This window comes from Nocardia sp. CDC519, assembly GCF_059509835.1.
In genome coordinates, this window is sequence record NZ_CM183377.1 from 6016131 (window position 1) to 6128068 (window position 111938).

General features: G+C 66.6%; 118 protein-coding genes, 1 tRNA gene and 3 pseudogenes (2 of these 122 cut by a window edge). 49 read left to right on the forward strand and 73 right to left on the reverse strand.

Going from position 1 to position 111938, the window contains the following annotated elements; genetic code table 11:
• Positions 1 to 117: the final stretch of a GNAT family N-acetyltransferase gene (locus AC5W7N_RS27275; RefSeq protein WP_495922562.1), read on the forward strand. 414 nt of this gene lie to the left of the window's left edge; only the last 117 of its 531 coding nucleotides appear in the window; the start codon falls outside the window, past its left edge; the stop codon is at positions 115 to 117.
• 3 nt (positions 118 to 120) lie between these two features.
• Here AC5W7N_RS27275 and AC5W7N_RS27280 read toward each other — a convergent pair whose 3' ends face one another.
• Entirely contained in the window at positions 121 to 591 is a 471-nt protein-coding gene (locus AC5W7N_RS27280; protein WP_495922564.1) for a DUF6194 family protein, read from the reverse strand.
• A 73-nt stretch (positions 592 to 664) separates the two neighbouring features.
• Here AC5W7N_RS27280 and AC5W7N_RS27285 point away from each other — a divergent pair, with 73 nt between their 5' ends.
• The 5 genes from AC5W7N_RS27285 to AC5W7N_RS27305 all read left to right on the forward strand — a co-directional run bounded on the left by AC5W7N_RS27285 (position 665) and on the right by AC5W7N_RS27305 (position 7333).
• Entirely contained in the window at positions 665 to 1375 is a 711-nt protein-coding gene (locus AC5W7N_RS27285) for a MerR family transcriptional regulator (RefSeq protein WP_280498718.1), read from the forward strand.
• 190 nt (positions 1376 to 1565) lie between these two features.
• Positions 1566 to 3197, forward strand: coding sequence for an ABC-F family ATP-binding cassette domain-containing protein (locus AC5W7N_RS27290; RefSeq protein ID WP_495922566.1), 1632 nt, complete (start codon positions 1566 to 1568; stop codon positions 3195 to 3197).
• A 386-nt stretch (positions 3198 to 3583) separates the two neighbouring features.
• A complete protein-coding gene (locus tag AC5W7N_RS27295) occupies positions 3584 to 4831 on the forward strand; it encodes an ATP-grasp domain-containing protein (protein WP_495922568.1) in 1248 nt (415 codons plus the stop codon).
• Between the two features lie 35 nt (positions 4832 to 4866).
• Complete coding sequence (locus AC5W7N_RS27300) at positions 4867 to 6843, forward strand: hypothetical protein (RefSeq protein WP_194990550.1); 1977 nt, start codon at positions 4867 to 4869, stop codon at positions 6841 to 6843.
• A 283-nt stretch (positions 6844 to 7126) separates the two neighbouring features.
• Positions 7127 to 7333 (forward strand): hypothetical protein, encoded by a 207-nt coding sequence (locus AC5W7N_RS27305; RefSeq protein ID WP_163812760.1) that lies wholly within the window; start codon positions 7127 to 7129, stop codon positions 7331 to 7333.
• 35 nt (positions 7334 to 7368) lie between these two features.
• On the opposite strand, the gene AC5W7N_RS27310 is transcribed toward AC5W7N_RS27305, so the two are convergent.
• Complete coding sequence (locus AC5W7N_RS27310; RefSeq protein ID WP_195007386.1) at positions 7369 to 8235, reverse strand: alpha/beta fold hydrolase; 867 nt, start codon at positions 8233 to 8235, stop codon at positions 7369 to 7371.
• 68 nt (positions 8236 to 8303) lie between these two features.
• A complete protein-coding gene (locus AC5W7N_RS27315; protein ID WP_495922570.1) occupies positions 8304 to 9323 on the reverse strand; it encodes a crotonase/enoyl-CoA hydratase family protein in 1020 nt (339 codons plus the stop codon).
• Positions 9324 to 9485: 162 nt separating this feature from the next.
• Here AC5W7N_RS27315 and AC5W7N_RS27320 point away from each other — a divergent pair, with 162 nt between their 5' ends.
• On the forward strand, positions 9486 to 10091 hold the full coding sequence (locus tag AC5W7N_RS27320; RefSeq protein WP_495922572.1) for a TetR/AcrR family transcriptional regulator: 606 nt from the start codon (positions 9486 to 9488) through the stop codon (positions 10089 to 10091).
• A 6-nt stretch (positions 10092 to 10097) separates the two neighbouring features.
• Here AC5W7N_RS27320 and AC5W7N_RS27325 read toward each other — a convergent pair whose 3' ends face one another.
• From AC5W7N_RS27325 to yczE, 3 genes are all read right to left on the reverse strand, one after another.
• Positions 10098 to 10604: a GNAT family N-acetyltransferase gene (locus AC5W7N_RS27325; RefSeq protein WP_495922573.1), complete on the reverse strand. Its 507-nt coding sequence runs from the start codon at positions 10602 to 10604 to the stop codon at positions 10098 to 10100.
• A gap of 78 nt (positions 10605 to 10682) precedes the next feature.
• Complete coding sequence (locus tag AC5W7N_RS27330; RefSeq protein WP_495922574.1) at positions 10683 to 11513, reverse strand: SAM-dependent methyltransferase; 831 nt, start codon at positions 11511 to 11513, stop codon at positions 10683 to 10685.
• 77 nt (positions 11514 to 11590) lie between these two features.
• Positions 11591 to 12220, reverse strand: coding sequence for a membrane protein YczE (gene yczE / locus AC5W7N_RS27335; protein ID WP_194992052.1), 630 nt, complete (start codon positions 12218 to 12220; stop codon positions 11591 to 11593).
• Positions 12221 to 12401: 181 nt separating this feature from the next.
• Here yczE and AC5W7N_RS27340 point away from each other — a divergent pair, with 181 nt between their 5' ends.
• Positions 12402 to 13070: a CatB-related O-acetyltransferase gene (locus tag AC5W7N_RS27340; RefSeq protein ID WP_163812749.1), complete on the forward strand. Its 669-nt coding sequence runs from the start codon at positions 12402 to 12404 to the stop codon at positions 13068 to 13070.
• 27 nt (positions 13071 to 13097) lie between these two features.
• Here AC5W7N_RS27340 and AC5W7N_RS27345 read toward each other — a convergent pair whose 3' ends face one another.
• The 4 genes from AC5W7N_RS27345 to AC5W7N_RS27360 all read right to left on the reverse strand — a co-directional run bounded on the left by AC5W7N_RS27345 (position 13098) and on the right by AC5W7N_RS27360 (position 16003).
• Positions 13098 to 13433, reverse strand: a complete 336-nt coding sequence (locus tag AC5W7N_RS27345) for a DUF3140 domain-containing protein (RefSeq protein ID WP_163812747.1) — start codon at positions 13431 to 13433, stop codon at positions 13098 to 13100.
• A 5-nt stretch (positions 13434 to 13438) separates the two neighbouring features.
• Positions 13439 to 14221 (reverse strand): dienelactone hydrolase family protein, encoded by a 783-nt coding sequence (locus AC5W7N_RS27350; protein WP_495922575.1) that lies wholly within the window; start codon positions 14219 to 14221, stop codon positions 13439 to 13441.
• 110 nt (positions 14222 to 14331) lie between these two features.
• Entirely contained in the window at positions 14332 to 15054 is a 723-nt protein-coding gene (locus AC5W7N_RS27355) for an HAD-IA family hydrolase (RefSeq protein ID WP_495922577.1), read from the reverse strand.
• 133 nt (positions 15055 to 15187) lie between these two features.
• Positions 15188 to 16003: an SDR family oxidoreductase gene (locus AC5W7N_RS27360; RefSeq protein ID WP_194992489.1), complete on the reverse strand. Its 816-nt coding sequence runs from the start codon at positions 16001 to 16003 to the stop codon at positions 15188 to 15190.
• Between the two features lie 342 nt (positions 16004 to 16345).
• On the opposite strand from AC5W7N_RS27360, the gene AC5W7N_RS27365 reads away from it, so the two are divergent.
• Complete coding sequence (locus tag AC5W7N_RS27365; protein WP_495922579.1) at positions 16346 to 17584, forward strand: lipase family protein; 1239 nt, start codon at positions 16346 to 16348, stop codon at positions 17582 to 17584.
• 83 nt (positions 17585 to 17667) lie between these two features.
• Here the strand turns inward: AC5W7N_RS27365 and AC5W7N_RS27370 are convergent, their stop codons facing one another.
• The 5 genes from AC5W7N_RS27370 to AC5W7N_RS27390 all read right to left on the reverse strand — a co-directional run bounded on the left by AC5W7N_RS27370 (position 17668) and on the right by AC5W7N_RS27390 (position 22335).
• Positions 17668 to 18258, reverse strand: coding sequence for a QsdR family transcriptional regulator (locus tag AC5W7N_RS27370; RefSeq protein WP_495922580.1), 591 nt, complete (start codon positions 18256 to 18258; stop codon positions 17668 to 17670).
• Positions 18259 to 18391: 133 nt separating this feature from the next.
• Complete coding sequence (locus AC5W7N_RS27375; RefSeq protein WP_194992486.1) at positions 18392 to 19093, reverse strand: DUF8020 domain-containing protein; 702 nt, start codon at positions 19091 to 19093, stop codon at positions 18392 to 18394.
• A gap of 40 nt (positions 19094 to 19133) precedes the next feature.
• Positions 19134 to 19607 carry a MaoC family dehydratase gene (locus tag AC5W7N_RS27380; RefSeq protein WP_495922582.1) on the reverse strand — a complete coding sequence of 158 codons (474 nt, stop codon included), beginning with the start codon at positions 19605 to 19607 and terminating at the stop codon, positions 19134 to 19136.
• Positions 19608 to 19690: 83 nt separating this feature from the next.
• Entirely contained in the window at positions 19691 to 20890 is a 1200-nt protein-coding gene (locus AC5W7N_RS27385) for an acetyl-CoA C-acyltransferase (RefSeq protein WP_195007387.1), read from the reverse strand.
• 56 nt (positions 20891 to 20946) lie between these two features.
• Entirely contained in the window at positions 20947 to 22335 is a 1389-nt protein-coding gene (locus tag AC5W7N_RS27390; RefSeq protein ID WP_495922584.1) for an MFS transporter, read from the reverse strand.
• A gap of 316 nt (positions 22336 to 22651) precedes the next feature.
• Here AC5W7N_RS27390 and AC5W7N_RS27395 point away from each other — a divergent pair, with 316 nt between their 5' ends.
• Positions 22652 to 24139 (forward strand): class I adenylate-forming enzyme family protein, encoded by a 1488-nt coding sequence (locus tag AC5W7N_RS27395; RefSeq protein ID WP_495924214.1) that lies wholly within the window; start codon positions 22652 to 22654, stop codon positions 24137 to 24139.
• Positions 24140 to 24148: 9 nt separating this feature from the next.
• Here AC5W7N_RS27395 and AC5W7N_RS27400 read toward each other — a convergent pair whose 3' ends face one another.
• The 9 genes from AC5W7N_RS27400 to AC5W7N_RS27440 form a co-directional block, all read right to left on the reverse strand.
• A complete protein-coding gene (locus tag AC5W7N_RS27400) occupies positions 24149 to 24799 on the reverse strand; it encodes a TetR/AcrR family transcriptional regulator (RefSeq protein WP_195021651.1) in 651 nt (216 codons plus the stop codon).
• A gap of 91 nt (positions 24800 to 24890) precedes the next feature.
• Entirely contained in the window at positions 24891 to 25469 is a 579-nt protein-coding gene (locus AC5W7N_RS27405) for an HAD family hydrolase (protein WP_495922585.1), read from the reverse strand.
• A gap of 52 nt (positions 25470 to 25521) precedes the next feature.
• Positions 25522 to 26505 (reverse strand): NADPH:quinone oxidoreductase family protein, encoded by a 984-nt coding sequence (locus tag AC5W7N_RS27410; RefSeq protein WP_495922586.1) that lies wholly within the window; start codon positions 26503 to 26505, stop codon positions 25522 to 25524.
• A gap of 2 nt (positions 26506 to 26507) precedes the next feature.
• Entirely contained in the window at positions 26508 to 27635 is a 1128-nt protein-coding gene (locus tag AC5W7N_RS27415; protein ID WP_495922587.1) for an acyl-CoA dehydrogenase family protein, read from the reverse strand.
• A complete protein-coding gene (locus AC5W7N_RS27420; RefSeq protein WP_495922588.1) occupies positions 27632 to 28822 on the reverse strand; it encodes an acyl-CoA dehydrogenase family protein in 1191 nt (396 codons plus the stop codon). The genes AC5W7N_RS27415 and AC5W7N_RS27420 overlap by 4 nt, the downstream gene beginning before the upstream one ends.
• Before the next feature lie 27 nt (positions 28823 to 28849).
• Entirely contained in the window at positions 28850 to 29608 is a 759-nt protein-coding gene (gene fabG / locus AC5W7N_RS27425; protein WP_495922589.1) for a 3-oxoacyl-ACP reductase FabG, read from the reverse strand.
• A 21-nt stretch (positions 29609 to 29629) separates the two neighbouring features.
• Positions 29630 to 30661, reverse strand: coding sequence for a phosphotransferase family protein (locus tag AC5W7N_RS27430; RefSeq protein ID WP_163812741.1), 1032 nt, complete (start codon positions 30659 to 30661; stop codon positions 29630 to 29632).
• Positions 30654 to 31436: an SDR family oxidoreductase gene (locus AC5W7N_RS27435; protein WP_495922591.1), complete on the reverse strand. Its 783-nt coding sequence runs from the start codon at positions 31434 to 31436 to the stop codon at positions 30654 to 30656. Before AC5W7N_RS27435 ends, AC5W7N_RS27430 begins: the two co-directional genes overlap by 8 nt.
• Positions 31433 to 32680 carry an acyl-CoA dehydrogenase family protein gene (locus AC5W7N_RS27440; RefSeq protein ID WP_495922592.1) on the reverse strand — a complete coding sequence of 416 codons (1248 nt, stop codon included), beginning with the start codon at positions 32678 to 32680 and terminating at the stop codon, positions 31433 to 31435. The genes AC5W7N_RS27435 and AC5W7N_RS27440 overlap by 4 nt, the downstream gene beginning before the upstream one ends.
• Before the next feature lie 317 nt (positions 32681 to 32997).
• On the opposite strand from AC5W7N_RS27440, the gene AC5W7N_RS27445 reads away from it, so the two are divergent.
• Entirely contained in the window at positions 32998 to 33144 is a 147-nt protein-coding gene (locus AC5W7N_RS27445) for a hypothetical protein (protein WP_495922593.1), read from the forward strand.
• Positions 33145 to 33183: 39 nt separating this feature from the next.
• Entirely contained in the window at positions 33184 to 33474 is a 291-nt protein-coding gene (locus tag AC5W7N_RS27450) for an acyl-CoA-like ligand-binding transcription factor (protein ID WP_495922594.1), read from the forward strand.
• Positions 33475 to 33736: 262 nt separating this feature from the next.
• Here AC5W7N_RS27450 and AC5W7N_RS27455 read toward each other — a convergent pair whose 3' ends face one another.
• From AC5W7N_RS27455 to AC5W7N_RS27465, 3 genes are read right to left on the reverse strand one after another with little or no spacing between them, the layout of a single operon-like run.
• On the reverse strand, positions 33737 to 33937 hold the full coding sequence (locus AC5W7N_RS27455; protein WP_495922595.1) for a DUF6875 domain-containing protein: 201 nt from the start codon (positions 33935 to 33937) through the stop codon (positions 33737 to 33739).
• Between the two features lie 15 nt (positions 33938 to 33952).
• On the reverse strand, positions 33953 to 34309 hold the full coding sequence (locus AC5W7N_RS27460; protein ID WP_495922596.1) for a DUF6875 domain-containing protein: 357 nt from the start codon (positions 34307 to 34309) through the stop codon (positions 33953 to 33955).
• Positions 34251 to 35420, reverse strand: coding sequence for an aminotransferase class I/II-fold pyridoxal phosphate-dependent enzyme (locus AC5W7N_RS27465; protein ID WP_495922597.1), 1170 nt, complete (start codon positions 35418 to 35420; stop codon positions 34251 to 34253). The genes AC5W7N_RS27460 and AC5W7N_RS27465 overlap by 59 nt, the downstream gene beginning before the upstream one ends.
• A gap of 251 nt (positions 35421 to 35671) precedes the next feature.
• Here AC5W7N_RS27465 and AC5W7N_RS27470 point away from each other — a divergent pair, with 251 nt between their 5' ends.
• On the forward strand, positions 35672 to 36076 hold the full coding sequence (locus AC5W7N_RS27470; protein ID WP_495922598.1) for a helix-turn-helix domain-containing protein: 405 nt from the start codon (positions 35672 to 35674) through the stop codon (positions 36074 to 36076).
• Between the two features lie 22 nt (positions 36077 to 36098).
• Here the strand turns inward: AC5W7N_RS27470 and AC5W7N_RS27475 are convergent, their stop codons facing one another.
• The 4 genes from AC5W7N_RS27475 to AC5W7N_RS27490 form a co-directional block, all read right to left on the reverse strand.
• Entirely contained in the window at positions 36099 to 37049 is a 951-nt protein-coding gene (locus AC5W7N_RS27475) for a hypothetical protein (RefSeq protein ID WP_495922599.1), read from the reverse strand.
• Between the two features lie 228 nt (positions 37050 to 37277).
• Positions 37278 to 37877, reverse strand: coding sequence for a hypothetical protein (locus AC5W7N_RS27480; protein ID WP_495922601.1), 600 nt, complete (start codon positions 37875 to 37877; stop codon positions 37278 to 37280).
• A 100-nt stretch (positions 37878 to 37977) separates the two neighbouring features.
• Positions 37978 to 38112: a hypothetical protein gene (locus AC5W7N_RS27485; RefSeq protein ID WP_278265264.1), complete on the reverse strand. Its 135-nt coding sequence runs from the start codon at positions 38110 to 38112 to the stop codon at positions 37978 to 37980.
• Positions 38113 to 38492: 380 nt separating this feature from the next.
• The gene (locus AC5W7N_RS27490) at positions 38493 to 38771 is read right to left on the reverse strand and encodes a hypothetical protein (protein ID WP_495922602.1); all 279 of its coding nucleotides are present in this window, start codon (positions 38769 to 38771) and stop codon (positions 38493 to 38495) included.
• 116 nt (positions 38772 to 38887) lie between these two features.
• On the opposite strand from AC5W7N_RS27490, the gene AC5W7N_RS27495 reads away from it, so the two are divergent.
• Both AC5W7N_RS27495 and AC5W7N_RS27500 read left to right on the forward strand, forming a co-directional pair.
• A complete protein-coding gene (locus tag AC5W7N_RS27495; protein ID WP_495922604.1) occupies positions 38888 to 39241 on the forward strand; it encodes a helix-turn-helix domain-containing protein in 354 nt (117 codons plus the stop codon).
• 5 nt (positions 39242 to 39246) lie between these two features.
• Positions 39247 to 39804: an ImmA/IrrE family metallo-endopeptidase gene (locus AC5W7N_RS27500; RefSeq protein WP_495922606.1), complete on the forward strand. Its 558-nt coding sequence runs from the start codon at positions 39247 to 39249 to the stop codon at positions 39802 to 39804.
• Between the two features lie 39 nt (positions 39805 to 39843).
• Here AC5W7N_RS27500 and AC5W7N_RS27505 read toward each other — a convergent pair whose 3' ends face one another.
• Positions 39844 to 40872 (reverse strand): hypothetical protein, encoded by a 1029-nt coding sequence (locus tag AC5W7N_RS27505; RefSeq protein WP_495922608.1) that lies wholly within the window; start codon positions 40870 to 40872, stop codon positions 39844 to 39846.
• A gap of 445 nt (positions 40873 to 41317) precedes the next feature.
• Here AC5W7N_RS27505 and AC5W7N_RS27510 point away from each other — a divergent pair, with 445 nt between their 5' ends.
• On the forward strand, positions 41318 to 41701 hold the full coding sequence (locus tag AC5W7N_RS27510) for a hypothetical protein (protein WP_495922610.1): 384 nt from the start codon (positions 41318 to 41320) through the stop codon (positions 41699 to 41701).
• A gap of 183 nt (positions 41702 to 41884) precedes the next feature.
• Here the strand turns inward: AC5W7N_RS27510 and AC5W7N_RS27515 are convergent.
• The 3 genes from AC5W7N_RS27515 to AC5W7N_RS27525 form a co-directional block, all read right to left on the reverse strand.
• A tRNA-Pro gene (locus AC5W7N_RS27515) sits at positions 41885 to 41961 on the reverse strand.
• A 128-nt stretch (positions 41962 to 42089) separates the two neighbouring features.
• Entirely contained in the window at positions 42090 to 42251 is a 162-nt protein-coding gene (locus tag AC5W7N_RS27520) for a hypothetical protein (protein WP_495922612.1), read from the reverse strand.
• On the reverse strand, positions 42248 to 42520 hold the full coding sequence (locus tag AC5W7N_RS27525) for a hypothetical protein (protein ID WP_495922613.1): 273 nt from the start codon (positions 42518 to 42520) through the stop codon (positions 42248 to 42250). Before AC5W7N_RS27525 ends, AC5W7N_RS27520 begins: the two co-directional genes overlap by 4 nt.
• A gap of 239 nt (positions 42521 to 42759) precedes the next feature.
• Between AC5W7N_RS27525 and AC5W7N_RS27530 the strand changes: the two genes are divergently transcribed.
• The 3 genes from AC5W7N_RS27530 to AC5W7N_RS27540 are packed head-to-tail and all read left to right on the forward strand — an operon-like array spanning position 42760 to position 44418.
• Positions 42760 to 43089 carry a hypothetical protein gene (locus tag AC5W7N_RS27530; protein ID WP_495922615.1) on the forward strand — a complete coding sequence of 110 codons (330 nt, stop codon included), beginning with the start codon at positions 42760 to 42762 and terminating at the stop codon, positions 43087 to 43089.
• The gene (locus AC5W7N_RS27535; RefSeq protein ID WP_495922616.1) at positions 43067 to 43582 is read left to right on the forward strand and encodes a DUF6879 family protein; all 516 of its coding nucleotides are present in this window, start codon (positions 43067 to 43069) and stop codon (positions 43580 to 43582) included. Before AC5W7N_RS27530 ends, AC5W7N_RS27535 begins: the two co-directional genes overlap by 23 nt.
• Positions 43579 to 44418, forward strand: coding sequence for a helix-turn-helix domain-containing protein (locus AC5W7N_RS27540; RefSeq protein ID WP_495922618.1), 840 nt, complete (start codon positions 43579 to 43581; stop codon positions 44416 to 44418). Before AC5W7N_RS27535 ends, AC5W7N_RS27540 begins: the two co-directional genes overlap by 4 nt.
• A gap of 130 nt (positions 44419 to 44548) precedes the next feature.
• Here AC5W7N_RS27540 and AC5W7N_RS27545 read toward each other — a convergent pair whose 3' ends face one another.
• Entirely contained in the window at positions 44549 to 44920 is a 372-nt protein-coding gene (locus AC5W7N_RS27545; protein ID WP_194989354.1) for a VOC family protein, read from the reverse strand.
• Positions 44921 to 44996: 76 nt separating this feature from the next.
• On the opposite strand from AC5W7N_RS27545, the gene AC5W7N_RS27550 reads away from it, so the two are divergent.
• Together AC5W7N_RS27550 and AC5W7N_RS27555 are read left to right on the forward strand one after the other, a co-directional pair.
• Positions 44997 to 45497, forward strand: a complete 501-nt coding sequence (locus AC5W7N_RS27550) for a MarR family winged helix-turn-helix transcriptional regulator (RefSeq protein ID WP_280498636.1) — start codon at positions 44997 to 44999, stop codon at positions 45495 to 45497.
• Positions 45498 to 45713: 216 nt separating this feature from the next.
• Positions 45714 to 46121 carry a transcriptional regulator gene (locus tag AC5W7N_RS27555; RefSeq protein ID WP_194989356.1) on the forward strand — a complete coding sequence of 136 codons (408 nt, stop codon included), beginning with the start codon at positions 45714 to 45716 and terminating at the stop codon, positions 46119 to 46121.
• 297 nt (positions 46122 to 46418) lie between these two features.
• On the opposite strand, the gene AC5W7N_RS27560 is transcribed toward AC5W7N_RS27555, so the two are convergent.
• The 5 genes from AC5W7N_RS27560 to AC5W7N_RS27580 form a co-directional block, all read right to left on the reverse strand.
• Positions 46419 to 47315 carry an LLM class flavin-dependent oxidoreductase gene (locus AC5W7N_RS27560; protein WP_194989357.1) on the reverse strand — a complete coding sequence of 299 codons (897 nt, stop codon included), beginning with the start codon at positions 47313 to 47315 and terminating at the stop codon, positions 46419 to 46421.
• A 128-nt stretch (positions 47316 to 47443) separates the two neighbouring features.
• Complete coding sequence (locus AC5W7N_RS27565; protein WP_194989358.1) at positions 47444 to 48034, reverse strand: TetR/AcrR family transcriptional regulator; 591 nt, start codon at positions 48032 to 48034, stop codon at positions 47444 to 47446.
• Positions 48035 to 48079: 45 nt separating this feature from the next.
• Entirely contained in the window at positions 48080 to 48472 is a 393-nt protein-coding gene (locus tag AC5W7N_RS27570; RefSeq protein WP_194989359.1) for a PPOX class F420-dependent oxidoreductase, read from the reverse strand.
• 510 nt (positions 48473 to 48982) lie between these two features.
• Positions 48983 to 49645: a cupin domain-containing protein gene (locus AC5W7N_RS27575; protein WP_194989360.1), complete on the reverse strand. Its 663-nt coding sequence runs from the start codon at positions 49643 to 49645 to the stop codon at positions 48983 to 48985.
• A 122-nt stretch (positions 49646 to 49767) separates the two neighbouring features.
• Positions 49768 to 51342 carry an MFS transporter gene (locus AC5W7N_RS27580; protein WP_194989361.1) on the reverse strand — a complete coding sequence of 525 codons (1575 nt, stop codon included), beginning with the start codon at positions 51340 to 51342 and terminating at the stop codon, positions 49768 to 49770.
• A gap of 101 nt (positions 51343 to 51443) precedes the next feature.
• Between AC5W7N_RS27580 and AC5W7N_RS27585 the strand changes: the two genes are divergently transcribed.
• Both AC5W7N_RS27585 and AC5W7N_RS27590 read left to right on the forward strand, forming a co-directional pair.
• Positions 51444 to 52154 (forward strand): TetR/AcrR family transcriptional regulator, encoded by a 711-nt coding sequence (locus AC5W7N_RS27585; RefSeq protein WP_194989362.1) that lies wholly within the window; start codon positions 51444 to 51446, stop codon positions 52152 to 52154.
• Between the two features lie 122 nt (positions 52155 to 52276).
• Complete coding sequence (locus AC5W7N_RS27590; RefSeq protein ID WP_195021650.1) at positions 52277 to 53632, forward strand: phosphatase PAP2 family protein; 1356 nt, start codon at positions 52277 to 52279, stop codon at positions 53630 to 53632.
• Positions 53633 to 53771: 139 nt separating this feature from the next.
• Here AC5W7N_RS27590 and AC5W7N_RS27595 read toward each other — a convergent pair whose 3' ends face one another.
• Positions 53772 to 54254 carry an aromatic-ring-hydroxylating dioxygenase subunit beta gene (locus tag AC5W7N_RS27595; protein ID WP_195021649.1) on the reverse strand — a complete coding sequence of 161 codons (483 nt, stop codon included), beginning with the start codon at positions 54252 to 54254 and terminating at the stop codon, positions 53772 to 53774.
• On the reverse strand, positions 54244 to 55440 hold the full coding sequence (locus tag AC5W7N_RS27600) for an aromatic ring-hydroxylating oxygenase subunit alpha (RefSeq protein WP_195021648.1): 1197 nt from the start codon (positions 55438 to 55440) through the stop codon (positions 54244 to 54246). Before AC5W7N_RS27600 ends, AC5W7N_RS27595 begins: the two co-directional genes overlap by 11 nt.
• Positions 55441 to 55647: 207 nt before the next feature.
• Between AC5W7N_RS27600 and AC5W7N_RS27605 the strand changes: the two genes are divergently transcribed.
• Positions 55648 to 56439, forward strand: coding sequence for an SDR family NAD(P)-dependent oxidoreductase (locus tag AC5W7N_RS27605; RefSeq protein ID WP_195021647.1), 792 nt, complete (start codon positions 55648 to 55650; stop codon positions 56437 to 56439).
• Between the two features lie 63 nt (positions 56440 to 56502).
• Here the strand turns inward: AC5W7N_RS27605 and AC5W7N_RS27610 are convergent, their stop codons facing one another.
• From AC5W7N_RS27610 to AC5W7N_RS27665, 12 genes and pseudogenes are all read right to left on the reverse strand, one after another.
• The gene (locus tag AC5W7N_RS27610) at positions 56503 to 57108 is read right to left on the reverse strand and encodes an NADPH-dependent FMN reductase (RefSeq protein WP_195021646.1); all 606 of its coding nucleotides are present in this window, start codon (positions 57106 to 57108) and stop codon (positions 56503 to 56505) included.
• A gap of 4 nt (positions 57109 to 57112) precedes the next feature.
• On the reverse strand, positions 57113 to 58003 hold the full coding sequence (locus tag AC5W7N_RS27615) for a VOC family protein (RefSeq protein WP_195021645.1): 891 nt from the start codon (positions 58001 to 58003) through the stop codon (positions 57113 to 57115).
• A 58-nt stretch (positions 58004 to 58061) separates the two neighbouring features.
• Positions 58062 to 58931 carry an acyl-CoA dehydrogenase family protein gene (locus AC5W7N_RS27620; RefSeq protein ID WP_228816238.1) on the reverse strand — a complete coding sequence of 290 codons (870 nt, stop codon included), beginning with the start codon at positions 58929 to 58931 and terminating at the stop codon, positions 58062 to 58064.
• Positions 58932 to 59018: 87 nt separating this feature from the next.
• Positions 59019 to 59234, reverse strand: a pseudogene (locus tag AC5W7N_RS27625) (acyl-CoA dehydrogenase family protein); the annotation flags it as partial.
• A 26-nt stretch (positions 59235 to 59260) separates the two neighbouring features.
• On the reverse strand, positions 59261 to 59833 hold the full coding sequence (locus tag AC5W7N_RS27630) for an aromatic-ring-hydroxylating dioxygenase subunit beta (protein ID WP_195021643.1): 573 nt from the start codon (positions 59831 to 59833) through the stop codon (positions 59261 to 59263).
• On the reverse strand, positions 59830 to 61155 hold the full coding sequence (locus AC5W7N_RS27635) for an aromatic ring-hydroxylating oxygenase subunit alpha (RefSeq protein WP_195021642.1): 1326 nt from the start codon (positions 61153 to 61155) through the stop codon (positions 59830 to 59832). The genes AC5W7N_RS27630 and AC5W7N_RS27635 overlap by 4 nt, the downstream gene beginning before the upstream one ends.
• A 94-nt stretch (positions 61156 to 61249) precedes the next feature.
• Positions 61250 to 61582, reverse strand: coding sequence for a non-heme iron oxygenase ferredoxin subunit (locus AC5W7N_RS27640; protein WP_195021641.1), 333 nt, complete (start codon positions 61580 to 61582; stop codon positions 61250 to 61252).
• Between the two features lie 19 nt (positions 61583 to 61601).
• The gene (locus tag AC5W7N_RS27645; RefSeq protein WP_490725441.1) at positions 61602 to 62843 is read right to left on the reverse strand and encodes an NAD(P)/FAD-dependent oxidoreductase; all 1242 of its coding nucleotides are present in this window, start codon (positions 62841 to 62843) and stop codon (positions 61602 to 61604) included.
• A gap of 51 nt (positions 62844 to 62894) precedes the next feature.
• A complete protein-coding gene (locus tag AC5W7N_RS27650; protein ID WP_195021639.1) occupies positions 62895 to 63761 on the reverse strand; it encodes a VOC family protein in 867 nt (288 codons plus the stop codon).
• A 123-nt stretch (positions 63762 to 63884) separates the two neighbouring features.
• The gene (locus tag AC5W7N_RS27655) at positions 63885 to 64730 is read right to left on the reverse strand and encodes an alpha/beta fold hydrolase (protein ID WP_195021638.1); all 846 of its coding nucleotides are present in this window, start codon (positions 64728 to 64730) and stop codon (positions 63885 to 63887) included.
• A gap of 16 nt (positions 64731 to 64746) precedes the next feature.
• The gene (locus AC5W7N_RS27660; protein WP_195021637.1) at positions 64747 to 65385 is read right to left on the reverse strand and encodes a pyroglutamyl-peptidase I; all 639 of its coding nucleotides are present in this window, start codon (positions 65383 to 65385) and stop codon (positions 64747 to 64749) included.
• Positions 65382 to 66395 (reverse strand): alpha/beta fold hydrolase, encoded by a 1014-nt coding sequence (locus AC5W7N_RS27665; protein ID WP_228816215.1) that lies wholly within the window; start codon positions 66393 to 66395, stop codon positions 65382 to 65384. The genes AC5W7N_RS27660 and AC5W7N_RS27665 overlap by 4 nt, the downstream gene beginning before the upstream one ends.
• On the opposite strand from AC5W7N_RS27665, the gene AC5W7N_RS27670 reads away from it, so the two are divergent.
• The 5 genes from AC5W7N_RS27670 to AC5W7N_RS27690 all read left to right on the forward strand — a co-directional run bounded on the left by AC5W7N_RS27670 (position 66364) and on the right by AC5W7N_RS27690 (position 71087).
• Entirely contained in the window at positions 66364 to 67179 is an 816-nt protein-coding gene (locus tag AC5W7N_RS27670; protein ID WP_416383107.1) for a 2-keto-4-pentenoate hydratase, read from the forward strand. The genes AC5W7N_RS27665 and AC5W7N_RS27670 overlap by 32 nt on opposite strands.
• Before the next feature lie 299 nt (positions 67180 to 67478).
• Positions 67479 to 68330, forward strand: a complete 852-nt coding sequence (locus AC5W7N_RS27675; protein WP_195021636.1) for an IclR family transcriptional regulator — start codon at positions 67479 to 67481, stop codon at positions 68328 to 68330.
• A gap of 44 nt (positions 68331 to 68374) precedes the next feature.
• On the forward strand, positions 68375 to 69067 hold the full coding sequence (locus AC5W7N_RS27680) for a DUF2848 domain-containing protein (protein ID WP_195021635.1): 693 nt from the start codon (positions 68375 to 68377) through the stop codon (positions 69065 to 69067).
• Positions 69068 to 69183: 116 nt separating this feature from the next.
• Positions 69184 to 70263 (forward strand): oxidoreductase, encoded by a 1080-nt coding sequence (locus AC5W7N_RS27685; RefSeq protein WP_228816214.1) that lies wholly within the window; start codon positions 69184 to 69186, stop codon positions 70261 to 70263.
• Positions 70260 to 71087, forward strand: a complete 828-nt coding sequence (locus AC5W7N_RS27690) for a carbon-nitrogen hydrolase family protein (protein ID WP_195021633.1) — start codon at positions 70260 to 70262, stop codon at positions 71085 to 71087. Before AC5W7N_RS27685 ends, AC5W7N_RS27690 begins: the two co-directional genes overlap by 4 nt.
• 60 nt (positions 71088 to 71147) lie before the next feature.
• Here the strand turns inward: AC5W7N_RS27690 and AC5W7N_RS27695 are convergent, their stop codons facing one another.
• On the reverse strand, positions 71148 to 73448 hold the full coding sequence (locus AC5W7N_RS27695) for an ATP-binding protein (RefSeq protein ID WP_195021632.1): 2301 nt from the start codon (positions 73446 to 73448) through the stop codon (positions 71148 to 71150).
• 244 nt (positions 73449 to 73692) lie between these two features.
• On the opposite strand from AC5W7N_RS27695, the gene AC5W7N_RS27700 reads away from it, so the two are divergent.
• From AC5W7N_RS27700 to AC5W7N_RS27725, 6 genes are read left to right on the forward strand one after another with little or no spacing between them, the layout of a single operon-like run.
• Positions 73693 to 75033 (forward strand): aromatic ring-hydroxylating oxygenase subunit alpha, encoded by a 1341-nt coding sequence (locus AC5W7N_RS27700; RefSeq protein WP_228816213.1) that lies wholly within the window; start codon positions 73693 to 73695, stop codon positions 75031 to 75033.
• Positions 75030 to 75578: an aromatic-ring-hydroxylating dioxygenase subunit beta gene (locus tag AC5W7N_RS27705; protein ID WP_324197465.1), complete on the forward strand. Its 549-nt coding sequence runs from the start codon at positions 75030 to 75032 to the stop codon at positions 75576 to 75578. The genes AC5W7N_RS27700 and AC5W7N_RS27705 overlap by 4 nt, the downstream gene beginning before the upstream one ends.
• On the forward strand, positions 75575 to 75778 hold the full coding sequence (locus tag AC5W7N_RS27710) for a dihydrodiol dehydrogenase (RefSeq protein ID WP_195021630.1): 204 nt from the start codon (positions 75575 to 75577) through the stop codon (positions 75776 to 75778). Before AC5W7N_RS27705 ends, AC5W7N_RS27710 begins: the two co-directional genes overlap by 4 nt.
• Before the next feature lie 23 nt (positions 75779 to 75801).
• Entirely contained in the window at positions 75802 to 76623 is an 822-nt protein-coding gene (hcaB, locus tag AC5W7N_RS27715) for a 3-(cis-5,6-dihydroxycyclohexa-1,3-dien-1-yl)propanoate dehydrogenase (protein ID WP_195021702.1), read from the forward strand.
• Entirely contained in the window at positions 76620 to 78311 is a 1692-nt protein-coding gene (locus AC5W7N_RS27720; protein ID WP_324197464.1) for an asparaginase domain-containing protein, read from the forward strand. The genes hcaB and AC5W7N_RS27720 overlap by 4 nt, the downstream gene beginning before the upstream one ends.
• Positions 78312 to 78313: 2 nt before the next feature.
• The gene (locus AC5W7N_RS27725) at positions 78314 to 79210 is read left to right on the forward strand and encodes a LysR family transcriptional regulator (protein ID WP_195021629.1); all 897 of its coding nucleotides are present in this window, start codon (positions 78314 to 78316) and stop codon (positions 79208 to 79210) included.
• Between the two features lie 3 nt (positions 79211 to 79213).
• On the opposite strand, the gene AC5W7N_RS27730 is transcribed toward AC5W7N_RS27725, so the two are convergent.
• The 4 genes from AC5W7N_RS27730 to AC5W7N_RS27745 all read right to left on the reverse strand — a co-directional run bounded on the left by AC5W7N_RS27730 (position 79214) and on the right by AC5W7N_RS27745 (position 83781).
• Entirely contained in the window at positions 79214 to 79834 is a 621-nt protein-coding gene (locus tag AC5W7N_RS27730; protein ID WP_195021628.1) for a non-oxidative hydroxyarylic acid decarboxylases subunit B, read from the reverse strand.
• On the reverse strand, positions 79831 to 80283 hold the full coding sequence (locus tag AC5W7N_RS27735; protein WP_324197470.1) for a hypothetical protein: 453 nt from the start codon (positions 80281 to 80283) through the stop codon (positions 79831 to 79833). Before AC5W7N_RS27735 ends, AC5W7N_RS27730 begins: the two co-directional genes overlap by 4 nt.
• Positions 80284 to 80332: 49 nt before the next feature.
• Entirely contained in the window at positions 80333 to 81754 is a 1422-nt protein-coding gene (locus AC5W7N_RS27740; protein ID WP_195021699.1) for a UbiD family decarboxylase, read from the reverse strand.
• Positions 81755 to 82233: 479 nt separating this feature from the next.
• On the reverse strand, positions 82234 to 83781 hold the full coding sequence (locus AC5W7N_RS27745; protein ID WP_490725442.1) for a hypothetical protein: 1548 nt from the start codon (positions 83779 to 83781) through the stop codon (positions 82234 to 82236).
• Positions 83782 to 84177: 396 nt separating this feature from the next.
• Here AC5W7N_RS27745 and rhaI point away from each other — a divergent pair, with 396 nt between their 5' ends.
• Genes rhaI through AC5W7N_RS27770 form a run of 5 tightly spaced genes read left to right on the forward strand, consistent with a single transcriptional unit; the run spans position 84178 to position 90871 of the window.
• Positions 84178 to 85347 (forward strand): L-rhamnose isomerase, encoded by a 1170-nt coding sequence (rhaI, locus tag AC5W7N_RS27750; RefSeq protein ID WP_195021626.1) that lies wholly within the window; start codon positions 84178 to 84180, stop codon positions 85345 to 85347.
• 43 nt (positions 85348 to 85390) lie between these two features.
• Entirely contained in the window at positions 85391 to 87427 is a 2037-nt protein-coding gene (locus AC5W7N_RS27755; protein WP_495922624.1) for a bifunctional aldolase/short-chain dehydrogenase, read from the forward strand.
• Positions 87424 to 88881 carry a rhamnulokinase gene (locus AC5W7N_RS27760; protein WP_195021624.1) on the forward strand — a complete coding sequence of 486 codons (1458 nt, stop codon included), beginning with the start codon at positions 87424 to 87426 and terminating at the stop codon, positions 88879 to 88881. Before AC5W7N_RS27755 ends, AC5W7N_RS27760 begins: the two co-directional genes overlap by 4 nt.
• Entirely contained in the window at positions 88878 to 90125 is a 1248-nt protein-coding gene (locus AC5W7N_RS27765; RefSeq protein WP_495922625.1) for an alpha-hydroxy acid oxidase, read from the forward strand. Before AC5W7N_RS27760 ends, AC5W7N_RS27765 begins: the two co-directional genes overlap by 4 nt.
• 32 nt (positions 90126 to 90157) lie before the next feature.
• On the forward strand, positions 90158 to 90871 hold the full coding sequence (locus tag AC5W7N_RS27770) for a DUF8020 domain-containing protein (protein ID WP_195021622.1): 714 nt from the start codon (positions 90158 to 90160) through the stop codon (positions 90869 to 90871).
• Between the two features lie 13 nt (positions 90872 to 90884).
• On the opposite strand, the gene AC5W7N_RS27775 is transcribed toward AC5W7N_RS27770, so the two are convergent.
• Positions 90885 to 91925 (reverse strand): LacI family DNA-binding transcriptional regulator, encoded by a 1041-nt coding sequence (locus AC5W7N_RS27775; RefSeq protein WP_495922627.1) that lies wholly within the window; start codon positions 91923 to 91925, stop codon positions 90885 to 90887.
• Positions 91926 to 92324: 399 nt separating this feature from the next.
• Here AC5W7N_RS27775 and AC5W7N_RS27780 point away from each other — a divergent pair, with 399 nt between their 5' ends.
• The 3 genes from AC5W7N_RS27780 to AC5W7N_RS27790 all read left to right on the forward strand — a co-directional run bounded on the left by AC5W7N_RS27780 (position 92325) and on the right by AC5W7N_RS27790 (position 97768).
• On the forward strand, positions 92325 to 93530 hold the full coding sequence (locus AC5W7N_RS27780) for an MFS transporter (protein ID WP_495922629.1): 1206 nt from the start codon (positions 92325 to 92327) through the stop codon (positions 93528 to 93530).
• A gap of 21 nt (positions 93531 to 93551) precedes the next feature.
• A complete protein-coding gene (locus AC5W7N_RS27785) occupies positions 93552 to 96071 on the forward strand; it encodes an alpha-L-rhamnosidase-related protein (RefSeq protein ID WP_495922631.1) in 2520 nt (839 codons plus the stop codon).
• A gap of 74 nt (positions 96072 to 96145) precedes the next feature.
• Positions 96146 to 97768 (forward strand): long-chain fatty acid--CoA ligase, encoded by a 1623-nt coding sequence (locus AC5W7N_RS27790; RefSeq protein ID WP_495922633.1) that lies wholly within the window; start codon positions 96146 to 96148, stop codon positions 97766 to 97768.
• A gap of 10 nt (positions 97769 to 97778) precedes the next feature.
• Here the strand turns inward: AC5W7N_RS27790 and AC5W7N_RS27795 are convergent, their stop codons facing one another.
• Positions 97779 to 98732, reverse strand: coding sequence for a DNA polymerase domain-containing protein (locus AC5W7N_RS27795; RefSeq protein ID WP_495922634.1), 954 nt, complete (start codon positions 98730 to 98732; stop codon positions 97779 to 97781).
• 389 nt (positions 98733 to 99121) lie between these two features.
• Between AC5W7N_RS27795 and AC5W7N_RS27800 the strand changes: the two genes are divergently transcribed.
• The gene (locus AC5W7N_RS27800) at positions 99122 to 99481 is read left to right on the forward strand and encodes an MmcQ/YjbR family DNA-binding protein (RefSeq protein ID WP_163812700.1); all 360 of its coding nucleotides are present in this window, start codon (positions 99122 to 99124) and stop codon (positions 99479 to 99481) included.
• 137 nt (positions 99482 to 99618) lie between these two features.
• Positions 99619 to 100536 (forward strand): alpha/beta hydrolase, encoded by a 918-nt coding sequence (locus AC5W7N_RS27805; RefSeq protein ID WP_163812698.1) that lies wholly within the window; start codon positions 99619 to 99621, stop codon positions 100534 to 100536.
• 110 nt (positions 100537 to 100646) lie between these two features.
• Here AC5W7N_RS27805 and AC5W7N_RS27810 read toward each other — a convergent pair whose 3' ends face one another.
• Both AC5W7N_RS27810 and AC5W7N_RS27815 read right to left on the reverse strand, forming a co-directional pair.
• Complete coding sequence (locus AC5W7N_RS27810; RefSeq protein ID WP_194989366.1) at positions 100647 to 101645, reverse strand: HEAT repeat domain-containing protein; 999 nt, start codon at positions 101643 to 101645, stop codon at positions 100647 to 100649.
• Between the two features lie 14 nt (positions 101646 to 101659).
• A complete protein-coding gene (locus AC5W7N_RS27815; protein WP_495924217.1) occupies positions 101660 to 102322 on the reverse strand; it encodes a HEAT repeat domain-containing protein in 663 nt (220 codons plus the stop codon).
• A gap of 149 nt (positions 102323 to 102471) precedes the next feature.
• Here AC5W7N_RS27815 and AC5W7N_RS27820 point away from each other — a divergent pair, with 149 nt between their 5' ends.
• Both AC5W7N_RS27820 and AC5W7N_RS27825 read left to right on the forward strand, forming a co-directional pair.
• Positions 102472 to 102882 (forward strand): hypothetical protein, encoded by a 411-nt coding sequence (locus AC5W7N_RS27820; protein ID WP_495922635.1) that lies wholly within the window; start codon positions 102472 to 102474, stop codon positions 102880 to 102882.
• A gap of 499 nt (positions 102883 to 103381) precedes the next feature.
• Positions 103382 to 104473 (forward strand): annotated as a pseudogene (locus tag AC5W7N_RS27825) (transcription termination factor Rho, short form); the annotation flags it as partial.
• Between the two features lie 211 nt (positions 104474 to 104684).
• On the opposite strand, the gene AC5W7N_RS27830 reads toward AC5W7N_RS27825, so the two are convergent.
• From AC5W7N_RS27830 to AC5W7N_RS27850, 5 genes are all read right to left on the reverse strand, one after another.
• Complete coding sequence (locus AC5W7N_RS27830; RefSeq protein ID WP_495922637.1) at positions 104685 to 105086, reverse strand: alpha/beta hydrolase family protein; 402 nt, start codon at positions 105084 to 105086, stop codon at positions 104685 to 104687.
• 758 nt (positions 105087 to 105844) lie between these two features.
• On the reverse strand, positions 105845 to 106696 hold the full coding sequence (locus AC5W7N_RS27835; RefSeq protein WP_163812685.1) for an LLM class F420-dependent oxidoreductase: 852 nt from the start codon (positions 106694 to 106696) through the stop codon (positions 105845 to 105847).
• A gap of 30 nt (positions 106697 to 106726) precedes the next feature.
• On the reverse strand, positions 106727 to 107602 hold the full coding sequence (locus AC5W7N_RS27840; RefSeq protein WP_228805911.1) for an SDR family NAD(P)-dependent oxidoreductase: 876 nt from the start codon (positions 107600 to 107602) through the stop codon (positions 106727 to 106729).
• A gap of 195 nt (positions 107603 to 107797) precedes the next feature.
• Positions 107798 to 108022, reverse strand: coding sequence for a hypothetical protein (locus AC5W7N_RS27845; protein WP_163812683.1), 225 nt, complete (start codon positions 108020 to 108022; stop codon positions 107798 to 107800).
• Complete coding sequence (locus AC5W7N_RS27850; RefSeq protein ID WP_280213399.1) at positions 108019 to 108234, reverse strand: hypothetical protein; 216 nt, start codon at positions 108232 to 108234, stop codon at positions 108019 to 108021. Before AC5W7N_RS27850 ends, AC5W7N_RS27845 begins: the two co-directional genes overlap by 4 nt.
• A 371-nt stretch (positions 108235 to 108605) precedes the next feature.
• Here AC5W7N_RS27850 and AC5W7N_RS27855 point away from each other — a divergent pair.
• Positions 108606 to 108869, forward strand: a pseudogene (locus AC5W7N_RS27855) (LysR substrate-binding domain-containing protein); the annotation flags it as partial.
• A gap of 187 nt (positions 108870 to 109056) precedes the next feature.
• Positions 109057 to 109692 carry a DUF1345 domain-containing protein gene (locus AC5W7N_RS27860; protein WP_495922639.1) on the forward strand — a complete coding sequence of 212 codons (636 nt, stop codon included), beginning with the start codon at positions 109057 to 109059 and terminating at the stop codon, positions 109690 to 109692.
• A 15-nt stretch (positions 109693 to 109707) separates the two neighbouring features.
• Here AC5W7N_RS27860 and AC5W7N_RS27865 read toward each other — a convergent pair whose 3' ends face one another.
• From AC5W7N_RS27865 to AC5W7N_RS27880, 4 genes are all read right to left on the reverse strand, one after another.
• Positions 109708 to 110205: a hypothetical protein gene (locus AC5W7N_RS27865; protein ID WP_194989371.1), complete on the reverse strand. Its 498-nt coding sequence runs from the start codon at positions 110203 to 110205 to the stop codon at positions 109708 to 109710.
• Positions 110206 to 110389: 184 nt separating this feature from the next.
• Positions 110390 to 111202 carry a MerR family transcriptional regulator gene (locus tag AC5W7N_RS27870; protein ID WP_495922641.1) on the reverse strand — a complete coding sequence of 271 codons (813 nt, stop codon included), beginning with the start codon at positions 111200 to 111202 and terminating at the stop codon, positions 110390 to 110392.
• A 29-nt stretch (positions 111203 to 111231) separates the two neighbouring features.
• Positions 111232 to 111732, reverse strand: a complete 501-nt coding sequence (locus tag AC5W7N_RS27875) for a VOC family protein (RefSeq protein ID WP_163812675.1) — start codon at positions 111730 to 111732, stop codon at positions 111232 to 111234.
• A gap of 45 nt (positions 111733 to 111777) precedes the next feature.
• Positions 111778 to 111938 carry the end of an acetyl-CoA carboxylase family protein gene (locus AC5W7N_RS27880; RefSeq protein ID WP_495922642.1) on the reverse strand. 2992 nt of this gene lie beyond the right edge of the window, so the window shows 161 of its 3153 coding nt (coding positions 2993–3153); its start codon lies beyond the right edge, outside the window — the gene reads right to left on this strand; its stop codon occupies positions 111778 to 111780.

Sequence of the window (111938 nt, forward strand, 5' to 3'; positions counted from 1 at the left end):
ACCATCACCCTGTTCGTCCGCGCCGATCCCGCCGCACCCGAGGTGGACGCCGACTCCCCCGGCCTGTCGCCGTCGACCAAACGCACCCTGGCCCGCACCGGCCGCCTGCGCCGCTGACACTCAGCCCGGCGCCGCCGCGCGGCGCTCATATCGCGCCCGCGCCCGCTCGTAGGCGTCGCGAAGCAGCTCGCGTACGGTCTCGCCGGTGCGCGGCCCCGGATTCACCACCGCCACCCAACCGGCGCCGGCGTAGACGGGGTGCGCGAGCACGGTATCGCCGGCGGCGAAGTCGGTATCGGGGTCGATCTCACGCGGCGAACCGCCGGTCCAGGCGGTGAAGGCCTCGCGGCTCACCGCGATATTGACCCGGAACGCCCCCGGCCGGTCCAGGTCCGATTTCTCGTCGCCCGGATAGTTCTTGGTGACGATCGTGGCGAACGGCTGGGTCGTGGCCGGGACTTCACCGCTGGGTGAGTAGTAGAAGAACAGGTCACCCCAGGCGATCTCGGGCGAGCCGTCGCCGGGCCCTGGCCGCAACGTCAGGACACCGTCCAGGCCCGCCACATAGTCGATGATCTCGTCGATGCTCATGCATTCCAGCGTTTCATTAAAGTGCTTGTGGAGACCTGGCCGAGCATCTGCGCTGTTGGACAAGGAACGCATCGTGGAAACCCTGCACTCGCCCTTGCGAACAGTCGACGTCGCGCGCCGCGCGGGCTACTCCGTTCAGCAGGTGCGCAAGCTCGAGCACCACGGCGTGCTGCCGCCGGCGGCTCGCACGGAATCGGGGTATCGCACCTACGACGAGATACACCTCCGCTCGGCGCTCGCGTATCGGGCACTGGCCGCAGGTGTCGGCCCGGTGGAGGCCAAACGGATCATGCGTGCGGTGCACCGCGCACCACTGCCGGAAGCCCTCGCCCTGCTCGACGACGCGCACGCCCGGCTCGCCCGCGAACGCACCGAGCTCCGGTTGGCCCGCGCCGCCGCCGAGGCGATCTCGGCCGAACCGATCGCCGAGGTCACGGAGTCGGATGCGATGTCGGTCGCGGAACTGGCCGATGCGCTCGGCGTCCGCAAGTCCGCCCTGCGCCACTGGGAGGCGGAAGGACTCATCAGTGCGGACCGGAGCACCGCTCGGGGCGCCCGCCGCTACTCGCCCGCTCAGGTCCGCGACGCGCGGATCATCCACCAGCTCCGCAACGCCGGATACCGCATCGACACCCTGCGAACGCTGGTGCCGAATCTGCCACGCGCCCATCACAACGACGCCATCGCCGCCGCGCTCGACGCCCGCGAGGCGAGCATCACAGCACGTTCTCGCGCCCTGCTCGACGCCGCCGCGGCCCTCGCCGACGTCATCGCCCTGGCATAATCCGGTTGACGCGGCAGCTTCGGTTGCTATCGTCGAGCGGAAGTCATCGCATTCAGGGAGTACCGGCATGGTAGGTGAACTCGACATCTCCGGGGTTACCCGGCTCTGACGGCCACCAGCAGGCGCGCGGCGCCGCTGACGTGGCCATGTCGCCGTTCGTCTACCCATCCCTTCACCCGAGGACTCGTACATGTCCGATGCGTTCATCGTCTGCTCCGGCCTGAGCTTCACCTGGCCCGACGACACCCCCGTCTTCACCGACCTGTCGTTCAGCATCCCCCGCGGCCGCACCGGCCTGGTCGCGCCCAATGGCTCGGGCAAGAGCACGCTGCTGCGCCTCATCGCCGGTGACCTGCGCCCGAGCAGCGGCACCATCGCCGTCGACGGCGTGCTCGGCTACCTGCCGCAGACCCTGCCACTGACCGGCGATCTCACCGTCGCCGAAATCCTCGGTATCGCACCGGTATTGGCGGCCCTGGAAGCCGTCGAATCCGGCGACGCCAGCGAGGAACACTTCACCACCATCGGCACCGACTGGGATATCGAGGAACGCACTCGCGCCCAGCTCGACCGCCTCGACCTCGGCGACGTCGCGTTCACCCGCCGCTCCGGCACGCTCAGCGGCGGCCAGATCGTCTCGCTCGGCCTCGCGGCCCAACTGCTGCGCAGACCCGACGTGCTGCTGCTGGACGAGCCGACCAACAACCTCGATCTCGCCGCGCGCCACAAGCTCTACGACGTGCTCGGCGACTGGGGCGGAACCCTGCTGCTGGTCAGCCATGACCGCGCCCTGCTCGACCGGATGGACCGCATCGCCGAACTCCATCGTGGCGACATCCATTTCTACGGCGGCACTTTCAGCGACTACGAGGCCGCCGTCCGCGCCGAGCGCGAGATCGCCGAGAAGAACATCCGCTCCGCCGAACAGGAGGTCAAACGGGAGAAGCGGGAATTTCAGCAGGCCAGGGAACGCGCCGCCCGCCGGGCGAGCACGGCCGCCAGGAATCTGGGTAACGCCGGGCTGCCCAAGATCTTCGCGGGCACCATGAAGCGCAATGCGCAGGAGTCGGCGGGCAAGGCCGACGGCACGCACAGCGCGCGCGTGGCGGCGGCCGAGAGCAGACTCGACGAAGCCGGCCGCGCCCTGCGCACCGAACAGAAGATCAGCCTCGAGCTGCCCGATACCGATGTTCCTGCCGGGCGCACCGTATTCAGCGGGCAAGGGCTGCGGCTGCGGTTGGGCGAGCGGGAGATCTTCGCCGGCGGCGGCATCGACCTGCTCATCCGCGGGCCGGAGCGGATCGCCTTGACCGGCCCCAATGGAGCGGGCAAATCCACTGTGCTGCGGATGATCCGCGGTGACGTGGATCCCGATGCCGGGTCGATCACCCGCGCCGATGGCCGCATCGCGTACCTGTCGCAACGGTTGGACCTGCTGGATCCGCACCGAAGCGTCGCCGAGAACCTGTCCGCGTTCGCCCCGGACCTACCCGACGCGCGGCGCATGAATCTGCTGGCCCGCTTCCTGTTCCGCGGCTCGCGCGTGCACCTGCCGGTCGGTGCGCTCTCCGGCGGTGAACGGCTACGCGCCACCCTCGCGTGCGTGCTGTTCGCCGAGCCGGCGCCGCAATTGCTGCTGCTGGACGAGCCGACCAACAACCTCGATCTGGTGAGCGTCGGCCAACTGGTCAGCGCGCTGGACGCCTATCGCGGCGCGTTCGTCGTGGTCAGTCACGACGAACGCTTCCTCACCGATATCCGGGCCCAGCGCAGGCTGCACCTGTCCGACGGCCTGCTGCGCGAAGTCGCCGTCTCCGATTGATCGGTGCCGGGGGCGCGAGGCCGCCGCGCCCCCGGCCACCGGCAGGCGGTCGGAGGTCTGCGACATCCCGCACCACCGGATATCGAGACGTTCGCAAGAGCGCCCATAGGACGGCGACAGTTTGGGAACGCAACGATCCGGGTACTCGTGTGAATGGCGACAATACGGAGGGTAGGTCCATGAATCCCAGCCCCCAGAACGGGTTTCGATCACGCACGCGGCCTTCCCCTCACCAGTGCAGATGAGGATGCCGGCCGACGAGAGAACCAGGCGAACAGGGCGCGCACACTTCTGAACAGGCAGAACACGTCTGCCGGAGGTCGCTGCCGGAGCCGAGAAACGGCCGAGAGATCAACCGATCTCGCACGGCCAAGAGGGGACGAGATTTGTCGATTGCAGCACAGGAACCGAAAGGCCGAAATACCGACAAGGGATACGTTGCCCTGCTGGGCTGGAGTTTGAACGCCGTCGAGGCGGTCGACCGCTTCGACCGGCGATACGTGGTAGTCGCTCCGGAATGGATCGAAGACTACTGCGCAGAAAACGGAATACCGTACATTCCGTGGAACTTCGAACGTCTCAACGACCGTTCGATGGAGATCGCCGATACGCTGCGCGATATGGGTGTGGACGTGGCGATCCCGATCTTCGAGGAAACCGTCGAATGGGCGGGCGCGATCAACGCGGTGCTGATGGACAATCCGCGGCTGTTCGGCCAGGCCATGCTGCTGCGCGACAAGGCGCTGATGAAGCGTCGCGCCCAGCTCGGCGGCATCCGGGTCGGCATCTTCGAGGAGGCCCATGAGCGCGACGACGTCGTCCGCTTCCTCAAGCGCGTCAACCAGACCCTACTCAAGCTCGACGGCGATCCGAACGACCCGATCCACATCAAGGCCTTCGACAAGGCAGGCTGCCTCGGCCATCGGGTGATCAGGACACCCGACGAGATCGACACGATTCCCGACGAGGATTTCCCGCTACTGATGGAGTCGCACCTGGACGGGTGGGAGTTCGCGGTGGAGGCATGGATCCACAACGGCAAGATCCGCTTCCTCAATATCTCCGAGTACGTCACGCTCGGCTATTCGGTGTTCGTGCCCGCGACGCCGGAGCTCGAGCGATACCGGCCGGAGATCACCCGGCAGGTCGAAAAACTGATCAAGACCTTCGATATCGAATTCGGCTTCGTGCACCCCGAATACTTCGTCACCAGCGACGGCGAAATGTACTTCGGTGAGGTCGCCTACCGTCCGCCCGGATTCAAGGTCTTCGAACTTCTCGAACGCACCTACGGCTTCAACGCCTACCATGCCCTGGTCCTCGCCTTCGACCCCAAGACCACCGAGGAAGAGATCGAGGCCTTCTTCCCCCGCGAAGTGGTTGATGCCAAAGGGCATGCCGGATGCTTCGGCGTGTATCCGCGACGGCGCGTGGTGAGCCATCTGTCCATGCCCGAGGAAACCGAGGATCATGATTACTTCGAATCACACGAGCTCACCTCCCCGCTGTCGGAGAAGGTCACCAAGCGCACGGCGTTCGGGAACCATTGGGGCCTGTTGTATTTCTTCGGCGACGACCCGTACACCCTGCGGGACCTGCTGAAGCGACAGGAAGAGCTCGACTTCTATATCTGATCCCGGCCTCGGCCCGGATCACGGGAGGATCCTGATTGAATCAGCTCAGCAGCGACGGGGCATCCTTGGAACGGCGTCTGGCCACCTTGGACCATGCCATCCGATCGCTCACCGACGCAGGCGATTTCGGCAAGCAGGTCAAGTTGCCGCGGACCTTCGACGCGCTGCGGCGAGTGCTCGCACTGCCGGGCGGCTGCGCCGCGGTGCGCGCGCGGGCAGCCGAGTTGGAGAACGCGGGCCTGTTCCTCGGCACCGACTGGGCCTCGCCGCAGATCTTGATCCCCTCACTGAGCACCGGCTCGCTGCGCAGCCCGAACGCCGACACCGCGGTGCTGGAGACGGTGAGCAACCTGCGCCTGCTCGCCGTGGCCAAGGGTGACTACTCACACCCGCTGATCACCGCCGAACAGGCCGACAGCCACCTCTCGCAGGTACTGGCGATCAACCTGTCGCTGCTGTTCACCCCGCCCACCGAAGCCGAACGGACCCAACAGGGCCGGATGGCACAGGTGACGCGAGAACTGCTGCACCATCTCGTGGCCGAGGTCGGCTACGAGAAGGTGCTCGAGCATCTGGTCGACGAGATCTGGCGGATCCTGCGCCAACGGCCCATTCAGGTCGACGCGGTCAAACGCATGATCACCCAGATCGCGGTCGCGCGCGCCAACCCCGATATCGACCTCGGCGCCGGCGCGCTCGGCGCGGACCGGCTGATCAGCAGCCTCTACGGAACCACCGACGCGTGCCGGGAAGATCCTGGCGTCGACATCTATCGCGAACGCCTGGAAACGATGGATGACAGCGCTCTGCAGTACGAAGCCTCGGGGTTCGCGCGCTCGATGCACGACACCGGACTCGTCTCGCCCTATCACGCCGTGCTACTGCGTCATCTGCTGGAGAAGGGCGACTATCTCCTCGCCGAGGCGATGGGATTGTCCAGCACCGGCCGCGACTGCCTGCTCTGCTATCACGAACTCGTGCACAGCCTGATCGACGAAGCGGTGCAGGTCGAGACCGCGCAGTGCATCTACGGGCTGGCACTGCTGCTCGAGCGCGGCATCCTCTATCAGCCGCCGGTCGCCCCCGCGCTGTGGCGCCAGATCGGCCTACAGCTCTCACCGACGTCCCGGCAACGGTTGAGCCGGGTGTTCGGGCCCACCCCCGACGCGCGGGTGTGGCTGTTGGCGGGAGTGCTGTCGATGCTCGGCCTGCCGCTGGGCATCGGGCAGGGCGACAACCCCACCTGCCAGTCGGCGCGCGCACTGTCCATGTGGGCCTACAACGATCCCGACTATCTGCTGCACGCGGTGACGTGGGCGGCCCGCGACGACGAGATCGTCATGCACTTCGAGGGCACCCCGATCTCCTCCCGCGACGACAGTGCCGGTGCCGCCGCGGGGCCGCCGATCGACCTCGATCCGGTCTCGGTGCTGGTGGTCCCGCATCTGGACCGCATCTACGCCGAGATGGGCAGGCACTGCCTTGGCCGTGACGGCGATCCGCACCGGTGGATCAATCCCGAGTTCCACGGCTGGTGGTCCGGACGCGGTTTCCGCATCAATGTCGACGTCGCCACCGGCAATCTGACCGACCTCGATGATTTCCTGCGCCACTTCTATGCCAGCTACCACCCCTTCTACAACGGCAACCAGCCCTTGATCCACCCGCAACCGGCCGGCATCGCGGTGACCGACAGCGCGGCCCGGTTCGTCGGCTGGCATGCCATCACGGTGCTACGGGTGAATCTGGATCCGCAGGAACAAATGCGGGTCTATTTCTTCAACCCCAACAATGACAGCGGCCAGGACTGGGGCGACGGCGTCATCGTCGGCACCGCTGGCCACGGTGAGCGTTTCGGGGAAGCATCGCTGCCGTTCGAACAATTCGCCTCGCGGCTCTACATCTTCCACTTCGACCCGCTGGAACCGGGCGAATCCGCCTCCGTCGATCGCGACGAACTGGACCGGGTGATCGGCTATGTCCATCGCAGTTGGGGCGCGGACCGGATCTAGGGCCATAGACAACGCGGGCGAGCCCGTCGACTCACCGCGATTGCCGATCGTGTGCTGATCACCCGGCGCACCCCCGAGACCGGCCCGGGCGGAGAACTCGTGCTCACAGTGCCCCTCGCGGCCTCGGGAGGGTCACCACCGATGGGGAGACCACGCGCCCGAAACCGTGCTATGCGCAAGGCTTCTCGCCCAACACACCGATACGGCTAATCGCCGATCTCCGTCGTTATGCCGGATTTGCCGGTATGTTACTTACAGCAACTAGACGGTCGGGAGCGTTGACGTGGGTGCTGTGTCGGATTCCTATTTCAATGGTCCGTGCCCAGGGGCGGCACAGGCGCAACTCGTCGGCGAATTCTCCGACCCGCATTTCCGGCGGCTGATGCGGCTGACCGTCGACCTGTCCCCGGAATCGCAGGAACTGCTCGCGGGTTTCGCCCGTCGCTTTCGCGCCTCCGAGGGCCTGCTACCCGACCCGCTGGGGGAATAGGCGCGCTCACCCCGCGATCGAGCGCGCCACGTGCTTCATCGTTCGTCGAGTACCTCGCGCAGCTTCTTCGCGAACGCCTCCGGCTGCCCGGCGTAGCCGTACTGACCGCCCATGAAGCCACCGTGATGGCTCGGGAACACCGTCGCCTGCTGGCCGAGCAGTTCGGCCGTCGCCACCGCGGTGCGGCCGGTCATGACTCCGAGCGACTCCTCGCCGACGGCTATCACGATGCGGGTCGGCGCGGCGGCGAGGGCCTCGACGTCGGGACGGTAGCTCGACACCGCCCAGGACCGGTCCGACAGCAGCGGATCCTCGCGCGCACCGTCGTCGTCGGTGGGCAGCCCGAACTGCGCGGGATCGGCAGCGGGTTGCGCGAAATAGTCCTCGGTGAATTCACCCCGCCACGACGTCATCGCGAGGAAATCGGCCATCCCCGCGCCGAAACCCCGCGCCCGGTACGCCTCGAACGTCCGGGCTCGCGCCCGTTCGGCGGCAGCGGCATCGGGCAGCACCGCCAGCAGCGGCGGCTCGTGCGCGACCAGCGTCGACACATCGCCGGGATGGGCGGTCACCAGCGCGAGCGCGGTGATCGCCCCGCCGCTGCTGGCGAAGAGCTCGACCGGGCCGGCGCCGAGGCTCTCGATCAGCGCGTGCACGTCCTCGGCTTGCACCGTCGGCGAATGGTCGATCCGGCCATCCCTGCGGGTACTGCGGCCGAGACCGCGCGGGTCGTAGGTGATCACGGTGCGATCGGGAAACTGTTCGACCAAGGCTGCGAAGCCGGTGGCATCCATCGGCTGAGCGATCAAGACCAGTGGCGCGCGGCCGTCGGCCGTGGGCAGCGGGCCGTGCACTTCATAGGCGATGTCGGCGTCACCGGTGTCGAGAAAACGTGTCGTCATACCGATAGTGACGGCCTGGACCGGGCGAATTCATCGCGGGCCGGCAGCCGAAATCGCGCGTGCACGCCTCAGCGTTCGAACTGCGCTCGCTTGTGGTCGCCGAACGGCTCGTCGCGCTCGCGCACCGCCTCCCGGAACCCGACGGTGGCGGCACGCAACTGAAAGGCGTAGCCCTCACGGGTGTGCCGGGAGATACCGTCGAACACCGTGCTGATCATGCCGGAGTTGGCCACACCCTGCGCGTACAGCGCCGAGTTCAACGCCAGCTTCGCCATCATCAGCTGGTTGACCGGCATCCGGGCGATCCGCTCCACCAGCGCCTCGGTGCGTTCGTCGAGCTCGTCGGCCGGGCAGGATTCCACCGCGAGACCCCATTCCTCGGCCTGCTTGCCGCTGAGGGAATCGCCGGTGAACAGCAACCGCTTGGCCCGCTGGTCACCGAGCCGATGCGCCCACATGCCGCCGGCCGGAATGCCCCAGGTGCGGGTGGGCGGATAACCGATCTTGGTGTCGTCGGCGCAGATGATCTGATCGGCGTACAGCGCGATATCGGTGCCGCCGGCGATGGCGAAACCGTGCAGCTTCGCCACCGTCGGCTTGTTCGCCTGCATGAGGCTGGCGAAGCCCCGGTTGAACCGGCTCATCATCGCGTAGTCGATCATCGGATCCCAGGTGCCCCACGGGTTGTGGTTGACTCCGTTGACCACCGGATCCACCACCGTGCCCGCCACCTCATCGCGCCCGCCGGCCGGTGAGAAGCCCTGTTCGGCGAACATATCGAGGTCATAGCCGCCGCAAAAGCCCTTTCCGCGCCCCGACAGCAGGATGACGTGCACGCGGGGATCCAGATCCGCGCGTTCCACCGCGTCCGCGAGATCACGTGGGGTATCGGGGGTGACGGTGTTGCCCTTCTCGGGCCGGTTGAAGGTGAGCCGGGCGATGCGGCCGTCGCGCTGGTAGGTCAGCGTCGGATACTCGTGCTCATCGGCGGGTTCGGGCCTATCCCGCCAGGGTGAGTCCGGCCCTTCGGTCCAGTTCTCATACCATGCCGCCGGCCGGGTGCCGGAATGTGATTGCTTGTCGGACAAGGCTTTTCCTTTCACAGGTGCGAACGCTGGCGCCGAGGACGGAGCGTCGAGCATCGGTGTGGGCGATTCGCCGTCACCGAGCAGCCTGACGCACGACCGGGTTGACAGTCAATAGTGACCGTGAAATTCTTGCGTCGACCACCGCACCGAGGGGATACCGCGATGCCCACCCGCGAGCAGCAGCGCAGCGCCACCCGCGCACGCATTTTGGAGGCCGCGACCCGGCTGCTGGTCGAGCGCGGTTACGCGGGTTGGTCCACGCTGGCGGTGCAGCACGCGGCCGGGTTGAGCCGCGGCGCCCTGCTGCACCACTTCCCCACCCTCGACACCCTCACCGCCGCGCTGGTGGAGCATCTGGTCGAGCTCAATGAACACGCCGCGCAACAGGCCGCCGCAGCACCCGGCGCGAGCGCCGACCCCATCGAACGCACGCTGACCGCGCTGCTCGAGACGATGACTCGACCGGCGGCTCGAGCCGAACAAGAACTCTGGGCGGCTGCGCGTACCGACCCCACCCTCGCAGCCGTCCTGCGTGAATCCGAACGGCGCGCCGGGCGCGATCTGCACCGCGTCATCGACACTCTGTTCGGTCCCGAGCTCACCGCGCACCCCCGCTACCCCGCCATCCGCGACCTCACCATCACCCTGCTGCGCGGCGTGACTGCCGCGCGTCCGCTACGGACCGGCGCCCATGGCGAGACCCGCACGCTCGGGTATTGGGCGGACACGATTCGCACCCTGATCGCGGCCGACGCCGGCCCCGGCTGACCAGCCCTACACCGCCTGCAAGAACCAGTCCAGCGTGCCCTCATCCGGATCGTCGGTGGTGTGGTGGTAGGCGAAACCGACCCGGTGCGCGACCGCCACCGATGCCTTGTTGGCCGGGTCGATCCGCAGCACGGCCTCATCGGCCAGATCGCGCGCGGCGATATAGCGGCAGGCCAATACCACCGCGCGGGCGGCAATGCCGCGGCGGCGGAACTGCGGATAGATGCCGTAGGACACGTTCGCCTGTCGGTCTGCCAGGAAATCCTGATCGACCTGGATGTCGAGCGTCCCCACCAGCACACCGTCGTCCAGTGCCGCGATCGCGAAGGTCTTGTTCGGGCCGTCGGCCTCCCATTCGGCCGCACGACGCCGGAAGTGTTCGGTCACGGTGGCGAGTGTGCCCTGACCACCGTCACGCCATCGGGCCGACTCCGCGTCCTCCCCCGCCAGATGCGCCTGCGCATCGGCCACCGTGATCGGCCGGAGCCCGATCACCCCATCAGATATCAACACGTGATCATGATCAGCGCAGACACGCCGCTCGGACAAGTGCCGAGACGGCGCGCCGCCTCGAGAAGTGCCGAAAGTCCCTTACGGTTTGCGCGCCAGACCGGCGACGATCAACTGATCCCATACCGTCAGTTCTCTTTCCGGCGTACCGATGGTGGAGACCGAGGTGTCGGATTCGCCCGGCGCATCGGGCCGCCACAGCACCGCGGGCACGATGCCCGGCTCCAGGATCTCGAGATCGCCGAACAGGGCACCGATCTCGTCGTCGGTGCGCCAGCGGCCGCGGCCGAACGTCGATTGCAGCTTCTGCTCAGCGGCTTCGGTCTCGGCATTGCCGCCGGACCGGAAGTGCGAGATGAAAATCTGGCTACCGGAGGGGATCTGGTCGCGCCAGTACGACACCACCCCGCTGGGATCCTCATCGTCGTTGAGGTGGTGCAGGATCGCGCTGAACACGACCGCGACCGGTTCGTCGAAATCGATCAGCCGCGCCACCTCGTCGCTGTCGCGGATCCGCTCCGGCTCACGCACATCCGCTTGCACCACGGTCGTGTTGTCATCGGTGGCAAGCAGGGCGCGCCCGTGGGCGAGCACGATGGGATCGTTGTCGACGTAGACCACCTTGGCGCCGTCGGTGTAGCGGGCCGCGATCTGATGCACATTGTCGGCGGTCGGGAGCCCGCTGCCCAGATCGATGAATTGCCGCACACCGCTGCGCGCGATATCGCGCACCGCGCGCACCAGGGCCTGCCGGTTACCGAAGGCGATGGACACCGAGCCGGGCAGATTGATCTTGAAATGGTCGCCGATCTCCTGATCGACGGGGTAATTGTCCTTCCCGCCCAGCAGGTAGTCGTACACCCGCGCGATGCTGGGCGTGTTCGGATCCACCACGCTCGCACTGTCGTTCATCACGCTCTCCCATCAACGGAGATCTCTCCCGTGCGCACATCGTAGGCGCTCGGGAAATCTCGTGCAGCCACAACCCTTTACGCGGTTGCGGGCACCGGATCCGATTGCGGGGCGGGCTCGTCCCGAAACCCGGGCAGCCACCGATCGGCCACCGGAATCAGCACCTGGATCAACGGCCCGATGCCGAAGGCGTAGACCAGGGTGCCGAGACCGACCGAGCCGCCGAGCAGCCATCCGGTGACCAGCACCGTGACCTCGATCGTGGTGCGCACCGCCCGGACCGACAGCCCGGTGCGCCGGACCAGGCCCGTCATCAGGCCGTCACGCGGGCCCGGCCCCATACCCGCTCCGATGTAGAGCACCGTGGCGACGGCGTTGAGCACGACCGCCGCGACCATGGCACCCGCCTGCACGGGCAGTGATTCCCATTCCGGCAGCATCCACAACCCGGCGTCGACCGACACCGCGAGCACCACGACATTGCTCACCGTGCCCAGCCCGGGCCGCTGCCGCAACGGAATCCATGCCAGCAGGACCGCGATCCCCGTCAGCGCGGTGACCATCCCGAAGCTCAGCGGCACGTGCTCGGCCACGCCCTGATGAAACACATCCCAGGGATCCAAGCCGAGCCCTGCCCGCACCATCACGGCCATGGAGAACCCGTACAACCACAAACCCGCGTACAACGCGATCAGCCGACGCACCATCGGTCCAGCTTGACCCACAACTGGACCTATGCCCAATAGCCAGATCTCGGCCACTGGCCCGCCAACTGGATACTTACGAAAGGGCCAGTCCGCCGGCCCCGAGTTGCTACGACGCTACCGGGAATCGACCGACCGCATCGGCACAGGCCGCGGCGCACGCACGCAAACTAGGCTCGCTGCGGTGTCGACTATTCCTGATCCCACGACCCGCTTCCCGCTGCCGCACACCGACCGCACGGTCTTCCTCGCACCGCACATCACCTCCGACAGCATCGAAGTCGGCGACTACACCTATTTCGACGATCCGCACGCGGCCACCGAGTTCGAAACGAACAACGTGCTCTATCCGTTCGGCCCGGAGAAACTGATCATCGGCCGCTACTGCGCCATCGCCACCGGCACCCGCTTCATCATGGCCGGCGCCAACCATCCGACCCATGGGGTGTCCACCTTCCCGTTCACCATCTTCGGCGGCACCTGGGCCGAGCAGACCATGGACATCATCACCTCGATCCCCAGCCGCGGCGACACCGTGGTCGGCAACGACGTCTGGTTCGGCTACAACAGCCTGGTGATGCCCGGCGTGCGGATCGGTGACGGCGCCATCATCGCCACGGGTGCCGTCGTCACCGGCGACGTCGCCCCGTACACCATCGTCGGCGGCAACCCGGCACGCACCGTCAAGCAGCGCTTCCCCGACGACGACATCGACCGATTGCTGCGTGCGGCCTGGTGGAACTGGCCGGTCGAGCTGGTCACCGAGCACGTGCGCACGATCATGGCGGGCACACCCGAGCAGATCGAGAAGATCGCCCGCGAGAACGGGCTCCTGGCCGCAACGGCGAGCTGAACATCCGGATCCGGCGTCCGCCGCTGATCAGGGAGCCTGCAACGGGTCGTGGCCCAGGGACATCAGCCGGTGCCGGAACTGGGCGTCACCCGCGACCGGTTCCAGATCGGCGCGGCGCGCAGCGGTGACTTCATCCACCACGTATCGCATGGTCGCGACGTCGTCGGCGGTGAGGTCGGTCCGGCGTTTACCGAGGATGGCGAGTACCTGCCTGCCGATCTCGGGGCCGGACCGGTCCGGTTCCCGTTCGGCATGCGCACCCGACGCCTCGGTGCGTAGCCAGTCGCGCAGGGCGTGCGACGACATGTTGACCACGCGGTGGAATTCGTTCCAGAGTTCGTCGTCGACCTGAGTCTCGGCCATCGGTCTCACCTCGCTGCTCGGCCTGGCTGAACTTCCGCGGTTGATGCTGCGGCGGTACCCGGTGGAGCGCGCGTGAAACCGCCGGTCCGCATCGAGGCAGCGGTGTCCGGGCGATCACAGCGGCGGCGGCGCGGCCGGTGCGGTGCCCAGATGGCGGAGGAACCAGGCAGCGGCGAGTTCGGCCGCCTGGTCGAGCGTTCCTGGTTCTTCGAACAGATGGTGGCGCCCGCCACGATCTCCAGTCGCGGTGTGATCGTCATGTGACGCATCGCTTGCCGGTTGAGGTCGAGGACCTGATCGTCGGCGCCGCCGACGATCAGCAGCGTCGGTGCCCGCACTCGGGTGAGCGTATCGCCGGCCAGATCCGGTCGCCCACCCCTGGAGACGACGGCATGGATGATGGCGGGCCGATCGGCGGCGGTGAGCAGCGCGGCCGCCGCGCCGGTACTCGCACCGAACAGCCCGATCCGGTGCCGGCAGGTGGCCGGCTGCCCCGTCAGCCAGTCGACGGCTCCGGCCAGGCGCCCGGCGAGCAGCGGCATATCGAACCGCAGCGCACGGGTGCGCCGATCGAGGTCGTCCTCCGCCGCGGTCAGCAGATCGAGCAACACCGTGCCGAGGCCTGCCCGCCGCAGTACCGCGGCGACCTGCCGGTTGCGCGGGCTGTGCCGCCCGCTGCCGCTGCCGTGCGCGAAAACCACCACGCCGCCATCGCGTCTCGGCAGCCAGACATGTCCGTCCAGCCCGACCTCGTCGATCGGAATCCGCACCTCTTCGTCGACGAACACGTTTCCTCCTGCGCTGGCGGCCACCATGCGACGCCGGCACGGCCGCATCCGGGCGCAAAGACCTCCTACCCGCAGCACTACCCGCGATCGTCGGGTCCATGCCGCGGCGGTCATCGCATCCATGGTCTCGTCCGCGGGCGCCGCCAGCCCCGGTTCGCCGCGGGCGGAGAAGGCGGTAGCAGCGGGAACACGCCGTAGCGGGTCGCGAGTTCCTCGGCGGTACGGCCGGCGTTGCCGTGCAGGATCCCGTCGATGCCTGCCCGCCCGGCGCCGTCGATATTGTGCGGCAGGTCATCGATCAGCAGGGCGTCGGCCGGTTCGACACCGAGTTCGCGACAGGCCAGTCGAAAGATCTCGCGACTGGGTTTGCGCAGTCCGACTTCGGTGGACACGACTACCACATCGACGAGGTCGTCCAAGTCGTAGCCGTCGAAACAACCGCGGCCGAGGGAATTCGACACCAGCGCGACCGGATGCCCTGCGGCTCGCAGGCCCGCGACGAGCTCGAACATCTCATGTTCGGGGGCGAGTTCGGCCCGGATCCTCCGCAGCAGCCCATGGGGTTCGACTCGGCCCCCGTGCCGGATCAGCGCACCGGCCAGTACCAGTTCGAACTGTTGATCGCTGCACGCGCCCGCCTCGAATGCCGCACAGCTCGAGCGAACCACCGGATCGCCGACGATCAGCCGGATCGGTAGGTCCGGATCGACGCCGATGCGTGCCCCGAAGGCCCGGAAGGCGGCCGCTACACTGGTGGTGAGGACGCCGCCGAAGTCGACGAGAATCGCCTTGCGCCGCTGCGGTTTCGGCATGTGCTGATGAGCTGTCGACAAATCGGTGTTCCTTCCTCGGCGCCCGGCGGGCTCGCCACACACCATCTCCGCGGCTCGGCCGCGCCGAACTGCTCGACGGATTCCGGCGTGCGCGCACGGGGGTTCCTGCCTGCGCGCAGGCGCAGGCGCCGTATCAGCCGACCGCGAGTAGTGATGCCTGGTAGCGGCGCATACCCCCGAGCCAGCGATCGTAGTCGGAGGCCTTCTGCCGATGCATCTCGCCGACCTCGGGGTGCGGCAGGATCAGGAAACGTTCGTCGCCGATGGCGTCGAGCACCTGAGCGGCGACGTCTTCGGGCCGCAGCACCGCGCCGGCCTCGGTGACCGCGCGCGCGGCCGCCGCTCCCCAGCGGTCCCCGGATTCCACTCCGGCCTGCAACATCGCGGTGTCGACACCCATCGGGCACAGACAGCTCACCCGGATTCCCTTGTCGCCGTAGGTCACACTGAGCCATTCGGCGAAGGCGACCGCGGCATGTTTGGTCACCGAGTAGTCGGCGGCCCCGATCTGGGTCAGCAGGCCTGCGGCGGATGCGGTCGAGACGAAGTACCCCTCGCCACGTGCGACCCATCCCTCGACCAGCAACCGCGCGGCCCGGACATGAGCCTGGACGTGGACGTCGAAGGCCAGCCGCCAGCCCTCGTCATCACCGAGGCCGGCACGGCCGGGGATGCCCGCATTGGCGAAATACAACTGGACCGGGCCGAAGCGGTGCTCGGCGGCGGCGATGAGTTCGCGCAGGTAGTTCTCGTCGGCGACGTCGCCCGCCACCGCTACCGCGGCGTCCGGCCGGATCGCGCACAGCTCGTCCGCCACCTGTCCTGCGGCGTCGCCGTCGAGATCCGCGGCGACGACGTGTGCGCCGGCATCCACCAGGCGCGCGCAGATCGCGGCGCCGATGCCACGGCCGGCGCCGGTCACGATGGCGGTCTTTCCGTTGACCTTCACTTGGGTTCCTTTGTGAGAAGACGAATGCCGGCAGACCGGCGGGGATCGTGGGCGCATCGCAACGAGGTGCCGACGACAGCGAGTCGCGATCACCTGGCGCCAGCGGTGTGAACATGACGTCAGCTTCAAAGAAAGTAGCCGCTCACCCCCTCACGGTCAAGACTTCACCACGCAATGCGGTCCATTACAGCTCAATCAACTCAAAGTCAAGTATTGTGAATCATCTGTGAGCGATGTTTCATGACTGTGGCGCCACCATAGCCCAGTCGTCTGGGTCCATCGTTCGGGTTCGCCCGTGTCGCGTCGAACCCGTTCTCAGCCAGAAACATTCGAGGAGAATCCATGACACGCACCCGCCGCCGAGCGCGGTCCGCACTTGCCGGGCGGCTGGCGAAGCTCACCGCCGCTATCGCGCTCGCCGCGAGCACGCTCGCGGGGATCGGCGCGGCGAGCGCCGAGGAGCAGCCTGCCGACAGCACTCCCCCCGGGGGCGCCACATCCGGCGGCGCCCCCGGTGACGTAGTCAGCGCGGAACCCTATTCCTTCAAGGTGGTGCCCGGCCTGCCGACGCCGACCAAGGCGTGGAAGATCTTCTACCACTCGACCGACGCCCTCGGGCGGCCCAACGTGGTGTCCGGCACCGTCATCGTGCCCGAGGACGGCAAGACCGGAACCCGGCCGCTGGTGACCTACGCGGTCGGGACCGTCGGCATGGGCGATCAGTGCGCGCCGTCCGCCACGTTCATCCAGGGCAAGAACCTGGAAGGAATGTCGGTCGGCGAGCTGCTGACGCGCGGCTGGGCGGTGGCCGTCACCGACTACCCAGGCCTCGGCACGCCCGGCGATCACCCCTATCTCGTCGGCCGTTCCGAAGGCACCGCCGTCCTCGACGCCGCGCGCGCCGCCCAGCGCCTGCCGGAAGTGCAGCAGGCGGGTGTGAGCTCGGCCTCGCCGGTCGGCATCCTCGGCTATTCACAAGGTGGTCAGGCCAGCGCGTGGGCCGCCGAACTTGCCGGCGAATACGCCCCTGAGCTTCAGGTGAAAGCCGCGGCGAGCGGCGGCGTTCCCGCCGATGTGCTCAAAGACGCCCTCGACAAGGACGGCAGCGGCGGTAATCCGGCGGCCTCGCTCATGGTCGCGATCGGCCACGACACTGCCTACCCCGAGCTCGACCTCGACTCGTACCTGACGCCGCAGGGCCGCGATCTCGTGCAGCAGCTGCGTGGCGGCTGCGTGCTCGACAATATCCGGGCCGGCGAAGGACATTCCATGGACGAGGTACTGGCACGTAATCCGCTCGACAATCCCCAGTGGCGGCAACGGCTCGGTGAGAACCGTCTGGGTGGCCGCACTACCGGCTTCCCACTCTACCTGTTCCACGGAACCACCGACCAGGTCGTTTCCTACGGTCTCGGCGAACAACTGCGCAGCGATTGGTGCGCCAGCGGAAATACCGTCGAATGGCATTCCTACCCGTTGGCCGATCACGCGGGCGCGGTCCTGATCGGCGGCGACGACGCCGTGAACTGGCTCGGCGACCGCTTGGACGGTAGAGCCGCCCACGGCAATTGCGGTTCCTGATCAGCTGAGCAGACCATCCGGCCCGGGGGCAAGGGGCTGTCACGACATCGTGGCAGCCCCTTCGGCATGCCCGCCGCGCGGCCTCAGCGCGCGGGCAGAACGCCGGTGATCAGCGCACCGACCAGGGTGTTGGCATTCTCGACATGCGGACGGCGCCCGGCCAGGATATCGGCGTACAGCATCGACTCCCCCAGGCGCACAACGGCATACGACAGATCGTCGAGCTCGACCAGCGGCCGCAGCGTGGCGTCGCGCACATCGTCGGCGATGAGCTGCTGGACCCGTGCGATGGTCCGCGGCTGGACCGCACCGAACGGGTCGGTCAAGACCCGCATCGCTATCTTCGGCTCCTCGTCGAGCAGCCGGCGCACACCGCGGTCGGCCGCGATCGCGGCGCCGTGATCGGTGATGATGCGTACGCAGCGCAATGTCCCCGCCCCATCGCGGACCGCACCGCCGTAGGCGCGGCGCCACCGGGCGCTCGCGGCGCCGAAGCTGTGGTCGGCCATCATCCAGATCGCCTCGCCGAGGATCTGTTCGCGGTTGCCTGCCTTACGGAACAGCGTGGCCCGCGAGACATGCAATTGGTCGATCAGCGCATTCACTTCGAGCCGCTGCCCGTGCGCGATCGCCCGCGCGGCCCGACGATAGACGTCCTCGGGAGTAATGGACATACGTGTCACCGTATGCGGTCGTCGCGGCAGGCCGGCAGCATGCCCCGTGCCTGCATCGGCGCTCCCCGTTCCGGACATATGCGAGCGCCCTGCGGTCATCGACCGTAGGGCGCTCGAACAGCGTGCCGGGGCGCTATTTCACCGGCGCCGGAAACGGCTCGTTGATGGTGGTGAAGTACTGGATCACCGCGGCCGTCATCACCGGCGCGCCGACGACCAGCGCGCCGGCGATGGCGCCGACCGGGGCGAGGGCGCCCGCGCCGATGAGGCATCCGGCGACCGGTCCGGCGCCGAACATCATCGCCACCGGACTGGTCGCCGCGGCCAGCGTGACACCACCGACGAGGCAGCCGATGACGCCGGCACCGATCGCTCCGACGACACCGCCTGCCACACCGGCCATCGTGATGGTGCCCGCCATCCGGGAGAAGGCGGCGACCTCACGGTCGTACGGGGTCTTCCACGGCGCATGCTCCTGGAACGGCAGAGCTACCGGCTTCTCCACGGCGCGAGCCGGATCCAGCGAGGGGGTGAGACGGGCGGTGTGGCCGTCGATCTCGGCGTCGATCGGGAAGGCCACGTTATTGACGTTGAATTCGAGCGGTACCCCGGCGAGCACCGTGCCGTCATCGGCGCGGATCTGGAACTTGCCGTCGTGGATGATCAATTGTCCGGCGTCGACGGTGATCACCGCGGCGTTGCCGTCCTGATAAGCGGTGTAGTTGACGTTCGGCGCGATGTCCACGCTCAATGGCTCGGCCGTGGCGGTGGCGCAGCACATCGTCAACGCGGCCAGGCCTGCCGCCGTCGACACCGCGAGTTCACGTACCTTCATGGAGATCTTCTTTCGGTTCGAATTCTGCTCGGATGGATTGCTACTCGACGACCCGGGCCACGGATTCCGCGACGACCACCGGCTTGTCACTGCCCTCGCGTTCCACCACCTGGCGCATGACGATCTGGATCCCGCCCGCCACCTCTTCTGCGGAAACGATGGTGGCGCGCATACGAATTCGCGATCCCACCGGTACCGGGGCGGGGAAGCGCACCTTGTTGTAGCCGTAGTTCAGGCTGTGGGTGAACCCATCGAAGGCGAGCAGCGTGTAGGACAGCGCGGGTCCAAGCGACAGGCTGTAGAGCCCGTGCGCGATGGTGCCGCCGAGCGGGCTCGCCGCGGCGCGCTCGGGATCGACGTGGATCCATTGGTGATCGCCGGTGACGTCGGCGAAGGCATCGACCCGGCCCTGGGTCACCTCATGCCATTCGGTCGGGCCGAGTTCGTGGCCGATGAGTTCGGTGAGTTCGGCATAACTCCGGGGACGGACCGGAAGGGTGTTCGTGTCGACCATTGTCTCTCCTGGTATTTCAATATTGACATCAGTTCTAATTTCAGGGATATGCGCGTTCGGTGGATTTCCGGCGCACGTCGGGGTCAGGCCAGGTCGAAAAGCCCCGCCGCACCCATCCCACCGCCGACGCACATGGTGATCACGACATATCGCACCCCACGCCGGCGACCTTCGATCAGGGCATGCCCGACCAGCCGCGCACCGGTCATTCCATACGGATGTCCGATGGAGATGCCGCCACCGTTGACGTTGAACACCTCCGGATCGATTCCGAGCTTGTCGCGGCAGTAGACGGCTTGCGAGGCGAACGCCTCGTTGAGCTCCCATAATCCGATGTCGTCAACGCTCAGGCCGTGCGCGTCGAGCAGTTTCGGGATCGCGAAGACCGGGCCGATGCCCATCTCGTCGGGCGCGCAGCCCGCCACCGCCATGCCGCGATAGATCCCGAGCGGGGTCAGGCCGCGCCGTTCGGCTTCCCTCGCCTCCATCAGTACCGATGCCGACGCCCCGTCGGAGAGCTGGGATGCGTTGCCCGCGGTGACGGTCGAGACCCGGGTGATCCGCCCGTCCGGCAGCACCGGGGCGAGACCGGCCAGCTTGTCGAGGGTCGTACCGGGACGGTTGCCCTCGTCGTGGGTGAGCGTGAGGTGCTGTTCGACGACCTCGCCGGTCGACGGATCGACGGCGCGCAGCACCGAGGGCAGCGCGACGATCTCGGCGTCGAAACGACCCGCCTGCTGGGCCGCGGCGGTGCGCTGCTGAGACAGCAGGGCGAACTCGTCCTGCCGCTCGCGGCTCACACCGTAGCGTTCGGCGACGATCTCCGCGGTATGCAGCATCGGCATATAGATCGATGGCACCTGCTCTTGCAGCCACGGATCAGTGGTGCGATAGGTGTTGGCGTGATCGTTCTGCACCAGCGAGATCGATTCCACGCCGCCACCGACGGTGATCCGCATGCCGTCGGCGATGATCTGCTTGGCCGCGGTGGCAATCGCCATCAGGCCCGAGGAGCACTGCCGGTCGATGGTCATGCCGGAGACGCTGTCGGGCAGCCCCGCCCGCAGTGCCGCCTGACGGGCGACGTTGTTACCGGTCGAGCCCTGCTGCAGGGCGCAACCCAATACCACGTCGTCGATCTCCGCGCCCTCGATCCCGGCGCGGTGCACCGCGTGTTCGATGGCGTGGGCGGCCAGTTCCTGCCCCTGGGTGTCGCTGAACGCGCCCCGATAGGCCTTGCCGATCGGCGTTCTCGCCGTCGACACGATCACTGCTTGTCTCATTACCGGTGGGGGTCCTCTCTTTTTCTCATCCGATCGAATGCGCCGGGGCGGGCCGGTCAGCGGTAGAGCTGTTCGCCGGGCACGGCTTGCGGGTCGGCACGGACGGCGGCGCTATTGGTCTCCTGCAAGACCCATGCGCTGAAGACGGTCACCAGTCCCATCGCCGCCAGATACACCGAAACCAGCACAGTGCTACCGGTATTCGCGATCAGTGCCGTCATGATGAACGGGGTACCGCCGCTGACGGTGATCGCGGCCAGCTGGTAGGCAAGCGAGGCGCCCGAGTACCGCAGTCGCGGCTCGAACAGCTCGCCCATGAACGCCGCCAGCGGACCGTAGGTCATGGATTGGAAGACGGTGCCGACGGCGAGGGCGATGAAGAACATCGGCAGCTTCGCGGTGTCGACCAGCCAGAAGTAGGGGAACGCCCAGACCGCCAGCCCGATACCGCCGATCAGGATCAGCGGCCTGCGCCCGACCCGGTCCGAGGCCGCACCCGACCACAGGATGACGCCGCCGCCGAGCAGCGAGACCACCAGCGAGATGGCCAGGATGTCGTTGTGCTTCATGCCGAGTTCTTGGGTCCCGTAGCTGAGCACACCCGCGATGCTAATATAGAAGGCGGTGTTGGTGGCGGCAAGTAGTCCGCAGCCGAGCAGGATCTTGCGCCAGTGCAGCCGGATCGCCTCCGCCAGCGGCGCCTGAGCGACCGCGGCGCTGCGCTTGTCGGCGACTTCCTTGTGCAGGTCACGGAATTCGGGGGTGTCCTCGACCTTGGTCTGGATATACAGCACGACCGGAAACAGCAGCGCGCTACAGAAGAACGGCACCCGCCAACCCCAGCTCAGGAAGGCATCCTCGGAGATGGTCTTCGCGGCGATGAGGAACACCAGGTTGCCGAGGATCACTCCGAGCGGCACACCCATTTGACCGAAGGTGCCGGCGAACCCGCGCCGCTTCGGGCTCGCGGATTCGGTCAGTAGCAGCACGATTCCGCCCCACTGACCGCCGCAGGCCATGCCCTGCAGGAACCGCAGCGTGACCAGCAGGATCGGCGCGGCGACACCGATCGCGTGCGCTCCGGGCAGGCAGCCGATGAGGAAGGTGGCCAGGCCCATGCCCAGCAGACAGGTCACCACCGCCGGCTTGCGGCCGTATTTGTCACCGAAATGCCCGGCGAGCACACCACCGAGCGGGCGGGCCACGAAGCCCGCCCAGAACGTGCTGAACGAGAGCAGGGTGCCCATCAGCGCGGAACTGTCGGGGAAGAACACCGCCGGAAAGACCAGCGCGGCAGCGGTTCCGTAGAGGAAGAAGTCGTACCACTCGATGGAGCTGCCGATGAGACCGGCGGCGAGGAGTTTGCGGTGGGCGCGCCTGCGTTGCCCATCGTCGTGGGCCGCATCCGCGGCCGGGCCTGCTGGTTCCACTGGGGGTGCGGTCATGCGTGTACTCCTCGGGCCGGATCGCCCGGTCATCGACCTGACGGGAATAGAAGTTGACACCAAGTTCAAATTGGTGGCACCAGTGTGGGGTAGGCCCGGAGTAATGTCAATCACACTTCGCGAGGCGAACGAACCCAGAACTCCCCTGTGGCGCGACACCGCTCCGCCATCGGCTTCGACATCCATCGAGCTCAGAGCCTATTTTCCGATCCGACAGAGGTGAGACGGACGGATTCTCGCCAATCGAATAAACATGACGTCATCTTCAGTTACGCTCGGCGTGCTCTCGCTCACCGTTGCCGTCGAAGGACCCTCCATGGCCAACGTCTTCGATCCCGTCCGCACCCATGCCGAGACCGCGCCCGACAGCGTCGCGCTGCGATCCGAACGCGGCGAATGGACCTATCGCCAGCTGCACCGGCTCGCCTCTCGCTATGCCGGAGCGCTCGCCGCCGCAGGTCTGTCTCCTGGCGACCGGGTCTTGCTGGCCGCGCCGTCGGTCCCCGAGTTCGTGGTGGCCTACTTGGGAATTCAGGCCGCGGGCTGCGTGGCCGTACCGGTGAACACCATGTCGACGCGCGCCGAGGTCGAGTACTTCCTCACCGACGCCGGCTGCGCGCTCGCCATCGCCTGGCACGAGCTCGGGCCCGGCGTCGCCGACGCCGCGCAGCACACCCGCACACCGTTCTGGTCGCTCCCGCCGGGCGCGCAAACCGCCGCCGAACCCGCGGCCTGCGTCGACCGCGACCGCACCGACACCGCCGCCATCCTCTACACCTCTGGCACCACCGGCCGCCCGAAGGGCGCTCAGCTGACGGTCGGCAACCTGCTCGCAGGCGGTGAGATCGGCGCGGCGTGCAGCCGCGGCACCGCCGCCGACCGCACCGGGACCGGCCTGCCGCTGTTCCACGTCTTCGGCCAGGCCGCGGTCATGATGTCGTGTTTCACCAGCGGCGGATCACTGTCACTGCTGGCCCGCTTCGACCCCGTCGCCATGCTCGAACTGCTGCGCCGCGACCGGCTGACCATCATGGCGGGCGTACCCACCATGTGGAATGCCATGCTGCGGGCGGCCGATGCCGCCGATCCGGCCGATTTCGAGCAACTGCGGGTGGCCATCTCCGGCGGTGCGTCGCTGCCCGGTGACATCGCCCGCGAGTTCCAGAAGACGTTCGGCTGCACCATCCTCGAAGGCTACGGGCTCACCGAGACCACCGGATTCGGCACCTTCAACGATCTCGATCGCGGCGCCAAGATCGGCTACACCGGACGCGCGGTCCCCCGCACCCGGGTCGACGTCCGCGACCACGATTCGAGGCCGTGCCCGCCCGGTCAGGTGGGTGAGGTGTTCGTGCAGGGCGAGACGGTCATGAAGGGCTACTGGCGCAGGCCGGAGGCCACGGCCGAGGTGCTGTCCCCCGACGGCTGGTTCCGCACCGGCGACCTGGGTGAATTCGACGCCGATGGCGATCTGCGCATCGTCGACCGGGTCAAGGATCTGATCATCCGGGGCGGCTACAACGTCTATCCGGGCGAGGTCGAGGAGGTGCTCTACGAGCATCCCGAGATCGTCGAGGCGGCTGTGGTCGGTGTGCCCGACGACCATTACGGCGAGGAGGTCGCTGCGGTCATCGTCACCGCGCCGGATTCATCATTGGATGCCGAGGCGGTATCGCGGTGGAGCCGAGAACGACTGTCGGCCTACAAGATTCCGCGCATCATCGATTTCACCGACGCGCTGCCCAAAGGGGCCACCGGCAAGATTCTCAAGCGCGCCATCGACCGCGACGCGCTGCGGCGGTAAATCCTCGGCTCAGACCGGCGGAGCGCCGTGGACCACCCCGATGCCACGCACCCACAGGGTCGACAGGGTGTCCGCGGCCGCGTCGGCGTCGATATCGGTGCCGGCTTTCGCCTGCTGGATGCAGAATTCGCGCACCATCCCGCACAGGGCCGTCGCGGCATAGCGGGCGTCGATATCGCGGGCGGCGAGGCGATCGGCTTGCAGCCGGGTGATCATGGATTCCGCGCGATCGATGAACAGCTCGATCTCGGTCTGTGCCAGCTCGCCGATGTCAGGGTTCATGCCGGCGACCTCACCCCACATCAGCATCAGGCGCTGATGCTCCCGAAAGGCCAGAACGTAAGCGCGCACCGCCGATTCGATGGCTTCGACCGCGGTCGCGGGCTGGGTGCCCATCCGTGCGCGCACCTTGTCGCGCATATCGGTGATCAGGTTCAGCACGACTGCGTGGAAGATCGCTTCTTTGGAGTCGAAATACACATAGAACGTGCCGTGCGCTACTCCGGCTTCGGCGACGATGTCGGCCACCCTGGTCTCGAGGAATCCGAGGCGTGCGAAAACGAGCTCGGCGGCATCGATCAGTTTCGTGCGGGTCCGCTCTCCCCGTGGGGTCAATGCCGGTGCTTGTTTACCGGCTCGCGTATTCACAGAGTGCGACACCACACCATCGTCGCAAATCGCTGAGTACGACAGCGGCGACGGGCCCGCCGAACGGCTCGACGGCCGCTCGGAGGGCCCGCGCCGCACGATGTCAGATGCCGATGCCGTGCCGTTCGGCCAATAGCCGGCGGGTATCGGCAGCGGCGGTATGCAGTACTCCGGCAATGCCGAGCCTGGCAGCACCGTCGAGGTTGTGCCGCAGATCGTCGACCATCACCGCCTGCGGCGGCTGAATACCCAGCCGATCACAGGCGATCTGATAGATCCGACGTGACGGCTTCCGTATCCCGACCTCCGAGGAGATCACAACGACGTCGGCGAGTTCGGCCAGATCGAATCCCGCGTAACAGTCCCGGCCGAACGCATTCGATACCAGCGCGACGGGAATACCCGCACCGCGAAGTTCGCGGATCAGTTCGATACTGTCCTCGTCACGGCGCAGACCGCTCTGCATGCGGGCGCTCAACCCGTCCGCCTCCACCTCGGCGCCGTGCGCGCGCAGCCGTTCGGCGAATCCGGCGTCGAAGGCATCGGCGTCGATGCGACCGGATTCGTGGTCGGCCAGCAGCGTACGCGCGATGTCATCCGTGCTGAGCAGGGTGATCGGCAGATCCGGGTGCCCGAGCGAGGCGCCGAATTCGCGGAACCCGTCGAGCACGCTTGTGGTCATGACGCCGCCGAAATCGACCAGGATCGCCTCGCGGGGTCGGGCGCGGTGCCGGTCATGGCTGGAACACGATTCGCCCGGCGGTGCTGCCCTCCCCGAGGCGGCCGAGCCCGTCGGCGACGTCGGTGAGTGCCAGCCGCTCACTGACCAGCGGCTTGATCGCGCCGGCGGCGGCGAGCCGGGTGAGCTCGTCGTGGCAGTCCTGGATGGCCTGGTTGTTGTACTGCTTGTACAGGCCCCAGTGCAATCCGATGATCGAATAGTTCTTGATCAGCGCGTGGTTGAGTGCCGGCTGCGGGATAGTGCCGCCGGCGAACCCGATGACCAGGATGCGGCCTTCGAAGGCGATGCATTTGGTGGATTTGGCGTAGGCGTCGCCGCCCACCGGGTCGTAGACGACGTCGACGCCACGTCCGCCGGTGAACTCCTTGACGATCGGCAAGAAGTCCTCGCGCTGCCGGTCGATCACCAGGTCGGCGCCCAGCGCCCGGCAGTATTCGGTCTTGTCCGCACCGCCGACGACGCCGATCACGGTGGCGCCAGCGGCTTTGCCGAGTTGCACCGCCGCGCTGCCGACACCGCCCGCGGCGGCGTGCACCAGCAGCGTCTCCCCTGGTCGAAGAGTGGTGCGCCGGTGCAGGGCGAACCAGCTGGTCTGATAGCCGATACTCAGAGCGGAGGCCTCCGCGTCATCGAGCGCGGCGGGCGCGGCGAAGGCGTTGGCTTCATCGACAACAGTCATGTCGGCGAACGCGCCGCCGGGCAGGTTCGGATTGCCGATCACGCGATCGCCGACCGCGAACCGGGTGACACCGTCACCGACTGCCATGATCTCGCCGCACAGCTCGACCCCCGGGGTGAATGGAAGCGGTGGGGTGATCTGGTATTTGCCGCGGCACAGCAGCACATCCGGAAAATTGGCCGGCGCGGCCAGCACGCGCACCAACAGCTGTCCCGGTCCGGGTTCGGGGTCGGCGATCTCCTCGAGCCGCAGCACCTCGCGCGGTTCGCCGAGTTCGTTCACTCGCCATGCTTTCACCGTCAGCTCCTCGTGGTCGTAGCCGGATCCGCCGCCACCGGCAGATCGATGAGTTCGGCGAGCCGGGCCCGATGCCGGCAGCCGGTGCCGAACGCCAATTGCGAACTCTTGGCGCGCTTCAGATACAGATGCGCGGGATATTCCCAGGTCATGCCGATGCCGCCGTGTAGTTGCAGGCATTCCTCTGCGGCCTGCACGGCCACGTCGCCGCAGTAGGACTGGGCGAGCGCGGCGGCGATCTCGGCGTCGTCGTCACCGCGGGCGTAGGTGTCGGCGGCATAGCGGGCCGCCGACGCCGCCGACCCCAGTGCCAGCCACAATTCGGCGAGGCGATGCTTGATCGCCTGGTACGAGCCGATGGTGCGGCCGAATTGCTTGCGGTCCTTGACGTAGGCGAGCGTGGTGTCGAAGCACCAGCTCGCCACACCGTACTGCTCGGAGGCCAGCAGCGCGGTACCACAGCGCAGGGCTTCGGCGACCGCGCCCGCGGCGTCGCTGCTCACCCGGGTCGACGGTGTGGCGCCGAACGAGACGTCGGCCAGCGGCCGGGTCATATCGAGGGCGAGCACCGGCGTCACCGTGAGACCGCGGGCCTGCCGGTCGACCACATGCAGTTCCAGACCGTGCGGCCCACTCGCGGCGACGACGAGCAGATCGGCCTCCAGCGCACCCGCGACGCTGGTGACGGTGCCCGTCAACGCACCGTCGGCGGCCAGTACCCCGGTGGCCGGGTCGCCCGGAGCGATCGACAGCGGAACGACAAGGGCGGCTGTGCGATTGCCCGCAGCCAGCTCGCGCACCACCTCGGTGTCACCGGCCCGCAGCAGTGCGATCGTCGCCACCACCGCGCTGGTGAGGAACGGGACCGGAGCGACAGCGCGACCGATCTCTTCGAGCACCACCGCTGCCTCGCGGGTGGTCGCGCCCGCACCGCCGAGCTCCTCGGGCACCAGCAGGCCCGCGACGCCGAGATCGACGGCGAGCGTCTTCCACACCTGGGGGAAATCCTGGGCGTCGCCGTCGTAGACGCCCAGCACGGCCTCGGGTGGGCAGCGATCGGCGAGGAGCCGTCGCACACTGTCGCGCAACGCTTCCTCGGTATCGGAATACAGCAGGTCCGCGGTGCTCAACGGGCCAGGTCCTTCCAGGCGGCGGTCTTGTCGACGCGATGTTCCGGTGGCAGGCCGAGCACCCGCTCGGCGATGACGTTGCGCAGGATCTCCGAGGTGCCGCCCTCGATCGAATTGCCCTTCGCGCGCAGGTAGCGGTAACCCGGTCCGCGGCCGGTGAATTCGACCCGATCGGGCCTGCGCAGCGTCCAATCGTCATAGCGCAGACCCGCTTCGCCGTGTAGTTCGATCCCGAACCCGGAGACGCGCTGGGCGAGCCGGGCGAAGGCCAGCTTCATCGCCGAACCCTCAGGCCCCGGCTGCCCGCCGGCCAGCTGCTGGCGCAACCGTTCCCCGGTCAGGCGGGTCACTTCGGCCTCCACCCATAGCCGCAGCAGCTCATCGTGCATGGCCGGATCTCGCAGCTGCGGCTGCGCACGCCAGGCCTCGGCGACCTTGCCGATCTGGCCGCCTTCCCGCGGCGCCCCCGAGCCGATGGCAACCCGCTCATTGTTGAGCGTGGTGGTGGCGACCCGCCAGCCCTGCCCCACCCCGCCCAGCCGGTTCTCGTCCGGGATGCGCACGCCGGACAGGAAGACCTCGTTGAACTCGGCCTCGCCGGTGATCTGGCGCAACGGCCGGATATCGATGCCGGGATCGCTCATATCGCACAGGAAATAGGTGAGCCCGGCATGTTTGGGCACCGACGGGTCGGTGCGCGCGACGAGAATCGCCATCTGGGCGTTCTGCGCACCGGAGGTCCACACCTTTTGCCCGTCCACCACCCAGTCCGCGCCGTCATGCACCGCGCGGGTGGCCACCGCCGCCAGATCCGAACCCGCACCGGGTTCGCTGAACAGCTGGCAGTAAATGTGTTCGCCGGTGAACAATGGCCGCAAGAACTTTCGCCGCTGCTCCGGTGTGCCGAAGGCAGCGATCGTCGGCGCGGCCATGCCGAGCCCGATTCCGTTGTGTTCGACCGCCGGGCCGGGTGCGCCCGCGGCGGCGAGCGCGGCATCGACCCTGGCCTGATAGATCTGCGGCAGGTCGAGGCCACCGTCGCCGACGGGGAAATGCACCCATGCCAGGCCGTCATCGAAACGGGCGCCGAGGAATTCGCGGGTATCGGTTGTCGCCGGATCGTGGGCGGCGAGCAGCTCGGCGATGCGCGCGTCGAGATCGGCGGCGATCGCGCTATCGATCGTCATAACGTTGTCCTGATTTCTGCCCGCGGATCAGTCCGTCGGTCCGCCCGCGACATAGATGACCTGCCCGGAAACGAACCCTGCACCGGCACTGACCAGGAACGACGCGGTGTGCGCAATGTCGTCGGGCTTGCCGGTGCGCTGCACCGGGATCTGCGCGGCCATGGCCTTGGTGAACTCGTCGAAGGGCACGCCGACACGTTCGGCGGTCGCGGCGGTCATCTCGGTTTCGATGAAACCGGGCGCGATGGCGTTGGCGGTCACCCCGAACTTGCCGAGTTCGATGGCGAGGGTTTTGGTCAGGCCCTGCATGCCCGCCTTGGCCGCCGAATAGTTGGCCTGGCCGCGGTTGCCGAGTGCGGAGGTGCTCGACAGGTTGACGATGCGACCGAACCGGGCCTCGACCATGTGCTGCTGCACCGCACGCGTCATCAGGAACGCACCACGCAAATGCACGTTCATGACCGCGTCCCAGTCGTCGACGGTCATCTTGAACAGCAGGTTGTCGCGGATGATCCCGGCATTGTTGACCAGCACTGTCGGTGCGCCGAGCGTTTCGGTGATCTGCTCGATGGCCGCGGCGACCGCCGCTTCGTCGGCGACATCCGCGCCGACCGCGAGCGCGCGACCACCGGCCGCGGTGATCGCGTCGACGGTGCCGGCGCACGCGGCGGCATCGAGATCGAGCACCGCCACCGCCATGCCATCGGCGGCGAGGCGCTCGGCCACCGCTGCCCCGATGCCGCGCGCGGCGCCGGTGACGATGGCGGTCCTGGTTTCCTGAGTCATATCGTTCTCCTGAAGATGTGGTCAGAGTCCGGCGGCGTCGGCGACTTCGGTGGCCTTGCGCACCACAGCGTCGATCCGCTCGACGGTCGGGGTGCCCGCCGCGGCCCGGTTCTGGGGTTCGTCCATCGCTCGACGCATCACGCCCTCGGCGATCACCGCCAGCTTCCACAGGCCGAGCACGTGCCAGTACTGCAGAGCGGCCGGGTCGCGCCCGGTTTCGGACAGGTACATCCGTGCCAGTTCGGCGCGGGTCGGGAAGCCCGGCAGGGTCGAGGCCGGGAAATCGCCGCCGAGTTCCTCTTCGCCGGGTTCGGGCCAGTAGGCCAGCAGGCTGCCCATATCGGCCAGTGGTTCGCCGAGCGTGGAAAGCTCCCAGTCCAGCGCCGCTTTCAGCGCGCCGGTTCCGGGGTCGGCGATGACGTTGCGCAGGTGGAAATCGCCGTGCACCAGGGTGATCTCGTGCTGTTCCGGCACGGCGGCGACGAGTCTGCGGGTGAGGTCGTCGAGTTCGGGAAGCTCCCGGGTCTTCGAGTGTTCCCACTGCCCGGCCCAGCGCTTGAGCTGACGCTGCGCGTACGGCTTGTGCGAGGCCAGATCGGCGAGCCCGACGGCCTCGATATCGACGGCGTGGATCTTCGCGAGGGTGCGCGGCAATGCCGAGGCGATCTCGCCGCGCCGCTGCGGCGTGAGCGAGCGCGCGACGTCCATGGTGTCGATCACCAGCCCGTCGACGAACTCCATCAGCACCAGCGGCACCTCCGACACCGACTCATCGGTGCAGACCCCGAGGATGCGCGGTGCGGGCACCGCGGTGTCTTCCAGGGCCGCGATGATGCGGGCTTCGCGAACCACATCATGCGCGGACGCCAGCAGATGGCCCAGCGGCGGACGGCGCAGCACCCACCGTCGCCCGGCGGCGTCGGTGAGCAGATAGGTCAGGTTCGATTGGCCGAGCCCGATGCGGGTGAAACGTAGCGGGGCATCGGATTCGATGCCGAGTGCGTCGAGCCAGCCGGCGATCGCGTCCGGGTCCACCGCGAGGTGCTCACCCATCCGCGACCGGGCCCTGACGGAACTGGGTCGCGTCACCGAGCCGCTGTCCACCGTCGATCACCATGGTTTCGCCGGTCACCCAGCTCGCGGCGTCGGAGGCCAGGAAGGCGATGGCCGAGCCGATGTCGGCGGGTTCGCCGATCCGGTTCAGCGCCGTCGCGTCGTTGAGCAGCTGCTCGTGTTCCTGCCACAGCGCGGCGGCCAGCTTGGTGCGCACCACGCCGGGCGCGACCGCGTTGACCCGGATCCGCGGCGACAGTTCCAGCGCCATCTGTTTGGTGAGATGGATCAGCGCTGCCTTGCTCGCGTTGTAGAGACCGAGGTTGGCCTCGAAACCCATGCCGCCGATGGAGGCGGTGTTGACGACCGCGCCGCCGTGCTCGCCCATCCAGGCGCGGGTGGTCAGCGACGTCCACAGGATCGGCGCCCACAGGTTCACGTCGAAGGTCTTCTGGAACCGGCCGTGGTCCTGACCGATCACCGGGCCGTAGGCCGGGTTGGTGCCCGCGTTGTTGACGAGAATGTCGAGGCTGCCGAACTTTTCGAGCGTCAGGTCGATGCACCGGCGCGCGGCATCCTCGTCGACGGCGTGCGCGGCGACACCGAGGGCGTTGCCGCCGACCTCGGCCGCCGCCGCGTCCGCCGATTCCTGCGACCGCGAGGTGAGCACGACATTGCCGCCGGCGGCCGCGATGGCCTGTGCCGCGGCGAGCCCGATGCCGCGCGAGGCGCCGGTGATGACGGCGGTGCGCCCGCTCAGATCGATGCCCGTCATGCCTTGACCTGCTGTCCGTTGTTCGCGGCGAGATCGGCGGTGCGGTACTTGCCGAGTTCCTGGCGGGCGATGGCACGCTTGTGCACCTCGTCCGGACCGTCGGCAAGGCGCAGGGTGCGCAGATGCGCCCATGCCATGGCCAGCGGGAAATCGTCGGTGACGCCGCCGCCGCCGTGCACCTGAATCGCCCGGTCCACCACCTTCAACGCGATATTCGGTGCTGCGACCTTGATCGCCGCGATCTCGGTGCGCGCCTCCTTGTTGCCAACGGTGTCCATCAGGTAGGCGGCCTTGAGGGTGAGCAGCCGGATCATCTCGATGTCGATCCGCGATTCGGCGATCCAGTCCTGGATGTTGGCGTTGTCGCTGATCGGTTTGCCGAACGTGCTGCGCGAACGTGCCCGGGTGCACATCAATTCCAGTGCGCGTTCGGCCATCCCGATCGACCGCATGCAGTGGTGGATGCGGCCGGGGCCGAGCCGGGCCTGGCTGATCGCGAAGCCCTCGCCCTCCCCCTTCAGCACATCCTTGGCCGGCACCCGGACATTGTCGAAATCGATTTCGGCATGGCCTTCGCGGTCCTGGTAGCCGAAGACGGGAAGGTTGCGCATCACCGTGATGCCGGGTGCGTCGATCGGCACCACCATCATCGACTGCTGGCGATGCGGGGCCGCGTTCGGATCGGTCTTGCCCATCACGATCAGCACCTTGCAGTTCTTGTGCATCGCGTTGGAGGCGAACCACTTCCGCCCGTTGAGCAGATAGTCCTCGCCGTCGCGGACCATCGACAACTCGACATTGGTCGCGTCCGAGCTGGCCACCCGCGGCTCGGTCATCGCGAACGCTGACCTGATCGTGCCCTCCAACAGCGGCTTCAGGTACTTCTCCTTGTGCTCGTCGGTGCCGAAGAGCGTCAAGACCTCCATATTGCCGGTGTCGGGAGCGTTGCAGTTGCAGGCTTCCGGAGCGATGAAGCTGCGGCCCATGATCTCGGCCAGCGGCGCGTACTCCAGGTTGGTCAGTCCCGGGCCCCACTCCGGATGCGGATGGAAGAGGTTCCACAGCCCACGCCGCCGAGCCTCGGCCTTGAGTTCCTCCATGATCGGCGGATGGAAGTGCGGATCACCGGACTCACGCATCTGCTGGTCGTACACGGCCTCGGCCGGGTAGACGTGCGCATCCATGAAGTCGAGCAGTTCCGCCCGGTACTTCTCGGCACGTTCGGAGGTGTCGAACAGGGACATCCTGGCTCCTGACAGAAAAAGACGGGGTCGGCGGCGGTCGAACGACTGCCGGTCACGACCTGTGAACCACCGCACCCACTATATTGAACCCGGCGTCAATTTCAAGTCATGGGGCAGGAGTGGCCGCTCACCCGCTCGCCTATCGAGCAGTGCGCCGACCGCCGATCGAGGTATCTGTTCGGCAGATTCGGGCACGATCGCGCACCTGCCGGATCGGCCGTGCAGCGGCATGGGGACCCGCGCCGTCGATGGCTCGGCGGCCCTGTTCGGTGTCGAGCAGGGGCTGGATCATCGGCGTCACGATGGTGCCGGGAGCGATGGCATTGAGCGCGATCGAGGCGGCCGTCGGTCATCTCGCGTGCGCGGGCGACGAAATCGGTGCGACCCGCGTCGGTGGTGAGGTCGACGGTGATGTCGGCCTCGCGCAGATCCGCGCCGATCACGCAGATCCCGCGGGCACGTAGGTAGTCGCTGGTCGTGGTGGCGTTCGCTACGCCCACATCGTGCCCACCCGTGACCTTTTCGTCCTGCTCACCTCGGTGCCGGGCATCCGCGCACGGTGGATGGTCGCGGCCAACGATCTCGCCGAAGAACTGCGTCCCGTCATCGGTGAGCGTGCCGGGTTGGCTCCGCGGAGCCTGGAAGCCCGGTTGCTGTCACACACCTTGATCGGCGCTCTGACCGTGGCGTTGGAGCACTGGATCACCTGCGACCCGGACGACCCGTCCGGCCCGGTGGACGCTCCGAGCGTGGCGGCCGCGGCGTTGTCGGTGATCCGCTTCGAGCGCCCGTGACCGCATCGGCGAATCTGCTCGCCGTCGAACACCAGGAGCATTACCAGCCAACTCACCGTCGACCACCTGGGCGCGCCGCCCGCTGGACGACCCCGAGAATGCTCAGCGTGTGCTGCTACTCGCCGATATCTTCTGGGGATGGTCCCGTGCAGATCGCTGTGCGCGGCGTCGCGCCGGTGACGTACTCAGACGCGGCGGCGTAAGCCGCGAGAAGATTCGGGTCGCGAACGCGGCCCATGCGGTAGCGGTGACCTTATCGCTGCTAGTACGCCCGCACCCAGCCGCGTTCATCCTGCAGAAAGAGGATGTCGTGCAGGGCCATGGCGCGCACCGCGAACAAAGGCACCGGAGCCCGATTCACCGGAAATCGGGTGTTGTGCACCGCAGGAGCAAGACAGTCCGAGTGAAACTGGCCAACCATCAGGCCCGCGGCGACCGCACGGTTCTTGATCCGGCGGTGCACGAGATCGATCAGATGCTAGTCGGCCGGTGGCAGACCGGGAATCGCGAGGACGAGTGCCCGCAGAGCCGGATTCGATTCCGTGGCAGCGAGTTCGGAGAAGGTGGTCAGAGCGTCGTCGAGCAGACACTCGAGTGCGGTAGCGTCGGCACCGGCCGGCCAGTCGGCGACGCGCCAGACGATACCACCACGTTTCAGCGATGGTTCGACGAATGGGCATATCGCCCCTGGCCGGCCGAGTTCGGGATGAGGGCGGCGATGTATTCGGTCAACCACTCGCGCAGAACGGTGACCGTGTCGGCGTCGCTCGTGGTGCTCATCGTGCGGTCCTGATGATATCGCCGCACATCTCGTCGATGATCTCGCGGGTGACATGCGGCACGGTGACAATATGAGCGCGATCGCCTTTGGTCGCGAGATGGTACTTGCGGCACACCCATTCGGCGGGGCGATCGAACACGACGATGATCGAATCGGGGTGCAGCTGCGGCCGCAGTCCTGCGGCGGCGAGCTTGCCCGCGGCATACTCGGCGTTCCGGAGTGACCGCCAGGCCGCTTCGGCGAGGCCGTTTCGGCCCTTCGCCGCCAAGGCGTACCAGGTGAGTACCGCAGCCAGACCACTCCGAGAACACGCGAGAGTGGAATCAGGAGCACCGATGTACTCGCCGTGGACCCGCGAATCCACGAGTTCGGATCGACACAGTGCGGCAGCACACGCCGCCGGCATACCCAGCGCCTTGTGCATACTGATCGCGACGTTTCCCACCTCGCGTCGCGCGAATCCCCAGCCGGGCCCCCGTTCGGTGAATGGAACGATCAGCCCGCTGAGAGCGGCATCGGCGTGGAGGTAGACCGTGCCCGCAGCCGAGGCGGCGGTGGCGAGCGCGTCGACGTCGTCGATGGCGCCGGTCATGGTCGTTCCGATGGTGGCGACAACCACCGCGCCGGCGCCACGTAGACGCCGACAGGCACGCTCCAAGGCGACTGGGTCCATCCGCCCCTGGCTTTCGCTGTCGACGACCACCAGCTGTTTGCGCATCAGCCGGGCGTTCTTGCGGATCGAATAGTGCGCGGAGCGCCCGCAATAGATGGCCGCGTCGGGCAGTAGCGTGGCTCCGCGATCGAGCCCGAAAAGATTGGCCTCGCTGCTGCCCGCGGCGATATACCCGTAAGTCTGGGCCCGATCGCCGTTGGCGAGCTCGGCAAGGAATTCGCCAGCCGCCCGCTCCATGGCCTTCGCGCCGACGGCGGACTTGTCGCGTCCGGTGGGGTCGCCGACGTTGTCGATGAAGATGTCGAGGAGCCCCGCGAGCTGGGAGAACTCGAAATCCAGATTGCCTGGAAACCCGAGAACGTCCGGTTCCTCGAGCCGCATATCGGCGATGAACGCGTCGACCTGCGCCAGCAGCCTGTGGGGCGGGGGTGGAGACGATCCGATCCGGAACAGATCGAGTTCGGTCGGTGCCGGTTGCTGTACCCGAGTCATACGCTTCCTTCCTTCCGGCGGTGCGAACCGAGGACGCGATACGTGCACAGCCTGGGCGAATAGGTGGCGCGCGTACATCGGTAGCCGCGCAGGCTCCTACCGATGCGGCCGACACCCGGCATCGGTAGACGCCCCGTCGAAAGCACGCGTGGTCCCCATCTGGTCCCCAACTCCGGGTGGTCGGAAAACGAGAAAACGCCTTCCCGCGCAGGTGGGAAGGGGTTTTGATTGTCGGGGTTAGCGGACGGTACTTGGAACAGTGGGAACCGGACTGGTTGAAGACGATCATCGCCAAGATCGACGCCCGGCCGCGCCGCCGGTCTTCGTCGGCAGACAGCAGCGCGGTGCAACCGCGGCGCTTGGATCGGCGGCTGTCGCCCAACACTATCGCCGAGGTGGTCGAGGGGTACAGAAGCGGAGCATCAACCAACGCGCTGTGCGAGCAATACAAACTTTCGAAAGGCGGGCTGCTGTCGATTCTGCGGGAACATGGGGTCAAGATGCGGTACCAGCCGATAACCGAGGAGGAGATCGACTGGGCAGTACGGCTTTACAGCGAGGGCCGGTCGTTGAATGCTGTGGCGCGACAGCTCGGCAAGGCGAAGGGCAGTGTGTGGAAGGCACTACATGCCCGGAACGTGTCGATGCGGCGATAGCTACCGTGCGGCCGATCCACACTCAGCGTGGCTGAGGTCTCCTGGCGTAAGTCCCATAGAACCCGCCGCCGACTTCCGGCGGTGGGCCAATAAAGTTGAAGGAGATTCCATCGCTTCCCTGCCAGCCACCGACGCTTGCAACAGATGGGCTGTAGATCGCATGCGGCAATAGAGCATATGGCGTGTAGAGCTCAAGCTTGTGCTTCACATATGCCTCGAAGGGACTTCCGGTTCCCGTAGTGATTATTTGAGACGGATCGGCTAGATCGAAGTGGACATCAATCTTCCTTGCTTTAGGGTTCAAGACAACTGAAATCACGTCTTCACCAACATATTCGGATTGCGCGGCCGTTTCTCGTACGCCATCAACAAGAATCCTCCGGAAAGATTCAGGCGAATCGAGCGTTTCATCGCTCCGTAACCGCGCCCGCATACGCTCATGGATCCTGTCGTTCACATCTCCTGCGGGAATGCAACTGTATCTCCATATCGACGGGTATCGAACGGTCTCCGCCGCGCCACCATCATAACCTGCCTCGGAAAACCCAAGCCGAAATGTAAGCTCCCGAAATCTTGGCCGAGTGAGCTGCATTCCTGTTCCGGCAACAACCAACGAATACTTTCTAACAGATGGAGTGAGGCGTTCGTATGCCGCAGATACCGACTCGACAACCCTACGGATGATTTCGGCATAGTGAAGACCAGGAGGGCGGTTGCTAAGGCACATTCCTCCGCCAGAGAGGTTTGGCACTCCAGATATGGCCTCGGCTAAGAACTGATCCGTTGGCCTGCCATCGAGATAAGCAAGTCCGGTGTAAGCCAAGACTAGCCAGCAATCATCTCCAACTACGACCAATGTCTTGTTAGCTCTAGAATCCCAAGGTTCAGTGACCCCACGCCGCTTGATCGTGAATAAACGATCACTCGCATGGAACACGAACCCGCGAGTCACAGCGCTCAGGATCAAGGTCACCGTTTTATTGTCCAATCAACTATTCGTGGCGCAGACCGGGGAGGCCGATGATAAGCCATTGTCTGGCCGACAGTTCCCGAAACCAATATCTCTGCCAGTGGCTCGTGTGCAGAGTCGCGTACAGCGAGTACGTTGAGTGGTTTGCCAGGCACCTGTCGTACCACGTAGGCTGCCTCTACCTCTGTGGGGCACTTGAGATCACCGCCGAAGGATGAATGGCTACGCGGTCTACCGATATATCTTCTTGAGATCATCCCAGTCCCTCGGATGGTCGCTCAGTGCAGCCAAATACGACGCAACGAAATCGAATGGGTACCCTGCGCCGGTCAGCATCTTGATCGGCGGGGTATAGAGAGTCTTGAAGTACAGTTCCTTGCTCCGGGCGTAGCCGTTGTAGCCCGCAGCATGCAAGTCTTCAAGGGCCGCACGAATCTGCGGCGGCACGTCGGGCGTTGGTTCGCCGGTGGCGAGGTTCAGAGCACCCGTCGCTGCCGCCCATCCGGCAACTTCCCCTGGAGCGTGCTCGACAACGCCAAGCGCCTGGCCGTCAGCCAGATGAACAGCTACAGAAAGCAGCCTGTGGGTAGGAATCAGCGCGAGCACTGGCCCGCCTGGCGTGGCTGATGTTCCCTTTAGACTACCTACGTTGCCGTTTGAAATGTACTGAGCCAGAATCGGATCGGGGTGTGCTACGTCTGCCTTCTGCGGCGCGAGAAGCGCGCGTCGCTGATAGTTATCACTGTTGCGCCGGAACCACTCGGCCACCTTACCAACGGCGCGATCGAGACCCTGACCACGGGATATCCACACGTTCGCTGTTGGTGCCATTCCATCTCTCCGATCATTCGATTCATCAGACAGAGCAATCATTCTCGGCAAAGTCTGCCGCGCGCAGAACGGGCCGGGCTTAATGCCCGGCCCGGCGGTCCTACTTCTTTTTACTCGGCGTCTGCGCCAACGCTGAAGCAGCGGCCGTCTTCGACGCCTTGCCTGTACGGCCATCCTTGAGTACCTTCGACGCCGCTTTTGCAGCCTTCGGACTCGTAACCTTGCCCTTTGCCATTTCCACCTCCTTCTCGTATCCGACGCACCATGAGGTCTTCGTGCTACTCAGTCAGGAAATGCCGGTTCGTCGCCCCACAGCCCGGAGCCACCGATATTGGGTGCACCGCAGCCCGCAGCCCGCACGCGAAGCGGAAACCGAAGGGCTGCCGATGACAGCGCTGTCGCTACCGCGAAAGACAACGCTGTCACCAACAATCGTTCCGGCGTAACGTCCGCGCGGATCGAAGACCTTGCCGCGGTCAATCCGGCCGACGTACTTGCCCGACCGCGAGTAGATCTTGATGCCGTCGACCTGGAGTGGACGGCCATTTCGAGTGTGGAGCCTGTTAGTGCTGATGATTCGCCCTTTCGTTCGGAAGAGTCGCTTGACCGGCGCTGTCAGCCGTCCATGTGCTCCCGTAGCCAACTGGTGCCCTTGTCGGGAATCCCGAATGTTGCCCACAAGTCGCCGGTCACGTTAACGACCAGCACCTCGTCGTTCGCATCGACGTGCCGCTTCACCGCGTCGCGCATCTGCACCGCCGTTAAGGATGTCTTCACTAGCCAGGTCGAGTCCAGATGGTGCCACCAGGTGCCATGGGACTTCAGGTACTCGATTAGCTCGTCGTACTTCTGGCCTGGCCGGTTCAAGTCGTAGCCGATCATCAAGACGTTCACAACGCTCCTCGATGCCAGTTCGATTGCACCTCTGCAACCGAACGTCTACAGTCAAACTGGACGATAGCAGGCCGGTTGCAGAAGTGCAACCAGACGTCACATGTCGAAAGGAAATCATGTCTGATCGCGGATCATTCGACGCAGGGGCGTTCTATGCAGCACTCAATGCCGAGCGGGATGCCCGAAATCTCATGTGGAAGGACGTCGCCCAGCGAGCGAAGGTCAGCCAGTCCACCCTGACCCGCCTCGCTCAAGGCAAACGACCGGATGTTGACAGCCTCGCGGCGCTGGTCGATTGGGCTGGCCTGAGTGCCGATGACTTCGTCGTACGAGTCCACAGCAAGCCGGATCACGCTGAGCCGCTAGCCATGTTCTCAACGTATTTACGTGCCGACAGGAGTCTCAGGCCGGAGGTCGCCGATGCCCTGGAGCAAGTGGTGCGGGCAACATACAAGGTTCTGGAGGGATAAGCGCGATGGGGTACTACAGGGGCTTCAAGGCCGAGGCGGAGCGGCTCGCGGTCGAAACCCGCAAAGAACTCGGACTTACCGAGTACCAGCGGCTCGACCCCCGTCGGCTCGCCGATCATCTGGATATCCCGATTTTCACACTCTCCGACCTTGAAGCACGCGATCCAAGCGTCGGAGAGGCCATCCGCGTGCTGCACGGTGAAGACGCGTCAAGCTTCTCCGGGCTGACGCTCTTCAGCGGAACTCGGCGGGTGATCGTCCACAACGAGGCGCACACACCAGGGCGACAGTCGAGCGATATTGCCCACGAACTCAGCCACGGACTTCGCATGCACCCCCCTGCGCCGATTCACGACGGCCGTGGATGCCGGACATGGAACGCCGATCACGAGGATGAAGCCAACTTCTTAGCTGGCGCCCTGCTTGTGCCGGCCAGAGCTGCGTGGGCGCTGGCGAAGCGGCGCAAAAGCCTGGACGAGGCGGCGTGGGAGTTCGGGTGCAGTGTCGAGATGGTGCGGTGGCGAATCAACATCACCGGTGCAGGCCGGCAGATGGCAGGCTGATGTATCACAACAATCGTCGGCACGCAGCGTGCCGACGATCTAATCCGCATCACCTGTAGCCGATTTCACGAATCTTGGCGGCGCGCTCATGGTCTCGACCAGATCCTGCATCATCCGGACACCTTCCCGCGCGTGCGCGTACTCCCATCTGCCGGACTGTAGCCTTTCCCGACTAGATAGACCCGTGTCACCGAGATCGATATGCGGTGGAAGCGATTTCGTCAACACGATGCCTTTGACGAGCATCGGAATGACGACGTCGTTCACATGTCGCAGCAGGTGGTTCAACTCAGCACCAGGCGAAACAAAGGCAGCTCCACTCGGTCGCTCAACGACAACACTCGCGGTAAATGAAGCAATAACCGGCGTGCCAACCGGAATCTGCATAACAAGATCTCCGGCGGTTATCGGTCGCATAGAGTGATCTTGGCCGGCGAACGGCTGATCTTCGCGATCGACCAGCAGTCCTGTTGCGCACAGCCGAATATTTCGGTGTTTGTCCGTATTCGAGTACTCCTGCAGCAGTTTGAGCGGATGCTCGAAGTCTGGCGTCACTCTCATCAGCGCAGCAAGGGTTTCCCCGATCGATGGAATTCGAGCTTGATCGCTGAACGGTTGCAGGCGGGCGATTCGGTCGCCAATAACTGTTCCGACTGCGAACTCGGCAACAGCCTTGCCTTCTTCTCGATGCCACTTATCCATTCCCGTTTGATCATCTTTGATCGGCATGAGCACGCGCTTGGCCTGCTTCTCCGTCAGCGGCGTATCGCGAGCGCTTTCAACCACATAGAACAGCGTGTTCTCGATCGCGGATCGCATGTGATTAATCGCCTCGCTGAATAGCATGGCGATCAGTGGTGGAATTGGCCGAATCGATTCAATCTCGACATCGAAGACGCCCTGATTCCGTTCAACCTGAGTGGGAGTCACGCCGTGTTGTGACCAGGCGGCGCAAAGCGCCGCGATCTGCTCGATGGCTTGGTCAGCTCGGGCTAGCCTGAACGCCACAGGCTCAAGTTCCGTTGGTAGCCAGTCGGTATCGCGGCTCGCGTCTGATTGATCACTCATGTAGGTAGCCTAACGCAGAGGCATCAAAACTACGATTGACGATCGGCTACACTTGCCAGGATTCCGTCCGCCGCATGCGGAGATAGTCGTCCACTCTTTGCCTCGCGGTGGATCGCTGCGGTTGCGTTTTTCGCCGCGTCGCTATTATCCGTCATGAGCTTGCTGACTAAGTTTAGACCTGCATCCCAGTCGTAGGCCATTATCCCCGGCACCATTTCGGATACTAGCGTGTCACCTGCACGTCCATGTTCGGTCTGTGCTTCGGCGGCTACCTGCAATGCGTAAGCGGGGTCGTTCCACGCAAGCTCACCGAATTCCCGCTGTAGTTTGAGAGCGTTAACCCAAATCGGACTGTCAGGTTCGGCGGTACTTATGTCAAAATATATCAATACCGCAGAAAGGTATTCACTCTTTGGTGGCGCGCCGTTTAATATCTTCAACAGGCGTGTTCGAGTGGTCGTCTATAGCTTCTCGCTCGAAGCTGTTCGACTGCATCGCTGATCCTGAAGCCGATCGCGCAAAATTTGACATATTCAACGTCTCTTTATTTAGTTGTGCGTCCATACATAACATATCCTGCAACACAGCGGCGGAAATGAGCCTCGGTGTCGAGATGCTGCGGGACGCGCTCCCTTTGGTCGCCAACCCCAGCCAGCTCTACCTGGACGGCACCGACTCGATCCGCCGCCTGCTCAACGAAACGTTCTTCGAGCGGTTCTACCTGGACGACCTCGATGTAGCCACCGACGACAAGACCCGCTGTTCAGCGAACTGCACGACGCTCACCGGGCCTACCGGCACCGTGAAACCACTGGGGCTGACGGTATGAGGCTGGCATCCGACCGGGCTGGCCACCACCTCGGAAGCAGAGCGAAGAGTTCAGGGCAGCGTAAGCATTCATCCAGCTCAGACGGCGGAAACAGCACCTTGGATGATCCGGCAGTGCCGGGAAATGACAACGGCCTTACCCTTGCCAGTGTCTTTTCAGTCACTGGCTCAGGTAAGGCCGCGCTGGTCGGGCTGACAGGATTTGAACCTGCGACCACTTGACCCCCAGTCAAGTGCGCTACCAAACTGCGCCACAGCCCGTTGCGCCGCGATTCCGGGCGCTCGAAGAGATTACCTCAGGGGGTGTCTAGAGAGCTAATCCGCTGGTCAGGGGCGTCGCGGGGGCGGGTGGCCGGCCTTGCGCACTGCCGACGGCTTGGTCAAGGGACCTAGGGGCGCTCGTCTTCTTCGGCTGCCAACCGGGCCTCGATATCGGCAACCGACAGCCGGTCGCGGTCGTCTCGCTCCGGCCCTTCGTCGCGTTCCGGCCAATAGAGCCAGACGGTGAGCACGAGTAAAGCCACCACCAGCATGAGCAGCGCGGCGCTCACAGCCACACCCCATCGTCGATCGGCCACCTGTGCCCGCGCGGATAGACCTGCATCGGGGTGATCAGAGCGGCGAGATCGGTCACCACGTGTCGCACAGCGTCGGCGTGTTCGAATCCTGGAACCACCACGGCGGCAGCGTCGTGCTCGCAAATGTGCTGCGTGATCACCAGTGCGGCCACCAACGGACCGACATCCAGCACCACAGTGAACGCCAACCGGTAGCCGTGCCTGTGGGCCAGCCCGGCGAGGTCGGCCCCTCCGCTCGGCATCCGTCGCCGGACCAACCCGATCGCCGCAGTTCGCCCGACCGCCATGCGCACCGCCCCTTTGCCTGTTGTTGGTAGGCGCCCACCGCCGAGGCTCAACCACCCGGCGGCGGGGCTGAAATGCACGCTATGAGTATGGAGTTCACGCCGAACAGGAAATTGCGCGATATTGCGCCGGATTCCGACGCGTCGCTGCGCTCGAGAGCCGATGATGGATGTTCACGCACATCACGGGAGGAACCATGAAGGTCGAAAGATTGGGCGGCGACAGCACCGACGGCCAGAGCCCGACTCTGTTCCGCAGCGACCGGAACACTTACGTCGTCCAGGGGTGGAGTACCGACGATGTCGACACCATCGAGATACCGCACCGCCTTATCCGGCACCTACAGCCCGGCACATGCCTGGGCTCGATGCTGCGGGACACCGGGCACGGCACGTTTATGCTTACCGGCGATCCGGTTACCGATGCCGAAGCGCTGGACCAGATTCGACTGCCCGGCCATGAATCAGCGGTGGAAGTCGGAATCGGGAAGGAGAGGCGGCGCGATGCGGCACCTGACATTCGATGACCTGGCGCGCGCCTTCCGCACCCACAGACGCGCCTTCCACCTAGAGGTCCGCGACGACTACAGCGGCGTCGCCGGTGAAGCGGACCGGGTGCGTCGATTCCTGAAAGGGGAACGGCAGGACCCGTCGGCGAGTGCGAAATGGCACGCCTTGATGAGGGAGGTGACCGGAGCCGGCCGGATGGTACAGCGGGTTCGGGTGATCACCGAGCCGCACGGAGACTACACCCGGTTCTCAGTGGGAACCACGGCGGCGAATATCGAGGTCGGCGAAGACATCCGATGGCTGCCGCGCCAGGAGGCACCGCCGGATCTGCCCGATGACGATTGGTGGTTGTTCGATGACGACATCGCCGCCTACACCGTGTTCACCGATGACGGAGCGGCGCTGCCAGGCTGGATGGCAACCACCGATCCGGTGATCGTCGGCCACCACGCCCGGCGGCGTGACGCATTGTGGGCGAAGGCCATCCCGCATTCCGACTACGCCAAGTGACCAACGTCGAGGAAGCGCGCCGCGACCTGGGAGCCCGATTGCGTGCTCTCCGGGTGGCGGCGCGCCTTCGGGGGTATCAGCTGGCCGACCAGGCCGGATGGCACCCGGCGAAAGTCTCCCGCATCGAGCACGGCGCACAGGCGATGTCGGAGGATGACCTTGCCGCGTGGTGCCGGATCACGGGAGCCGACCACGAATACCCGGACCTGCTGGCAACCGTCCGCAATATCTCCGCCGCCTGGGTGGAATGGCGGCGGATCGTCGGCCTCGGCTACGCCAACCATCAGCGTCAGATCGGGGGCGTGGAGGAACGCACCGAACTCCTGCGCGGCTACGACCCGCAGGTATTCCACGGTCTGCTCCAGACCGCCGACTACGCCCGAGCACTCATGGCGGCGGGCATGGAATTCCTTGGCACCAGCCGAGACCTGGACGCTGCCGTCGCCGCGCGGATGGAACGCCAGCGCGTTCTACACCACGGTCGCCACCGGTTCTATCTGCTGGTCGGAGAGCAGGCCCTGCGGACCACCGTGGGCACTGATGAGGTGATGGGCGCGCAACTACGTCATGTCCTGACGTTGATGGATCTACCCCGCCTGGTCTTCGGCATCGTCCCAGCCGATAGCCCGTTCTTCCGCCGAACCACCGACTTCGTGCTCTACGACCGGCGCAAGGCCCTGGTGGAGACCATCACCGCCGAGTCCACCATCACTCAGCCGCGCGAGGTAGCCCTCTACGAAAAGGTGTTCACTGCCTTGGCCGAGCAGGCCGTACACGGTGATACGGCCCGCGAGCTGATCATCACTGCGTTGGAACTACGCGGAGACGGTGCGTAGGAGCTGGCTTCCGCGGTGGCTTCTCGTTGCCGTATACGGCCTGGGGTTTGCCCCCGAGTGTGGCCGCCACACTCCCGACAAGGTGGCAGACAATCAGCCGCAGTGCGCGCGTGGTCTGGCGAGCGCCGACTCACGGAACTGCGGTGAACAGCTCGTAGCTGTGACCGTCGGGGTCTCGGACGTAGACGCCGCGGCCGCCGGACAGGTGGTTGATCTGGCGGTCCCAGCCGTGTTCCGGGCCGGAGCCGTAATCGACTGCGGGCCATGTTGCCAGCTTCGTGAGCACTGCGTCGAAGGTTTCGTCGTCGACGAGGAAGGCGTAGTGGCCGGGGGCGAATCGGGCGCGATCGTCGAAGTCGAAGGTCAGATCGTCGTTGATGTGGACGGGGATGAACGGGCCGGTCGGAGCGGATACCGCCAGTCCCAGCAGGTCGGCGAAAAACGTTGCCGCGATCCGCTTATCGGTCGCCGGGACGATTGTGTGGTTGAGAACGATGGGCATCGTTTCCTCCTGAGTCATGAGCATTTGCATGCGATACGCATACAAATATAGGTGCGGAACGCATACAATGTCGAGGGTGAGTACACGTGATCCTCGGAACGTTCCGCCCAAGACAGGCAGCGGCGACGCGGTCGACGGCGGTCCGGCGCTGTTTCGGCTGGTCCGTTTCTGGTCGCGCCGCTGGAGCAACCAGGCTCTCGCGCAGGTCGCCCAGGAACCGGACGGAGAGCTGCGGCGGGTGCAGCACATCCAGGTCGTAGAAGCCGTCGCCGCGGTTCTTCAGAGCGGTACGGAGGCGGCCGTCACCGACGTCGCCGAGCAGCTCGGCCTCGATCACTCCGGCGCCAGCCGGATGGTGCGCGACGCCGTGGTGGCCGGATATCTCGCGCGCCGAGAATCCGCACGCGACCGTCGCCGAGCCGTCGTTCAACTCACCGACAGCGGACTCGACCTGCTGGCCGCGTCCCGCGATTGGCAGCGCCGCTCCTTCGAACAACTCACCGCAACGTGGAGCGAAGAGGACCGCCGCCGATTCGCCGGCTACCTGCAACGCCTGGCCGACGAGACGACTCGGTGAGTCGTCATGCCGCGAGCCGTTTCGAGCTCGCGGCGTGACGGAATCCCCTTGCCACGAGAGGATTTGCGCGCGACCAATATGCGCTCGCAGGCGGCGGCCCGGCCTCGATGGCCAGAACACCCCGTACTCTCGACCCGACCGAATCCAGCCTCACGGCACGAGGTCGCCCGACAACCATCCAGGCGGTTGTGCGACGCGCTGTAGTACACATGAGGTGTGGCAAGTCCTCCTTCTACGCGACCGCTGCTGACCCCGGTGTTACTGACCGTGGCGGCGGTCGGATGCACGGCGGTAGGCGCGTGGCAGTGGTTCCGGCTCGAGGGCGCGATCGCTCTCGACCACAACGTCGGCTATGCGCTGCTGTGGCCGCTGTTCGGTCTGTTCCTGATCGTCGCAGCCTGGGCCCACCGACGACCGCAACGCGCCTTCGCCACCGCCGTATCGACGTCGGCACGCCTGAAAGCCACTGCAGCTCGGGAACTGCCGCCGGGCCTGCTGCCCGACCGCGCCGGAATCCCCATCGAGAACGATCCCGCGACCACCGCCTACAACACCTATCTCGCCAGATTGAACGACAGCGAACTGCACCACCGGCTACGCGAGGCCGGCCTCGACAGAACCTGACCGCGACCGCCGCACGCCCACTTTTGTGAAACTCACACATTTCGCAACCTGGCTGGCTATATTCCAGCTACGCCGGACAATCGGCGATGAGAAGCGGAGGAAGACCGTGGAATATGTCGGCTCTGTCGCCGGAATCTTGCAGATGATCATCGGCACCATCCTCGCCAACACCGGATCGGGCGGTTCGGGCTCCGGCTGGTGAACCGGCGGATTCGGCTCGTCAACGGCGAGCCGAATCCACTCCCCTGCCCCCGGCCGGATCGAAGTGGCGGCGCTCCAGGTGAGGCCGACGGCGGATCAGCCGGCAGCTCGACGAGCGGCGACCGCTGATCGGACCGCGGGGGCGACCTTCTCGGCGAACGTCCGGATCTGGGTCACGTCGTCGGCGGGGTGGCCGAACAAGAATGTGTCCATCCCGAATTCGGTGGCAAGGCTCGTGAGTTCCCGAACCCACTGATCGACCGGACCGCTGAATTGCGCCGATTCCGCGCTGCCGATCTCTCCGAAGACGTTGTAACCACGCAGAATCGACCCGGGGTCCCGGCCGGCCTCCCGTGCGGCCTGATCGATGACGGCATTGCGCTCCGGAAGCGCGCTCGGCGGAATGTAGGTGCTCGAGGGTATCCAGCCATCGGCTCGCCGGCCGACCAGCCGCAGCAAACGCGGCCCGGAGACCCCGAGCCAGATCGATATCGGATGCGCGGGCCGCGGACCCGGATGGGCGCCGGACAGTCGGTAGAAGTGGCCATCGAAACGCACCGCCCGCTGGTCCGACCACATCAGCCGAATGACCTCGACCGCCTCCTCGAGCGCGGTCGCGGCCTCCGCCTTCGATCTGGCCGCACCGCCCATCGCCGCGATCGCCTCCCAGAACGCGCCCGCCCCGAGCGCGAGCTCGAAACGTCCACCGGACAACACATCCAGTGAAGCCGCCGACTTGGCCAGCACAGCGGGCGGACGCAACGGGAGATTCACCACGTCCGGAACGACCCGCACCCGCTGCGTACGAGCCAGCAGCGTCGACATCAGGGCCCACGCGTCCAGGAACCGGGCCTGATACGGATGGTCCTGCACCGCGATGAAATCCAAGCCGGATTCGTCGGCGAGCTCGGCCACCTCGAGCGTGTTGCCGAGATTCGCGACGGCGGGATTGACGAATACCCCGAATTGGAGATCACGCCCGTAGTCCGTCACTGTGCGCTCCTCTCACGGAACTTTCGACAGCTGGCAGGTCGCTTCCCGAGAATAGGCGCGAACAGCCGGCGAACGTGGGTGAACGCGCTGCTCGGACGCCATCGCATTCTCGCATCGAATCGCGCCGACTAGGAAGTGACGCCCAACGGGGGCGCCGCGAGGGCAGGCAGCACGAGACCGTCGATGACGCGTTCGATGAACGCGCTGTCGACCGGTTCGGCCTGCACGGTGATGCGATGAAAGGTGAGTGCCGGAAACAGCGAACCGATCAATCCCAGATCGTGGCCGGTGGCGATCTCCCCGCGATCGGCCGCGCGAGCAACAATGGCGGCGAATGCGTCGAGGTGCGGCGTGGTGATCGCGGCGCGGACGGCTTCCCGAAGAGCCGGCTCGCGGTTCATCGCGGTGAGCAATCCGCCGACGACGGCGTCGCGGCGGCTGTCCGGATCATGCCAGGCCGCGGCCAGGGCGACCAGGTCGGCGCGCAGGTCCCCGGTATCCGGGACGGGATCGATGCTGTGCAGCAGTGCGATCGCATCGGCGACGAGTTCGGGTTTTCCCGGCCAGCGCCGGTAGACCGTGGTTTTCGCGGTACCGCAGTGGCCCGCCACGGCATCGATGGTCAGCCGGTCGTAACCCACCTCCGCCAGCAGGGACTGGGTCGCCAAGAGCAGATCGCGATCGAGGTCCGCGTTGCGCGGGCGTCCCGGTTTCGACATGGCGGTGATCCTTTTCGCTCGAAGGTGCGACGCGCGCACCGGGCCTCAGACGTTACGGGCGTGCGTGCCGGGCCCGTCGATCCCCCAGGAAAGGATTCGGCGCGGGGCGATCCGGAGGACGTCGCCACTGAGCCCGCCCTCGGTCGATCCGGCACCGGGATGCGCGCTCGCGACACCGCGGACCTCGATTCCATAGGCCACCGGCGGAGTGACCGACTCGACGACGTCGACGATGAACGCCACCCGCGGGTTGTGCAGTACATTGCGCCACTTCTGGGTGCTCGCCAGCGCATGACCGACGATCTCGATGCCGGTGCCGTCGGCGGTGAGATGCACGCCGACCGGCCGGATCTGCGGCACTCCCGCGGCGCTGATCGTGCACAACCTGCCGATCGGCTGGGTGCGAAGAAACCCGAGCTCGCCTGCTGTGAACGACACGGTGCCACCTTCCGTAATTCAGATACGCAACTGTAGCGTATCGGATCGGTCGGGCGGTTGGCTCCATGAGGGATTCCCGAGGCCGCTCATCACACAGCGAACAGTGAGTATGGCGTCCGAGCCACCTCCACGGCGTTGCCGAGCCGACCGGCGGCCCGGCAACGCCGTCGTAGGCGTGATCGACGTGGAAACGTCGACGGACCGCGCGCCTCCGGGAAATCCTCGCCGGCGGCATAGCCGCTGGCAGCTTCCGCAGCGACCAAGACCCGACGCCGCCGCGCTGATGATCCTGGCCTGCCTGGACACCCAGCGGATCCCACTCAACCGCGGCGGCGAACTGTCCGCCGCCGTACGACAGATCCTGCCGTTCATCACCTTCGGCGTCGCGGCCGACGAATGCCGCGGGAAAATGTCCGCGGAATCCCGCTGCCCTGACGCCGGACGACGCGGACGCTGTGGCGGGCACGATGTCGATCTGCCACCTGGCGCCAGTGCCGTGATCCGGTGCGGTCACGCCGGTGGTTCGGCGGTGCTGTGGCGCAGGTGCGCCCACGCGATCGCCGAGCCGGGGTCGGTCACCAGGGTGCCGCCGGTCCCCGCCGGCAAGTAAACGAATTGTCCTCGGCGCACGGCGAGGTAGGATCCGCCGTCTGCGGCGGCACGGTGCTCGGAGGCTCTGTGATCGACGTGGATCGTGAACTGCCCTTCGACAGCCACGATTACCGAATCACGCGGGACACGGAACTCGATGGAGGCTGCCGCGGGCGTCCGCCTGAAGCCGATGCCTAACCGAGGCTCCGCCGACCTGCCCGCAACCGCGGGCACGAGCGACGCCTGCCCCACCCGGTGGTGCCGCCCGGCGGCAGCGTGTTCGCCTGAGAACACCGTCGCCGCAGGACCTTCGGTCGATCGCGCGACGGCCGATTCCCATGCGCCGCGGTCGATATCCCAGGCGGGCGGGTAGGCCAATGCGACCATTTCCAGATCGTCGTCGATCCGGAATTCGCCGCGAGTGGCCGGATTCAGATGAATGAGATCTCCCGGGCGGGCGGCGACAACATCGTCCGCGCCGTCGATGGTCATCGTCCCCGCCATGATGATCCAGACCTCCTCGTAAGGCGCGGCAAGCGGGGCACGCGCACCGACGGCCATCCGGGCGAAACCGGCGCTCAATCGGCCATAGTCGGCATCCACCGCCGCACCGAGCTGGATGCCGCCGTCGATCCGTTCCCAGGCGCGCACATCGTCGGAAGTAAACCTCCGCATCTGCCGTACCGGGCCCATCTCGGTTCCTCTCATCCGACGCAGACGGGGCGTGCCCGCCGCTGTTCGTTTCGGTGGGCGTACAGGATCAGCCCCGCCGTCAGTGCCAGCACGACCGCGCCGATCCCGGCGAACACCTGGATCCCGAAGCCGACCGCCGCATCGACGACCGCGGGCAGCACGGGGTCGCCGACCGAAAGCCGGCCCACCACAGTGACGCCTTCGTGCATGCCAGAACTCAGGGCTCGACCGACCGACCCGGACACGGTGCCGGGAAGATGGCCCGTCAGATAATGCCGGTACGCGGCGATTCCGATCACACCGGCCGCGGCGATACCGAGGGCCGTGCCAAGCTCCCCGCCGACCTCCTGCGCCGAGGCCGCCGAGCCGGTCTTCTCTTCGGGCGCGCCGGCGATGATCAGGTCGCTGACCAACGCGCCCGCCGCGCCCTGACCCCACCCGACCACGGAGATCGCCGCCACGATCGGCGCCGCCGACGCGGCCGGGCCCGCGAGCGCCGCCAATCCGACCGCACCGCCCGCGGCGACGAGTAGCGCGGCGGCCACGACCATCGCCGGCGGCCACCGGCGCGCGAGGCCCGGCGCCAGCATCGCGCCGGCGATATTCGCCACGATGTACGGCAACGTCCACAGGCCGGCTCGCAGCGGCGTCAGCCCGGCGACCAGCATCAGGTACTGCGTGAAGAGATAGAACATGCCCGTCACGCCGATGCCCATCAGCAGCAGCGTCACAAGCGCTACCCGCACTTGCCGGCTGCCGAGGATCGCGAGGTCGAACAACGGCTCGCGTATCCGGCCCTGGCGTCGCAGGAACAACACCAGGATTCCGGATCCCGCCAGGACACACAGTAATTGGAGCCACACAGGCCCACCTTCCGCGGATCGCCCTGCGGCCAGCTCCTGGAGGCCGTAGACGATCACCAGCATTCCCGTGACAGACAGGGCGACACTGATCGGATCGATGCGGGTGCGATTGCGTTCCGCCCGTTCGGGAAGCAGCCGCGGGCCGGCCAGCAGCAGCGCAACGAGGGGCGGGATGTTCACGAGGAAGACCGCGCCCCACCAGAAATACTCCAGGAGCAGCCCGCCCAGCACCGGACCGATCGCCCCACCGACGGTGAACGCGCTGAAGGCGATGGCGATCGCCAGGCGGCGTTGCGTATCGTCACCGAACATCGCGCGCAGCAAGGAGAACAGGGCGGGCATCAGGGTGGCACCGGCGATTCCGAGGGCCGCGCGGGCGATGATCAGCCCCTCCGCGGTCTGTGCGTAGGCGGCGGCCAGGGAGAGTACGGCGAAGAACGCCGATCCGATCAACAGCAGCAGGCGGGGGCCGATGCGATCACTGAGGCGACCGGCCGTGACCAGGAACCCGGCGATCAGGAATCCGTATACGTGGGTGATCCACAGCAGCTGCGAAGAGCTGGGTTCCAGGTCGGCGCTGATCGCGGGCAGGGCGAAGAACAGCACGGTCAGATCGGTCGCCAGCGCGAGCATCGGCAGTAGCAGCAGCGCCAGACCCAGCCACTCACGGAGGGTCGCTCGGGCCGGGCGGCTCGACGGGAGGGTCTGTTCGCGTGCGCTCATCGCGCCTCCTCGGTTTCGTTACAAGCTGTGTTGTTACGCAACTCGAAGCATAGCAGTATCCGTTACGATTCTGTCTGTAACGAATCCGTAGACTGGCCGTTATGACGAATGCGCAGCACACGAGTGGCGGACGGCCGGGCGGTCGCCCCCGCGACGCGGGCATCGCGACCGCCGTCACCGCGGCCACCCTCGAACTCCTGGAGAACAGCGCCTATTTCGCCGTGAGTGTCGGGGAGATCGCGCGCCGTGCCGGCACCACCCGGTCCGCGATCTACCGACGCTGGTCCGGGCGGCCCGAACTCGTCCTCGCCGCCATCGAGAGCCGGCTCGACACCCCGCTGCCACCCGACACCGGATGCACGCTCTGCGATATCGCCGACGGCCTCACCCTGTTCCTCGCCGCCTACCGCACCATCGCCCCCGAGGTGTACAGCGCCCTGTATTCCGAATGCGCAGCCGATCCCGAACTGCGCCGACGATACCTCGACACCGTGATCGAGCCATCACGTAAGGCGGTGCGGGAGATGCTGCTTCGCGCCGTCGACCGCGGCGACCTGCGCGACGATGTGGACATCGAACGAATGCTCGACCTCATCGCCGCCTTCGTGCACTACCGCGCCCTGTTCGGCAACCATCTCGACGACGAGGACGCCGAACGAGCCATCGAAACGATCATGCGCGGCGCCGCCGTGGACTACGACGCCCTACTGGCACACAGCCAGTCCATCCAGGGCGACCATCTCGACGCCGCGGGAGCGCACCACGTACACATCGACGACGTACCGAGCTCGTCCGCGATACCGGAGCCTTGACCAGCGGTGACGCCACCAGCTCGCGGCGACGTCCCCTCCTGCCGCCCAGGCGTTTTCACCCACCGACGGTCTCCGTCAAGCGTCCCGTCAAGCCGTGTTCACCGAGTATTTACGATGTCCGAATGCTTATTCACGACACGCACGGCAGTTCGACCTCACCTCCGGAGCCGGCGGAAGTCGAACAACTCCGGGAGCGTCGATTCTCGCCGTTCGTGGTGTGGGGCGGCATCGCCGCCGCTGTGCTCGTACTCGTCGCGGGTCAGCTCATGGCCGTTCACATCCACGCTCTCGGCCCGTTGACCAGCCTCGTTCGTGATTACATCGGAACGCCCAAGTCGGCGACGACGCCGTGGGCGGGCTTCCTGCTGGCGCTGGTCGGTGTCACCAGCCGGGTGCGGGTGAGCGCACTCGCGGCCGCGGTCGCCATCGACCTCGTCTTCGTCGCGGTTCGGGCGTTCGACGGCCGTCCCTTCACCGTCGGCAACGGACCGACCATCGTGCTGACGGCGCTGGCGCTGATCGCCGCCCTGCGGTGGAGTGGTGCGCGACGACGCACGGCACTGCACATGATCGCGCTCGGCGCGCTGCTCATCCTCGCGACCAAGGTCGGCGATGTCTGGTTGGACGTCACGGCCTGGGCGTGTCCGCAGGTGCTCGACCCGTACGTGGAGGTGGCCGATCGCGCGCTCGGCAATCCGTCCTGGATCGTCGGCCATGCGCTCGAGCTGGCCGGGCCGGTGCCGACGGGGCTGGTGCGCTGGGTGTACTTCGAGCTTCCGGTGGCCGCCATCGTCGTCGCCGTCTGGCAGTTACGCGGCGTGACCACAGGTAGGTGGCCGCAGCACCACCTGGTGCGGACATTCTTGGCGATCGGTCTCATCGGCCCGATCTTCTACGTGATCTTCCCGGTCGTCGGGCCCGTGCTCGCGTTCGGACCATGGGGAAACGGCATGGAACTCGCCGACGTCTGGCCGAATACCGTTCCCGCGCTCCCCATCTCGGTCGAATCGATGCCGTTCGACGCCATCACACCGCGTAACTGCATGCCGTCGCTGCATACCGCATGGGCCCTCGCCCTGTTCATCCATTCACGTCGCGGACCTGTCTGGTTGCGCTGGGGTGGCGCCTTCTGGCTGGTGTGCACCCTCACCGCGACCCTCGGCCTCGGCGCCCACTACGGCCTCGACCTCGTGGCCGGCGCCGCATTCTGCCTGACCATCGAGTCCGCCCTGCGCGACCCCGGCCGAGGCTGGGACCGTCAGCGCGTGCTGGTGGTGGCGATGGGAACAGCCACTTTCGCCGCAGTGCTGCTGTGCATCCGCTACTTCGCGATGCCGATGGCGACCCACCCACTCCCCTTCGGTATCGCGATCCTCGGCGCGCTCACCGCATTGTCGATCGTGTTCTACCGAACCTGGTTCGCTCCGGGACGTGCGGAAGCCTTTGCGGGCGGAACACGTGAGCCTCAACATCGCTGATGTGAGCAGAGGTGGCGGCCCCCGCCGCCGAGTCCGAGGGCCTCACCCGATTCAGGGTGAGGCCCTCGAGCGCTTCCAGTGGCTGAGTCGCCGGGAGACCCGGCCCCTCGTGAGAGACCTATCGATCTCCATCTCGGAGTTACAGCGGATAGACGAGATATCGCGCCGGCATGCTGTCCAGGCAGACTCGACGCTGCGCGAAGCGAGGGTCACCGGCGGACAAGTCGATCAGATCGTCGTAGTATCCGGCGGCGAGCAACCCCGATAGCACATCGTTCTCGGTGTAGCTGACCTGGAAATGCGCCCGGACACGCCAGCGTCCGTCGTCGAGGCGCGTGGCTCGGGTGCGCTGCGTGACGTGGCGGGTACCGTACGGCTCCACCGTGCCCGCCCACACCTCCGTGATGAACTTGACCCGGTCCAACACGCGGGCGCGGTTGTCGTCGTACATATAGGCCAGCGGTAGCCCGCGGCGCAGGTTGTCGAGAGTGTGCACGGTGTAGGAGCATTCGGACGCGAACAGATCAGGCCAGCGCTGCCAGTCCTGTTCGTCGACCACATCGCTGTATCTGCCGAGCAACTCGTCGACAGCCAGGACTTCCTGGTCGGTCTCAACGATCAAAACCCATCACCTTCCGGTAGTAGGCCCAGCCGACGGTGTTGCCGATCTCGTCGTTCTGGGTGGCGTCTTCGGGACGTCCGTCGACGCCTTTGACGAAGCGCGCAAGCGTTCCGTCCCGAGCCGTCTGCTGTTGACGGTTGAAGACCGCCGCGTCTTCGATCGTGATGAAGCCGCTGGGCCCCAGCAGATTCGACGCCTGACGGACACGATGCTCCCGGTACTCCTGGCTGTCGTCGACATGCCCGAAGAATGCGTAGTCCACTTCGGTGCGGTCCACGCCGCGCGGCCGGGCGAATCGCACGTTGATGGTGTCGACGTGTTTGGTCATTACCGTGACCGGCCGCAAGGCCACCACCCTGGCGCGATCATCGGTACCGCGAAACTGGACGACGCTCGGATCGGCGAGGTAACCGTTGTCCACGTACGGCGTGCTCTGGTAGCCGACCGAGAAGTGTCCCACCGGCTGGGTGATGCGCACCTCCCCCTTGCCTCCTTGCCAGCCGAGTATCCGAAAACCGGTGTGCAGCAGGGGCGCGTGGTAGAAGTCGTTGTCGAAGTATGTTTTCCAGTTCGCCTTGTAGACGACCTTCTGGTATCCGAGCAGGGTGAGATCGCCGTCATCGAGCAGACAGTCGCGCACGGGGTTGGCGCAGGCGCCGAGAAATGCCTCCAGGAGTGGAGTGTCCGGATGCCTCGTCACGAAGATCAGCCCGGCCAGCTCGGCTACTCGCAGTTCCGGCAGCGCGTAGTCCTTCCGGTCGAAGTCGGAACGGAACTCGCGCTCGCCCGGCGCACCGCAGAACTCACCGTCGCTGTTGAACAGCCATCTGTGGTACGGACATTGAAATTCTGTCGCCACGCCGGCTGCCCGCTGTTCCAGCAGCGTGCCCCGGTGGGTACAGGTGTTGATGAAAGCACGGATCCGGTCTCGTGGCCCCCGGCTGACGATGATGGGCACCTCACCGAGCCACGTGGTCTTGAAGCTGTTCACCTCCCCCAGTTCGGCGCGGTGCGCCACCGGGTGCCAGTACGGCCCGTAAAAGATCCTTTCCAGTTCTTCCTTGTATACGAGCTCGTCGGAGAAGATCTCCTTCGGAAGGTCGAGCGGGTTGGTGAATTTTGCGGCGATCACCGCCCGAACCTGCTCGTAGTCGCTCGATATTTCCGTTTCGGTCGCGTGCGCCATGCGCCGGCCTCCGCATCGATTCGTAACGGGCAACGCTGGTCGGCGGATGCGACAACATACAAAGCTGCCCTGGCGATTCCGGCACACAGAACATTTCTCTGCCGGTGTCGAAAATCCTATGTTTTGATTCCGCCCGGGTCAACCCCTCAATTATTCGAAAAACGTTGTGCCACACGCTGGAAAGGCAGAGTTGACGTGAACTCACATATGAGCAGCCCGCGATCGGCCGGTCGCACGGCATTGATTACCGCGGCGGGCGCGGGAATTGGGCGCGCGATCGCGATCGAGTGGGCAGCACGCGGCGGAGCGGTAGTCGCCGCCGATCTCCGGGCCGAGGACGCAGCGCAAACAGCACGGCAGGTGCGCGGTCTCGGCGGACGATCGGTGGCCACCACCGCAGATGTCACCGATCCGGACTCCGTCACGTCGATGCTTACCGTCGCCCTCGACGCGTTCGGTGGCGTCGACGCCCTGTTCAATGTGGCCGGCGCCAGCCTGCCGAGACGGGTCGACGAGATGGCGGACGACGACTGGTACCGGATGATCGACATCAACATGACCTCGGTCTATCGTTGTTCCAAGCTCGTCATCCCGCACATGCGCAGCTCCGGCGGCGGCAGCATCGTCAACATCTCCTCGACCGCCGGCCTGCTCGCCGAGAACCGCTGCGCTGCCTACAGCGCGGCCAAGGGCGGGGTGCTGCTGTTGACCAAGAACATGGCAATGGACTACGCGGCGGACGGGATCCGCGTCAATGCGGTCTGTCCGGGGAGCACGATGACTCCACGCATTCGCGACTATCTGGATCGCGTTCCGGGCCACGAGAAAATGATCGAGGATATGTGCCCGATGCGGCGTTACGCCGATCCCGAGGAAATCGCCCGGCCGGCAGTATTTCTCGCCTCGGACGATGCCAGTTATATCACCGGCGCGGTGCTCGCGGTCGACGGTGGCCTGACCGCTGGAAAACGCTTCTCGATCTTCGATGATGCGACGTAGCCCTACGGCTTCGCCCCGGCATCCGATTTTCCGGATGCCGGGGCGAGATTATCGGCGCAAACGCTATTCGGCCGAGACGGCGACGGTGAGTGAATTCGAGGTCGAAGGCGCAACGCTCATCGCACACACCTCCCGGCCCACCGTACGCAACTGAAACGCAACGGGCTCGTCGAGCTGCCGGCCGTATGCCACTCGCGTCGCCGCGGAATTGATCGCCGCGCCCAAAGGTGTCGGCCAGCCGCGCAGTGCGTGCACGATACTGCGAAGTGTCTGCAGCGTAGTCACGGCGGCCTGCCATCCGTATGCCGTGGTGACGCAGCCGACGGCGCGGCCGGACAGATACGGCTGCTCGTCGTCGCGCATATCCTCGACATAGTCCAGGGCATTCTTCACCAAGCCCGACACCGAGCCGTGGTATCCGGGTGAGGCAATTACCACGCCGTCGGCTTTGCGCAACGCGTCGATCAACTCGCGCGCCTCGGCCACCGGCGGATGGTCGGGATCGTACATGGGCAGCCGCGCGAGCGTCGACGCACCGAAAAGTGCTGTGCGGGCGCCGTGCTCACGGGCAGCGTCGAGGGCAATGCGAAGGGCCGATTCGGTGGAAGACGCCGGCCGTAGCGTTCCGCCAAGGCCGACGATGAACGGTGAGGTAGCCGGCTCGGACATCTCCTCACACCATCTTCATCAGACCGTCGTGGCCCCAGGCGAAGCCCGAACCCAGCGCGTAGTTCTCGGTGGTCCAGGTCTGCGGGTCGACCACCCGCGGTCCCCAGCCGTACTCGAAATGCCACCCCGAGGGGTTGCGGAAATAGAACGAGAAGACGTGATCGTTCTGATGACGGCCCGTCGAGGTCGAGGTGATACCGCGTTCGACGCAGAGGTCGTAACTGTGCCCGACGTCGTCGATGCTGACCGTCTCGAACATCACGTGCTGGATGCGGCGCGTAGCTTCCGGGATATTCATGAACGCCAGCGAATGGTGGCGAGCGTTGCAGTGCAGGAACGCGGCGAACGGCCCGACATCAGGAATATGGGCGAAGTCGCTGACGCCGAAACCCAGTACTCGGCAGTAGAAGTCGGCCGCTGCGACGACGTCGGCTGCGTAGAGAACCACATGTCCCATGCCCATATCGCCGGTGTTGAAGCCGGCGAGGTCGCGTGTGGGCCGGAACTTGGGCAGGAAAAGCTTCTCGTGCCCGAGCACCAACTCCATGCGTACCCCGGAATACGGGCAGGTGAAGAAGACGAATTCCATAACCCGCCGGTCGGCTGCTTCCTCGGCGGATCCGGCCGTCACCTCGACACCTGCGGCGTCCAGCTGCGCGGCCGCAGCTTCGAGCGCTGCCTTCGACGCGACATCCCATCCGACGTAAGCGACGTCGTCCTCGTGACCGGGCCGCACCCCGATCCGGTGATGACGGTCGTCGGCTCGGACGTAGAGCAAGCGATCGGAGCTATCGCGGGAGACCTCGAGGCCGAGCACCTCCGTCGCATACTGTTTCCAGGCCGGGACATCGCTCGACGTCCCGACGACATAACTGAGTTGGCTGACAGCCGCCATGGATCTACTACTTTCCGGGATCTGGATGAGTGGGAAGGGCGCGGCACCCGACGCGGCCTCAGAACACGACCAGTTTCGGGTCGCGCTCGAGCCCGAGCGCGACCCGGCCGTAGTGCTGGAAGTTCGCGCGGGTGAAGGAGACGTGACTGGCCATCATGTGGATGTCTCGCCACTTCTGCTGCATCGGACTGCTGTCTTTGAAGCCTGAGGTTCCGCTCAAATCGAACAGCCTGTCGACGGCGCCGGTCAGAAGTTCGGCGGCGCGGTTGTAGTCGCGCAGTATCTGCGCGCGGTCGGCGAGCTCGAGTCGGCCCGGCGCACGGGCCGCATCGAGAACCTGTTGGATCGCCAGCTCGGCCAGCTCCAGATCGGCGGAGGTGCGCGCGACCGCCTCCTGGACGACTTCCGAGCCCGAGGTCTGCGCCCGGCCACGTGCCCACTCCACGAAGTGGTCATAAGCATCCAGTGCGGTGCCCATCATCGGGCCGAGGAAGGTGAGGCCGGCATGCAATGCCAGCGGCTGACTGTAGAGCGGGCCTTGATTGACCTCACTGCCCGGCCCCTCGCCGGCGACCAGCGCCGCGGCCGGCACGACGAAACCATCCGGCACGAAGACATCGTCGACAACGATCGTCTTGCTCCCCGTGCCGCGCATTCCGGCTGCGTACCAGTCGTCGTCGATGGTGTAGTCGCCCGGCCGCACGAGGAAATGGTGATTGGCCGCGCGCCCGGCATCTTTGATCAGGCCGCTCACGATCACCCACGATGCGTGGTCGACCCCGCTGGCGAAGCCGTGCCTGCCCGTCAATCGGTATCCGCCGTCGACCTTGTGCACGGTGGCGGCCGGAGCCAGCGAGGCGGCAATGCACGTATCGGGCCCGTCGGACCACACCGCCTCCTGCGCGACCCGCGGAAAGTACCCCACCATATGGGCATCGTGGGGCAGCAACGCGGCGCACCACGCCGTGGACGCACATGCCCGTCCGAGTTCCACGGCTACGGCATACATCGTGTCGAGCGACAACTCGTCACCGCCGTAGCGACGTGGGGCCAGAATGCGGCCACCGAGGCCTGCCGCGATGATCTCGTCGATCGACTCACGGGGCACCGCCCGCTCGGCCTCCGTTCGGGCGGCTCGCGCCCGAATCCGTGGCGCGAGTTCACGGGCGCGGTCGAGCAGGACCTCGTGCAGTGCCAGATCGGCAGTGCGATCGATATCGGGGGCTACCATGGCAATCCCTCTCCATTTCGGGCGCGCTAGAACAGCACACTCAGGTTTTTCGACTGCACGACGTTCTGATCCAGCAGGATCGTGCGCTTGGCGATCTTGAAACTCGAGCCGTCGACGCGCAGGACGTCGCGGCGCTCGCCTGCCCAGATATCGGTCTCCGATTCGAGCCGATTCCGGTAGACCAGGAAATTGCACGTGATATCGAATTCCGTGGCCCCATCGGCCTGTCCGCCGTCCGCACGCGGCGCAACGATGACATTCGTGACCAGATGCCTGCACCGTGACGGCGGATCCTCGGCCCAATGGGTACCGGAGTGCATCTGGTTCACCCGCATGCGCAAAGATTCGTAATCGTCGTAGAAGTGGGCCATTTCGATGCCCTTGGGCACCTCGTCCTGGTCACGCTGGCGGCGCAGCCGGTTCTTGCGTACCGGCATCCAGTACAGGACATCCTCGGCGAACAGCTCCAGCCAGCGGCTCCACTGCCACCGGTCGAGCAGCTGTGCCTCATGGTAGAGAAACTGCTCGATGCGGTGCTGCCGGACGACAGTGTCGATTTCCGCGCCGGTCGTGGGCGCGAGAACCTGGTCGACGGTCATCGGACTGCCTCCGTCGCGCTCGCCGCGGCAAACGGTGCGGCATCGGTGCGTTCCTCCGGCGGAATCTGCGGCCAGGCTTCGGTCGTCATGAACTCCAGCCATCGCCGATAGAAGCCGCGCTGGCCGGCTTCACCGAAGAACGAGTCGAAGTACTCTCCCGGGTACTCCGGATGCTCACGTCCGGTCCCGAGCCCCATTTCGTAGTTCCATGCCATCTTGCGGGCCTGGTAGCCCTGTTCCAGGACTCCACCGATCATGCCCCAGTTCTCGCCGTCGTCGGTCTCCACGACACCGGCTGCGCCCTCGGTGAACGATGCCGAGACCTGTTGTGCCCGTTTGGCTTCTTCGGGAGCGTCCTTCTCGACCACGGTGAACGACCAGATCTCGAACTTGGTCGGGCCCTTGGGGTGCCAGACCCGGAGATTCGCCGAACCCGGTAGTCCGGCGAAGTTCGGGAAGGCGTTGAAATTCGCGACCATGTCCGCACGATCGCCTACCCGTTCCCGCGCGATTCGGCGCTTCTTCTCGTTGTACTGGCCCAGCGGATCGTCGGCGAAGCGAGTATGGCGTTCGAAGAGGAAGCTCTCGCCGTGACCTTCGCGCAGCGATACATGAGCGCCGTCCTTGGCATCGAATCCAGGACCGAAGGACAGCAGCGAGGACAGGTGACTGGTGGTGGCGTGATAGGTGTCGCCGGCGAACTGCTCGGCCGCGAGTTTCCAATTGGCGTTGATCGTCCACTTGATCGCGCCCGGCAACACCTCGATACCGCCTTCGGCGTGGTCGACCCAGCCGTCGATATAGAACTTCAGTGCACCGAGGTATTCGTGCAGTGACGGGGCCGCCGGGTCGAAGTTGCCGAAGATCAAGCCCTTGTAGGAGTCGACCTGCGCGACCTGGATCAGGCCGTTGTCCTCCAGCGACAGCTTGTCGAAATAGGCGTCCTCCAGATTCGGGACGCCCACCAGCTTGCCCGCGCTGTCATAGGTCCAGCCGTGATAGGTACACATGAACGACCGCGTGTTACCTTCCTCGGCGCGGCAGACACGCATACCTCGGTGGCGGCAGACGTTCAAAAAGGCACGCACGCTTCCGTCGGGTTGACGGACCACCAGCACCGGGTCACCACCCATATAGGTCGCGAAGAAATCGTGCGGGTTCGGAATCATGCTGTCGTGGGCGAGGAACAACCAGCTGCGACCGAAGATGCGCTCCTGCTCCATTTTGTAAATTTCGTCGCTGACGAAGATCTCGGGCCCGATACGGCCCTCTTTCCAATTCACCAACGATTGCAGATAATCGGCAGCAACGGCCACGATCATCTCCCTTCAGTTACACGTCGAAATCGTTGTCCTACAGGTAATCACCAGAGCCGGGAACGGTCGATCCCGATGTTCTGGGCGCCGGAACGACAATTCAGCTTCCGATGTCGACGTACACGGCGCCGTCGACGACCTGCACGGCGTATTTGGCGAGTGGCTCCGACGCAGGCGGCGCCGTGACGGCTCCGGTCTTGATACAGAACTTCGCGAAATGCCAGCCACACTCGATCTGACCGTCTTCGATGAATCCTTCATCCGCGAGTGAGGATTTGTCGTGTGAGCACCAATCCGCGGTCGCGTAGAATTCGCCGTCGATGTTGTAGACCGCGATCGGTGGATTGGTGTCCACACGTGTGACGTTGCCGGGCGTGAGGTCGCCGACCGCACATACCCGGACCAACCTCTCCGACTGCTCTGTCGATGTCATCTGTCTCTCCTTTCGGACGCTAGGCGCCACGCGTGCGTACTGCGCTGTCCCCGATGCCACGCAGGTCGACGGCGGGATCGGCGAGTAGAGCGGGATCCGGTCGCGCCTGTTTGCCGATCATGCTCATCGCCATGCGCACCTCACGCCTGCGGTTCACGCCGACGACGCCGGCCAGTAGGCCCTGGTGCAAGTGGAACGCGGTGAATTCCATCGACTCCGGCTCACCGCGCCACACCACCGCATCGGTCGGGCGCATGTGGCCGGCGGCCTGGATGTTGACCTCGCCCTGATCGGACCAGAACCACGGCACTTCGTCGGAGGATTCGCGCCTGCCGAGCATGGCCCTGGCCGCGGCGATGCCCTGGTTCTGGGCGTTCTGCCAGTGCTCGAGCCGAATCCTGCGCCCCGAGCGTCTGTCGGCCCGGCAGGCGACATCGCCCGCGGCGTAGATCCCCGGCACCGAGGTTTCACCGAATTCATCGACGACGATCCCGTTTTCGATGTCGATACCGGCACCTGCTACTGCGTCCACGGCGGGCGTTACTCCGATGCCGATCACCACGAGGTCGGCGTCGATGGCTGCGCCGTCGGCGGTATGGACCTGTCGCACCCGGCCTTTCCCCGATAAGCCGGTGATTTCGGCGCCGGTTCGGATGCACACCCCGCGCTCGGAGTGCCAGCGGGCCAGCCGGTCTCCGATCTGCGCACCCAGGACGCGGCGCAGCAGTCCCGCCTCACGTTCGAGCACGGTGACCGCATTGCCCATTGAGACCGCCGACGCCGCGAGTTCCATGCCGATCAGGCCGCCGCCGACAATGACCACCGATCCGCCTGCCCGCAAACGGTCGCGGATCGCGATCGCGTCATCGACAGTGCGGAGGAAATGGACGCCTTCCACATCGAGGCCCGCGATATCCGGCCGACGCGGTGCCGTGCCGGTGCACAAGAGCACCTTATCGGCTCGCAGTGCCGCGCCGCTGTCGAGCTCGACCCGGCGTTCACTCGGGGCCAATCGGGTCATCCGGACCCCCAGCAGCAACTCGATGTCGTTGTTCGCGTAGAACTCGGCCGGATGCAGATGCGTCTGCTCGGGCTCCTTCCGCCCGAGGATCACTTCCTTGGACAGTGGTGGACGGTCATAGGGCAGATGGAATTCGTCGCCGACCAGGACGATACGGCCTTCGAAGCCCTCGGCGCGCAGTGTCTCGGCAGCACGGGCGCCGGCCAGGCTCGCACCCACGACCACATAGGTTTCGGTCATCGGTGCACCCCGGCGATGTGCTGATGGCGGCTGCGAGTGCGAATTCGGTCGTCAATCACGGTGATGCCCCCACAGGCTGGTCGCGTCGTAATTCGAGACCCGCCACGTGGCATCGTCGACCAGGCGGCCGTCGTAGCCGTATTCGACCTCCGAGCCCGACGGGTTCTTCATGAAGAACGAGATCGCCAGGTCATTGGAATGACGGCCGAGCGTCTCGGTGAGGGTGACGCCGTGGGCGTGTACCTCGTCCAGCGCACGGCCGACGTCGTCGATGTCGTCGACCTCGAGCATGAAATGACCCAGTGCCGGAGCCAGGTCCTCGTTCTCCACGAACGCGAGGCTGTGATGGCGCGGGTTGACATGGAGAAAGTGCACCTTGCGGCCGTGGAATTCGATGGTGTCGCTCAGGCGGAAGCCGAGAACGTCGAGGTAGAACCGCTTGGCCGCGGCGAGCTCGGTGACGAAGAAGAACACATGGCCGAGGCCGAGGTCGCCGGTGACGAATCGGACACCGCGTGGCGAGACGAACGGTTTCTTCGGCACACGAGCGCCGTAGAAGAACTCGAGCCGGTGGCCGTCGGGGTCGGCGCAGCGAAACAGTTCCTCGACGCCGCGTTCGGCGGCACAGGACGGATCGTCTTCGGTGGCGACACCTGCGGTAGCCAGGCGGGCTCTGACTGCCTCCAGTGCGGACCGGTTCGCCACTTCCCAGCCCACATACGCGGCTCCGCCGGCCTCGCCACGATGGATTGCGAATCGCCAGCCGCGCTCATCGGCCCGCAGCAGGACAGTGTCCTCGCCGGCTTCTTCTGCGACGGAAACGTCTTGCAGGCCGAGGATTTCGGTGCCGTAGCTGCGCCAGGCCTCCACATCCGTCGCGGTGAGGCCCACGTAGCCGAGCCCGACAACTTCAGTCATGTTCGGTGTTGCCTTCCTGGTGGATCAAACCGGAAACCGCTGGCTCCGGTGAATGTATGCAGCTTGGGCCGACTCCCAACGCCGGACAACGGCGACGATCCGCATGCCGGAACGTGCGGCGCGTCATCGCCGGAGAAACGCGCGGACCGCCGCGACGAACGCGGACGGCCGTTCGAACGGGGACCAGTGCCCGCAGTTGTTCAGCACGACCAGGTCTGCGGCGGGCAGCCGCCCCAGCAGCATCAACGCACCTTCGAGCGGAACCATGCGGTCGGAGCGACCGTGCACGATCAGCGTCGGCGCAGCGACCTCGGCTAGTGCGGCGATATTGCTGCGTGCCACGATCGTCGACCGGTTCCAGGTGTCGGCATGCTCGGGTTCTCGGCGCCGCCACCGGTACAGCTGCTCGACGAGCCCATCGTCGATCGTGCCGGGGTCGTGCACGATCGCGCGCAGCAGGCGCGCGATGTTGGCACGGTCAGGCGGCTTCGATTGGCATTCGTCGAACAGCCGGCCGACCTCGGTCGGCGCGGGACCGAGCAGATAGGGGTCGCCACCGGTGGACGCACTGCAGCCACCGATGACCAACCGTTCGACGCGCTCGGGCGCGGTCATCGCGAGATCAATAGCAACGGTGCCGCCCGTCGAGACTCCGATCAGCGTCACGGCGTCCAATTCGAGCTCGTCCAACACGGCGAGGGTGTTGCGAGCGTACAAATCGTGCACCGGCTCATGGAATTCGCGGGCTGCGCTGCGGCCGAAGTTCGGATAGTCGACGAGCACGCAGCGGTGGTCCGCCGCGAGATCGACCAGGACACGATGATAGGTGAGCCACGCCGTGGTACCGGGCAAGGGCCCGAAGGCCTGACCGAAGACCAACGGCGGGCCGGACCCCACGTCGTGATAGTGCACGGCGCTGCCATCGACCTCGAGGTAACGACTGGTGGATTCTTCGGTGAATTCGGTCATTTCGCATGTCCTCGGATCAACTGATCGCACCGGCACCGAGATGGAGATCCGGTCCTCGATGCGTTACCGCCACCGAAATGGCCAGTCGCACAGATTCTTCGAGATCCGATGGCGACATCGACGGCGGTGGCGGTAGTTCCGCCGCCGCCCTGGCCGGCGTCGCGGGGAGGTGCACCATTCCGGCGCGGGCCGAGCAGAGGTGGCGCGCGAGATACATCGTTTGGTTGCACAGATAAGTGCCCGCCGTGTTCGAGACGTAGCCCGGAATGCCCGCCGAATGCCAGCCGTCGACGATGGCCTTGATCGGCAAGGTGCTCAGGTACGCGTCCGGTCCGCTCGCGTCGATCGGGCGGTCGATGGGGATGTTGCCGTCGATGTCGGGTATCGGGAAGTCCCGCATGTTGATCGCGACTCGTTCGACAGCCGGGCTCGCCCGCCCCGGCGCCACGCCGGTAACCAGGACGACGTCAGGGCGTATCTCGTCTATTGCCTCGACGAGCACGGCGCGCACTTCCTCTGTGGCGACCGGAAGCACACGGCCGACGACGTCGGCGCCCTCGACTCGGGCACCGTCGAATCGCCGCGCGATCACCCCGCTCGGATTGTCGGTTTCCTCGGCGTAGGCGCCGAAGCCGGTGAGCAGAACCCGATTCATGCGTCCGGGTCCGCAGCGCACCGCTGCTGGAAAGCAACGAACTCGGTGACGAACTGTTCGGCACGCTCGAGCATCACCGAGGACTGTGTGAGTCCGGGCGCGATGAACAGCTGAGTGTCCGGAGCCTGCTTGTGCCAGATGAACGCGTCGTCGACGGGGTGGATCGCGTCGTCCAGATCGCCGCGGCAGACCAACGTCGGCACGGTGATCTTCGTCAGATTCGGACGCAGCGTGTAGTACTCCTGGAATTCGGCCGTGCCGCGTGTCTTCGCGTAGAAATCCACGGCGTCACGCCAATCCGCTCCGTGCAGTTGCCGCCATTCCTCGGCCTGCGCGCTGTCCGGATCGACGGTCGTGAACACCGTGTTGAGCGAGGCGTTGCCGCTTACGCTGAGACCGACGATCGGCGCGTCGACCGTCAGTGTCCGGACCCGGGCAGCGTTCTCCAGTGCGAGACGGCCCGCGATGCGCGAGCCGAGTGACACCCCCGCGACGTGGACCCGGTCCAGCCCCAGCTCGTCGAGCAGCCGCCACAGGTCGGCTACCCATGTCTGCGGTCGAGTCAGCGGCGCCACCCGCTGGCTACGGCCGAGTCCACGCAGATCGGGAACGATCACCCGATAGTGCGCGGCCAGTCGCGGGATCAGTTCGCCGAACCAGCGTCCGGACGCCGCGGCGCCGTGTACCAGCAGCACCTCATCCCCGGTTCCGTGCTGCTCGTAATAGATCTCGACACCATCGATCGCCAACGTGGCCATGAAATGGAATCCCTTTCCGTCGTCCGCTGTGGTGACAGCAGGCTCGACGCTGGGCAGGCCGTGAGCAATCAGCGCGTTCCACTGGCCGGCAAACTCCGATCCGCACCCGCCGGGGCGTTGCCGGACGTTCCGTGGGACGGACCACGATCGTTCACCCGTCGCGCGATGAAGGTCAGTGTGAATCGGTCCGAGACCACGACAACAACCTCTGGAGCCGATCGTGACCGTAGAACCAGCAGTGCCCGACACCATCGACGATCCGTGCGTGCCGGTGGAGGAGCTCGCGGCCCGGTTGCTGCGTGCGCAGACCGACCGGACGACGGTGGCGCCACTCACCGGCCGGTACCCGGCCCTCGACACCGCGACCGCCTACCGCGTCCAGGACGAAGCGTTGAGCCAGCGCATCGAACGCGGCGAAACCATCGTCGGAGTGAAGCTCGGACTCACCTCGGCCGCCAAACAGCAGCAGATGGGTGTGTCCGCGCCGCTGACCGCATGGCTCACCGATGCGATGGTGCTACCGGCCGGGACGCCCCTGCCGCAGGATCAGCTGATCCACCCCCGAGTCGAGCCCGAGATCACCTTTGTGATGGGCCGAGGCCTGGCCGGGCCTGGCGTCACCGCGGCGGCAGCGCTGGCCGCGGTCGATCGCGTCTATGCCAGCGTCGAGATCATCGACAGCCGGTACCCCGATTTCCGATTCACCCTGCCCGAGGTGATCGCCGACAACGCCTCGGCGGCATACTTCCGCACCGGATCGGTCGGGGCGAACCCGGCGGAGTTGAACCTGCCGCTGGAAGCCTGCTTGCTCGAGGTCGATGGAGCGCTGGCGGCGACCGGGCTGGGTGTGGCCGTTCAGGGGCATCCGGCCCAGGCCCTGGCCATGGCCGCGAATGCGCTGGCCGAACGCGGTCATGCGATCGAGCCCGGCTGGATCGTGATGACCGGCGCCATGACCGACGCGGTGCCGGCACCGCCCGGCGCCATGATCGCGGCGCATTTCACACATCTCGGGTCGGTGGGGCTCGCCTGCTGACCGCTTCGGGTGGGCCTCGGCGGTGACCCATTCGCGAATAGGTAGTCACTCGGTAATTCCCCCGTTGTGACCCATCACGCATCGGAAATACCGTTGGCTGCGCGGTCGGAATCCGTAGTCCGCACATCCTGAGCACCGGTCTCCCGTGAATTGTCAGCCCAGTTCAGCCCCGCGGGTTTCCGTGCTCCGCCGGGCGGCGCCCCCGGCGGAGCGGCGATGTGTTCGGCCATCCGCGGTCCGGGTTTGCATCCTGTTCCGCCGGCCCCGTCTGGCCGGCCACGGTTATCGAGAGGCACATCATGACGATCAGCAGCATGGGTGCGTCGGCCCACACGGCCGCCGCCGGCGCGTGCATCCCCTTGAACGCGGGCCGCGACCAGGCCGAACCCGAGTCCTCCAGTTCTGCGTCCAAGGCTTTGGCACTGTTGAGTAGCTTCTCTCCGCGGCACCGGGTAATGGGGGTCTCCGAGATCGCTCGGCGGGCCAGGCTCCCCAAGTCGACCGCACACCGGCTGCTCGCCGTACTCGTCGACTGGGAAATGGTCACCAAATGCGGCACCGAGTACTCCCCTGGCGCTCGGCTGGCCGAGCTGGCCGCGCTCACGGCACAACCCGAGGTGCAAGACCTGCGCCGGATCGCGCTGCCCCATCTGCTCGACCTCTACGAGATGACGCACGAGACGGTGAATCTGTGCGTGCTGGCCGACGACAAAGCACGCTACATCGAGCAGATCCACGGTCACCAGGCCGTCAGCTCACCCGCCACCGTGGGTGCTCGGCTGCCTGCCACCAACACCGCCGTGGGTAAGGCCCTGTTGGCGTTCAGTGGCGACGACGTGCTCGCCCGGGTCTCGGACCGACTGCGGCCCGCGACCTCGACCAGTATCTGCTCGCCCGCACAATTGGCACGAGAGCTCTCCGCTATTCGGCACACAGGCATCGCATACGACAGGCAGGAAGCCAGGCCGGGGCTCACCTGTATCGCTGCGCCGATCCGCAACTGGTCGGGAGGCGTGATCGCGGCGATCTCGATCTCCGGCCCGGTCCACCGATTCCGTCCCGCACAGGCCGCACCCGCGATTCGTGCGGTAGCCGCGAGCGTGGGCAAGCAGACCCAGGAAGCCCGGTGGCAGCGACACCTCCGTCGATAGCGACCGGCCGATTCATCGACACAGTAAGGAAATCCGGAAAACCCATGCCTCCTTTGACCTTCGACCTGCCCGACGGCAGCCGCCGCACGGTGGACGTACGGACTCTGCTCAACGCGGGGTACGCCGGGCGGAGCCAAGCCGACGTCGCCGCTCACATCGCCGAGCTCGCCGAACTCGGCGTCCCCGGCCCCACCCGAATCCCGTGCGTCTATCCCATCGCTCCGTACTTGGCCATGCAGACCGACGAGGTGCCCGTGCAGCACGAGCGGACCTCGGGGGAGGCCGAATGGGCATTGGTGGTCGCCGGCGACGGTCCGGGCGAGCTGCTGCTCACCGCCGCGTGCGATCACACCGACCGGCAACTCGAGCAGCACGCAGTGGCGTGGAGCAAGCAGGCCGCGCCGGATGTCCTCGCCCGTTCGGCATGGCCGCTCGACGAGGTGGCCGGCTACATCGACGAGCTGACCCTTACCGGATCGGTTCTGGTCGACCGCGAAACCGAGGTCATTCAACAGGGCACACTCGCTGAACTGTTGACGCCGCAGTACTGGGTCGAGGAACTGCGTCGCCGTGGGCTCCTCGAGGTGGGGACGGTGTTGATGTCGGGCACCATCCCCATGCGTCCGGATGCCGACCAGTTCAGCGACGGTTGGCGAGTGGAGCTCGGCGATCCCCGGACGGGACGCTCGATCGAACTTTCCTACGCCGTCCGCCGGCTGCCGCCACCGGTCGAGTGATCGCCTGCCCATCCCTACTCACAGGAGCTCCCACTGTGCACGACAACCCAGGCCCCTGGGCACCGCTACGCCTCGAATCCGGGGCGATACTACGGAATCGATTCGTCCTGGCACCGATGACCACCAACTCTTCCCACCCCGACGGTTCGGTCACCGATGACGAGTTGCGTTATCTGGCCCGTCGCAGCGCGGCTGGCTTCGGAGCCGCGATCACCTCGTGCGCGTATGTACACGAGGACGGCCGGTCATGGCGAGGAATCGGCGCCACCGGTTCCACCCACCTCGACAGCCTGACCGCAGTCGCACGCGCTATGCGCGGCAACGGTGGGCTTGCCATCTTGCAAATTTACGACGGCGGGCGTATCGCCATCCCGGAGATCGTCGGGCGCAGCGGGATTCGGGGGCCATCCGCGGTGCCATCGACCCGCCCGAACGCACCGGTGCCGAGAGAACTAGGTCCCGAGGAGATCGACGGCCTCGTCGATGCATTCGCACGCTCGGCGGCACTCGGCGTCGCTGCGGGGTTCGATGGGATCGAGATCCACGGTGCGAACCACTACCTGATCCACCAATTCTTCTCCCCGAGGGCCAACCAGCGCACCGATCGTTGGGGCGGTGGGCTCGGCGAGCGAATGCGTTTTCCGATCGCCGTCGCACGCAAGGTTCGCAGTGCGGTCGGCCATGAGGTCACGCTCGGTTTCCGGATCACACCGTTCGAATCGGAAGCCGGCGGCTACACGCTCGACGATGCGGCGCAACTGGCCGACCGCTTGGCCGAGTATGCCGACTACATCCACATTTCCATGGACGATTTTCGGAAGAACTCACCGCAGCCCGAAGACCGGGACTGGACCAGAACGCGTTCGGCGGCCGAGTCACGCAACCCGATTCCGGTGATCGCGGCCGCTGTCTCCGGACGCAGCGCCGTCGTCGCCAGTGGCGGTATCCGAACCCTGGACGACGCCGAGTCCGCGATGTCGGCGGGCGCGGACCTCATCGCCGTCGGCCGTGCCGCACTTATCGATCCGGAATGGATCGGCAAGGTGAAATCCGGTGCACACCACACGATCCGGACACAACTGCCCGCCGAGGAAAGAGAAATCACCGCCGCCCTGACGATCCCGCCGCGGATGGTCCGCTACCTGCTGAGCCGGCCCGGCTGGATCCCCCGAGCGGGGCGGGAGGCGCGGACATGAGCATCGCAGCAGTGCGCGCGGCACTGTGCCAGATCACCTCCACGGCAGATCCGTCGCACAACCTGTCTCAGGTACGGGCCGCCGTCGGGCGGGCCGCTGAACAAGGCGCCCGGATCGTCGTCTTTCCCGAAGCCACGATGGCGTGTTTCGGCACCCCGCTGGCGGCCGTGGCCGAACCGCTGGACGGCCAGTGGGCACGAGCTCTGGCCGAGATCGCCGACGACCATGGGGTACTCATCGCCGCGGGGATGTTCACCCCGGCGGGCGAGCGGGTGCGCAACACGGTGCTGCTCACCGGCCTCGGATATCACCTCGGCTACCACAAGATTCATCTCTACGACGCCTTCGGCTACCGGGAATCCGACACCGTGGCCGCCGGGACGGATTACGTGACGGTGTCGGTCGACGGGCTGGTGCTCGGCGTCGCCACCTGCTACGACGTGCGCTTCCCCGCCCTCTTCCAACAGCTCGCCGAGCGGGGTGCCAGCGCGATCATGCTGCCGACCTCATGGGGTGCGGGCAAGGGCAAGGTCCAGCAGTGGCAAACGCTGGTGCGGGCGCGCGCGCTCGACTCGGGCTCGTGGATCTTGGCTTGCGATCAGGCGGACCCGCGGTTCACCGGCCTCGCACTGAATCCGAGCGCGCCGACCGGGATCGGCCGCTCCATGGTTGCGGATCCGTTCGGCCGGGTCGTCGACCGACTCGAGTCCGGGCCAGGGATGCTCGTCGTCACCATCGATGCGGCCACGGCCACGGCCGCCCGGGCGGCGACCGGTGTGCTGGCGAACCGGGCGATGTGCAACAGGCTGACGGCAAAGCACTGACCGCGCGGTGGCGCGCCATCCACCGACGGTCGATGCGGCACCGGCACTGACGATCGATGCTCAGCACCGTGACGACAGCAGCAGTGCCGCCTGGGTTCGGGAATTCACGCCCAGCTTCGCGAAGATGTGCTCCACGTGAGAGTCGACGGTGCGCAGAGCGACCACCAACGCCTGCGCGATCTGCCGGTTGGTCAACCCTTTCGCGAGTAGCCTGCCTACTTCCAGCTCACGCGGAGTAAGCAGCGCGAGGACCGCATCGGCCGGCTCGGGCTCGGGGGTGTCGTCCACCGAGATCTGCCCAAGAGCGACGTCGATCGCCCGTTCGGTACCGAGTCGGCCGCCCGCTGCGAACGCTGCTTCGAAGGCCGCGTCTCCGAGCGCAGCCCGAGCTTGCTGTGCGGTTCTGTCGCTCCAGCTGCGTAATTCGAAGCCGCCCGGATACTCACCGAGTGGCTCCCACACGTGCCGGACCGCACCCATCAATCGGGCGGCGTGCTCGGGCCGCTCTTCGGCCACGGCCACCCAGGCCTGCAACTCCATGACCACCCCGATGCCCAGCGCGTCGTGGAAGGAACGTTTGACCGTCAATGCTTCGTGCAGATGTCTTCCGGCCGCGTCGTACTCGCCGAGCATCCACTGCGCCAGGCCGAGGAACGCATCGATCCAGGACAGCAGCCACCGCTCGCCGTGTTCGGCCAAGACTCGCCTGCACTCCTGCAGGACCTCGATCGCGCGCTCGGGCTCCTGCCGCAGGCAGTAGGCCCACCCCAACTGCTCGAGGGCGAGAATGTGCAGCAGGCTCGGTCCCCCCGCCTCCTCCATCGCCGAGCCTTCCTCGATCAGCTTCATGCCCAATGCCGTGTTGCCGAGGTTGTGCTCGGCGACCCCGCGGAAGTGCGTCGCGTGCGCCAGGTTGACATCATCGCCCAGTTCAGCGGCTAGGTCCTGACTGGTACGCAGCAGATCAAGGGCGACCACCGCCTTGCCCTCCGCCACGGCGAGGTATCCGTTCGACCACAGCGCGGCGGCACGTTCGGAGCTGGGCGCCGAGCCGGACGCCAGTGCGCGATCGAGCCAGTACCGTCCCTCGCGCTGCTGGCCGCATCCGAGCCAATACCAGAACAGGGCCGCAGCCATGCCGAGCGCGGCGGGGCCACCTGCTGGATCCGCGAGCAGCGAATCCAGCACCGCGCGCAGATTCGCGTGCTCCCGCCGCATCCGTTCCACCTGCCCCACCTGGCCGGGGCCGAACCAGTGCGCATCGAATTCTCGTGCCAACCGTTGATAGTACGTGCGGTATCGACCGATCACGGCCGCTTCGTCGGCGCGGGCACGGAGCTTGCGCAAGCCGTACTCACGCACCGTCTCCAACATCCGGTACGTCGGGTGCTCGCCATCGGTGAGCAGGCCGACAATCGACTTGTCCACCAGCGCGGCAAGGCAATCGACGATCGCCTCTCGCGGCACGCTCGAATCGCTGCACACACACTCGGCGGCCTGGATGTGAACCGGGCCGGTGAACACCGACAACCGTTCCCATAGCCGACGCTCCATGGCGGTGCACAACCCATAGCTCCAGTCCAGCGTCGCCCAGAGCGACTGATGCCGCGGCGCAGCCGAGCGATCGCCTACCGTAAGCAATCGGTGGTGGTCGGCCAGCCGTTCGAGCAATTCGCGTGGCGAGAGGGCTCGCATCCGTCCGGCGGCCAATTCGATCGCCAGCGGCAGACCGTCGAGCCGACGGCAGAGTTCCTCGATCGTGGCTGTGTTCTCCGCTGTCATACAGAATCCCGGCGCCGCGGCGGCGGCCCGTTCGACGAACAGCGTTACCGCATCGGGGCGCGTGCCGTCGTCCCGATGCCCGGCCGGGCCCACCCCGAGCGGCTGTACTTCGAACACATGCTCACCCGCAACGCGCAGCGGCTCCCGGCTGGTCACGAGCACGCGCAGGGCCGGGCACGCAGAGAGCAGATTGCGCACCAGAACCGCACTCTCGTCGAGTAGATGTTCACAGTTGTCCAGTACGAGGAGCAGCTCGCGACCGCGAAGGAAGTCGATCAACGTCGCCACCACGTCGTGCGGCTGGGTGGGCGCGCCCAGCACCTGGGCCACCGTCAGCGCCACCAGAGCAGGGTCTGCGACCTCCGCCAATTCGACGAACACGGCGCCGCCGGCGAGTCCTCGCTCGGCTTTACGAGCGACATGCATGGCCAGTCGTGTCTTCCCGACACCGCCGGTACCGGTGAGGGTGACCAGCCGTGAATTCGCCAGCAGCCTCCTGACCTCCGCCGATTCCGACGCCCGACCGACCAGGCTGGTCAGCTCGGCCGGCAGGTTCGACAGTGGCGCGGTATCGGCCATCACAACACCTCGATCGTTGGAGAGAATCCGCAGCTATCGACCTTAGCCCCCCTTCGGGCGAGTCGCCGGAAATCACCGAATTCTCCCGCGTTCCATCATTCGGACCGATTTCGTTGCCTATTCACGAAGCCGCTCGTATTTTACCGGAAACCGTGAAAGCAGCGCGAGGAGATACCACGTGTTCGATCAGACGACCCTGCCGGAAACTGGCAGGACCATTGAATTTCCGGACTCTACGACGGAATTGTTCCGCAGGGTCGATCGCGAGCTGGAGCAGGGAATTGTTTCCCCTCGGATATTCGGCGATCCGGACGTCTATGCACGCGAACTGGACCGCATCTTCGCCCGTTGCTGGTGCTTCGTCGCACACGAATCGGAGATTCCGACGCCGGGCGACTACGTTCTCCGCTACATCGGGCAGGACCAGTTCATCGTCGTCCGCGACGAGGACGGTCGCATAAATGTCCTCTTCAATAAATGCACTCACCGCGGCAGCCCGGTGTGCCGGGTGGAGAAGGGAAACAGCTCCCATTTCCGTTGCCCATACCATTCCTGGGTATTCAAGAACAACGGCGATTGGAGCGGCGCTCCGTACCGCAAGAAGGCCTACCGCAAACTCGATGCCGAGCAGTGGGGCCTCGTCGCGGCGCCGCACGTCGATTCGGTTCACGGCCTGATCTTCGCCTCCCTCGATCCCGGCGCACCCACCCTCGACGAGTACCTCGGCGGGATGCGGTGGTACCTCGACGCACTCCTCGGCCTCAACGAGCAGGGAATGTCCGCCATCGGCGAGCCGCACCGCTGGCGCGTGCCGGCCAACTGGAAGTCCGGCGCCGAGAATTTCATGGCCGACGCCTATCACGTGCCGTCCCTCCACCGGTCGGCCGAAGAGGTCGGCATGTTCCCCGGCATCGAGGCGGGCGGCGCGGGCCCGCAGGGCGTGTCGCGGCATGTGTACTTCGACGAAGGTCACGGCATGATCGTCAATGACGGATTCCTCCCAGCACCCTGGCACCGATCCGGATTCCCGCCCGAGGTCGCCGAAACGTTCCAACTCGACCGCCTCACGCCCGACCAGCGGCAGTTCGTCGAGAACCATTCGGCCACCACGTTTCTCATCTTCCCGAATCTCGGACTGGTGCGGGTGCCCGCCTCACCGCACCCCGACGCGCCACCTGCGGTGTTCACGTACCTACGCCAGTGGCAGCCGGCGGGACCGGACACGATCGTGAACTGGAACTGGACGCTGGGCTGGAACAGTGCGCCCGACAGCTTCAACGAAGAGGCCTATGTCGCGGCACTGAGCATGCATGGTCCGGCCGGGATCCTCGAGCAGGACGACACCGTGGTCTGGGGCGGCGCACCGGTCGCCGCGAAGTCGGTCTTCGCGCGCAAGAGCGGTATGCGTTTGAACTTCCAGCTGGGGTTGGACGGGATGAGCGACTACGCCGAGGATCCGCACTGGCCTTTCCCCGGCCGGGCCACCACGACCGCGCTCGGCGAGGCTCCGCAGCGCGCCTTCTATCGGCGGTGGCTGCGGGAAGTATCGACACCCGACCGCGACGACCAGGAGGCCGGACAGTGACCATCTCGACCGACTACGGGACCGCCTCTCCCGGCTCCGGCGTTTCCCGCGATATCGCCGCCGCGTGCGCCGACTTCCTCTACCGCGAGGCCGAATACCTCGACCGCCGGCAGTTCGAGCGGTGGCTCGACTGCCTGTCGGAGGAACTCGTCTACCTCATGCCGATTCGCGTCACCCGCGGACCTGAAGCCCGTGAACACGAGTTCTCGCCGACGGGTTTCCACATGAAAGACAATTTCGCGTCGATGAAGATGCGCGTCTCGCGTCTCTACACCGACCACGCCTACGCCGAGGATCCGCCCTCACGGACCCAGCGCCTGATCACCAACGTCCGCGTGGACGCACTCGAGGCTGCCGGCAAGTACGACGTGCGCAGCAATTTCCTGTGCTTCCGCGCCCAGGGCGACGGCGTCGAATCGGATTCCATCATCGGCGAGCGCTTCGACATCCTGCACCACACCGAAAGCGGCTGGAAACTGGCTGCGCGCACAGTCCGTTTGGCGCATACCACGCTGGTCACCCCCAACCTCGGGGTGTTCCTGTGACGGAACAGCATCTGAGCAACGAATTCGCCGACGTCGTCGTACGGGTCGTGACGGTCGGCAACGGCGAACGTCTCGAGATCACCTCACCGCGCCGTGGCACATGCGTGCGACTGGATCCGGTGGAGCTCGAAGCATTGACATGGCAGCCCTCAGCGGTGTTCACCCGCATGCTCGAGGGCTCGATCGGACCTGCGTCGTAATGATTTTCGTGAAAGGTATGGCAATGACAGAAGGCTGGTTGACCGGAAAGGTCGCGCTCGTCACCGGAGGGGGCAGCGGTATCGGCCGCGCCGTGGTGGAACGATTCGTCGCCGAAGGCGCGCGGGTCGCAGTCCTCGACCGCTCCCCCGAAGCTGTCGAGGCGTTGCGGGAAGTGGGTGGCGACGCGGTCACCGTGATACAGGGCGACGTACGTGAACTCGACGACCACAAACGAGCGGTCGAGGCCGCGGTCGAGGCTTTCGGCAGGCTGGACACCTTGGTAACGGTCGCCGGAATCTTCGACTACTTCGCTTCATTGGACAGCCTGCCCGAGGACCGGCTCGATGCGGCCTTCACCGAGATGTTCGATATCAACGTCAAGGGATCGTTGCTCGCGGTCAAGGCTGCGCTTCCGGAGATCACGAAGACGCAGGGCAATGTCGTGCTGACGATTTCGAATGCCGGCTACCTTCCCGGCGGAGGTGGCCCGCTGTACACCGGTTCCAAATTCGCCGTCCGAGGCCTGCTGTCCCAGCTGTCTTTCGAGCTCGCACCGCATATCAGGGTCAACGCTGTCGCACCCGGCGGCACGGTGACCCAGCTGCGTGGAGTCGAGGCGATGGATGGCGGCGGCCAGCGGTTGGTCGATATGCCCGACCTGCCCGAACTGATTCGGCAGACGAATCCGCTGCAGGTCGCGTCGGAACCGGAAGACCACGCGTGGGCCTACGTCTTCCTCGCCTCCAAGGAACGGACGAAATCGGTGACCGGATGCGTGATCCATTCCGACGGCGGCTTGCACAGCCGCGGACTCGTTCCGCTGGGCGGTGAGCTGATCTCGTGACTGCCCAACCGATCGACCCCGGCCGCATCGCGGTCTTCTCCGGACCGACCGCGACCATCGGCAACAGTCCGGATCTGGTGACTTCCGCCAAAGCCAGGCAACGTTACGGCCTGCCGCCACTGGCCACGCTCGACGGCGGGACACCACGTTTCGATCTAGTGCGTCCGCAACGGCTCGCGGCACCGGTGACGGTCCTCGTCGAGGCCTACACCGCACACCCCCTCGAATCCGACGCACGGGCCCTCTACGCGCCGCCGGACGGCTGGCTGGACGCCGACGGCACACTGCATGCCACCGAAACCCCCGGCGCGAAACCGGTATACGAGGTGGAGTTGCACCCGGAGGACGGGCTCTACCAGCTTCCCTATATGGCCAGGCAAGCCGACGGATCGGCGTGGGAAGCCGCGTCCAGCTCGCCGCTTGCGCCCGCGGCGCTCAGCCGGCAAACCTTCTATCCGGACGCCGAACGCCTCTACGAGGAGATCGAGCGGTTCGGGCTCGAAGACCACGGTCATCCGATCGGGTTGAGCACTCGGGCAACCTTCGATTTCTTCCGCCCCGCCCCCAGCGGCGGGTATACCGGCGAGCAGGACGGCAGGGCGGCGGAGTCGCTCGGCGAGGACTTCTTCGCCTACTACCCGTATCACCTGCATCGCGAGCCGGACCTGCGCGCATTGGCGCGGGCAACGACAATGGTCCAGCGAGTGCTGTCGGCCGGTGATTACGTCGGCGCGCAGTGGCTGGAAGGCAGCCCGACCACCGAGGAGACGGTGTACTGGCTCGGCTTGCTGATCGACACCACGGTGCCGATCGTCGGACACACCGCGCAGCGCAGGCATCAGACGCTCAGTGCCGACGGCGCCCGCAATATTGTCGACGGCGTCAAGTTCCTGCTGTCGGAGGCTGCCCTGGACGAGCGAGGGCGCAACCGGCTCGGCGCTGTGCTGATCGTCGACGAATTGGTCTACTCCGCCCGCGAAGTGGCCAAAGTCGATGCCAGGCCAGGCGGTTATGAGGCCACCGGCGGCCATGGCGGCGTCGTCGCGGATATGGGCGGATACGGTCCACCGCGAGTCACCTACATTCCCAACTATCGGCACACGCACCGATCAGAACTGCGCTTACCGCTCTTGCCGCCTCGGGTGACCGGCGTCGCCGAGGAAGGCGACGGCGGCATTCGTACCGTCGAGGTGTCGGTCAAAGACGATGCCGGCGCATTGAACCCCCAGGCGATGCCAGTGGTGACCATCGTCAAGTACACCCGCTACGTGCAGACCGCGGTCGGAGCGGATACCGCGCCGGACCACACGACAGCGGTGGAAGTGCTGGCGCGCCGGGCCGCGAATCTCGCCGGTGCGCCACTGTCGGGTTTCGTCTGCGAAGGCATGTCGCCCTTCGGTGGCACCGATCCGGCGACCCAAGCCGCACTCTCGATCGCGACGTACTCCGGCATGCCGGTGGTCCGGGTCGGGCGGGGAAATACCGGCGGCATCGCCTACCGCACCGACCCGACGGTCATCGCCGGTAGCAACCTGACCGCCACGAAGGCACGAATGCTGCTCATGGCAGCCATGCTGAAACTCGGCGCACTGCCGGTAGCCGTGGATCCCGAGCACCCCACGCCGGCCGAACGGGCGGCCACCGAAGCGGCGGTTGCTGCCTACCAGTGGATTTTCGATACGCACTGACGATGGACATACGCCAGCTGCATTACTTCATCGCCGTCGCCGAGGCGGGGAACTTCACCCGTGCCGCGGAGCGGGTACACGTCGCCCAATCGGGGATCAGCACTCACATCAAGGCGCTGGAGCGTGAGCTGGGGCAGCGGCTGTTCGTCAGGAAACCGCGTGGGGTGACGCTGACGGCGGCGGGCGCGGCCCTGTTGCCGCATGCGGTCGAGGTGATGGACGCCATCGCGGCCGGGCGCGCCTCGATCGACGCGCTGTCCGGGCTGCTGACCGGGCATGTCGCGGTCGGAACCATCACCTCGATCTCGCCGCGCAGCATCGATCTGCCGGAGATCCTCGCCTCGTTCCACCGCGATCACCCCGGCGTGGATATCACCCTGGTCGAGGGCACGGCGGACGAGCTCGCTCGCCGCGTCTACGACGGCGCCCTCGATATCGCTTTCACCAGCCTGACCGACGATCCGGCGCCGGCCATGCGCACGCGCGAACTGCACAGCGAACCCATCATCGCGGCGGTACTGCCCGAGGACCCGTTCGCGGCGCGGCACACATTACCGCTCACCGCCCTGGGCGAACGCCCACTGATCGCGCTACCGGAGGGCTCCGGTGTGCGCTGTCAGTTGGACCGCGCATTGGCACGCGCGGGGGTTCGCGGGCACGTCGCATTCGCCGCGAGCGATCCGGATGTCCTGGTCGCGCTGGCGGAACGAGGGCTGGGAATGGCGCTGGTGCCGACATCGGCGGTGCGCGGAAACGATCGGATCGTCGGTGTGGCGGTCGAGGAATTGCCCCCGGGGCGGCTCGGCATTCTCCTGCGCAATGGCGGGGTCGGCGCGCCCGCCGCCCGCGCTTTCGTCGACCACGCCACCGAATTCGTCAGCCGCGGCGCGAGCAGATAGTCCTCAGATCCGGTCCGCCCCGGCGCCGTTTCGGGCGCGCCGCGTCTTGGTCAAACCCTGCCACCGTTTCGCCTGCGGCGCATCGATATCGAACTGGTCCAGTATTCGGGTGACGGCATGATCCAGCAGATCATCGATGGTTTCGGGGTGATTGTAGAAGGCAGGCATCGGCGGAACGATGCGTGCGCCCATCCGGCTCAGTGCGAGCATGTTCTCCAGATGAATATCGTTCAGCGGTGTCTCACGGGGTACCAGCACCAGCCGGCGGCGCTCCTTCAAGACGACATCGGCCGCCCGGCTCACCAGATTGTCGGCGATGCCATGTCGAATCGCGGCCAGCGTACGCATGCTGCACGGCACTACGATCATCCCTCCGGTTCGGAACGACCCCGAGGAAATCGCGGCACCCTGCTCCCCCAGTTTGTAGGTGACGTCGGCAAGGCCGGCGACCTCGGCGACCGTGTGCGGGGTCTCGGTCTCGATATTCGATTTTGCCCAGGCACTCATCACGAGATGCGTTTCTATTCCGGGCATCTCGTACAAGGTCTGTAACAGCCGGACGGCGTAGGGAGCACCGCTTGCCCCCGTCACGCCGATAATGATGCGTCGCTGCGGCAACGTCATCGCGGTAGCTCCTCTCGCAGCCTGGTGAACAGCCGGTCACCGCGCCGCCAGTTCTCCATTTCGGCGAGCTCCCTCGTCGGCCGAAAGGTCAAGGGCCGCATCGGCACGCCGATATCGTCTGGTGTGTGCCCGGTGACCGTGAAAACACAGCCGAGCAGGTCACTGCCATCGGCGATCCACGCCGTCAGCGCGAGTTTCATGCGATGACAGACAGTGCCGTCGATCGCGATCAACCCCGCGGCGCGTGACCGCATGAGATTGGACCGGGTACGGGTGCTCGCGATGATCGCGAGCAATCCCGTCCCGTCGGCACCGGGTTCCAGCTCCGCACGTGAGAGCAACGCACTGTGCGGGAAGCCGTCGGCATCCACCGACAGAAACGGAAACGCCTGCTCCGCCGCACCGATCTGCGGCCATCCGCGCAGCAGCGGCATGATCTCATCGGGCACGTTCAACTCGGCGCGCCTACTTTCTTCTGTCCGAATGCGATGCCGTGGCCTACAGCGGAAGAACAGTTTTCCATCGTTCGCGGATCTCGGCTCGGTAGTTCTCGTCGAATCGATTCATCTTCGGATAGGTGTTCTTCCAGGCGAACGGTTTACACGCGTCGATCAACACGATGCCCATCGACATATCGCCGGCTTCCCGTTTGGTCGGTGCCAAGCGCGGATCGATAGCGGTTGTCGGCGTGCGCAGCACGTGAATCGATTCGGCGGGATCGACGCGCGTGAACACGGCCCACAGCACGTGGTTGATATCGGTGATGTCGATATCCTCGTCCACGACCACGAAGTAACGGTCCATTCCGCCGGTCCGCTTTCGGCCGGCCGCGGCCAGCAGGGCGTGCATCGCATCGCCTGCACCGGTTTGCTCGATCGAGATCACCATCAGCAACTGCCTGGCATATGCCCATACGCCGCGAATGTTCTGCACGCCCGACGCCTCGAGATGGTCCCAGGTGACCGACGCCGAGTACAGGGGCACCGCCTGGTCACCGGCCGGCACCGTGGGAATCATCGGCGGTGCACCGAGAATGATCGGCGCGTCTCGGTGCATGATCCGGGTTACCCGGACGACGGTCTCGGGCCCTGCATGGGTGAAATATCCCGTCCATTCCCCGAACGGCCCTTCGAGGACTGCCTCTTCCTCGACCGGAGGCATCTCACCCTGGATGACGATCTCGGCGTGGGCAGGAATCGGCAGGTCGCTGTCCGGCGCGATGAGCACCTCGACACCTTTGCCGCGCAGGCCGCCCGCCAGATCGTATTCGGAGACCCCTTCCGGTGCCGCGATCGCCGCCACTGTGGACAGGATCGGATCCTGGCCGACCACGACCGCGATCGGGCAGGACAACCCGCGCTTCCAATACTTCTCTGCGATCGCCCGCGCGTGCCGGTTTCCCAGCATCCACAGCGACAGCCGGTCTTTGCCCTGGACACAGCCGCGATAGGTGCCGATGTTGACCCACCCTGTGTCGGGGTCACGGGTGATGACCATGCACGCGGTACCGATGTAGCGGCCGCCGTCGCCGTCGTGCCAGCGTGGTGTGGGGAACGCCGTGAGATCTACGGCGTCGCCCGCCATTACGTTGTCCAGCACCGGGCCGGTGTCGACGGTGGTCGGCGGGATCGGTTCGATGCTCTTGCCGATGTCCTTCCAGGCACGGATTATGTCCATCTTCGGTGTATCGGCCGGCAGCCCGAGTGCCACCGCGCAGCGTTCGGCGGTCCCCATGAAGTTGGTGAAAACTCGGTAGCCCGGCCGATAGCCGGGAATATTGTCGAACAGCAGTGCCGGGCCTTCTTTTTCGGCGGACAGTTCGGTGATGCCGCCGATCTCGAGGTCCCAATTCGCGCCGTCGATCCGGCGAACCTCATCCGGTCCCAGCTTGTCGGTCAAGTTGTCGATGTAGTGGCGCAGGTCGTGAAAAAGGGTCATGGCTATCCAGGGCCGCGGCCCCATGGCGACGGCCCTGTCTCCTTTCATTGCACGAGAACTCGGACAGGTCCGAGGTTCGAATCGGCGGAGAGTGATTCCTACCGCTTCAAGCCTGCTGCGCCGGTCTCCGGAAGTCCAATAGCAGGTTCTGTTGAATGCGATCCGAATTCCGGATCGCAGTGGCGGCACGCCTCCAGACAATCTGCGGCCGGGCTCGAGCAGCACAGGGCCGCAACCGGGCGCCATCCCCGCCTGCTGGCCGACGTCGTTGGCGGCCATGCCGACGCCGTTGTCGGTGGCGGGAGCGGTAGACCGGATGTCTACGCCCGATAAGAATTCCATTCCGCCCGCGTCGACGGAACCGGCGAATTACCTAACGCACTACCTATTTTCTGCTCTGCACACAAGCTCTTCGGCCGGTAGCCCACCGTTGGCATCGTCGGATTGCAGCTCGTGGCCGGTCAGTGTCGCAACTGCGTTGCCGGTGCGCGATCGAGTCGATGCAACAGGTCGGCGGTCCACCGCAGCTCGTCGGCCATGCGCCGGCCGTCCAGTTTGTCGAGATGACCGCCGGGCACGTCGGACAGCAGGTAATTGGGCCCTCCGATGTAGGCGACACTCGGAATCCCGGCGCGATGCAGGGCTGCTCCAACACCGAAGAAGGTCTGGCCGATGGGGCGAAGCAGCTCGAATCGACGCAGATCGCACGCACGGGTGGTGTCGATGGCTATGTCGCGGATGCCGGTCGGCGAGTGGAACGCAACGGTTGGTTCGACCTGCCCGGTGGGGTGATAGCCCGCGGCATCGTCGAGCCACTCGGTGGCGCCGAAATGTTCGATCGTCACTGCCGCCGCCGCGCGGGCGACCAGATCGGGATGGTCGTTGAGGAACCCTTCGCTCTCCGGCAGACCGGGCCCGAAGTGCCCGGTGACCGCGCTGATGATCAGATCGCGGTCGCGGTTGTCGCGACCGAAGGCGGCGAAGTGGCGGGCCAGATGCACCTGAGCGACGGTGGCGTTCTCTTCGAAGGCGTTCATTCCGTCCGAATGGGTGTGCAGCACAAGTGCCTCCGGGCTGCGTCCACTACCCGGCAGGATCGCGACCAAGCTGTCCGACGATTCCGGCGTCCTGGTGGCCTGCAGCTCGACAGTGAGTTGCGCACCGCGTTCGGCCGCAGCCCGCAGGCGAGCCCCGGCTACCCGGTCGACGACCAACGCGGGCAGATCCTGATAGGGGTGCGTGAACGGGGTGTACTGACCGGATGCGTTCTCGGGTGCGGCATCCAGCACGAGCACAGCGGCCAGTGCGCCGGCCTCCCGGAAGGCGGTCAAAGTTCCGGCGGTGAGCAGGGTGGTCCAGGTGCGCCGGTAGTCGGTACCGGGACCGGTATTGCCCTCCGGATCGTGGCGGTAGGACAGCAGCGGCTCGAATACCCCCAGGCGCAAGGCGGCCACAGGCTCGTCGATGACCACGACCTTGCCGGCCACTCCTCCCGGTACGGCGTCGAGCAGAGCACGGACCGCTCGGTCGACGGCACGCGACGCTGCCCCTTCACCGAGGAGCTCGCCCACCCCGGGAGCCGACAGCGGACCCAGATACACCGCGGGGCCGGTGCTGCCCGACGGTGGCGTGGCACCGGAGTTCGGGTACGCGGCGGCTACCCGCACGGCCTCACCCTCGATTTGCAGCGAAGTGGAGTTGGCCTGCCAGCGCATGAACTGATGCCGATCGCGCGCCACGTCCATGCCCAGCGCTGCGAACTCCGCGGCCAGCCGGTCGACCCACGCGCGATGTGCGGCACTACCCGGATACCTGGCGCCCAGCGCGACCATCTCGCGAACATCGGTCACCAGCACGTCCGGGCCGGGGAGCTGCGCCGGCACGCCGGCCGACGGCGATGCCTGCGCACTCGGCGCGGCAGGCAGGGCGGCGACGGCGCCGATCGCCAGCGAGGAACGCAGCAGCCCGCGCCGCGAGATTCGCGCGGCGGCTTCGGATCGATCGGCCATATCGCCTCCTGGGTGGATCGCCGACAGCCCCTCTCGGGCGTCGGCGCGCTCGCCGGCCGGGATCACCCGACAGTCGGCGCGAAGTGAATTTGATCGTTTCAATCAAACCTAGTCGCGAGCACCTTCTCCAGGCAAGCAGCCAAAGGGAGCCGCACATCCCACTCTCGCCCTGACACCTTGCCAACAAAATGAATCTACCTGCACTTTCTGCAACAGGCGCATCATGTATCGCCACTGCATGCCGGTGCGCTGAGCGCAAGTTCGGCAACCAAGTTGTTGACGCAGATCACACATCGCGCTACGGTATTGAAACGTTTCATTTCGCCGACCGGCCCGGCCGGTCGCAGGCGCACCCGTCCTCGGGGATGCGCTCTTTCCTCCACCGGGAGCTACTTCATGACAAGCCCTGAGTCCGTGCTGGACTCCCTGTCCGTCGAACTACCGTCCTGGGCCTTCGGCAACACAGGGACCCGATTCCATGTCTTCTCGACGCCGGGCGCGGCGCGCACCGCATACGAAAAGGTCGCCGATGCCGCGACAGTGCACCGTTTCACCGGAAGCGCGCCGACCGTCGCCCTGCACATTCCCTGGGACACTGTCGACGACTATGCCGAATTGGCGCGCCACGCCCGCGATCTGGGCGTCGCGATCGGCACGATCAACTCCAATACCTTCCAGGACGACGCGTATCGCCTCGGCAGCCTGACCCACACCGACGCCACGATTCGCCGCAAGGCCATCGACCATCACCTGGCCTGCCTCGATATCCTGCACCAGGTCGGCGGGCGCGACCTCAAGATCTGGCTCGCGGACGGAACGAACTATCCCGGCCAAGGCGACATTCGCAGCAGGCAGGACCGGCTGGCCGAATCGCTGGCCGACATCTACGCCCAGCTGGGTAGCGATCAGCGACTGGTGCTGGAATACAAGTTCTTCGAGCCCGCCTTCTATATGACCGACGTGCCGGACTGGGGAACCGCTTACGCCCATGTCACAGCGCTCGGCGAGCGAGCGGTGGTCTGCCTCGACACCGGCCATCACGCACCGGGCACCAACATCGAATTCATCGCCGCGCAGTTGCTGCGCCTCGGCAGGCTCGGCGCGTTCGATCTCAATTCGCGGTTCTATGCCGACGACGACCTGATCGTCGGCGCCGCCGATCCGTTTCAGCTGTTCCGCATCCTGTTCGAACTCGTCCACGGCGGCGGCCTCCAACCCGGTGCGCGGGTGAATCTGATGCTCGACCAATGCCACTACATCGAACCGAAAATCCCCGCGCAGATCCGGTCGGTGCTCAATGTGCAGGAAATGACGGCGCGCGCCGCGCTCGTCGACGCGGAAGCCTTGGCAGCGGCACAGTGCGACGGTGACGTGCTGGGCGCCAACGCGGTGCTGATGGATGCCTTCTACACCGATGTCCGGCCCATGCTTGCGCAGTGGCGCATGGCACGCGGGCTGCCCGCCGATCCGCTCGCCTCCTACGCGGGCTCCGGCCACCAGGACAGCCTCACCGCGGCGCGGGTGGGTGGACCGGCCACCACCTGGGCTGCCGCGAGCGTCGGCTGAGTTCCCGCACCGTCCCGTCCACACCGTCGAAGGAAAATCCCCGATGTCCGATACCGTCGTCGCCGAATTACTCGCGCGCGCACACCGCCTCGGTTCCGACCCCCGCAACACGAACTTCGCCGGCGGTAACGCCTCTGCCAAGGCCACCGCGCGCGACCCGATCACCGGCAGTGCACTGGAACTGCTGTGGGTCAAGGGTTCCGGCGGCGATCTCGGCACCCTCACCGAGGACGGACTCGCGGTGTTGCGCCTGGACCGGTTGCGAGCCATGACCGGGGTCTATCCGGGCCCGGCGCAAGAGGACCGGATGGTCGCGCTGTTCGACTACGCACGTCACGGCAGCTCGACGGCCGCACCTTCGATCGATACCGCCATGCACGGCCTGCTCACCGCGGCCCACGTCGACCACCTGCATCCCGACGCAGGCATCGCCCTCGCCACCGCCGCCGATGGGCCCGACATCACCGCCGAGATCTTCGGTGATCGGGTGCTATGGGTGCCGTGGCGCCGTCCCGGGTTCCAGCTCGGACTCGATATCGCCGCCATCGAGAAGGCCAACCCGCAGGCCATCGGTGTAATCCTCGGCGGTCACGGCATCACCGCGTGGGGCCCGACCTCAGCGGCCGCGGAGTCCAATTCGCTGGAGATCATCCGCGCCATCCAGCGCTATATCGACGACAATGGCAGGCCGGAACCGTTCGGACCGCCCTTGTCCGGGTACCAGCCCCTGCCGCAGCGGCAGCGCCGGGCCAAGGCGGCAGCCCTCGCGCCGCATCTGCGCCGCCTCGTCAGCACCGATCACCGGCGCGTCGGCCATTTCACCGACCATCCGGAGGTGCTCGAATTCCTTGCCGCACGCGACCATCCCGATCTCGCCGCGCTCGGCACCAGCTGCCCGGACCATTTCCTGCGCACCAGAATCCGGCCCCTGGTGCTCGACCTGCCCAGCGATGCCGACCCGCAGACCTGCCGCGATCGGCTGACCGAGCTGCACCGCACCTACCGCGACGAATACCGCGCGTACTACGAGCGATACGCCGATGAATCCACGCCGCCGATGCGCGGAGCCGACCCCGCAATCGTGCTCGTCCCCGGAGTCGGAATGTTCAGCTACGGCCCGGACAAGCACACCGCGAGAATCGCCGGTGAGTACTACCGCAACGCCATCGCGGCGATGCGCGGTGCGCAGGCCATCTCGCGTTACCAACCCATCGGCGAATCGGAGAAGTTCCGCATCGAATACTGGGAACTCGAGCAAGCCAAGCTCGCCCGTCTTCCCGCACCGAAGCCGCTCGCGGGGCGAGTCGCCCTCATCACCGGCGCTGCGTCGGGCATCGGGCTGGCCATCGCACGGCGCTTCGCGGCCGAAGGCGCCTGCGTCGCGATCGCCGACCGAGACGGCGAACGGGCACGCGAGGCCGCCGCCGGAATCGGTTCCGCCGACGTCGCCACGAGTATCACCGCCGACGTCACCGACGAAGGTTCCATCGAGGCCGCGATCGAACAGTGCCTGCTGGCATTCGGCGGCATCGACATCGTGGTGAACAATGCGGGTCTGTCGCTGTCCAAGCGACTCGCCGACACGACGACAGCGGACTGGGACCTTCAGCACGATGTGATGGCCCGCGGGTCGTTTCTCGTCTCCCGGGCCGCGGCTGCCGTGCTCGTCGAGCAGGGCATGGGCGGTGACATCGTCTACATCTGTTCGAAGAACGCCGTTGTCGCGGGGCCGAACAATATCGCCTACGCCTCGGCAAAGGCTGATCAAGCCCATCAGGTGCGGCTGTTGGCGGCCGAACTCGGCGAGTCCGGGATCAAGGTCAACGGCATCAATCCGGATGCAGTGGTGCAGGGTTCGGGCATCTTCGCCGGCGGATGGGGCGCCGAACGCGCTGCTGTCTACGGCGTTGCCGAGTCCGAGCTGGGTGCTTTCTACGCCGACCGCACGCTGCTCAAACGCGAGGTGCTTCCCGACCACGTCGCCGCGGCCGCGTTCGCGTTGTGCGCCGGCGATTTCGCCCGCACGACCGGACTGCTCGTGCCCGTCGACGCCGGCGTCTCCGCGGCGTTCCTGCGATGAGCCCGGCTGCACGGTTCGCGACGGTCGATCTCGGCGCGAGCAGCGGGCGGGTGATGCTGGCGACAGTCGGCGCGGGCGAACTCGGCCTCCGCCCGGTGCATCGGTTCCGCAACGACGCCGTCCACATCTGGGACGGCAACCGGGAGGCGATGCACTGGGACCTTCCCTGGCTGTTCGCCGAGCTCTGCCGCGGCCTCGCGCGCGCGGACCTCGACGACGGGCCGCTCGACGGCATCGGGGTGGACGCCTGGGCTGTCGACTACGGGCTGCTGCGCGACGGGCGGCTGATCGGGGTACCGCACCACTATCGTGACGAACGCGCCGAGCTCGGGGTGCGGCTCGTCCATGAGCAGATCGACCCGGACGAGCTGTACCGGCGCAATGGTTTGCAATTCCTGCGATTCACCAGCATCTATCAGCTGGCCGCCGACGCCGCCGCGGGGCTGCTCGACGATGTGGATCAGGCCTTGCTCATCCCCGACCTGATCGGGTACTGGCTCACCGGTCGCGCGGTGTGTGAACGCACCAATGCCTCGACCACCGGGCTGCTCGGCGTCGACGGGCGCTGGGATGCGGAGTTGTGTCATCGTGCCGGCCTGCCCGCCGGGCTGTTTCCCGGCGTCATCGAGCCCGGCACCGCGCTCGGCGCGCCACTGCCGGAGGTGATGCGCCGATTGCGATTGCGCGGACGACCCGAGGTCCGTGCGGTGGCGTCCCACGACACCGCAGCCGCGGTAGCCGCTATCCCGATGGATCCCGCCACCGCGTCCTTCGTCTCCTGCGGCACCTGGGGCCTGGTCGGCGTCGAATTGCCGCATCCGATTCTCGATCCCGCCTGCCGCGCCGCCGGGTTCACCAATGAGCAAGGAGCCGACGGCCGGATCACGTTCCTGCACAACGTGATGGGCCTGTGGCTGCTCGAGGAATCGATGCGGCAGTGGGAACGCGAGGGCCATCCCGCCGACCTCGACAGTCTGTTACACCATGCGGCCGCGGCGGATGATCCGGTCGCCGTGCTCGACGTCGCGGACCCGCGATTCCTCGCCCCCGGTGACATGCCACGGCGTATTGCGCAGTGGTATCGCGAGCGAGATCTGCCCGCCCCCGGTAATCGCCCCGCGATCGTGCGCGCTGTGCTGACCGGCCTGGCTGCGGCGTTCGCCGACGCGGTCCACACCGCCGCCCAGCTGTCCGGTGTCGGTGTACGAACCGTGCACCTGGTGGGTGGCGGCGCGCGCAATGAACTGCTGTGCCAACTGCTCGCCGATCATGCAGGACTTCCGGTACTGGCCGGCCCTGTCGAGGCGAGCGCGCTCGGCAACGCGTTGACCCAGGCGCGGGCACACGGCGCGATCCCCGACGACGCGGCCGCCGCGCGCAACCTCGTCGCCGCGGCGTTTCCGGCCCGCCGATACCTGCCGAATCCACTGCCTATACGAAAGACCCGCCTGTGAAGCGCCGACTCCCACGGCCCCGCGAACTGGCGCCACTGCTGCGTCCGCGGCGGCCGGATTTTCACCGCACCAGACGCCGTTTGGCGGCCGCGGCAACCATCGACGACCTGCGCGTGATCGCTCGCCGCAGGACCCCGCGTGCGGTCTTCGACTACACCGAAGGCGCGGCCGAAGCCGAAATATCTATCGCGCGGGCACGAGACGCGTTCAACGATATCGAATTCCATCCGTCCGTATTGCGCGATGTCGCTCACGTGCACACCGGATGGGACGTCCTCGGGGCACCGGTCGCCATGCCTTTCGGCATCGCACCGACGGGATTCACCAGGATGATGCATACCGAGGGCGAGATCGCGGGTGCGCGGGCGGCCGCCCGCGCAGGCATTCCGTTCGCGCTGTCCACCATGGGGACCACCAGTATCGAGGACGTCCATGCCGCCAACCCGCACGGGCGCAACTGGTTCCAGCTGTATCTGTGGAAGGACCGGGATCGCTCGATGGCGTTGATCGATCGGGCTGCGGCGGCCGGTTTCGACACCATGCTCGTCACCGTGGATGTGCCGGTGGCGGGTGCGCGTTTGCGCGATCGCCGCAACGGCCTCACGGTGCCGCCGGCACTCACCGCTCGCACGGTGCTCGACGCGCTGCCGCACCCGCGCTGGTGGATCGATTTCCTCACCACGGAACCGCTCGCCTTCGCGTCCATCGATCGCTGGCCCGGCACGGTCGCCCAGCTGCTCGACACCATGTTCGACCCCACGGTGACAGAGCAGGATCTCGGCTGGATCCGAGCGCGCTGGCCGGGGAAGCTGGTGGTCAAGGGCATTCAGTCGGTCGAGGACGCGGTGCGGGTCGCCCGATGCGGCGTCGACGGCATCGTGGTGTCCAATCATGGCGGCAGGCAACTCGACCGCGCACCGGTGCCGTTTCAGCTACTGCCACGGGTGGTCGCGGAAGTCGGCAGCGACCTCGAGATCGTCCTGGATACCGGGATCAGGAATGGCGCGGATATCGCCGCGGCGATAGCGCTCGGCGCCCGCTTCACCCTGATCGGCCGCGCTTACCTGTACGGGCTCATGGCGGGCGGTGCGGCCGGTGTGGACCGCGCGATCGCCATTCTCGCCGAAGAGCTCGAACGCACTATGCGCCTGCTCGGAGTCGGCTGCCTCGAGGATCTCGGTCCCGGCCACGTCACCCAGCTCACCCGCCTGGGCCGCCCGGCCATGCACACCTTCCCCCGTTAACTGCTCGACCCGCTCACGAAGGAAACATATCGATGAAGACTCGAACCACTGCTCTGGCCGCTGCCGCCCTGATCGGCACTCTCGGCGTCACGGCGGGTGCCGCCGACGCGACACCACAGGACGAAGCGATCGGCTACACCGCAACGCACCTCGGCGACCGCACCGAAATCACCATCGACGCGGGCACCTTCGTCGTGGAGAACGGGAAACTTCTGGTGCGGGCGCCGGGCGGGACAACCGTCGGCGGCACCGAATTGGCCTTCCGGGTGGATGATTTCGTCTTCCCCATCGCCGCCACGATCTCCGGCCATACCGCGACACTGACGCCGTTGTTCCAGCGTGAACATGCCTCGTATCGCCCGGTGGCCCTGCCGTTCGAGAATCAGGCGCCCTGGCGCACCGAGTACGAACGTGAGCAGGCCGCCTGGGCCCGGTTGACCAGCACGATTTCCGTCGGCGCGGCCGTGGGCACGCTGGTCGGCTCGCTCGGCGGCGCGGCCGTGGGCTGCGTACTCGGCGGTATCGCGGGCGCGACCGTCGCTGCCGCCGCGATCGTCGGCCTCTTCGGTGCGTTCCTGCCCGCCGCGGCCATCGGCTGCATCGGCGGGATCATGGCTGTGGGCGCCTTGGGAGCTGTGGCCGGGCAACTGCTGGTGACCGCGCCCGTGGTGGTCGCAGCCGCCGTCCAGTACTTCACCACGATCAACCAGCCGGCTCCTACTCCAGCCCCGGCTCCGGCGAAATGAGCCGCCGCACCGCTCATCCCGCGCCGCGGGTCGAGCGCCGCACCACCAGCTCGGGCGCGAACAGTACTTGCTCATGCCGGTGCTCGGTGTCGGAAACCTCGCTCAGGAGCAGATCCGCGGCCGTGCGGCCTAGCAGGGTGCGGGGCTGGCGCACCGAAGTCAGCGGTACCGCCGCCGCGGCGGCGAATTCGATGTCGTCGTATCCGACGATCGCCACGTCGTCGGGCACCCGCAGCCCCAGGCTCACACACTGCTGCAACAAGCCGAGCGCCAGGAGATCATTCGCGCAGAAGACCGCGGCCGGCCGGGATGCCGACGGTAGCCCGAGCAGGCGTTCGCCCGCGCGGATGCCTTCGGCCACCGTCAGCCCGGCGGTCGGGATATCGATGAGGCATTCCGCGTCGAGCCCGGCCCGCCGGAGGCCGCGCAGCGCTCCCGCGCGCCGGTCGCGCACCTGGCCGATCTCGGTGGGGCCGCCGACGAACGCGATCCGGCGGTGGCCGAGCTCGACGAGATGGTCGACCGCCAGTTCACCGCCGAGCACGTCGTCGACGGCAACCGAACAGTGGGTCTCGGCGTCGCGGTGGCGATCCACGATCACCACCGGGGTGCCGCGGGCGACCAGCTGGTCCAGCACGGCGGCATCCGGGTCGGTGGGGGTGATCAGAATGCCCTGCACGCGTTGCTCTTCCAATCGCGCCAGATACTCCTGCTCGCGATCGGCCCGGCCTGCGCTGTTACACAGAAACAGCGACAGACCGTTGGCCTGGGCCTGCTCCTCGATGCCCTGGGCGACATCCATGAAGAAGGGATTGGCGCCATCGATCATCACGTAGGCGAGCGTGCGGCTGGTGCTGGCCCGCAGTTGGCGGGCGAACTCGTTGCGCACGAATCCGAGCTGATCCATCGCGGCCTGCACCCGGGCCCTGGTGCTCGGGCTCACCGTGTCCGGCCGGTTCAGCACATTCGACACCGTGCCGAGGGACACACCCGCAGCTTCGGCGACATCGCGGACACGAATCCCGTGCCGGGCGTTCACCCGCCGAGAAGCCACAGCACTCCTTCCGTCCAGGCGCGGCGGATGTGCTTCGCATTCGGGCCGCCCTCATGCCGCGCGCTTTCGTCTCGCCCAGCATACGCGATCTGAATCGTTTCATCTCATGGCGGCAGCCGCGCTGCCGTTCCGGAGTCACCGCACTCGCCACACAGTCAACACAGGTCAAGTCCCCAAACGGCAAACCCGTTCACCGTGCTCGACCTGTGTGCCGATTCACTCCTCTTTGAGTGAATCGTTTCATTATCGGCCCGCGCCGGGTACGCTGCGACCCGATCGACGCTGATCGTCGAAGGTCACAGCACCCGCGCGGCCTCCCAGCGTGGAAAGCGAAGAACAATGGCACCTCCAACGACGGAGATCTCGGGCACTATCTGGTTCCGCTCGGGGATTGCCGGCATGGCCTCCTACCTCGATTCCGCGGCCATCGTGTCCAGCGGCGTTGCACTGGTCCTCTATCAGGACCCTTTGCACCTGAGCCGTGGCACGATCGGCGCGCTGTCCTCTGCACTCACATTTGCCATCGCGGCAGGTGCGCTGGTGGGCGGGCGGCTCGGCGACCGCTACGGGCGCCGCACCGTGTTCCTCGCAACCATGGGATTGCTGACGGCCGGGGCCGCACTGCTGGCCGCGGCCAACGGGCCGGGCATGCTCACCGCAGGCATGATCATGGTGGGGTTCGCCGCCGGCGCCGACCTGCCGGTCTCCCTGGCGATGATCTCGGAGGAGGCGCCCACCGGCGCGAAGGGCAAACTCGTCGGGCTGTCGCAAGTGCTGTGGTACATCGGGATCGTCGTCACCCAGGTGCTCGGCCTGCTGGTCGGTGACATGGGAGCAGCCGGCGCACGAATCCTGTACGCGCACATCGCCGCCGTCGCACTGATCGTGCTGCTGCTCCGGCTCCGGGTGCCGGAATCGGCACAGTGGGTCGGCAGGCGCTTCGCCGCCGTCGACAACGGTGGCGTGACCATGTCCGTCCTGCGTGATCTGTTCCGGCCGCCCTACCTGGCACCATTCGTGGCCTTGACGCTGTTCTATTCGATGACCAACCTGGCCGCCAACACCAAGGGCCAGTTCGGCACCTACATGTATGTGAAGGTCGCCGGCAGCACAGTTCAGGTGGCCTCGGCGATCGGCCTCGCCATGCAGGCCGTCAGTATCGGGCTGGCCTTGTTGTTCATGCGCGTGGTCGACGGCCCGCATCGCATGCGGTGGTACGCCGCGGGCGTGGCAGGCCTGCTGCTGTATTTCGGATTGCCCGCACTTGCCGGGGTCAGCGTGTGGTCCCTGGCGATCGGCGGCTTGATCGGCGGTATCGGTGCCGCTTTCGCCTTCGAGGGCATCTACAAGGTGTGGACCCAGGAGAAGTTCCCGACCTTGCTGCGGGCCACCGCCCAAGGCGCGACCATCGCCTTCGCCCGCGTGCTCGCGGCAATCATGGCCCTGTGGACGCCGCTGCTCCTCGATCTGGGCCCACGAGCGCTGTTCGCCGCGCTCACCGTTCTGGTGGCCGCCGCCGCGGCTATCGGGTTCCGAATCGATCGCATGCCGCGTGCCGCCGAGCCTGGCACGACGGCATCCGATCTCGCACCGAGCCGCGCCTGACAGACGAGAAGGAGAACTCCCATGGTTCAGCACCCGACGACGCAGCCGGGGCGCGCAAGCGTTGCAGAACCCGTCCGGTGGCCGATCGCGTGGCATGGCCACTGGATCGGGCATCCGGACGAGGTCGAGACGCCGCAGGGATATACCCAGCTGACGCATTCGGTGCGCTCGGGGCCGGCACGTCACCTGTTCCGCCGCGAATTCACCCTGACTTCGGTGCCCGATCGAGCGCCCGCCCGACTGACCGCCGACTCCCGCTACGTGCTGCTCGTCAACGGCAAGGAAGTAGGCCGCGGCCCGGTGCGCTCGCAGCCTCGGCGGATGCGTTACGACGACTACGAACTGGCCCCCTTTCTGCGGCCGGGCGCCAATGCCGTCACCGTGCTGGTCACCTATTACGCTGCGGCGAACTCGTTATGGCAACCAGCCGCGCCCAATGCGACGCTCGGCGCGCACGCGGTGGTGGTATTCGAATGCGAGCTCGACGGTCATTGGCTGGTCACCGACGAGCAGTGGCGAGTGCAGCGACTCACGGGCTGGACCATTGCGCCGCTCGTGGGATTCCATGATGTTCCGGTCGAGGTGGTCGATGCGCGCGCCATCCCGCCGGAGTGGGCACAGTGGCGCATCGACGACGCCTGGCCGGTGGCGGCGGTCGCCCGCGCAGGCCATCCCGGCGCACTGGCGCGATCACGGCCACCGACCGATCCGTACGGCGCTTTGCTGCCGCGTCCTATCGGGCCCCTCACCGGCGAGGCTTGCCGGCCCACCAGCTATCTCCTCTCCCCCGCCGTGGCATGCGATGCGCCGGTCGAGCATCCGGTCACCCAGGTCGAGGCCTTCTGCGCCACCCATACCGGACTCGACCATGCCGAAGTCGGCCAGCCGATTTCGTTTACGGCGGAGTCGGCGACGGCGCGGCTGGTCACCGTCGATTTCGGCCGAATCGTGTGCGGTTTCGTCGAATTCGATCTGCTGGCGCCACCGGGCACGCGGGTGGACCTGTGGTACCAGGAACGTCCGATCGACCCGGGGGTGCCGCGAACAATCGCGAATATCACCGGCGCCCGCTATATAGCGCGCGGCAGCGACGACCGTTTCCGCGCACTCGAGGTCAGCGGATTGCGCTATATCCGCCTGCTCGTCTCCTCGGACGTCCCCGGCGAGATCCAACTCAGCGGAATCCGGGTGCGCGAGCATCTGTACCCGCTGCGCGGCGACGCCTACTTCTCATCCAGCGATTCCGAACTGGACGCGCTCTACGCCGCCGGTCGCCGCACCGTGTGGCTGAATTCCGCCGATGCCTTCACCGATTGCCCGACCCGGGAGCAGCGCGCCTGGGTGGGCGACGGAGTGGTTCATCAGATGGTTCACCTGACGACGTCGACGGATTGGTCGCTCGCACAGTGGTACCTCGAGCTGGCGAACTCCCCCCGGTCCGACGGAATGCTGCCGAAGAGCGTCGTCGGCGAGATGGAGTACAACGGCGGCGCCACCATTCCGGACTGGGCACTGCACTGGATTCACGGCGTGCACAACTGGTTTCGGTACTGTGGCGACCCCGAGACGCTGCGCTCGCTGCTTCCGGCTGCGGAGCAGATATTGCGCTGGTTTCTGCCGTACCGCGACGCCGGCGGTGTACTCACCGACGTGCCCGAATGGACCCTCGTCGACTGGTCGGCGATCTACCTGACCGGGGCGAGTTCCATCCTGACCGCGCTGTGGGCTCGCGGCCTGCGTGAGTTCGCGCAGATGAGCGATTATCTGGGCAACCGCGGCAACGCCGACTGGGCGAGAAGGCTGCTGGCAGATGCTGAAGCCGGCTTCGAAATCTTCTGGGACGCGCAACGCGGCACCTACATCGACCACGTGCTCGACGGCGTGCCACAGCCGCCCGCGTCGCAACTGGCCGGTGCGGCCGCGATCGTTTCCGGTCTGGCCCCGCGCGGTCGATGGACGTCCATCGCCGATTGGATCACAGATCGAGACCGTATGGTCGTCCGTACGTGGGTCGGCGGAGACGGCGGCTACGACGACGAGAAGATCGCCGAGCACATGCGTGGCATCCAGACCCTCACCTGGAACCCGCATACCGAGTCGGTCCGCGCGGAGCCGTTCGGCTCCTACCTTGTGCACGATGCGTTGGCCGAGTGCGGGCGCAAGGCCGATCTGGTTCGCGCACTGCGTGATTGGAGCGGCTTCCGGGCGGACGGGTACGACACATTCGGCGAATGCTGGGGCTGGGGTACCCCGGCACACGGCTGGAGCGCGACACCGACTCGCGACCTCGTCCAGTATCTGCTCGGGATCCAACCAGACGAGCCCGGCTTCGCCTCGGCACGGATCGCTCCGGCATTCGGCACGGTCGCCGAATTCCGCGGCGCGGCCCCGACGCCACAGGGATTGCTGCACGTCTCGGTCAGCGGCGGCTCGGCCATCGTCGAGAGCCCTGTCCCGTTCACTTTCATCCACGGCGACGGACGAGCCTCGAGGCATGCCGCCGGCACCGCGACGTTCGGCGCGGACAATATCGCAACTTGACTTGCGTTACTTGCTCACGCCCACGCCCACCTACTGTAGATATCGCAAGTCATCTTGCGATAGGAGAGGTTCTCATGCGAAGCACGATGCAGGACGTCGAACTGTCGGTGAGCCGGTTGCTGCGCTATGGCAGCACCGTGCACGCCGGGGCGCAGGTGACCACGTGGACCGAGTTCGGTCCGCGGGTCCGTAGCTTCGGTGAGATCGGCCGGCGCTGCGCCCAACTCGCACACGCACTGCGCGAACTCGGCATCAGCGGTGACCAGCGGGTCGCGACCTTCATGTGGAACAACGCCGAACATCTGGAGGCCTATCTGGCGGTGCCTGCCATGGGCGCGGTATTGCACACCCTCAACATCCGGCTGTTCCCCGACCAGCTCGTGCACGTCGCCGAACATGCCGAAGACCAGGTGATCATCGCCGACGCATCACTGCTGCCGCTGCTGGGTCCGCACCTGCCGCGACTGACCAGCCTGCGTCATCTGATCGTGACCGGCGACGATCCTGCGGCAGCCGGCGAAGCACCCGACGGCGTTCAGGTGCACAGCTATGAGCAGCTGCTGGCAGGTCGTGCCACCGACTTCGACTGGCCGCCGCTCGACGAACGCAGCGCCGCCGCCATGTGCTACACCTCCGGTACCACCGGCGATCCGAAAGGCGTTGTCTACTCGCATCGTTCGATCTACCTGCACTCGATGCAGGTCTGCATGACCGATGCGACGCGGCTCGCCCAGGGTGATCGCGCACTGGTGGTCGTGCCCCAATTCCATGCCATGGCTTGGGGATTGCCCTATGCGGCGTTCCTCATCGGCGCCTCCCTGCTGATGCCGGACCGGTTCCTGCAACCGGCTCCGCTGGCTGCGATGATCGCCGCCGAGAAGCCCGATTTCGCGGCCGCCGTGCCAACCATCTGGCAGGGCCTGCATCTGTACCTGCGCGATAATCCGGCCGATATCTCCTCGCTACGCGAGGTGCTCATCGGCGGTTCCGCCGTACCGCCTGCCCTCATGCACGCGTTCGCGGACGAGTACGGGGTCGAGGTGCTGCATGCGTGGGGTATGACCGAAACCTCCCCGCTCGGCTCGGTCGCGCGTCCGCCTGCCGATGCCACCGGCGAGCGGCGCTGGAGGTATCGCTACTCGCAGGGCCGATTCCCTGCCTCGGTCGAAGCCCGCCTCGTCGCCGCCGACGGCACCCTCGTCCCGCACGACGGAGCCGGGCTCGGCGAACTCGAAGTCCGCGGTCCATGGATCACCGGTTCGTACTACGGCGTCGACGCGGCCGACAAGTTCCACGACGGCTGGTTGCGCACCGGTGACGTCGGGTCCATCAGTTCGGACGGGTACCTCACCCTTTCCGACCGCACCAAGGACATCATCAAATCCGGCGGCGAGTGGATCTCTTCGGTCGATCTCGAGAACGCTGTCATGGCCCACCCGGGCGTGGCCGAAGCGGCCGTCGTCGCCATCCCGGACCCCACGTGGGACGAACGGCCGCTGGCCGTCGTCGTGCTGCGTGATCCGGCGACTACCGCCGGCGAGGTACGGCAGTTCCTCGCGGACAAGGTCGCCAAATGGCAGTTGCCGGAAAACTGGGCGATCGTCGACGAAGTGCCCAAGACCAGCGTCGGAAAGTTCGACAAGAAGCGTTTGCGCGCCGACTACGAATCAGGTGCGCTCTCGGTCATCCGGCTCTGATCGCGCCCGGTCATTCCGCTCGCCGGGCCCGCGCCCGTCGCTTACCCTCGTGCATGGCCTGCACTCGCGCTACCGGGATCGTGTGCCCCTCGTCTATCAGGTCTTGCGGAAGTTCTTGCGGAGCAGGCATTTCCGAACGCCATGGGTCGTTGTCGCCGAGCAGCTCCGGTCCGGTCCGGATCGTGAAATCGGCCGGCGTCACGTTGTCCAGTTCCGACCACGGCAGCGGGAAGGAGACGGTGACGCCGGGGCGGATGCGCGGGCTGTACGCCGCGGCCACGGTGGCGCCGCCGGATCGGGTGGCGTCGAGGAAGACCTTGCCGTGGCGGTCCTCGCGGATGAAGGCGGTGGTGGCGATCGAGGGGTCGATGCGTTCGGCGCGGGCAGCGACCGCCCGCGTGGCCGCGGCGGCGTCCTCGACATCGATACCCGCCACGACCGGCACGAAGACGTGCAGCCCCTTGGAACCGCTCGTCTTCACCGCGCCCGCCAGCCCGTCGGCGGCCAGCGCCTCCCGGATCAGGCGGGCACCGGCTACCGCGTCGGCGAAGGTCTGGCCCGGTGCGGGATCGAGATCGAGCACGAGGTGCGTGGGTGCGGGCGCGGACTCGGCGTAGTACAGGGTGGGGTGATATTCGACGGCACGCTGATTGCCGAACCAGATCAACGTCCGCAGATCGTCGCACAGCGCGTAGCTGATCTCGCGCCGCGAACTCTCCGCCCACACGGTCGTTCGCGCCACCCACTCCGGCGTGTATTTCGGGAGATTCTTCTGCATGAACGGCTCCTGCCCCGGCCGCACTCGCACCACCGAGAGTGGCCGCCCGCGAAGCACTCGGAGCAGCCGCTCACCGGCGAACTCCAGATAGTTCAGCAGATCGCCCTTGCTCGCGTCGGCCCGATCGAACAAGGGTTGATCGAGGTTGGACAGTTCGACACCGTGACGCGTCAGATCTCCCGTCATCGCTCCACACTCCCCCGCCACCGGCCGGCCGTCAACGAAGCCGCGCCGACCCCACCCGTTCGACGCCACCGCTGTGCGGCGCACCGTGTTGCGGGAACTCGAACCCGAGCACGTCATCCTCGGTTGCGTGTTGACGACGGCCTGGCCGGACAAATGCCGGCTAGCCGACTCAGGCGGATACTTATCCGGGAGCACTAGGCCGCGGGATGCGTGGCCACCGATCCACACACCTCATGGCCGACGGGCGCACCGATCCACCGTCGGCTGGGCCTGACCTCGACGGCGCACCGCGGGTCTCTCGATAGGGTCATAGACAGGGAGAGCCCGGTGTGCCGCGAGTAAAGACGGCCTGCTGCGATCGCTCCCGACTGCCGAAGGAAGGCCCGAGCATGGCACTACTCGACGACGTTCGGCCGCTGGGCACCGAGCTCGAGCGGTCGTACGAGGTGTATGTGCGCGGCAGGTTGAAGTTCCGCGTCGGGCAGATCGTTTATGTCGCGTTCTCCCTGGATGAGACGGAGATGGGCTTCGCGTTCCCGAAGGAGGAGCGGGCGGCCCTCGTCGCGAGCGAACCGCACAAGTTCCAGCTGCCGTCTGCGGCGGACATGCGGTTCAACTGGGTGCACGCCGATCTCGCCGCCCTGGACCGAGCCGAGGCGCGCGAGCTGGTCGTGGACGCTTGGCGCATGGTGGTCCCCCAGAAGGTTTCTCGCGCCTATGATCTCGCGCATCCCGACGGTCCGGGGTGACAGTGAGCATGCACGCGCGGTACATGCGCCTCGGACTGGGGCGGGACGAGGTGTGGCCGAAGCTATCGCGCGCGCGAATGGCCGGGTCGCCGCTTCGGGGCCGATGGATCGCGTCGGCTCGAGTACCGTGAGTGTTCATGCGACTCGCACTAGACCATCTGATCGATCCCCGCCTGCGGCCTCTCGTCGACGAGTCGCGTGGGTTCTACGAAAACCGAACCCCGGGACGAGGGCCGAGGAATGTCGAGGAGCTTCGTGAGGTCCGGGCCGGTGCCGGTGGCCATCCTTCAGTGGATCCACCAGCGGTCGACGAGGTGGTGGAGGCCGAAGGGCGCTCGGTGCCGGTGCGGATTCATCTGCCCGTGAGCGCGACGGTGAACGGAGTGTTCTTGGAGTTCCATGGGGGCGGGTTCTACATGGGGTCGGCCGCCGGCAGCGATGTGCGGAATCGGCGGCTCGCGGATGCGCTGGGGATCGCGGTGGTGAGCGTGGATTACCGGCTCGCCCCGGAGAATCCGTGGCCGGCCGCGCCCGATGATGGCGAAACCGCCGCGCTGTGGCTGGTGGAGCACGCCGAACGGCGCTTCGGCACCGAGAAGCTCGCGGTGGGCGGGTTCTCGGCGGGATCGACGCTGGCGATGACGACGCTGTTGCGGCTGCGCGAGCGCGGTATCGACGCATTCGACTGTGCCGTATTGCAATTCGGGACGTACGATCTGAGCGCCCAGACACCGGCGGGGCGTCTGATCGCGGACGAGTACTTCCTCGAGGCCTATGCGGGGGCGGCGCCGGACCGCACCCATCCTGATATCTCGCCGATCTACGCCGAACCAGCCGGTCTGCCGCCCATTCTCATGGTTGTCGGCGAGCAGGACATTCTGCTGCACGACAATCTCGCCATGGCAGCCCGGCTGTCGGCGTCCGGGGCCGAGGTCGACCTGCGTATCTATCCCGGTGCACCGCACGGGTTCACCGGACATCCGACGCCGATGGCGCAGGCCGCGCTTGACGATATCGAGGCGTGGCTCGGCAGTCGACTCGACCGAGCAGCCTGACACCGGCGACAACAGACGGGGCACGTCATCCGGGGCGGGTGTGCACGAGGACTTCGCAGGGCGATACACCCTCGGAGGCCGCGGGGGCGCGAGCTCCCGGTGCCAGCGACTCATTCTTCCGGGCCGGACGTCCCCCGCAGGACGGCGACGGCCGTTGCGGCGACCCACCCATCGTCGTCCCCGCTCAACTCGGTCAGCGCCTGACGGGCGGCGGGCGCGGGGATCTCGCCCAGCGCCTGCGTGATCCGCAGACGCGTCGGCCGGTCGTCGGTGTCGAGGCGGTGTCGCAGGGCGGCGACGATGTCGTCGGCCGCGGTTGCCGCCAGCACGCCGAGCGTCTCGGCCGCCTCGACGTCGGCGCGGCCTTCGGTCACCATCTCCAGCAGGTGCGGCATCGCCTCGGTGACGTGACGGGAACCGAGAACCACGGCGGCACGGTCCCGGACCGCAACATCGGGATCGCCAAGCGCGCGGCGCAGCACGGCCGTGGCCTCGGCGGTCGGCACGTCCGCGATCGCGGCCACCGCACGGCGCCGGACCTCGGGTTTCGGCGAATCCAACCCTGCGGCGAGGTCGTCGAGGCCGGCACCGGCTGCCCGCGCCAACGACCAGCGCAGGGCGCCCGCGACATTGAGGTCCTCCTCCGACAGCGCTGCCGCTACCAGCGCGTCGACCGGTAACGTCGCGCCCTCGTACTGGGCCAGCACCGCTTGTTGCCGGTCGGCCCCCGATTCCGACTCCAGGGCATGCAGCAGGGTGACGACGCTCAGCACCGCCTCCCACTGCTCGGGTGCGGCCGCGTCCACGCGCTCGAGTTTCCTGAGCAGATCCTGCTCGGCCGCGATCCTGGCGCGGGTGCGCCGGACCAGCTGCTCCACCATGTCTCCGGGCGTGAAGCCGGGATCGTCGAGGGCGCGTTTGGCTTCGGTCAGCGACAACCCGAGGGTGCGCAGGCATTCGACATGGAAGAGGCGACGGATGTCGTCGGCGGAGTACTCGCGGTAGCCGCTCGCGGTGCGCACCGATGGCGTCACCAACCCCAGCGCGTCGTAGTGACGCAACATCCGGGTGCTGACGCCGGAGCGCCGCGAGACCTCACCGATCAACATGCCGTCGCCTCCTGTCATGCGTTCTGGCCCAGCGCGGCGGCGCGCTTGGCCAGCTCGACCGATGACGCGAACCCGCTGTCGGGGTCGAGCCGCAACTGTTCGCTCGCCTCGGCGTGGGCGCGCACGTGCGGGTCGGGATGCGTCATCGCCGCGGCCAAGGCGGGTGCGGCGGCGTCGCCGAGCGCGGCGAAAGCGCGGCTGAGACTCAACCACATCTGGTGGTCGCCGCGGCCCAGAGCAGCTGCCAGGTCGTAGGCCAGTTCGCTCTCCGCGCCGGACGGAACCAGCACCGCGGCCGCGCGCCAGGCACTCACCGCCACGTCGTCGTGCTCGTCGTGCAGCAGGGCCGACACCACCGGCCATGCACTCGGATCGCCGATCTTGGACAGGGTGTGCAGCGCCTGGCTGCGGGCCTGCGGGGTCTCGGAATCGAGCTCGGCGAGCAGCAGCGGCAGCGTGAGCTCGGCAGGCAGGCGGCACAATGCCCAGGTCAGCATGTCCCGGACGAAGAAGTCCGGTTCGATCGCGCACCGATCGATGAGGATCCGGGCCAGCCGTGGATCGCCGACTGTGCCGGCCGACAGCGCCGCCCGCAGTCGAACCGACGAATCCGGCGCGGCGAGGGCATCGACGAGGCGGACATCCACCTCATGGTTGGTTGTGTTCACGACAACCACCTCCTTCGCCGAATCACTCAAGTCCTTGTCACAGTGTCAAGGTCAAGGCGGGAAGTCACGCGCCGCCCTGGCGCGCCGCGGTCCGATCGTCACCGGCACCGAGTCGACTCCGCCGAGGCGGGTACTCCCTGGTCGAAAGGAGGTTCGCCATGAGCACTTCCCCGTCGGGCCGCCGGATGTCACGCACATGGCTCGCCGCGGTGATCGCCGCGGCCGCCGTGCTGGGTGCGTGTTCCGACGATTCCGGTGACGAACCGGCGTCCCAGCCCCCACCACAACCGTCCGTCGAGGAGGTCGGCCCGGTCGCCGCCGGTTATCTGTGCGACATGCTGCTAGTCGACACCGCTACCTGGCGGGAGCACCCGGATGTCGGGCTGATCTCTTTCGAGGGTCACGTCCGGACCTGGGCCGCCGAGTACCAGAACTTCGAGGGCGCCATCATCCGGGACCATTCCTTCATCGACGCCGTGACTATCCACTACTGCCCCGACGTGCGCGACCAGACGCTGGAAGCCCTCCACCTGGACAGCTTGTCCTCCGGGCTCATCGGCTACACCTGAGCGCATGCGCGAACCGCTCTCCGTCATGGCGGAGCGAGTGATATCGGTGTGGCCGATGACTCGGTGCTTGGCTCCGACAGCCGCGCCACGCCGTCGTCCGTCGCCGAGGCCGGACCGGTGACCGTCGTGATATCCGGTCATGACCACGGCCGCCCAAGAGCGCGCGATATCCGTGGGCTACTGGGCCTCGGCGCGGCGAATGCGACGCCGGGAACAATCGGGCAGCCTTGCGTGTTATCACGATCAGCGCTACGGTAGGCGCGTCTCCATCTTGTGGATGCAGGTGACTGGTCCCTCCCACAAGAGTTCGATTCATCTCCACGGATTCGTATCCCGTGCCATCGGCATCATGGCCCTCCGAACAGGGCTGGCCGCGCGCTCCATTCAGCGCGATTGCGCAGGCGATTCTCGTACCGGCCTGCCTCCACCGATCCACTCCTCTAGGAGAAAACCCATGCAGAACAACCATATTCAGGAACCGGAAGCTCAACACGCAGCGGTCTCCGGAATCCTCGACATCACCGATAAACATGCCACGCTGCGCGTCGACGGCTACCTGCCCGGACCGGGCGACGTCCACGTGCCTGCGCGCCTGATCCGCGAATACGGGCTCCGCCGCGGCGATACCGTCATCGGCGTCGCCGGTTCCAGCGACGGTGTGAAGCTCGCACCACTGATCCGCATCGACGCCGTCAACGGCCTACCGCCCGGCAAGGCCAGGTCTCGGCCGCACTTCGGCGACCTCGTCCCGATCTACCCGCGAGACCGGCTGCGACTGGAGACGGAGGCACACGAAATGACCACGCGTGCCACCGATCTCGTCATGCCGATCGGCAAAGGACAGCGCGCCATGATCGTCGCCCCGCCGAAGGCAGGCAAAACCTCTGTCCTGCAATCCATCGCCCACGGTATCGCCAAGAATCATCCGGAATGCCACCTGATGCTCGTGCTGGTCGGCGAACGCCCGGAGGAGGTGACCGACCTCTCGCGCGCAGTGCCCGCCGAGGTCGCCGCCGCCACCTTCGACCAGCCCGCCCGCGAACACATCGCACTCGCCGAACTGGCCATCGAACACGCCAAACGCCTGGTCGAAATGGGCCGCGACGTCGTCGTGCTACTGGATTCGCTGACCCGCCTCGCCCGGGCCTACAACCTGGCGGCCACCGGTTCCGGCCGAATCCTCTCCGGCGGCGTCGACGCCGGCGCGCTCGCACCACCGAAAAAATTCCTCGGCGCGGCCCGCAACATCGAGAACGGCGGATCCTTGACCATCATCGCCACCGCACTTGTCGAAACCGGATCCCTCGCCGACACCGTCATCTTCGAGGAATACAAGGGCACCGGCAATGCCGAACTGAAACTCGACCGCCACCTCGCCGACCGCCGCACCTTCCCCGCCATCGACATCGACCGCTCCAGCACCCGCAAGGAAGAACTCCTGCTCACCCCCGAAGAACTCACCGCCACCCACTCACTGCGCAAAACGCTCGCCACCCGAGAACCCCAGCAAGCCCTGGAACTGCTGCTCACCGGGCTCAGGCAGACCGACTCGAATGCCGAATTCCTCCACCAGATCCGCACTTCCAGTTGATCCGCGCCGCGGGTGACGACCGCCCGGCCGGGCAAGGCGAGAAGGCAACGCGGCCCCGCCTCCCGCGGTGCGACTCCCCTGGCGGCCGCCGCAGCCACGTCGCCGCGCACGGTACGTCCCGACGCCACCGCGACGACGACTGCCCTGCGCCGGAACACCGAGGTGGCGGTCGTCGGCGCGAACAGCGACGCACCGGCGACCGCCGCTCCCCCTACGGAAGCCGGTTCCCGTCGAACAACTGCCACATGCGGTTGCGCACGGACGCTCCGGCGGGATCGGCGGGCCAGTCGTGGGCCTTGCTCACGTCGTCCGGACCGTCGTAGAGGCGGTAGACGACTTCGGTTCCCGCCGCACAGTCGAAGCGCTGGCCGCGCAGCACGCCCGCGCCGGATTCGGTGTGCTCGGTGCCGCAGTCGTTCATCATCAGCCAGTGGTCGCGGTGTTGTTCGGCGAGCCACTGCCAGATGATCGGGTCGTTGTCGTTGACCATGACGGCGTAGGAGATCGGGCGCGAAGCCGGGCAGTCGGCGGCGTCCCATGCGCCTTTCGCGCCGGCCCAGACCGCGGCCGAGGCGATCCACGCGGCGCCCTCGCAGGCCATCCGGGTGGTCATCTGGCCGCCGTTGGAGTGGCCGACGACATGGACGCGGTCAGGGGCGACGCAGTAGGTACCCGCGATGTGTTCGGCGACGCTGCGGAGATAGGCGACGTCCGGGCCGACGTTGCGCGCGAACTCCCACGCCCATTTGCCCGCACCACCGTCGGGTTTGCTGCCGCGCGGGTAGGCGACGATGACCTTGTTGGTCTTGGCGAACCCGGTCCAGCCGGACTCGCCCTCGAATTTGGCCGGATTGCTCTGGCCCCCCGTGCAGGGCGATGATCAGCGGCGCGGGGCCGGTGAGGCCCGCCGGAACGAACAACCGGTAGGTGCGAACCGCGCCGGTCGAGTCGGCGAGGTCCACTTCCTTGGCTTCGTTACCGGTCGGCGTGGTGGAACAGGACGGCCCGGGCGGCGGCAGCGGCCCCGGACCCGCCGCGTGGGCCGGCGGACCGGTGAGGGTGACCGCGAGCATCGCTCCGGCGGCGGCCACGACCAGTCTGCCGATTCTCGATGTCGATGACTGCATAGTCGAACTCCCTTGCGCAGCCGAGTTTTTCCCGACTACAACACAATCACACCCGACGGCGACGCAAGACCATAATGTCGGCGGCAGGTGGACACCGGCTCCCCCTCGGCACACATCGTCCGCGAGCGCCCGTCATTGCGTCGGTGCCCTCGTCCGGGAGACGACACGGAGCCGGAGGTGCCGACGCGATGAGCCCGCAGCCGTCCGACCGGACGACTCGCCCGGTCGGACGGCGCAACGCCTGCTAGCGCTGCCCCTGGAGTTTCCCGGCGAGCTGTTCGATGAACGCGCGCACCTCGTCGGTGTCCGCGTCCGGTAGCGAGAACACCACCTCGGCAACGCCGATATCGCGCCAGTGGCTCAGCGTGCCGGGGTCGGGTTCGTCGGCGAGCACGACGACGCGTGGGTCACCGGTGCGGCCGGCGTCGCGCCACATCTTCGCCAATTGCCGCACACCCGAGTCGATATCGCGCTCGATAGGTGTGGTGATCCAGCCATCGGCCGAGCGCACGATCCACGCGAAGGTCTTCTCGGTGCCCGCGGCCCCGACCAGAATGGGCGGGCGCGGCCGTTGTTTCGGCTTCGGCCAGGCCCAGCTGGGCCCGAAGCCGACGTATTCGCCGTCATAGGCCGCCTCGTCCTCGGTCCACAGCGCGCCCATCGCCTCCAGGTATTCGCGCAGCACGGTGCGCCGTTTGTTCGGCGGCACACCGTGATCGGCGAGTTCTTCGAGATTCCAGCCGTAGCCCACACCGAAGACCACTCGGCCGCCGGACAAGTGATCCAGCGTCGCGACGGTCTTGGCGAGGGCGATCGGATCGTGTTCGAGCGGCAGCGCCACCGAGGTGCCGAGACCGATCCGGGTGGTGACGGCGGCAGCCGTGCCCAGCGCGACCCACGGGTCGAGAGTGCGCATATAGCGGTCGTCGGGCAGGGTTTCGTCGCCGGTGGCGGGGTGGTCGGAGGTGCGGGCCACCGGAATATGGGTGTGTTCGGGGACGTAGAAGGTGTCGAAACCGTGGTCCTCGGCCGATTTCGCCGCGTCGGCGGGCGAGATTCCGCGATCGCTGGTGAACAGCGACAGACCGAACTTCATGATGCTCCTACCGGTCGGGTTGATCGTGGCTCAGTCGATGACCGCGTCGGAGAACACCGGCGGATCGCCGAGGAACGGGCGGTGCGACGGTGGCCGTTGCCCTTCGGTGTCGGTGACGCCGAGATCCTGCGCGATCTCGGCGCCGATGAGCACCTGGCCGCTGCGCTTCATCAATTCCGGGTCGCGAGCCAGCGCGTCGATGACGCGGCCGGTGAACTCCGGCGATTCGGCGGTGGCGGCCAGACCCTCGTAGGCCCCCGGGTCGGCGGCGAAACCGGCAAGCGTACGTTCGGTCTTCAGCAAGCCCATCCAGATGGAGACCACCGCGACATTCCACGGCCGGAAATCGACGGCCATATCGTGGGCCATCTTGTCCACCGCCGCCTTGCCCGCGCCGTACGCCGGGCCGTGCATGTAGCAGGTGCCACCGAACGACGAGGTGTTCACCACCAGTCCCGCGCCGTTGGCGACCAGCAGCGGCGCCGCGTAATAGCTGGTGACGTAGCTCGAGCGCATACCGACGTCGAGCAGGTCGAGCAGGGTCAGCGGTTTCTCCCAGAACGGGCCCTTGTCGGTCAGGCCGTCGGGCACCGTGAGGGCATTGTTGACCAGGATGTCCAGCCGCCCGTGCTGATCGCGCAGGTCGGCGAAGAATGCCTCGACCTGCGCGTCGTCACCGTGGTCGAGCACCACGGGCACGCCACGGCCGCCGCGCCGGGTGATCTCCTCGGCGGTCGCGAACACGGTGCCGGGCAGCGGTGCCTCGCCCTCGGTGCGGGTGCGACCGGTGACGTACACCGTGGCCCCGGTCTCGCCCAGCGCCAACGCGATTCCTTTACCCGCGCCGCGACTGGCACCGGTCACCACCACGATCCGATCCGAATTCAGGCCCACCATCGACTCCATCCGCCGCCGGAGAAACCACATCCGAGTATGTGGTCCACGTCTCATGCACTGAACCGTGCCTGCCCGGCATGGCGGGTACCGCGTCCCGCTGGGCGGGAGGTGGAACGTCTCCTCGGCGCCTGCGCAGTTGCGATCACTGTGCGGCGACGGACCTTCGACCCGGTCGGTTTCCGGTCGGCCCGCGGCGGTTCACCCCTACCCTGTACCTCCGGCCTCCGATTCGGTCGATTCGGTATCGGTGACCGAGAGTGGATCGACGTCGATGTATGGGCCGACGAGCTCCCCCGACGACGGTGCGGCACCGAGCATTTCGGTCAACCTGACCGGCTCGCCGGTCCAGCCGTCGGCATACACCGGCGCCCAGGATCCGTCCGACCATTGCACCCAGCTCTGCGGCTCGGGTTCGTCAGGGGCCGTCATGAGAGCGTCGCCAGATACAGACGGGCAGCGCGCAACCGCGGACAGGTGTCGAAGCCGCATCCGAGACGTTCATGGATACCGACGATTCCGCGCGCGTGCCGCTCGGTGAGCAGAATGGGCACCTCATGGCAGTGTTCGTATGCGGGGTCGTCGGCTGAGCGGTGCGTGGCGGTGCTGTCGGAATTGTTCTCCGGTGGTTCTACCCCCTGCACTGATCACCACCCGGCAGGTCGGCCGTGTGATCGGAATCAGCTGTAGCCGAGGTCGGCATGTTCGTAACGGCCTCTCCCGCACGGACATCGAGCGCACGTCCGAGCGTTGTCGTCGAGAAACTCACGAGCGGATCGGCCGCCGTCAGCGATGGCATACTGGAGCCCATCGCCTCCGCCGACCGGGCGCGTCCCCCTCAGGGGCCGCAAGAGGACAACATCGACTAGCGTTCGCTCAAGAGTAACTGAGTACGCCGCGATTCGGGAGAGTTCCTGCAAATAGTGGCTAATGATGGATTGCCAAACGATAGCCATGGCTGGCGCGGAGTCGCCGCACTGCGCACCGGCCTGACCGGGGCCTGGGGATCGGCGCGATACCGGCGGCGTCGAGCACCGTCGCGCCGCTCACCGACCCGTTCTGCACCGGACATCCGCTGGTTCGGGTGCGCTCGGAGACCAGTCTCCGGTCCTCGGACATCGTCGACCGAATTCGCCGCTTCGAACTCGACGCCGGGATCGTCTATCCGCACGGCATCGACATCGGTGACCTCACCGTCACCCCGCTCTACCAGGAGCGGCATGTTCTGGTGGCGGGCGCTGAGCTGCTCGCCGGGCGCACCGACGCGATCACCTGGGCAGAAGCACTAGACATGCCGATGTACCTGCTGTATCGCACTGGTCACCCACGCCGACGAACCGAGTTCGGTGCTGACCCGGGCGCTGACCGAGACCGTGGGTTCGGCGAGAATCGAGGACGCGCTGCGGCGGATTCCCTGGCCCGGTTCCGACTGAACCGACCGGACCTCATCAGTACAGTGATCGAGCATGAGGGCTCGGCTTCTGCGCTCGGCTGTCGGTCGGCTCATCGCCTCGGCGCTGGTCGGCGTCGTGATCGGCGCGCTCGTCGGAGTGCTGACCGAATGGCCGCTCGGGGTCCTCGCCGGTATCGCCACGGCGGATACGCTTTTCGTCATCGGCGGATGGTTCGCGCTGTGGCCGATGACGGCCGAGCAGACGCGGGCGAACGCGCGCCGCGAAGACTTCCAGCCCGCCATCGAGGAACTGGCGGTGGTCGGCGCGGCCTCGAGCGGGCTGATCGGGATCGTGGTGATTTTGGCGCTCGGCAGTTCCGGAGCGGGTGAAGCGGCAGCCGCCCTCGCCTTGGGCGGGGTGTTCATGGCGTGGGCGGCGCTGCACCTGATGTATGCGGCCCGCTACGCCTACCTGTTCTACGAATCACCCACCGGCGGTATCGATTTCAACTCCGATGAGGCACCGGCCTACCGCGATTTCTTCTACTTCAGCTACAACCTCGGCATGACCTACCAGGTCTCCGACACCGACGTCGCCAGCTCGCGGATCCGCGCCATCACCCTGCGCCACAATCTGCTGTCCTACGCCTTCGGCACCGTCATCCTCGCGACGACGATCAACCTCGTCATGGATATCGCCACCGGATGATCGCCCGGCGGCGGCTCAGGCAGCGGTACCGGCGCGCAGCAAGGCCAGGGCCGCGTCGGGTACGAGCTCGCGCGGCAGGATTTCGCGACGCTGATCGGTGTAGCCGAGCACGACGAGTTGTTCCGTGCGAACGTCGACGGACTCGACCTCGTCGTATCGGTGGCTGTCGGCGTCGCCGTCGACGCCGGTGGTGAAGAAGTCCTCGAAGTATCGGGCGCGGATCACGGCGCCGGATCGGGCGTGCAGGGTCGTGGTGCGCAGGGCCGGGCCCAGCGGGAGGGCCAGCGCCATGAACGTCATGAGCACCGAGAGGAACACCGGCAGGTACAGACCGCCGACCGGCGCGACGACCACCCAGATCCCGAGCCAGATGATGACGAGCGCGACCAGGACGGGCCGGCCGATCGCCGACCGGAGAAAGGTCAGCACCATCCGCCGCGACATCGCACCGTCCACGACCTGCTCCAGGTCGAGCCACGGCGTGCGGGTCGGCACCGGCTGCTGCGCGTCCATGTCATCCTCCGTATCAATGCACCCAGGACCCTACCGACACCAGGAACCGGGACAAAACGGGCATCACTCCCCCACCCCGCCGCCGCCGAGCGCAGGCCGTCGCGCCATGACGCGACCGTCCGGATCGTCCGCGATCCCGCAGACACCCACGGCCCGTCCAGCTGGACGACCGGACCGGCCCCGCTCATTCCCAGGTCGCCGTCGCGGGATCGACACCGTGGTGGCGCGCATTCGCATCAATGATCTCTCGCAACCACACCGTCAAGCCGGGCGCCAACCCGTCGTAGAACTCGGTATATCCCGTCTCGGCGACATACCTGCGTCCCAGGCAGACCTGCATCGCATGGGTGCAATCGAAATAGGCCCCGATCGAGGCCCGATGACGTTCGGCCAGCGCATCGGCTTCCGCGCTGCCGGGCCGTACGCCCCGGCGGCAGGCCGCGGCCAGGTCCGCGTTGAGCGCGTGGACGGAGTCGGCGATCTGCTGCCAGTGCTCGGGCCCGCGATCGGCGGCCCGCTCGGCGTACTGCGCCCACTGCTCGGTGTCACCCCACCGTTCGCGGGCCCGGCCGACCCACTCGGGCCGCCAGTGCCTGCCGAACATCGCGACCTGCTCCTGGGCCGACAGCAGGATGCCGGAGTCCCTGGCCTCGATCATGCGGTCGAGCGCCGCGCCCATCCGTTCCAGCTCAGCGATGCGTTCGCGCAGGTCGTCGCGTTGGCGGCGCAGCGCGTCCAGCGCGTCGGCCGACGGCGCGTCGAGCAGTCCGGCGATCTCGGCGAGCGGCACGCCGAGCTCCCGGTAGACCAGCACGCGGTGCAGCCGGGTGAGATCCGCACCGGTATAGAGCCGGTAACCGCCGTCGGTGCGGGCGGAGGGGCTGACCAAGCCGATCGCATCCCAGTGGTGCAGGGCGCGGACGGTGACGCCCGCCCGCGCCGCGACCGCACCGACGGTGAGTCCTGCCTCGACGTCGCGAGCTCCCGGATCGGCCACACCGCCCAGTGTCCCAGCGCCGCCGCGCCTCACTCGCGGGTGATGCCGATCTCGCGCAGGTGCTCGGCCTCGGCGCTGTCCGGGTCCCAGGGCCGCGCCGCCGTCATGATGACGCGGGTGTTCTCCGGCGTGCGGACTTCCACCTCCACCGAGTTCCACGGCATCTGCCTGGGCCCGGTGGTCGAACCGGGGGCGAGCTGTTCGCAGGCCGCGGCGATCTCGTCGAGCTGGCCGAGCACGCAGGAGAAGCTGACGGTCGGTCCTGCCGCGTCGCCTGCCCGCTCGCCTGGCACGAGCAGCACATCCTGGAAGGCCCATCGGCGCAAGTGGGTGACGCGCCCTGGCGCGGTGAAGAAGTCCATGAAGCCGAGGCCGCGGACCCAGAAGTCCACCGATGCCGCCATATCGGGCGTCGGCGCGATGACGAACATGGGCATCCCGTAGATGCCGCGGTACAACTCGGGTGGTTCGGCGTCGGGTCCGGGGACGGGAACGGGGCTGATCTCGAAGGCGTCGTAGCGGTCGGTCATGACGTCATCGTCGAGCCTGACGCTACGTGAGGGTCAAGTCGCGGTTCAGAGCGTGCCGATCCAGCGGCGGGTGTCGGCGGGATCGATGACGTCGTCGAGCTCGAGCAGGGTGGCGGCATTGAGCGCCTTGCCGTTGGCGTAGGCGAGTTCGACGAGGTTGTCGAAGGTTTCCCGGCGCTGCTCGGGATCCTCGATCGCGGCCAGTT

Coding starts and splice junctions, on each gene's coding strand:
- AC5W7N_RS27280 (WP_495922564.1), bottom strand. CDS start 591: ATGAGCATCGACGAGATCATCGACTATGTGGCGGGCCTGGACGGTGTC.
- AC5W7N_RS27290 (WP_495922566.1), top strand. CDS start 1,566: ATGTCCGATGCGTTCATCGTCTGCTCCGGCCTGAGCTTCACCTGGCCC.
- AC5W7N_RS27310 (WP_195007386.1), bottom strand. CDS start 8,235: ATGACGACACGTTTTCTCGACACCGGTGACGCCGACATCGCCTATGAA.
- AC5W7N_RS27320 (WP_495922572.1), top strand. CDS start 9,486: ATGCCCACCCGCGAGCAGCAGCGCAGCGCCACCCGCGCACGCATTTTG.
- AC5W7N_RS27330 (WP_495922574.1), bottom strand. CDS start 11,513: ATGAACGACAGTGCGAGCGTGGTGGATCCGAACACGCCCAGCATCGCG.
- yczE (WP_194992052.1), bottom strand. CDS start 12,220: ATGGTGCGTCGGCTGATCGCGTTGTACGCGGGTTTGTGGTTGTACGGG.
- AC5W7N_RS27345 (WP_163812747.1), bottom strand. CDS start 13,433: ATGGCCGAGACTCAGGTCGACGACGAACTCTGGAACGAATTCCACCGC.
- AC5W7N_RS27365 (WP_495922579.1), top strand. CDS start 16,346: ATGACACGCACCCGCCGCCGAGCGCGGTCCGCACTTGCCGGGCGGCTG.
- AC5W7N_RS27370 (WP_495922580.1), bottom strand. CDS start 18,258: ATGTCCATTACTCCCGAGGACGTCTATCGTCGGGCCGCGCGGGCGATC.
- AC5W7N_RS27375 (WP_194992486.1), bottom strand. CDS start 19,093: ATGAAGGTACGTGAACTCGCGGTGTCGACGGCGGCAGGCCTGGCCGCG.
- AC5W7N_RS27380 (WP_495922582.1), bottom strand. CDS start 19,607: ATGGTCGACACGAACACCCTTCCGGTCCGTCCCCGGAGTTATGCCGAA.
- AC5W7N_RS27385 (WP_195007387.1), bottom strand. CDS start 20,890: ATGAGACAAGCAGTGATCGTGTCGACGGCGAGAACGCCGATCGGCAAG.
- AC5W7N_RS27390 (WP_495922584.1), bottom strand. CDS start 22,335: ATGACCGCACCCCCAGTGGAACCAGCAGGCCCGGCCGCGGATGCGGCC.
- AC5W7N_RS27395 (WP_495924214.1), top strand. CDS start 22,652: ATGGCCAACGTCTTCGATCCCGTCCGCACCCATGCCGAGACCGCGCCC.
- AC5W7N_RS27405 (WP_495922585.1), bottom strand. CDS start 25,469: ATGACCACAAGCGTGCTCGACGGGTTCCGCGAATTCGGCGCCTCGCTC.
- AC5W7N_RS27420 (WP_495922588.1), bottom strand. CDS start 28,822: ATGACGATCGATAGCGCGATCGCCGCCGATCTCGACGCGCGCATCGCC.
- fabG (WP_495922589.1), bottom strand. CDS start 29,608: ATGACTCAGGAAACCAGGACCGCCATCGTCACCGGCGCCGCGCGCGGC.
- AC5W7N_RS27430 (WP_163812741.1), bottom strand. CDS start 30,661: ATGGGTGAGCACCTCGCGGTGGACCCGGACGCGATCGCCGGCTGGCTC.
- AC5W7N_RS27435 (WP_495922591.1), bottom strand. CDS start 31,436: ATGACGGGCATCGATCTGAGCGGGCGCACCGCCGTCATCACCGGCGCC.
- AC5W7N_RS27440 (WP_495922592.1), bottom strand. CDS start 32,680: ATGTCCCTGTTCGACACCTCCGAACGTGCCGAGAAGTACCGGGCGGAA.
- AC5W7N_RS27445 (WP_495922593.1), top strand. CDS start 32,998: ATGGCATTGAGCGCGATCGAGGCGGCCGTCGGTCATCTCGCGTGCGCG.
- AC5W7N_RS27460 (WP_495922596.1), bottom strand. CDS start 34,309: ATGTCACCCGCGAGATCATCGACGAGATGTGCGGCGATATCATCAGGA.
- AC5W7N_RS27465 (WP_495922597.1), bottom strand. CDS start 35,420: ATGACTCGGGTACAGCAACCGGCACCGACCGAACTCGATCTGTTCCGG.
- AC5W7N_RS27480 (WP_495922601.1), bottom strand. CDS start 37,877: ATGGCACCAACAGCGAACGTGTGGATATCCCGTGGTCAGGGTCTCGAT.
- AC5W7N_RS27485 (WP_278265264.1), bottom strand. CDS start 38,112: ATGGCAAAGGGCAAGGTTACGAGTCCGAAGGCTGCAAAAGCGGCGTCG.
- AC5W7N_RS27495 (WP_495922604.1), top strand. CDS start 38,888: ATGTCTGATCGCGGATCATTCGACGCAGGGGCGTTCTATGCAGCACTC.
- AC5W7N_RS27500 (WP_495922606.1), top strand. CDS start 39,247: ATGGGGTACTACAGGGGCTTCAAGGCCGAGGCGGAGCGGCTCGCGGTC.
- AC5W7N_RS27505 (WP_495922608.1), bottom strand. CDS start 40,872: ATGAGTGATCAATCAGACGCGAGCCGCGATACCGACTGGCTACCAACG.
- AC5W7N_RS27525 (WP_495922613.1), bottom strand. CDS start 42,520: ATGCCGAGCGGAGGGGCCGACCTCGCCGGGCTGGCCCACAGGCACGGC.
- AC5W7N_RS27530 (WP_495922615.1), top strand. CDS start 42,760: ATGAAGGTCGAAAGATTGGGCGGCGACAGCACCGACGGCCAGAGCCCG.
- AC5W7N_RS27535 (WP_495922616.1), top strand. CDS start 43,067: ATGCGGCACCTGACATTCGATGACCTGGCGCGCGCCTTCCGCACCCAC.
- AC5W7N_RS27545 (WP_194989354.1), bottom strand. CDS start 44,920: ATGCCCATCGTTCTCAACCACACAATCGTCCCGGCGACCGATAAGCGG.
- AC5W7N_RS27565 (WP_194989358.1), bottom strand. CDS start 48,034: ATGTCGAAACCGGGACGCCCGCGCAACGCGGACCTCGATCGCGATCTG.
- AC5W7N_RS27580 (WP_194989361.1), bottom strand. CDS start 51,342: ATGAGCGCACGCGAACAGACCCTCCCGTCGAGCCGCCCGGCCCGAGCG.
- AC5W7N_RS27585 (WP_194989362.1), top strand. CDS start 51,444: ATGACGAATGCGCAGCACACGAGTGGCGGACGGCCGGGCGGTCGCCCC.
- AC5W7N_RS27590 (WP_195021650.1), top strand. CDS start 52,277: ATGCTTATTCACGACACGCACGGCAGTTCGACCTCACCTCCGGAGCCG.
- AC5W7N_RS27600 (WP_195021648.1), bottom strand. CDS start 55,440: ATGGCGCACGCGACCGAAACGGAAATATCGAGCGACTACGAGCAGGTT.
- AC5W7N_RS27605 (WP_195021647.1), top strand. CDS start 55,648: ATGAGCAGCCCGCGATCGGCCGGTCGCACGGCATTGATTACCGCGGCG.
- AC5W7N_RS27610 (WP_195021646.1), bottom strand. CDS start 57,108: ATGTCCGAGCCGGCTACCTCACCGTTCATCGTCGGCCTTGGCGGAACG.
- AC5W7N_RS27615 (WP_195021645.1), bottom strand. CDS start 58,003: ATGGCGGCTGTCAGCCAACTCAGTTATGTCGTCGGGACGTCGAGCGAT.
- AC5W7N_RS27620 (WP_228816238.1), bottom strand. CDS start 58,931: ATGGTGGGGTACTTTCCGCGGGTCGCGCAGGAGGCGGTGTGGTCCGAC.
- AC5W7N_RS27630 (WP_195021643.1), bottom strand. CDS start 59,833: ATGACCGTCGACCAGGTTCTCGCGCCCACGACCGGCGCGGAAATCGAC.
- AC5W7N_RS27635 (WP_195021642.1), bottom strand. CDS start 61,155: ATGATCGTGGCCGTTGCTGCCGATTATCTGCAATCGTTGGTGAATTGG.
- AC5W7N_RS27640 (WP_195021641.1), bottom strand. CDS start 61,582: ATGACATCGACAGAGCAGTCGGAGAGGTTGGTCCGGGTATGTGCGGTC.
- AC5W7N_RS27645 (WP_490725441.1), bottom strand. CDS start 62,843: ATGACCGAAACCTATGTGGTCGTGGGTGCGAGCCTGGCCGGCGCCCGT.
- AC5W7N_RS27650 (WP_195021639.1), bottom strand. CDS start 63,761: ATGACTGAAGTTGTCGGGCTCGGCTACGTGGGCCTCACCGCGACGGAT.
- AC5W7N_RS27655 (WP_195021638.1), bottom strand. CDS start 64,730: ATGACCGAATTCACCGAAGAATCCACCAGTCGTTACCTCGAGGTCGAT.
- AC5W7N_RS27660 (WP_195021637.1), bottom strand. CDS start 65,385: ATGAATCGGGTTCTGCTCACCGGCTTCGGCGCCTACGCCGAGGAAACC.
- AC5W7N_RS27665 (WP_228816215.1), bottom strand. CDS start 66,395: ATGGTGTCGGGCACTGCTGGTTCTACGGTCACGATCGGCTCCAGAGGT.
- AC5W7N_RS27675 (WP_195021636.1), top strand. CDS start 67,479: ATGACGATCAGCAGCATGGGTGCGTCGGCCCACACGGCCGCCGCCGGC.
- AC5W7N_RS27680 (WP_195021635.1), top strand. CDS start 68,375: ATGCCTCCTTTGACCTTCGACCTGCCCGACGGCAGCCGCCGCACGGTG.
- AC5W7N_RS27685 (WP_228816214.1), top strand. CDS start 69,184: ATGACCACCAACTCTTCCCACCCCGACGGTTCGGTCACCGATGACGAG.
- AC5W7N_RS27690 (WP_195021633.1), top strand. CDS start 70,260: ATGAGCATCGCAGCAGTGCGCGCGGCACTGTGCCAGATCACCTCCACG.
- AC5W7N_RS27695 (WP_195021632.1), bottom strand. CDS start 73,448: ATGGCCGATACCGCGCCACTGTCGAACCTGCCGGCCGAGCTGACCAGC.
- hcaB (WP_195021702.1), top strand. CDS start 75,802: ATGACAGAAGGCTGGTTGACCGGAAAGGTCGCGCTCGTCACCGGAGGG.
- AC5W7N_RS27725 (WP_195021629.1), top strand. CDS start 78,314: ATGGACATACGCCAGCTGCATTACTTCATCGCCGTCGCCGAGGCGGGG.
- AC5W7N_RS27730 (WP_195021628.1), bottom strand. CDS start 79,834: ATGACGTTGCCGCAGCGACGCATCATTATCGGCGTGACGGGGGCAAGC.
- AC5W7N_RS27745 (WP_490725442.1), bottom strand. CDS start 83,781: ATGGCCGATCGATCCGAAGCCGCCGCGCGAATCTCGCGGCGCGGGCTG.
- rhaI (WP_195021626.1), top strand. CDS start 84,178: ATGACAAGCCCTGAGTCCGTGCTGGACTCCCTGTCCGTCGAACTACCG.
- AC5W7N_RS27755 (WP_495922624.1), top strand. CDS start 85,391: ATGTCCGATACCGTCGTCGCCGAATTACTCGCGCGCGCACACCGCCTC.
- AC5W7N_RS27760 (WP_195021624.1), top strand. CDS start 87,424: ATGAGCCCGGCTGCACGGTTCGCGACGGTCGATCTCGGCGCGAGCAGC.
- AC5W7N_RS27770 (WP_195021622.1), top strand. CDS start 90,158: ATGAAGACTCGAACCACTGCTCTGGCCGCTGCCGCCCTGATCGGCACT.
- AC5W7N_RS27780 (WP_495922629.1), top strand. CDS start 92,325: ATGGCCTCCTACCTCGATTCCGCGGCCATCGTGTCCAGCGGCGTTGCA.
- AC5W7N_RS27785 (WP_495922631.1), top strand. CDS start 93,552: ATGGTTCAGCACCCGACGACGCAGCCGGGGCGCGCAAGCGTTGCAGAA.
- AC5W7N_RS27790 (WP_495922633.1), top strand. CDS start 96,146: ATGCGAAGCACGATGCAGGACGTCGAACTGTCGGTGAGCCGGTTGCTG.
- AC5W7N_RS27795 (WP_495922634.1), bottom strand. CDS start 98,732: ATGACGGGAGATCTGACGCGTCACGGTGTCGAACTGTCCAACCTCGAT.
- AC5W7N_RS27800 (WP_163812700.1), top strand. CDS start 99,122: ATGGCACTACTCGACGACGTTCGGCCGCTGGGCACCGAGCTCGAGCGG.
- AC5W7N_RS27805 (WP_163812698.1), top strand. CDS start 99,619: ATGCGACTCGCACTAGACCATCTGATCGATCCCCGCCTGCGGCCTCTC.
- AC5W7N_RS27810 (WP_194989366.1), bottom strand. CDS start 101,645: ATGTTGATCGGTGAGGTCTCGCGGCGCTCCGGCGTCAGCACCCGGATG.
- AC5W7N_RS27820 (WP_495922635.1), top strand. CDS start 102,472: ATGAGCACTTCCCCGTCGGGCCGCCGGATGTCACGCACATGGCTCGCC.
- AC5W7N_RS27830 (WP_495922637.1), bottom strand. CDS start 105,086: ATGACCACCCGGATGGCCTGCGAGGGCGCCGCGTGGATCGCCTCGGCC.
- AC5W7N_RS27835 (WP_163812685.1), bottom strand. CDS start 106,696: ATGAAGTTCGGTCTGTCGCTGTTCACCAGCGATCGCGGAATCTCGCCC.
- AC5W7N_RS27840 (WP_228805911.1), bottom strand. CDS start 107,602: ATGGAGTCGATGGTGGGCCTGAATTCGGATCGGATCGTGGTGGTGACC.
- AC5W7N_RS27845 (WP_163812683.1), bottom strand. CDS start 108,022: ATGACGGCCCCTGACGAACCCGAGCCGCAGAGCTGGGTGCAATGGTCG.
- AC5W7N_RS27860 (WP_495922639.1), top strand. CDS start 109,057: ATGAGGGCTCGGCTTCTGCGCTCGGCTGTCGGTCGGCTCATCGCCTCG.
- AC5W7N_RS27865 (WP_194989371.1), bottom strand. CDS start 110,205: ATGGACGCGCAGCAGCCGGTGCCGACCCGCACGCCGTGGCTCGACCTG.
- AC5W7N_RS27875 (WP_163812675.1), bottom strand. CDS start 111,732: ATGACCGACCGCTACGACGCCTTCGAGATCAGCCCCGTTCCCGTCCCC.